The 111,968-nt window shown below is 63.7% G+C and carries 113 protein-coding genes (1 of these 113 running past the window's edge); 56 read left to right on the top strand and 57 right to left on the bottom strand.

All coding sequences use genetic code 11. The annotated features are described in order from the left end of the window. Together N436_RS08890 and N436_RS08885 are read left to right on the top strand one after the other, a co-directional pair. A protein-coding gene (locus N436_RS08890) for an ABC transporter ATP-binding protein (protein ID WP_016712243.1) crosses the window boundary here: on the top strand, positions 1-299 show its 3' end. Its footprint begins 418 nt before the window's first position; only the last 299 of its 717 coding nucleotides appear in the window; its start codon lies off the left edge, out of view; the stop codon is at positions 297-299. Between the two features lie 593 nt (positions 300-892). Then, a complete protein-coding gene (locus N436_RS08885) occupies positions 893-1,660 on the top strand; it encodes an SDR family oxidoreductase (protein WP_060498564.1) in 768 nt (255 codons plus the stop codon). A 113-nt stretch (positions 1,661-1,773) separates the two neighbouring features. On the opposite strand, the gene N436_RS08880 is transcribed toward N436_RS08885, so the two are convergent. The 3 genes from N436_RS08880 to N436_RS08870 form a co-directional block, all read right to left on the bottom strand. After that, positions 1,774-2,871 carry an AGE family epimerase/isomerase gene (locus N436_RS08880; protein ID WP_110740824.1) on the bottom strand — a complete coding sequence of 366 codons (1,098 nt, stop codon included), beginning with the start codon at positions 2,869-2,871 and terminating at the stop codon, positions 1,774-1,776. 43 nt (positions 2,872-2,914) lie between these two features. Beyond that, complete coding sequence (locus N436_RS08875; RefSeq protein WP_019098907.1) at positions 2,915-3,550, bottom strand: TetR family transcriptional regulator; 636 nt, start codon at positions 3,548-3,550, stop codon at positions 2,915-2,917. A 121-nt stretch (positions 3,551-3,671) separates the two neighbouring features. Further along, positions 3,672-4,169: a phage infection protein gene (locus tag N436_RS08870; RefSeq protein WP_089229915.1), complete on the bottom strand. Its 498-nt coding sequence runs from the start codon at positions 4,167-4,169 to the stop codon at positions 3,672-3,674. A 341-nt stretch (positions 4,170-4,510) separates the two neighbouring features. Between N436_RS08870 and N436_RS08860 the strand changes: the two genes are divergently transcribed. After that, positions 4,511-6,577 (top strand): AsmA family protein, encoded by a 2,067-nt coding sequence (locus N436_RS08860; protein WP_110740823.1) that lies wholly within the window; start codon positions 4,511-4,513, stop codon positions 6,575-6,577. Positions 6,578-6,706: 129 nt separating this feature from the next. Here N436_RS08860 and N436_RS08855 read toward each other — a convergent pair whose 3' ends face one another. Both N436_RS08855 and osmE read right to left on the bottom strand, forming a co-directional pair. After that, positions 6,707-7,237: a bacterioferritin gene (locus tag N436_RS08855; protein ID WP_105946297.1), complete on the bottom strand. Its 531-nt coding sequence runs from the start codon at positions 7,235-7,237 to the stop codon at positions 6,707-6,709. Between the two features lie 43 nt (positions 7,238-7,280). After that, on the bottom strand, positions 7,281-7,622 hold the full coding sequence (gene osmE / locus N436_RS08850; protein ID WP_016712236.1) for an osmotically-inducible lipoprotein OsmE: 342 nt from the start codon (positions 7,620-7,622) through the stop codon (positions 7,281-7,283). Positions 7,623-7,745: 123 nt separating this feature from the next. On the opposite strand from osmE, the gene N436_RS08845 reads away from it, so the two are divergent. Beyond that, positions 7,746-8,636 (top strand): triacylglycerol lipase, encoded by an 891-nt coding sequence (locus N436_RS08845; protein ID WP_110740822.1) that lies wholly within the window; start codon positions 7,746-7,748, stop codon positions 8,634-8,636. Here N436_RS08845 and N436_RS08840 read toward each other — a convergent pair. Continuing rightward, a complete protein-coding gene (locus N436_RS08840; RefSeq protein WP_019096785.1) occupies positions 8,633-9,505 on the bottom strand; it encodes a DMT family transporter in 873 nt (290 codons plus the stop codon). The two genes, N436_RS08845 and N436_RS08840, sit on opposite strands and share 4 nt — an antisense overlap. 124 nt (positions 9,506-9,629) lie before the next feature. Here N436_RS08840 and N436_RS08835 point away from each other — a divergent pair, with 124 nt between their 5' ends. From N436_RS08835 to N436_RS08825, 3 genes are all read left to right on the top strand, one after another. Further along, positions 9,630-10,418: a helix-turn-helix transcriptional regulator gene (locus tag N436_RS08835; protein WP_105946295.1), complete on the top strand. Its 789-nt coding sequence runs from the start codon at positions 9,630-9,632 to the stop codon at positions 10,416-10,418. A 63-nt stretch (positions 10,419-10,481) separates the two neighbouring features. After that, positions 10,482-10,769 (top strand): PsiF family protein, encoded by a 288-nt coding sequence (locus N436_RS08830; RefSeq protein WP_025754342.1) that lies wholly within the window; start codon positions 10,482-10,484, stop codon positions 10,767-10,769. Between the two features lie 70 nt (positions 10,770-10,839). Beyond that, positions 10,840-11,847 carry an AI-2E family transporter gene (locus N436_RS08825; RefSeq protein ID WP_060498558.1) on the top strand — a complete coding sequence of 336 codons (1,008 nt, stop codon included), beginning with the start codon at positions 10,840-10,842 and terminating at the stop codon, positions 11,845-11,847. 36 nt (positions 11,848-11,883) lie between these two features. On the opposite strand, the gene N436_RS08820 is transcribed toward N436_RS08825, so the two are convergent. Further along, positions 11,884-13,155, bottom strand: coding sequence for an Hsp70 family protein (locus tag N436_RS08820; protein WP_060498557.1), 1,272 nt, complete (start codon positions 13,153-13,155; stop codon positions 11,884-11,886). A gap of 164 nt (positions 13,156-13,319) precedes the next feature. Between N436_RS08820 and cbpA the strand changes: the two genes are divergently transcribed. Together cbpA and N436_RS08810 are read left to right on the top strand one after the other, a co-directional pair. Continuing rightward, positions 13,320-14,276: a curved DNA-binding protein gene (gene cbpA, locus N436_RS08815; RefSeq protein ID WP_110740821.1), complete on the top strand. Its 957-nt coding sequence runs from the start codon at positions 13,320-13,322 to the stop codon at positions 14,274-14,276. Positions 14,277-14,278: 2 nt separating this feature from the next. Continuing rightward, positions 14,279-14,584: a chaperone modulator CbpM gene (locus N436_RS08810; protein ID WP_110740820.1), complete on the top strand. Its 306-nt coding sequence runs from the start codon at positions 14,279-14,281 to the stop codon at positions 14,582-14,584. A gap of 64 nt (positions 14,585-14,648) precedes the next feature. On the opposite strand, the gene N436_RS08805 is transcribed toward N436_RS08810, so the two are convergent. The 17 genes from N436_RS08805 to cbiE form a co-directional block, all read right to left on the bottom strand. Further along, positions 14,649-15,164: a GNAT family N-acetyltransferase gene (locus N436_RS08805; protein WP_110740819.1), complete on the bottom strand. Its 516-nt coding sequence runs from the start codon at positions 15,162-15,164 to the stop codon at positions 14,649-14,651. 31 nt (positions 15,165-15,195) lie between these two features. After that, complete coding sequence (urtE, locus tag N436_RS08800) at positions 15,196-15,894, bottom strand: urea ABC transporter ATP-binding subunit UrtE (protein ID WP_105946291.1); 699 nt, start codon at positions 15,892-15,894, stop codon at positions 15,196-15,198. 19 nt (positions 15,895-15,913) lie between these two features. Then, positions 15,914-16,771 carry an urea ABC transporter ATP-binding protein UrtD gene (urtD, locus tag N436_RS08795; protein ID WP_177410875.1) on the bottom strand — a complete coding sequence of 286 codons (858 nt, stop codon included), beginning with the start codon at positions 16,769-16,771 and terminating at the stop codon, positions 15,914-15,916. After that, on the bottom strand, positions 16,768-17,847 hold the full coding sequence (gene urtC / locus N436_RS08790) for an urea ABC transporter permease subunit UrtC (RefSeq protein WP_110740818.1): 1,080 nt from the start codon (positions 17,845-17,847) through the stop codon (positions 16,768-16,770). Before urtC ends, urtD begins: the two co-directional genes overlap by 4 nt. Next, positions 17,847-19,367: an urea ABC transporter permease subunit UrtB gene (urtB, locus tag N436_RS08785; RefSeq protein WP_371920896.1), complete on the bottom strand. Its 1,521-nt coding sequence runs from the start codon at positions 19,365-19,367 to the stop codon at positions 17,847-17,849. The genes urtC and urtB overlap by 1 nt, the downstream gene beginning before the upstream one ends. Before the next feature lie 88 nt (positions 19,368-19,455). Beyond that, on the bottom strand, positions 19,456-20,721 hold the full coding sequence (urtA, locus tag N436_RS08780) for an urea ABC transporter substrate-binding protein (protein ID WP_110740816.1): 1,266 nt from the start codon (positions 20,719-20,721) through the stop codon (positions 19,456-19,458). A gap of 284 nt (positions 20,722-21,005) precedes the next feature. Beyond that, positions 21,006-22,412, bottom strand: a complete 1,407-nt coding sequence (gene cycA, locus N436_RS08775; RefSeq protein WP_105946288.1) for a D-serine/D-alanine/glycine transporter — start codon at positions 22,410-22,412, stop codon at positions 21,006-21,008. 167 nt (positions 22,413-22,579) lie between these two features. After that, positions 22,580-23,947: a PepSY domain-containing protein gene (locus N436_RS08770; protein ID WP_110740815.1), complete on the bottom strand. Its 1,368-nt coding sequence runs from the start codon at positions 23,945-23,947 to the stop codon at positions 22,580-22,582. A 58-nt stretch (positions 23,948-24,005) separates the two neighbouring features. After that, positions 24,006-26,072, bottom strand: a complete 2,067-nt coding sequence (locus N436_RS08765) for a TonB-dependent copper receptor (protein ID WP_105946286.1) — start codon at positions 26,070-26,072, stop codon at positions 24,006-24,008. 66 nt (positions 26,073-26,138) lie between these two features. Next, complete coding sequence (locus N436_RS08760; protein ID WP_110740814.1) at positions 26,139-26,570, bottom strand: DUF2946 domain-containing protein; 432 nt, start codon at positions 26,568-26,570, stop codon at positions 26,139-26,141. Between the two features lie 22 nt (positions 26,571-26,592). Then, a complete protein-coding gene (locus N436_RS08755) occupies positions 26,593-27,078 on the bottom strand; it encodes a copper chaperone PCu(A)C (protein ID WP_104833873.1) in 486 nt (161 codons plus the stop codon). A 46-nt stretch (positions 27,079-27,124) separates the two neighbouring features. Next, positions 27,125-27,514: a DUF2946 domain-containing protein gene (locus N436_RS08750; protein ID WP_105946284.1), complete on the bottom strand. Its 390-nt coding sequence runs from the start codon at positions 27,512-27,514 to the stop codon at positions 27,125-27,127. Between the two features lie 207 nt (positions 27,515-27,721). Next, on the bottom strand, positions 27,722-28,576 hold the full coding sequence (locus tag N436_RS08745; RefSeq protein ID WP_016712216.1) for an SPFH domain-containing protein: 855 nt from the start codon (positions 28,574-28,576) through the stop codon (positions 27,722-27,724). A gap of 26 nt (positions 28,577-28,602) precedes the next feature. Beyond that, positions 28,603-29,040 (bottom strand): NfeD family protein, encoded by a 438-nt coding sequence (locus N436_RS08740; RefSeq protein ID WP_104833875.1) that lies wholly within the window; start codon positions 29,038-29,040, stop codon positions 28,603-28,605. A gap of 90 nt (positions 29,041-29,130) precedes the next feature. Then, on the bottom strand, positions 29,131-29,850 hold the full coding sequence (locus tag N436_RS08735) for a cobalt-precorrin-6A reductase (protein ID WP_105946283.1): 720 nt from the start codon (positions 29,848-29,850) through the stop codon (positions 29,131-29,133). Continuing rightward, positions 29,847-30,941, bottom strand: coding sequence for a cobalt-precorrin-5B (C(1))-methyltransferase (locus N436_RS08730; RefSeq protein ID WP_028698504.1), 1,095 nt, complete (start codon positions 30,939-30,941; stop codon positions 29,847-29,849). Before N436_RS08730 ends, N436_RS08735 begins: the two co-directional genes overlap by 4 nt. Beyond that, the gene (gene cbiE, locus N436_RS08725) at positions 30,934-32,145 is read right to left on the bottom strand and encodes a precorrin-6y C5,15-methyltransferase (decarboxylating) subunit CbiE (RefSeq protein ID WP_105946282.1); all 1,212 of its coding nucleotides are present in this window, start codon (positions 32,143-32,145) and stop codon (positions 30,934-30,936) included. The genes N436_RS08730 and cbiE overlap by 8 nt, the downstream gene beginning before the upstream one ends. Before the next feature lie 142 nt (positions 32,146-32,287). Between cbiE and cobG the strand changes: the two genes are divergently transcribed. The 7 genes from cobG to N436_RS08690 all read left to right on the top strand — a co-directional run bounded on the left by cobG (position 32,288) and on the right by N436_RS08690 (position 38,803). After that, positions 32,288-33,619: a precorrin-3B synthase gene (gene cobG / locus N436_RS08720; RefSeq protein ID WP_110740813.1), complete on the top strand. Its 1,332-nt coding sequence runs from the start codon at positions 32,288-32,290 to the stop codon at positions 33,617-33,619. Then, on the top strand, positions 33,612-34,238 hold the full coding sequence (locus tag N436_RS08715; protein WP_016489386.1) for a precorrin-8X methylmutase: 627 nt from the start codon (positions 33,612-33,614) through the stop codon (positions 34,236-34,238). Before cobG ends, N436_RS08715 begins: the two co-directional genes overlap by 8 nt. Continuing rightward, a complete protein-coding gene (locus N436_RS08710) occupies positions 34,235-34,969 on the top strand; it encodes a precorrin-2 C(20)-methyltransferase (protein ID WP_016712210.1) in 735 nt (244 codons plus the stop codon). The genes N436_RS08715 and N436_RS08710 overlap by 4 nt, the downstream gene beginning before the upstream one ends. Further along, positions 34,957-36,654 (top strand): precorrin-3B C(17)-methyltransferase, encoded by a 1,698-nt coding sequence (cobJ, locus tag N436_RS08705; RefSeq protein WP_110740812.1) that lies wholly within the window; start codon positions 34,957-34,959, stop codon positions 36,652-36,654. The genes N436_RS08710 and cobJ overlap by 13 nt, the downstream gene beginning before the upstream one ends. 100 nt (positions 36,655-36,754) lie before the next feature. Next, positions 36,755-37,444, top strand: a complete 690-nt coding sequence (locus N436_RS08700; RefSeq protein WP_110740811.1) for a hypothetical protein — start codon at positions 36,755-36,757, stop codon at positions 37,442-37,444. Between the two features lie 62 nt (positions 37,445-37,506). Beyond that, positions 37,507-38,193: a hypothetical protein gene (locus tag N436_RS08695; protein WP_105946278.1), complete on the top strand. Its 687-nt coding sequence runs from the start codon at positions 37,507-37,509 to the stop codon at positions 38,191-38,193. Further along, on the top strand, positions 38,180-38,803 hold the full coding sequence (locus N436_RS08690) for a hypothetical protein (RefSeq protein WP_105946277.1): 624 nt from the start codon (positions 38,180-38,182) through the stop codon (positions 38,801-38,803). Before N436_RS08695 ends, N436_RS08690 begins: the two co-directional genes overlap by 14 nt. Here N436_RS08690 and N436_RS08685 read toward each other — a convergent pair. The 9 genes from N436_RS08685 to N436_RS08635 all read right to left on the bottom strand — a co-directional run bounded on the left by N436_RS08685 (position 38,800) and on the right by N436_RS08635 (position 49,978). Continuing rightward, positions 38,800-39,396: a MarC family protein gene (locus tag N436_RS08685; RefSeq protein WP_016712205.1), complete on the bottom strand. Its 597-nt coding sequence runs from the start codon at positions 39,394-39,396 to the stop codon at positions 38,800-38,802. The two genes, N436_RS08690 and N436_RS08685, sit on opposite strands and share 4 nt — an antisense overlap. Before the next feature lie 37 nt (positions 39,397-39,433). Further along, positions 39,434-42,205 (bottom strand): hybrid sensor histidine kinase/response regulator, encoded by a 2,772-nt coding sequence (locus tag N436_RS08680; protein ID WP_110740810.1) that lies wholly within the window; start codon positions 42,203-42,205, stop codon positions 39,434-39,436. A gap of 135 nt (positions 42,206-42,340) precedes the next feature. Next, positions 42,341-43,636, bottom strand: coding sequence for a phosphoribosylamine--glycine ligase (gene purD, locus N436_RS08675; RefSeq protein WP_016712203.1), 1,296 nt, complete (start codon positions 43,634-43,636; stop codon positions 42,341-42,343). A gap of 146 nt (positions 43,637-43,782) precedes the next feature. Then, positions 43,783-45,390, bottom strand: a complete 1,608-nt coding sequence (purH, locus tag N436_RS08665) for a bifunctional phosphoribosylaminoimidazolecarboxamide formyltransferase/IMP cyclohydrolase (protein ID WP_110740808.1) — start codon at positions 45,388-45,390, stop codon at positions 43,783-43,785. Between the two features lie 81 nt (positions 45,391-45,471). Then, positions 45,472-45,792, bottom strand: coding sequence for a DNA-binding transcriptional regulator Fis (gene fis / locus N436_RS08660; protein ID WP_019099786.1), 321 nt, complete (start codon positions 45,790-45,792; stop codon positions 45,472-45,474). After that, positions 45,789-46,802 (bottom strand): tRNA dihydrouridine synthase DusB, encoded by a 1,014-nt coding sequence (dusB, locus tag N436_RS08655; protein WP_016712200.1) that lies wholly within the window; start codon positions 46,800-46,802, stop codon positions 45,789-45,791. Before dusB ends, fis begins: the two co-directional genes overlap by 4 nt. A 244-nt stretch (positions 46,803-47,046) precedes the next feature. Further along, on the bottom strand, positions 47,047-48,399 hold the full coding sequence (locus N436_RS08645) for a DUF3426 domain-containing protein (protein WP_110740807.1): 1,353 nt from the start codon (positions 48,397-48,399) through the stop codon (positions 47,047-47,049). A 42-nt stretch (positions 48,400-48,441) separates the two neighbouring features. Next, on the bottom strand, positions 48,442-49,320 hold the full coding sequence (gene prmA, locus N436_RS08640) for a 50S ribosomal protein L11 methyltransferase (protein WP_105946274.1): 879 nt from the start codon (positions 49,318-49,320) through the stop codon (positions 48,442-48,444). A gap of 202 nt (positions 49,321-49,522) precedes the next feature. Then, a complete protein-coding gene (locus N436_RS08635) occupies positions 49,523-49,978 on the bottom strand; it encodes a MaoC family dehydratase (protein ID WP_016712197.1) in 456 nt (151 codons plus the stop codon). 143 nt (positions 49,979-50,121) lie between these two features. On the opposite strand from N436_RS08635, the gene N436_RS08630 reads away from it, so the two are divergent. The 3 genes from N436_RS08630 to N436_RS08620 are packed head-to-tail and all read left to right on the top strand — an operon-like array spanning position 50,122 to position 51,797. Then, positions 50,122-50,484 (top strand): CidA/LrgA family protein, encoded by a 363-nt coding sequence (locus N436_RS08630; protein WP_060498529.1) that lies wholly within the window; start codon positions 50,122-50,124, stop codon positions 50,482-50,484. Beyond that, on the top strand, positions 50,481-51,197 hold the full coding sequence (locus tag N436_RS08625) for an LrgB family protein (protein ID WP_105946273.1): 717 nt from the start codon (positions 50,481-50,483) through the stop codon (positions 51,195-51,197). Before N436_RS08630 ends, N436_RS08625 begins: the two co-directional genes overlap by 4 nt. A 9-nt stretch (positions 51,198-51,206) precedes the next feature. Next, the gene (locus N436_RS08620) at positions 51,207-51,797 is read left to right on the top strand and encodes an LON peptidase substrate-binding domain-containing protein (RefSeq protein ID WP_016712194.1); all 591 of its coding nucleotides are present in this window, start codon (positions 51,207-51,209) and stop codon (positions 51,795-51,797) included. Between the two features lie 14 nt (positions 51,798-51,811). On the opposite strand, the gene N436_RS08615 is transcribed toward N436_RS08620, so the two are convergent. Continuing rightward, positions 51,812-53,128 carry a bifunctional DedA family/phosphatase PAP2 family protein gene (locus N436_RS08615; RefSeq protein ID WP_110740806.1) on the bottom strand — a complete coding sequence of 439 codons (1,317 nt, stop codon included), beginning with the start codon at positions 53,126-53,128 and terminating at the stop codon, positions 51,812-51,814. Positions 53,129-53,130: 2 nt separating this feature from the next. Beyond that, on the bottom strand, positions 53,131-53,799 hold the full coding sequence (locus tag N436_RS08610) for a DNA-3-methyladenine glycosylase (protein WP_104833882.1): 669 nt from the start codon (positions 53,797-53,799) through the stop codon (positions 53,131-53,133). 306 nt (positions 53,800-54,105) lie between these two features. Here N436_RS08610 and N436_RS08605 point away from each other — a divergent pair, with 306 nt between their 5' ends. From N436_RS08605 to N436_RS08545, 13 genes are all read left to right on the top strand, one after another. After that, positions 54,106-55,377: a glutamate-5-semialdehyde dehydrogenase gene (locus N436_RS08605; protein WP_060498520.1), complete on the top strand. Its 1,272-nt coding sequence runs from the start codon at positions 54,106-54,108 to the stop codon at positions 55,375-55,377. Next, the gene (gene nadD / locus N436_RS08600; RefSeq protein WP_110740805.1) at positions 55,346-56,038 is read left to right on the top strand and encodes a nicotinate-nucleotide adenylyltransferase; all 693 of its coding nucleotides are present in this window, start codon (positions 55,346-55,348) and stop codon (positions 56,036-56,038) included. Before N436_RS08605 ends, nadD begins: the two co-directional genes overlap by 32 nt. Before the next feature lie 43 nt (positions 56,039-56,081). Further along, entirely contained in the window at positions 56,082-56,501 is a 420-nt protein-coding gene (gene rsfS / locus N436_RS08595; RefSeq protein WP_016712189.1) for a ribosome silencing factor, read from the top strand. A 10-nt stretch (positions 56,502-56,511) separates the two neighbouring features. Continuing rightward, a complete protein-coding gene (rlmH, locus tag N436_RS08590; protein WP_003249722.1) occupies positions 56,512-56,979 on the top strand; it encodes a 23S rRNA (pseudouridine(1915)-N(3))-methyltransferase RlmH in 468 nt (155 codons plus the stop codon). A 16-nt stretch (positions 56,980-56,995) separates the two neighbouring features. After that, positions 56,996-58,885 carry a penicillin-binding protein 2 gene (mrdA, locus tag N436_RS08585; RefSeq protein WP_016712188.1) on the top strand — a complete coding sequence of 630 codons (1,890 nt, stop codon included), beginning with the start codon at positions 56,996-56,998 and terminating at the stop codon, positions 58,883-58,885. Positions 58,886-58,923: 38 nt separating this feature from the next. Further along, entirely contained in the window at positions 58,924-60,027 is a 1,104-nt protein-coding gene (rodA, locus tag N436_RS08580) for a rod shape-determining protein RodA (RefSeq protein ID WP_042131952.1), read from the top strand. Positions 60,028-60,044: 17 nt separating this feature from the next. Then, a complete protein-coding gene (mltB, locus tag N436_RS08575; protein WP_110740888.1) occupies positions 60,045-61,055 on the top strand; it encodes a lytic murein transglycosylase B in 1,011 nt (336 codons plus the stop codon). Next, positions 61,055-62,056 carry a septal ring lytic transglycosylase RlpA family protein gene (locus tag N436_RS08570; RefSeq protein ID WP_105946269.1) on the top strand — a complete coding sequence of 334 codons (1,002 nt, stop codon included), beginning with the start codon at positions 61,055-61,057 and terminating at the stop codon, positions 62,054-62,056. Before mltB ends, N436_RS08570 begins: the two co-directional genes overlap by 1 nt. Positions 62,057-62,328: 272 nt before the next feature. Further along, positions 62,329-63,489, top strand: coding sequence for a D-alanyl-D-alanine carboxypeptidase family protein (locus N436_RS08565; RefSeq protein WP_105946268.1), 1,161 nt, complete (start codon positions 62,329-62,331; stop codon positions 63,487-63,489). A gap of 73 nt (positions 63,490-63,562) precedes the next feature. Continuing rightward, positions 63,563-63,838, top strand: coding sequence for a DUF493 domain-containing protein (locus tag N436_RS08560; RefSeq protein ID WP_003249736.1), 276 nt, complete (start codon positions 63,563-63,565; stop codon positions 63,836-63,838). Further along, the gene (gene lipB, locus N436_RS08555; RefSeq protein ID WP_019098023.1) at positions 63,838-64,485 is read left to right on the top strand and encodes a lipoyl(octanoyl) transferase LipB; all 648 of its coding nucleotides are present in this window, start codon (positions 63,838-63,840) and stop codon (positions 64,483-64,485) included. The genes N436_RS08560 and lipB overlap by 1 nt, the downstream gene beginning before the upstream one ends. 2 nt (positions 64,486-64,487) lie before the next feature. Continuing rightward, positions 64,488-65,504, top strand: coding sequence for a lipoyl synthase (lipA, locus tag N436_RS08550; RefSeq protein WP_016712182.1), 1,017 nt, complete (start codon positions 64,488-64,490; stop codon positions 65,502-65,504). Positions 65,505-65,590: 86 nt separating this feature from the next. Next, a complete protein-coding gene (locus N436_RS08545; protein ID WP_110740804.1) occupies positions 65,591-66,529 on the top strand; it encodes an LD-carboxypeptidase in 939 nt (312 codons plus the stop codon). A 33-nt stretch (positions 66,530-66,562) separates the two neighbouring features. Here N436_RS08545 and N436_RS08540 read toward each other — a convergent pair whose 3' ends face one another. The 5 genes from N436_RS08540 to leuS all read right to left on the bottom strand — a co-directional run bounded on the left by N436_RS08540 (position 66,563) and on the right by leuS (position 72,644). Then, positions 66,563-67,879: a lytic murein transglycosylase gene (locus tag N436_RS08540; protein ID WP_105946266.1), complete on the bottom strand. Its 1,317-nt coding sequence runs from the start codon at positions 67,877-67,879 to the stop codon at positions 66,563-66,565. Between the two features lie 60 nt (positions 67,880-67,939). Next, positions 67,940-68,104 (bottom strand): alternative ribosome rescue factor ArfA, encoded by a 165-nt coding sequence (gene arfA, locus N436_RS08535; RefSeq protein ID WP_110740803.1) that lies wholly within the window; start codon positions 68,102-68,104, stop codon positions 67,940-67,942. Positions 68,105-68,293: 189 nt separating this feature from the next. Then, complete coding sequence (gene holA / locus N436_RS08530) at positions 68,294-69,331, bottom strand: DNA polymerase III subunit delta (RefSeq protein WP_110740802.1); 1,038 nt, start codon at positions 69,329-69,331, stop codon at positions 68,294-68,296. 39 nt (positions 69,332-69,370) lie between these two features. Further along, positions 69,371-69,976, bottom strand: coding sequence for an LPS assembly lipoprotein LptE (gene lptE, locus N436_RS08525; RefSeq protein WP_016712177.1), 606 nt, complete (start codon positions 69,974-69,976; stop codon positions 69,371-69,373). 61 nt (positions 69,977-70,037) lie between these two features. Then, entirely contained in the window at positions 70,038-72,644 is a 2,607-nt protein-coding gene (gene leuS / locus N436_RS08520; protein WP_105946264.1) for a leucine--tRNA ligase, read from the bottom strand. 229 nt (positions 72,645-72,873) lie between these two features. Between leuS and N436_RS08515 the strand changes: the two genes are divergently transcribed. Both N436_RS08515 and N436_RS08510 read left to right on the top strand, forming a co-directional pair. Next, positions 72,874-73,188 (top strand): hypothetical protein, encoded by a 315-nt coding sequence (locus tag N436_RS08515; RefSeq protein WP_019098017.1) that lies wholly within the window; start codon positions 72,874-72,876, stop codon positions 73,186-73,188. Positions 73,189-73,323: 135 nt separating this feature from the next. Beyond that, positions 73,324-74,085 carry a YdcF family protein gene (locus N436_RS08510; RefSeq protein WP_110740801.1) on the top strand — a complete coding sequence of 254 codons (762 nt, stop codon included), beginning with the start codon at positions 73,324-73,326 and terminating at the stop codon, positions 74,083-74,085. Between the two features lie 126 nt (positions 74,086-74,211). Here N436_RS08510 and lnt read toward each other — a convergent pair whose 3' ends face one another. Genes lnt through N436_RS08490 form a run of 4 tightly spaced genes read right to left on the bottom strand, consistent with a single transcriptional unit; the run spans position 74,212 to position 78,067 of the window. Next, a complete protein-coding gene (gene lnt / locus N436_RS08505; RefSeq protein WP_110740800.1) occupies positions 74,212-75,729 on the bottom strand; it encodes an apolipoprotein N-acyltransferase in 1,518 nt (505 codons plus the stop codon). Positions 75,730-75,737: 8 nt separating this feature from the next. Then, complete coding sequence (locus N436_RS08500; RefSeq protein ID WP_016712172.1) at positions 75,738-76,577, bottom strand: HlyC/CorC family transporter; 840 nt, start codon at positions 76,575-76,577, stop codon at positions 75,738-75,740. A gap of 25 nt (positions 76,578-76,602) precedes the next feature. Next, the gene (ybeY, locus tag N436_RS08495; protein WP_110740799.1) at positions 76,603-77,076 is read right to left on the bottom strand and encodes an rRNA maturation RNase YbeY; all 474 of its coding nucleotides are present in this window, start codon (positions 77,074-77,076) and stop codon (positions 76,603-76,605) included. Continuing rightward, entirely contained in the window at positions 77,069-78,067 is a 999-nt protein-coding gene (locus N436_RS08490; protein ID WP_016712170.1) for a PhoH family protein, read from the bottom strand. Before N436_RS08490 ends, ybeY begins: the two co-directional genes overlap by 8 nt. Before the next feature lie 176 nt (positions 78,068-78,243). Here N436_RS08490 and N436_RS08485 point away from each other — a divergent pair, with 176 nt between their 5' ends. Further along, the gene (locus tag N436_RS08485; protein WP_060498505.1) at positions 78,244-78,570 is read left to right on the top strand and encodes a DUF1820 family protein; all 327 of its coding nucleotides are present in this window, start codon (positions 78,244-78,246) and stop codon (positions 78,568-78,570) included. A gap of 3 nt (positions 78,571-78,573) precedes the next feature. Here the strand turns inward: N436_RS08485 and N436_RS08480 are convergent, their stop codons facing one another. From N436_RS08480 to N436_RS08465, 4 genes are all read right to left on the bottom strand, one after another. Next, a complete protein-coding gene (locus N436_RS08480; protein WP_016712168.1) occupies positions 78,574-79,119 on the bottom strand; it encodes a tetratricopeptide repeat protein in 546 nt (181 codons plus the stop codon). Positions 79,120-79,318: 199 nt separating this feature from the next. Continuing rightward, complete coding sequence (hemL, locus tag N436_RS08475) at positions 79,319-80,602, bottom strand: glutamate-1-semialdehyde 2,1-aminomutase (RefSeq protein ID WP_019098013.1); 1,284 nt, start codon at positions 80,600-80,602, stop codon at positions 79,319-79,321. 18 nt (positions 80,603-80,620) lie between these two features. Continuing rightward, a complete protein-coding gene (thiE, locus tag N436_RS08470) occupies positions 80,621-81,244 on the bottom strand; it encodes a thiamine phosphate synthase (RefSeq protein WP_016712165.1) in 624 nt (207 codons plus the stop codon). 13 nt (positions 81,245-81,257) lie between these two features. After that, positions 81,258-82,055: a hydroxymethylpyrimidine/phosphomethylpyrimidine kinase gene (locus tag N436_RS08465; RefSeq protein WP_016712164.1), complete on the bottom strand. Its 798-nt coding sequence runs from the start codon at positions 82,053-82,055 to the stop codon at positions 81,258-81,260. A gap of 265 nt (positions 82,056-82,320) precedes the next feature. Between N436_RS08465 and N436_RS08460 the strand changes: the two genes are divergently transcribed. From N436_RS08460 to N436_RS08430, 6 genes are all read left to right on the top strand, one after another. Next, the gene (locus tag N436_RS08460; protein WP_110740798.1) at positions 82,321-84,309 is read left to right on the top strand and encodes a hybrid sensor histidine kinase/response regulator; all 1,989 of its coding nucleotides are present in this window, start codon (positions 82,321-82,323) and stop codon (positions 84,307-84,309) included. Between the two features lie 387 nt (positions 84,310-84,696). After that, a complete protein-coding gene (locus tag N436_RS08455; RefSeq protein ID WP_105946257.1) occupies positions 84,697-84,957 on the top strand; it encodes a DUF3077 domain-containing protein in 261 nt (86 codons plus the stop codon). Positions 84,958-85,224: 267 nt separating this feature from the next. Then, positions 85,225-85,854, top strand: a complete 630-nt coding sequence (gene ycaC, locus N436_RS08450) for an isochorismate family cysteine hydrolase YcaC (RefSeq protein WP_105946256.1) — start codon at positions 85,225-85,227, stop codon at positions 85,852-85,854. Positions 85,855-86,033: 179 nt separating this feature from the next. After that, positions 86,034-87,686: an acyl-CoA dehydrogenase family protein gene (locus N436_RS08445; RefSeq protein ID WP_105946255.1), complete on the top strand. Its 1,653-nt coding sequence runs from the start codon at positions 86,034-86,036 to the stop codon at positions 87,684-87,686. 175 nt (positions 87,687-87,861) lie between these two features. Beyond that, positions 87,862-89,325, top strand: coding sequence for an AMP nucleosidase (gene amn / locus N436_RS08435; protein ID WP_060498500.1), 1,464 nt, complete (start codon positions 87,862-87,864; stop codon positions 89,323-89,325). Positions 89,326-89,331: 6 nt separating this feature from the next. Continuing rightward, entirely contained in the window at positions 89,332-89,970 is a 639-nt protein-coding gene (locus N436_RS08430; RefSeq protein ID WP_110740797.1) for a pseudouridine synthase, read from the top strand. Between the two features lie 34 nt (positions 89,971-90,004). Here N436_RS08430 and N436_RS08425 read toward each other — a convergent pair whose 3' ends face one another. Beyond that, complete coding sequence (locus N436_RS08425) at positions 90,005-90,208, bottom strand: DUF2788 domain-containing protein (protein WP_003249787.1); 204 nt, start codon at positions 90,206-90,208, stop codon at positions 90,005-90,007. A 54-nt stretch (positions 90,209-90,262) separates the two neighbouring features. Next, entirely contained in the window at positions 90,263-90,739 is a 477-nt protein-coding gene (locus tag N436_RS08420) for an Lrp/AsnC family transcriptional regulator (protein WP_016712159.1), read from the bottom strand. Between the two features lie 395 nt (positions 90,740-91,134). Between N436_RS08420 and N436_RS08415 the strand changes: the two genes are divergently transcribed. Further along, positions 91,135-91,965 (top strand): DUF6515 family protein, encoded by an 831-nt coding sequence (locus N436_RS08415; protein ID WP_105946252.1) that lies wholly within the window; start codon positions 91,135-91,137, stop codon positions 91,963-91,965. Positions 91,966-91,968: 3 nt separating this feature from the next. Here the strand turns inward: N436_RS08415 and N436_RS08410 are convergent, their stop codons facing one another. Next, positions 91,969-92,838, bottom strand: a complete 870-nt coding sequence (locus N436_RS08410; RefSeq protein WP_105946251.1) for a cation diffusion facilitator family transporter — start codon at positions 92,836-92,838, stop codon at positions 91,969-91,971. Between the two features lie 24 nt (positions 92,839-92,862). Further along, the gene (locus N436_RS08405; protein WP_016712156.1) at positions 92,863-93,282 is read right to left on the bottom strand and encodes a hypothetical protein; all 420 of its coding nucleotides are present in this window, start codon (positions 93,280-93,282) and stop codon (positions 92,863-92,865) included. Between the two features lie 117 nt (positions 93,283-93,399). Here N436_RS08405 and hrpB point away from each other — a divergent pair, with 117 nt between their 5' ends. Beyond that, positions 93,400-95,928 (top strand): ATP-dependent helicase HrpB, encoded by a 2,529-nt coding sequence (gene hrpB / locus N436_RS08400; RefSeq protein ID WP_110740796.1) that lies wholly within the window; start codon positions 93,400-93,402, stop codon positions 95,926-95,928. A 15-nt stretch (positions 95,929-95,943) separates the two neighbouring features. On the opposite strand, the gene N436_RS08395 is transcribed toward hrpB, so the two are convergent. Continuing rightward, the gene (locus N436_RS08395) at positions 95,944-96,459 is read right to left on the bottom strand and encodes a hypothetical protein (RefSeq protein ID WP_105946220.1); all 516 of its coding nucleotides are present in this window, start codon (positions 96,457-96,459) and stop codon (positions 95,944-95,946) included. 98 nt (positions 96,460-96,557) lie between these two features. Beyond that, positions 96,558-97,214 (bottom strand): YciC family protein, encoded by a 657-nt coding sequence (locus N436_RS08390; protein WP_105946219.1) that lies wholly within the window; start codon positions 97,212-97,214, stop codon positions 96,558-96,560. A gap of 167 nt (positions 97,215-97,381) precedes the next feature. Here N436_RS08390 and N436_RS08385 point away from each other — a divergent pair, with 167 nt between their 5' ends. The 5 genes from N436_RS08385 to N436_RS08365 all read left to right on the top strand — a co-directional run bounded on the left by N436_RS08385 (position 97,382) and on the right by N436_RS08365 (position 101,851). Then, entirely contained in the window at positions 97,382-98,143 is a 762-nt protein-coding gene (locus tag N436_RS08385; protein WP_105946218.1) for a DUF2076 domain-containing protein, read from the top strand. A 179-nt stretch (positions 98,144-98,322) separates the two neighbouring features. Further along, positions 98,323-98,802 carry an NYN domain-containing protein gene (locus tag N436_RS08380; protein ID WP_016489324.1) on the top strand — a complete coding sequence of 160 codons (480 nt, stop codon included), beginning with the start codon at positions 98,323-98,325 and terminating at the stop codon, positions 98,800-98,802. Positions 98,803-98,811: 9 nt separating this feature from the next. Next, positions 98,812-99,417, top strand: coding sequence for a PolC-type DNA polymerase III (locus tag N436_RS08375; RefSeq protein WP_028699929.1), 606 nt, complete (start codon positions 98,812-98,814; stop codon positions 99,415-99,417). 126 nt (positions 99,418-99,543) lie between these two features. Beyond that, the gene (gene yedA, locus N436_RS08370; RefSeq protein WP_110740795.1) at positions 99,544-100,464 is read left to right on the top strand and encodes a drug/metabolite exporter YedA; all 921 of its coding nucleotides are present in this window, start codon (positions 99,544-99,546) and stop codon (positions 100,462-100,464) included. Between the two features lie 55 nt (positions 100,465-100,519). After that, on the top strand, positions 100,520-101,851 hold the full coding sequence (locus N436_RS08365; RefSeq protein ID WP_105946217.1) for a DEAD/DEAH box helicase: 1,332 nt from the start codon (positions 100,520-100,522) through the stop codon (positions 101,849-101,851). 136 nt (positions 101,852-101,987) lie between these two features. Here the strand turns inward: N436_RS08365 and N436_RS08360 are convergent, their stop codons facing one another. The 3 genes from N436_RS08360 to N436_RS08350 form a co-directional block, all read right to left on the bottom strand. Further along, positions 101,988-103,229 (bottom strand): TIGR03862 family flavoprotein, encoded by a 1,242-nt coding sequence (locus N436_RS08360; protein ID WP_110740794.1) that lies wholly within the window; start codon positions 103,227-103,229, stop codon positions 101,988-101,990. 148 nt (positions 103,230-103,377) lie between these two features. Further along, a complete protein-coding gene (locus N436_RS08355) occupies positions 103,378-104,292 on the bottom strand; it encodes a histone deacetylase (RefSeq protein ID WP_110740887.1) in 915 nt (304 codons plus the stop codon). Between the two features lie 162 nt (positions 104,293-104,454). Then, positions 104,455-105,141, bottom strand: coding sequence for a histidine phosphatase family protein (locus N436_RS08350; RefSeq protein WP_110740793.1), 687 nt, complete (start codon positions 105,139-105,141; stop codon positions 104,455-104,457). Positions 105,142-105,321: 180 nt separating this feature from the next. Between N436_RS08350 and N436_RS08345 the strand changes: the two genes are divergently transcribed. The 8 genes from N436_RS08345 to N436_RS28900 form a co-directional block, all read left to right on the top strand. Further along, positions 105,322-105,891, top strand: a complete 570-nt coding sequence (locus N436_RS08345) for a GNAT family N-acetyltransferase (RefSeq protein WP_019097494.1) — start codon at positions 105,322-105,324, stop codon at positions 105,889-105,891. Positions 105,892-105,988: 97 nt separating this feature from the next. Continuing rightward, positions 105,989-106,858, top strand: coding sequence for an acyl-CoA thioesterase II (gene tesB / locus N436_RS08340; protein WP_016712127.1), 870 nt, complete (start codon positions 105,989-105,991; stop codon positions 106,856-106,858). Continuing rightward, positions 106,855-107,445 (top strand): HAD family hydrolase, encoded by a 591-nt coding sequence (locus tag N436_RS08335; RefSeq protein WP_105946212.1) that lies wholly within the window; start codon positions 106,855-106,857, stop codon positions 107,443-107,445. Before tesB ends, N436_RS08335 begins: the two co-directional genes overlap by 4 nt. Before the next feature lie 164 nt (positions 107,446-107,609). Then, positions 107,610-108,620 carry an NAD(P)-dependent alcohol dehydrogenase gene (locus tag N436_RS08330; RefSeq protein WP_110740792.1) on the top strand — a complete coding sequence of 337 codons (1,011 nt, stop codon included), beginning with the start codon at positions 107,610-107,612 and terminating at the stop codon, positions 108,618-108,620. Between the two features lie 124 nt (positions 108,621-108,744). Next, positions 108,745-109,860: an ABC transporter substrate-binding protein gene (locus tag N436_RS08325; RefSeq protein ID WP_110740791.1), complete on the top strand. Its 1,116-nt coding sequence runs from the start codon at positions 108,745-108,747 to the stop codon at positions 109,858-109,860. Then, positions 109,857-110,918: an iron ABC transporter permease gene (locus tag N436_RS08320; RefSeq protein ID WP_105946209.1), complete on the top strand. Its 1,062-nt coding sequence runs from the start codon at positions 109,857-109,859 to the stop codon at positions 110,916-110,918. Before N436_RS08325 ends, N436_RS08320 begins: the two co-directional genes overlap by 4 nt. Further along, a complete protein-coding gene (locus N436_RS08315; protein WP_110740790.1) occupies positions 110,915-111,676 on the top strand; it encodes an ABC transporter ATP-binding protein in 762 nt (253 codons plus the stop codon). The genes N436_RS08320 and N436_RS08315 overlap by 4 nt, the downstream gene beginning before the upstream one ends. 69 nt (positions 111,677-111,745) lie before the next feature. Then, positions 111,746-111,968, top strand: a 223-nt coding sequence (locus N436_RS28900) for a transposase (RefSeq protein ID WP_371923303.1), incomplete at its 3' end; no start/stop codon positions are given.

Here is a 111,968-nt window from a genome sequence, read left to right as displayed (position 1 = left end):
GGGGTGAGCAGCAGATGTTGGCGATTGCCCGGGCGCTGATGAGCCGGCCGAAGTTGCTGCTGCTGGATGAGCCGTCGCTGGGGCTGGCGCCGATTGTGGTCAAGCAGATCTTCTCGACCTTGCGCGAGCTGGCCAAGAGCGGGATGACCATCTTTCTGGTGGAGCAGAACGCCAACCATGCGCTGAAGCTGTCGGATCGGGCGTATGTGATGGTCAACGGGCAGATCCGCATGACCGGGACCGGGCAGGAGTTGCTGGTCAACGAAGAGGTGCGCAACGCCTACCTTGGCGGGCACTGAGTTTCATTCGGGGCCGCTGAGCGGCCCCGTTCTCAATGTGGACAACTTGCCGCGGGCCTGTTTCCACATACCCCGGTTTTCCTTCCCGAGCCCATCTTTCCACAGGCCGGATCTTTTCCACGGATAATGTGGAACCGCCTGTGGAAAACATGGTGGCATCTCACTCAAGCCCTTTGATACCGAGCCCTGCAGAGGTTTGATCGTTTTTTGATCAGGTGCGCTTTGTGGATGATTTTTCAAGGTTTTTCAAAGCCCTGCAAGCACTTGGATATCGCTGAAAATCCTGTGGATAACTCTGTGAAGAAACGTTGGACAGACCGCTGCAGGCGGCATGCTTGAAAGCCTTGCGCCATCACTCAAAAGATATCCACCGACCACCTATCGCTGAAAGGGTTCCGCACCGTGGACAAGTTGCCCCCAATCCGTGGGGAAAGCCTTGTGGATAACATGCGCATAGCTGGCGCCGGGCCCTCTGCTGCAAGGGTTTGCCGAAGATGAACAAAAAATGAACAGCCGCCTGACTGGCTTGCTGCCAGCGCCCGGCGCGGGCATGCTGCAAAGCTGCCATGACAACCTACCGTGAGGAACAGAGCATGACGTCCACCGTATTCATCACTGGCGCCACGTCCGGTTTCGGCGAGGCCACCGCCCGCCGCTTTGCCGAGGCCGGCTGGAAACTGGTGCTCACTGGCCGTCGCAAGGAGCGCCTGGACGCCTTGTGCGCGGAACTGTCGGCCAAGACCGAAGTGCATGGCCTGGTGCTGGACGTACGTGACCGCAAGGCCATGGAACAGGCCATCGCCACCCTGCCGGCCGGCTTCGACAAGCTGCGCGGCCTGGTGAACAACGCTGGCCTGGCGCTGGGCGTGGACGCAGCGCAGAACTGCAGCCTGGACGACTGGGAAACCATGGTCGATACCAACATCAAGGGCCTGATGTACACCACCCGCCTGCTGCTGCCACGCCTGATCGCCCACGGCCGTGGGGCGTCGATCCTCAACGTGGGTTCGGTGGCGGGCAACTACCCGTACCCGGGCAGCAACGTGTATGGCGGCACCAAGGCCTTCGTTGGCCAGTTCTCGTTGAGCCTGCGCTGCGACTTGCGCGGTACCGGCGTGCGCGTGAGCAACATCGAGCCAGGCCTGTGCGAGAGCGAGTTCTCGCTGGTGCGCTTCGGGGGGGACCAGGCCAAGTACGACGCCACTTACGCAGGCGCCGAGCCGATCCAGCCGCAGGACATTGCCGAGACCATCTTCTGGATTCTCAACCAGCCGGCTCACATCAACATCAACAGCCTGGAGCTGATGCCGGTGAGCCAGGATTGGGCAGGGTTCTCCATCGATCGTTCGGTCAAAGGCTGATCAACAAAGCGGGGCCGCTTTGCGGCCCATCGCCGGCAAGCCAGCTCCCACAGGATTGTGCAATCCTCAGGAGCTGCGCTGTACCTGTGGGAGCTGGCTTGCCGGCGATGGCGTCAGCCCAGGCGCTGCAACCCTTCCAGGCAGGTCGCCAAGTGGTAGGGCGTAGTCGAAGGCATATCATGCCGGCTGACATTACCTTCCCCATCCCGGCATTCATACCAGCCCGCTTCCCGCAGGAACCGCGCTTCCAGCGCCTGCATCTGGGTAGCCAACTTCGCCTCACCCGCCTCACGTAGCACCAACGCCCGCAGATACTCCGCCTGCGCCCAGATCCGCTGGGTGGCGTCGATCACCTTGCCATCCACATCCAGCATCGCCAGCACTGCCGCATCTTTCACCCCGTACTGCTCGGCAAAGCCGAATGCCCGGTCGAGTGACGCATGCAGTGGCGTGTCACGCAGCAGCGGTGAGGTATGCAGCAGGTAGAACCACTCGAACTGGTGCCCCGGCTCAAACCAGTTATCCACAGCCCCGCGTGGCTTTTCCAGCATCAGGCCGTGGGCCGGTTCGATGAAGTGTGTTTGCAGTGCTTCGCACAGTTGCAGCAGCGACTGTTGGGTATGCTCGTCATCACGCACCGCCAGCACTTGCAGGAACGCTTCGGCCAGGTGCATCTGCGGGTTCTGCAGCGGGCCGCTGCCCAGGTCGGCCCAGTCTTCGCCCAGGCTGGCTTCATACAGGCCGTCGTCACGGGCGAACTGCTGGTCGATAATGTCCAGCGCAGCGTTCAAGGTGGACTCGACCAGGCTTTCGCGCACCTTGCCCCAATAGTGCGCGCAGGCGAAGACGATGAAGGCGTGGGTATACAGGTCCTTGCGCCGATCCAGCGGCTTGCCCTGGGCGTCGATGCTGTAGAACCAGCCACCGTGCTCGGCGTCGTGGAAATGCTTTTGCAGCGAGCGGAACAAGGCGGCCGCGCGTTCGGTTGCGCCGGGTTGCCCGATGCGGCTGCTGAACAGGTACAGCTGGCGTGCGCAGGCCATCGCCCGGTAGCGCTGCACCGGCAAGGGCTGGTGCTGGGCATCCAGGGCTTCGTAGGGCAGGGCCATGTCGGCATTCCAGCCCGGGCCTTGCCACAGCGGCACGATGCGTTCGGCGAAGTGCTGGTTGAAGCGGGCCAGTTCAGGCAGGGTGAGGCGGGGGTTGGACATTTCGGCGCTCGTCGCTGTCGGGCAGGGCGCCATGGTAGCAGAACTAGGGTTGTGGGTTGCCCAGCCCTTGCCAATGCCGCGCCCCGACAAAGATGAAGCGCAGTTGCTGGGTGATCTTTTCCTGCGGCGTCAGTGCCTGTGGATAACCCGGTTCCGGGCTGTCGATAAGCTCTGGCAGGGTGGCGAACACGGTTTTCACCACCAGGTCGGCCATCACCGCCAGCGCGGCGCTGTCCAGGTGCTGCCAGCGCTTCATGCGCGCAAGGTCGGTGGCCAGGTCGTCGCTGATGTCCTGGCGCAGGCGGGCAATGGCCTGGCGTACGGCTTGTGAACCACCGTACTGCTCGCGGGCCAGGAACAGGAACTGCGCGCGGTGGGCGGCCACCACATCGAGGAAGATGCGCACCGAGGCGTCGGTGATGCCGCCCAGTTCGAATTCGTTTTGCCGTACCAGGCGGATGGTCTGACGGAAGGTTGTGTCGATTTCGGCCACCAGGGCCAGGCCCAAGGCGTCCATGTCGGAAAAATGCCGGTAGAACCCGGTGGGCACGATGCCTGCCGTCTTTGCCACTTCACGCAGGCTGATACTGCCGAACCCCCGGCCGCTCTCCATCAGCAGGCAGGCGGCATCGAGCAGGGCCTGGCGGGTCTGTAGCTTCTGTTCGGCGCGCGGCAGCATGGTGCGGGCTTCTGTGACGGTAAGGCTGGGCACTCTAGTTAAAAAAACAAAGCCCGGTCAATGACCGGGCCTGGAGGGGAGCAAGCGTTGTGACATGAGTTGTTCTTTTCGACCATGGCGATCAGCTCACACGGCTGAGTTCAACCAGACGATCCGAACCACCTTCAGCTACGCGGCCACTGCGTTCGATCAGGCGATCAGAGCCACCTTCGGCGACACGGCCACTGCGTTCGATCAGGCGATCAGAGCCACCTTCGGCGACGCGGCCACTGCGTTCGATCAGGCGATCAGAGCCACCTTCGGCGACACGGCCACTGCGTTCGATCAGGCGATCAGAGCCACCTTCGGCGACGCGGCCACTGCGTTCGATCAGGCGGTCAGAGCCACCTTCGGCGACACGGCCACTGCGCTCGATCAGGCGGTCAGAGCCACCTTCGGCGACGCGGCCACTGCGTTCGATCAGGCGGTCGGAACCACCTTCGGCTACGGTTTTCAGCGGTTGGGCGATTTCGGCAGCGCTGGAGCGCGACTCAGCGGTCAGGTGCTGTTCGGCGGCTGGCAGGGCAAAAGCGTTGGCAGCCAGGATGGACAGGGTCAGGGTCAGCAGATGGCGTTTCATGATTTCGGTGCTCCTCTCGGGGGCTGGAAAGTGGGTACGGAGCCAATGCTACGCCGCGTAACGCCAGAGAGAAGTTCATACGGGTAATGGTAACAATCGACCGCATTGATAGAGGTTTGAAACGGCTCTATTCCGTACCTTGCAGGGATAGGTGTGGCGCGTTTCCCCTGCTGCGGGCGGGTAACAGGTAGGGCCTGGCGCGACAAATTGCTGAGCAAAAGGCCAGGAAAAACTTCGCTATCATGGCGCCATCGATAAAACCCTGCGGGTTTTCATCAGTCCCAGATATTAAGTGCCACCGCTGCGCCCGTTTTGTGCCATGCCGCAAGGAGAACCCCGCAATGACGCGTTCCGCCAGAATTCTCGTCTGGACCCTCACCAGCCTGCTGACACTGCTGGCGATCCTGGTGGTTGTGATTGCCACCTTTGACTGGAACCGCGTCAAGCCGCTGCTGAACGAGAAGGTTTCCGAGGCCCTGCACCGGCCTTTTGCGATCAATGGCAACCTTGCCGTGCAGTGGCATACCGAGCCCGAGGAAGGTGGCTGGCGTGCCTGGGTGCCATGGCCGCACTTCATTGCCGAAGACCTGACGTTGGGCAACCCCGACTGGCTCAAAGAGCCGAAGATGGTCGGCCTGGAGCGTGTCGAGTTCCGCCTGGCGCCGCTGCCGTTGCTGTTCCAGCAGATCAGCATCCCGCGCATCAACCTCACCAAACCTACGGCCAGCCTCACCCGCCTGGCCGATGGCCGGGCCAACTGGGCCATTGACCTCGGGCCAAAGGACGAAAACGCAGAACCTTCAAAATGGCAGCTGGACATCGGCGCCATCGGTTTCGACCAGGGCAATGTCAGCTTCGACGACCAGACCCTGCAAACCAGCATGAAGGTGCAGATCGACCCGCTGGGCAAGCCGATCCCGTTCAGCGACATCGTCGGCAAGGCCAGCGCCGAGAAAGCCGGTGGTGCCCAGGACTACGCCTTCGGGCTCAAGGCCCAGGGCCGCTACAAGGGCCAGCCGGTGTCCGGCACCGGCAAAATCGGCGGCCTGTTGGCATTGCAGGACGCCAGCCAGCCGTTCCCGCTGCAGGCCGACGTGCGGATTGCCGATACCCATGTGGTGCTCGCCGGCACCCTGACCGATCCACGCAACCTCGGCGCCCTCGACCTGCGCCTGCGCTTGTCCGGCGCCAGCCTGGGTAACCTCTATCCATTGACCGGCGTGACCCTGCCAGACACCCCGGCCTACTCCACTGACGGCCGCCTCAACGCCAACCTGAACGCGGCGCAAGGGGCGACATTCAACTACCAGGGCTTCAACGGCAAGATCGGTGACAGCGATATCCACGGTGACCTGGCCTTTGTCGCCAGCCAGCCACGGCCCAAGCTGTCCGGCAACCTGGTTTCGAACCAGTTGTTGTTCAAGGACCTGGCACCGCTGATCGGCGCCGACTCCAACGCCGAACAGAAGGCCCGTGGCGGTGCCAGCAAACAGCCGGCGGGCAAGGTGCTGCCGGTGGAAGAGTTCCGCACCGAGCGTTGGCGCAGCATGGACGCGGATGTCACCTTTGCCGGCAAGCGCATCGTGCACAGCGCGCAACTGCCGTTCAATGACTTGTCGGCCCACGTGATTCTGGAAGACGGCCTGCTGCGCCTGGAGCCCCTGCGGTTTGGCGTGGCGGGCGGCAACCTGGCCTCAAAGATCCGCCTGGACGGGCGCAACGTGCCGTTGCAGGGGCGTGCCCAGCTGACAGCGCGTGGTTTCAAGCTCAAGCAACTGTTCCCTTCCTTTGCACCGATGCAGACCAGCTTTGGCGAGCTGAACGGTAATGCTGACATCAGCGGCCGTGGCAACTCGGTAGCGGCTCTGCTGGGCACGGCCAATGGTGACCTGCGCATGCTGATCAACGATGGCGCCATCAGTCGCAGCCTGATGGAAATTGCCGGTTTGAATGTGGGCAACTATGTGGTCGGCAAACTGTTTGGTGACGAGGATGTGAAAATCAATTGCGCGGCGGCGGATGTGGGGATCAAGGATGGCCTGGCCACAACGCGCCTGTTCATCTTCGATACCGAGAACGCCATCATCTACATCAACGGCACGGCCAATTTCGCCAGCGAGCAGCTGGACTTGAAGATCACGCCAGAATCGAAAGGGCTGCGGCTGTTCTCGCTGCGCTCGCCGCTGTATGTGCGCGGGCCGTTTGCCAAGCCCAGTGCCGGGGTGCAGGCGTTGCCGTTGGCGCTACGCGGTGCGGGAATGGTGGCGCTCGGTGTCGTGGCCGGGCCGGCGGCGGGGTTGCTGGCACTGATTGCGCCTAGCAGCGGGGATGACCCTAACCAGTGCACGCCGTTGTTGCAGCAAATGAAGGCGGGCAAGGCGCCGGCTGCGGTAAAAGGCAAGAAATGATAGGGGGCCGCGTTGCGGCCCAATCGCCGGCAAGCCAGCTCCCACAGGGACCGCACAGTATTCAGGGTTTGTGCAGTCCCTGTGGGAGCTGGCTTGCCGGCGATTGGGCTGCAAAGCAGCCCCTTGCGATTACAACCCCTGCAACAGATCGGACATGTCGTCCGCGTGCTCTTCTTCCTGCGCCAGGATGTCCTCGAACATCCGCCGTGTAGTCGGGTCTTTATCGCCGATGTACTGAATGATCTCGCGGTAGCTATCAATGGCAATCCGCTCGGCCACCAGGTCCTCCAGCACCATCTCCTTCAACGATTTGCCCGCCACATACTGGGCATGGGAGTTCTTGCTCAGGTTATCCGGGTTGAAATCCGGCTCCCCGCCCAGCTGCACGATGCGCTCTGCCAGTTTGTCGGCATGCTCGGCTTCCTGGTTGGCATGCTCCAGAAACTCGCTGGCCGCCACACTGGCCTTGATGCCGCTGGCCATGAAGTAGTGGCGCTTGTAGCGCAGCACGCAGACCAGTTCGGTGGCCAGTGACTCGTTCAGCAGGCGCAGGATCTCCTTGCGGTCGGCGTTGTAGCCCTCGGTCACCGCGCCTTGCTCGACATGCTGGCGGGCACGCTCGCGCAGGGTTTGCACATCGGTCAGTTCAACGTTGCTCATGGTTATCTCCAGACGGGTCAGGACGGTAGATGAGGGGGGGGACTCAGGCGCCATGCAAGGCGTCGCTGTCCTCTTGGCGTTGTTTGCAGGTTTTGAAACCCTTGGCGTCGACATGGCCGGTGGCGTCGAAGCGCACGTAGTAGGGCTGCTGTTTGCCGTCGCGGTTGAGGATGTAGTCGTTGCAGGTGCCCCCGTGCGGCAGGTCGATCACGTTCGACGGGCTGCCGCCGATGGCGATGACCTTCTGCATGGTCATGCCGTGTTCCACCTGCTTGACCAGCGGTTCGTCGCGGTAGGTGACGTAGTCCACCGGGTTTTCCGGGCGGCTGCCGCAGGCGGCCAGGGTGGCGCTTGCCAGAAGGATTGCCAGGGTCTGCTTGTACATGGTCCCGCTCCTTGCAAAGGGTCTGTGTGGTTTGGAACCACAGCGCGCGCCGGGAGTTCGATTGCGATGGTCATGATGGCCGCTGTAGTGTTGGCCGGTCGTCCACGGAAAGGGGCTGGGGCAATGCAGCAGGAATTGGCCACGCGATACCCGTTGGTGCTGGTGCCGGGCATGCTCGGGTTTGTCCGGTTGGTGCTCTATCCGTACTGGTTCGGCATCGTGCCGGCCCTGCGCAAGGGCGGGGCACGGGTGTTTCCGGTGCAGGTTTCGCCGCTGCACTCAAGTGAAGTGCGTGGCGAGCAGTTGCTGGCGATCATCGAAGACATTTGCCAGCGCACCGGCGCCACCAAGGTCAATCTCATCGGCCATAGCCAGGGTGCCCTGAGTGCGCGCTACGCTGCGGCCAAGCGGCCGGATCGGGTCGCTTCGGTCACCTCGGTGGCGGGCCCCAACCATGGCTCCGAGCTGGCTGACCACCTGGAGCGCACGGCACCGGGCGATTCCGCCCAGGGCCGTATTCTCAAGGCCGTATTGCATGGTTTTGCCGTGTTGCTGGTGTGGCTGGAAACCGGCTGGCGCCGCGACCCGCTGCCGGTGGATGTGCACGCCTCGCACCAGTCGCTGACCAGCGCCGGGGTGGCGCTGTTCAACCAGGCTTATCCACAGGGCCTGCCGCAGACCTGGGGTGGGGAAGGAGCGTATGAGGTCAATGGCGTGCGCTATTACTCGTGGTCCGGCACCTTGCAGCCCGGCCTGACCGATCAAGGTCGCAACCGTTTTGATGGCAGCAACCGCTTCTGCCGCCTGTTCGCGCGCAGCTTCGTCAAGGAAAAGGGCCAATGCGACGGCATGGTCGGGCGCTGCAGTTCGCACCTGGGCCAGGTGATTGGCGACGACTACCCGTTGGACCATCTGGATATCGTCAACCAGTCGCTCGGCGCCGTGGGCAAAGGTGCAGAGCCGGTGCGGCTGTTCACTGAACATGCCGCCCGGCTCAAGGCCGCGGGGCTTTAGCGGCGAATGGGCGTGGTCCAGCGCTCGGCCAGCACCACGCCAGCCAGGGTCAGCAAGCCGCCGACCAGGTGATAGCGGGCCAGTTGTTCGTCGAGCACCACGGCGGCGATCACGGCGGTGACAACCGGCAGCAGGTTGAAGAACAGCGTGGTGCGACTTGGCCCCAGACGATGCACAGCTTGCATCCACACCAGCGGCGCGATCATCGAGGCCAGCACGCAGGCGTACAGCACCAGGCCGATGTTGTGGCTGTTCAGGCCGGTCTTGTCCGACAGCAGGAACAACGGCAGCAGCACGACGATGGCCACCAGCACCTGCAGGTACAGCAACTGCAGGGGCGGCAGGCGCAGCTGCCATTTCTTCAGCAGGAAGCTGTACAGCGCGTAAGCCAGGGTGGCCACCAGCATCAGCAGGTCACCGCTGTTCAGGCCGTGCGCCAGCAGGCTGGCGGGATGGCCAGCGCTGACCACTTCCAGTACGCCAAAGAACGACACCACTGCGCCCAGCAGGGCACCGTAGCTCAGGCGCTGGCCCAGCCAGGCGATGGAAAGTGCCAGTGACATCAGCGGCATCAACGAGAGGATGATGCCCATGTTGGTGGCACTGGTAATGCCGGCGGCGAAGTAGGCCAGGCTCTGGTACAGCGCCATGCCCAGCACGCCCAGCACGAACACCTTGCCCAGGTGCGGGCGGATCGCCGCGCGGTTGCGCCATACGGCGGGCAGCAGGAACGGAGTGAACAACAGGGCGGCCAGCAGCCAGCGGTAGAAGCCGATTTCGGCGGGGTGGATGGCACCGGCAGACATTTTGGTGACCACGGTGTTGCCGGCCCAGATGAGGATGGCGGTGAGGGGGAACAGGTAGTTCATGTAGCGGGTTACTCGTGTAGGACTGAAAGGGCCTGCGCAGCAGGCCCTGATGTCAGTCATTATCAACTGTCTGTCCACAAGCCTATACTTCCATCCAGACAACCCGCCCCGCAAGACAGTCAGCATGCCGCCCAAACACCTCGACATCCCTCAGTTCACCCAACTCCCGGCCCCGGTGTACTTCCGCCACGACGAGTTCGGTGCCGACACCCTCAGCGCCCCGCACCGTCACACCTGGGGCCAGCTCAACTATTCCGCCCATGGCGTGATGCAGCTGGACGTCGCCGGCCAGCGCTTCCTGTCGCCGCCGCACTACGCCGTGTGGGTGCCGCCCGATACCGAACATGGCTGCTACAACCCCCAGGCCATCGTCTACCGCTCGGTCTACCTGGACCGCACCCTGTGCGCCGGCCTGCCGCAACAACCGTGCAGCCTGATGATCAGCGACATCCTCAAGGCCATCCTCGCCGACTTTGCCCGGCGCGACCTCAAGGTGGCGGAGGGCGAGCGCGACCAGCGTCTGGTGCAGGTGCTGCTCGACCAGCTGCTGCTGGCACCCACCCAGGCCTGTTACCTGCCGTTTGCGCATGGCGAAAGCCTGCGTCAGGTGCTCGACGCCTTGGGTGCCGAGCCCGGCGACAACCGCCCGTTGGCCGCATGGGCCGCGCAGGTGCATGTCAGCGAGCGCACCCTGGCCCGCCAGTTTCTGCGTGAGCTGGGCATGAGTTTTGGCGAGTGGCGCTTGCGCCTGCGGTTCTTGCGAGCCATCGAAGCGCTGGAGGCCGGCCTGCCGATTCAGGCCATCGCCTTCGACCTTGGCTACAGCAGTGCCTCGGCGTTCATTGCCATGTTCCAGCGCCAGGCCCAGTGTACGCCCGAGCAATATCGCCGGCAGGCACGGGCAGGGCGCTGAAAAATCTTGGCTACACTCAGCTCGACCCCCGTGCATCGGGCGCGGAGCGAAGGAGACCACTCCATGAAAGTGCTGCACATTCCATTACTGGTGCTGGCCGTGCTGTTCAGCGCCCAAGGCTTCGCGGCCAACACCGCGCAGCAGGAAAAGATGAAAACCTGCAACGCCGACGCCACCGCCAAGGCCCTCAAGGGCGATGAGCGCAAAGCCTTCATGAGCACTTGCCTGAAAAAGGACGTGCCGCAAACCCAGCAAGAGAAGATGAAAACCTGCAACGCCGACGCCACCACCAAGGCCCTGAAGGGTGACGAACGCAAAGCCTTCATGAGCGACTGCCTGAAGAAGAAATGACCTGCGCCTATGCCTGCAGGCGCAAGGCTGGCAGACTGCGGGCATTCCCGCTGTCTGCCGTCGAGGCTGTATGACCTTTACCCCCCGTCAGATCACCCTGGCCAGCCTGATCATCGTCATGGCCGGGCTGCTGCTGGCCTTGCCCCTGAAGTTGCTGCCCAGCCTGCTTGCCGGCCTGCTGGTGTTCGAACTGGTCAACATGCTCACCCCGCGCCTGCAACCGCTGCTGGCCGGCCAACGCGCCCGCTGGCTGGCTGTGGCGCTGCTCGGTACGCTGGTGGTCAGTACCCTGACGCTGCTGATTGCCGGTGCCTTCAGCTTCCTGCTGCACGAGGCGGAAAACCCCGGCGCCTCGCTGGACAAGTTCATGGCCTTGGTCGAGCGCGCCCGTGGCCAGCTGCCGCCGTTCATCGAGGGCTACCTGCCCGCCAGCGCCGCCGAGTTCAAGGTGGCCATCGGTGACTGGATCAAGAGCCACCTGAGCGATCTGCAACTGGTGGGCAAGGGCATGGCGCACATGTTCGTGACACTGCTGATCGGCATGATCCTCGGTGCCATCATCGCGTTGCAGCGCATTCCCGATGTTTCCCGGCGCAAGCCCCTGGCGGCGGCGCTGTTCGAGCGCCTCAATCTACTGGTGAAGGCGTTTCGCAACATCGTCTTCGCGCAGATCAAGATCTCGCTGCTCAACACGGTTTTCACCGGCATCTTCCTGGCGGTGGTGATGCCGCTGTTCGGCGTGCACCTGCCGCTGACCAAGACGCTGATCGTGCTGACCTTCCTGCTGGGTTTACTGCCGGTGATCGGCAACTTGATGTCCAACACCCTGATCACCATTGTGGGCTTGTCGCTGTCGATCTGGGTGGCGGCGGCGGCGCTGGGCTACCTGATTGTCATCCACAAGGTCGAGTACTTCCTCAACGCGCGGATTGTGGGGGGGCAGATCAGTGCCAAGGCGTGGGAGCTGCTGTTGGCGATGCTGGTGTTCGAGGCGGCGTTCGGGCTGCCTGGGGTGGTGGCGGGGCCGATCTACTATGCCTACCTGAAGAGTGAGCTGAAGCGGGCTGAACTGGTCTGACAGATTGCTGGGGCCGCAAAGCGGCCCCAAAATGGCTCAGGCTGCCCCGTACCGCTTGCGCGCCTCAATGGCCAGCCCGCTACCAATGCTGCCAAAGATATTGCCTTCCACATGCCGCGCATTCGGCAGCATCGCCGCAACGCTGTTGCGCAGCGCCGGAATACCGCTGGAACCGCCAGTGAAGAACACCGTGTCCACCTGGCCTTCGCTCACGCCAGCCTTGGCCAGCAACTCGGTCACGCTACCCCGCACTCGCTCCAGCAGCCCTTCGATCGCTTCTTCGAACAGCACGCGAGTCAGTTCTGCCGTCAGCTCAGGCTCGACACGGCGCAGGTCGATGTGGCGGCTTTCACTGTTGGTCAGCTCGATCTTGCTGGCCTCGACTTCCATCGCCAACCAGTGCCCTGCGCGCTGTTCGATCAGCTTGAACAGGCGGTCGATGCCGAAACTGTCTTCGATGTCATAGCGCATGCTGCCCAGCGCCAGCTGCGACTTTTGAGAATACAGGGCGTTGATGGTGTGCCAGGTGGCCAGGTTGAGGTGGTAGCTGGTGGGCATCAACGCGCCGCTCTTCATGCGGCTGCCGTAGCCGAACAGCGGCATCACGCCCTGAAGGCTCAGCTGCTTGTCGAAGTCGGTGCCGCCAATGTGCACACCGCCGGTGGCGAGGATGTCGCTCTGGCGCTCGGCGACCAGGTGGCGCTCGGGCGATAGGCGGATCAGGGTGAAGTCGGACGTACCACCGCCGATGTCGACGATCAGCACCAGTTCTTCGCGGCTGATGCTCGACTCATAGTCGAAGGCTGCGGCAATCGGCTCGTACTGGAACGACACATCCTTGAAACCGATCTTGCGCGCTACGTCGGCCAGAGTGTCTTCGGCTTCCTGGTCGGCAGCCGGGTCTTCGTCGACGAAGAACACCGGGCGGCCCAGCACCACCTGGTCGAATTCGCGGCCAGCGGCAGCTTCGGCGCGCTTTTTCAGCTCGCCGATGAACATGCCCAGCAGGTCCTTGAACGGCAGGGCGCTGCCCAGCACGCTGGTGTCGTGCTTGATCAGCTTGGAGCCCAGCAGGCTCTTCAGCGAGCGCATCAGGCGGCCTTCGTAGCCTTCCAGGTACTCGTGCAGTGCCAGGCGGCCATACACCGGGCGACGTTCCTCGATGTTGAAGAACACCACCGAGGGCAAGGTGATCTTGCCGTCTTCCAGGGCGATCAGCGATTCCACGCCAGGGCGGTGCCAGCCGACCGTGGAGTTGGAGGTGCCAAAGTCGATGCCCAGGGCACGGGCCGGGGATACGTCAGACATGGGGAATGAGCTTCCGGAGGCAAAACGGCCGCGCAGTGTATGCCAGTTGGCTACAGAATCAAGACCAGTCGTCTGCCATGGGGCAAACCCAAGGCGGCCTTGAAAGGCTATGCTTGACCCCTATCTTCAGTGGCAACACGCACATTTACATTGGTGATCCATAAATGGACTTCAAAGACTATTACAAGATACTCGGCGTAGAGCCCACGGCGGACGACAAGGCGATCAAGGCCGCGTACCGCAAGCTGGCCCGCAAGTATCACCCCGATGTCAGCAAGGAGCGCGACGCCGAGGACAAATTCAAAGAGGCCAACGAGGCCTACGAAGTGCTGGGCGACGCGCAGAAACGTGCCGAGTTCGACGAAATCCGCAAGTACGGCGGCCAGCATGGCCGGCCGTTCCAGGCACCACCGGGCTGGGAAAGCCGTGGCGGTGGCGGCGGCTTCGAGGGCGGCGACTTCTCCGACTTCTTCAGCTCGATCTTCGGTGGGCGAGGGGGTGGCAACCCTTTCGGTGGCGCCCGTCAGCAACAACGCAGTGCCGGCAGGCGAGGGCAGGACGTGGAGCTTGAACTGGCGGTGTTCCTTGAAGAGACCCTGAGCAAGGAGTCCAAGCAGATCAGCTTCCAGGTGCCGCAAACCAATGCCATGGGCCAGCGCACCGGCTTCACTACCAAGACGCTGAACGTGAAGATCCCGGCCGGGGTGACCGACGGTGAGCGTATCCGCCTCAAAGGCCAGGGCGCAACGGGCAGCGGTGGCGGGGCCAATGGCGACCTGTTCCTGACCATCCGCATGGCACCGCACCCGCTGTTTGATGTCGAAGGCCATGACCTGATCATCACCGTGCCGCTGGCACCGTGGGAGGCGGCACTGGGCACCAAGGTGGCGGTGCCGACCCTGGAAGGCAAGATCAACCTGACCATCCGCCCCGACAGCCAGAGCGGCCAGCGCCTGCGCGTACCGGGCAAAGGCCTGGCGAACAAGCAGGGTGAGCGCGGCAACCTTTACGCGCAGCTCAAGGTGGTCATGCCGACGACTTCTGACGAATCTACCCGTGAACTGTGGGCCAAGCTTTCCGAAAAGGCCGCGTTCAACCCGAGGGCACAATGGAGTAAGTGATCATGAGCAGCACCCTGATCGTTCAACTGGACATGCGTACCCTGTGTCAGGAAGCCGATGTCACGGCGGACTGCGTGATCGAAATCGTCGAGCACGGCATTGTCGAACCCTCTGGGCGAACGCCTGAGGACTGGTTGTTCGACGATCAGGCGCCGCTGCTGACTCGGCGTGCGGCCAAGCTGCACCAGGAGCTGGAACTGGAGTGGGAAGGGGTGGCGCTGGCGCTGGAGCTGTTGCAGGAGGTGCAGGCGCTGCGCAGCGAGAACAACATGCTGCGCCAGCGGCTGGGCAGGTTTACCCAGATGTAATGTTTGCAGGCCCGGCCTCTTCGCGGGTAAACCCGCGAAGAGGCCAGCACAGGCGACATCAATTTCAGGTCGGTTCGGCCCCTGGGTTCAACACCAGCTGCATGAAGGTCAAATCCAGCCACCGGCCAAACTTCACCCCCACCTGCGGCATCTGCCCGGTCACCACAAAGCCCAACCGCTCATGCAGGCGCACCGACGCCGCATTGCCACTTTCGATGGCCGCGACCATCACATGCTTGCCGCAACCGCGCGCACGTTCCACCAACGCCGCCATCAACACCGGCCCCAACCCCTTGCCACGCTGGTCACCCCGCACATACACCGAGTGCTCCACCGTCAGGCGAAACCCTTCGAACGGCCGCCAGTCGCCAAACGAGGCATACCCCAGTACCCCCGTCTCATCCACCGCCACCAGGATCGGATACCCCTGCTGCGCGCGTGCATCGAACCAGGCCTGGCGGTTGGCAAGGTCTACCGGGGTTTCGTTCCAGATCGCCGTAGTGTTGCGCACGGCGTCGTTGTAAATGTCGAGGATGCCTGGCACGTCGGCAGGCAGGGCATCGCGTAATTCGTAACTCATGACAGCGTCTCGCAGGGTCGTTGCTTGCAGATTAAATGGTTACCAGCCCACGCACACCTTCGGCCTGCATGTTTTCGCCACGGCCGCGCTGAACGATCTCACCGCGGGCCATGACCAGGTACTGGTCGGCCAGTTCTTCGGCAAAGTCGTAGAACTGCTCCACCAGCAGAATCGCCATGTCACCACGCTCGGCCAGGCGGCGGATGACTGCGCCGATTTCCTTGATGACCGAGGGCTGGATGCCTTCGGTCGGCTCGTCGAGGATCAGCAGGCGCGGGCGGCTGGCCAGGGCGCGGCCGATGGCCAGTTGTTGTTGCTGGCCGCCCGACAGGTCACCGCCACGGCGTTGCTTCATCTGCTCCAGTACCGGGAACAGCTCGTAGATGAACGCGGGGACTTCGCGGGCTTCACGGGCCGGGAAGCGGGACAGGCCCATCAGCAGGTTTTCCTCGACGGTGAGGCGCGGGAAGATCTCGCGGCCCTGGGGTACATAGGCGATACCGGCATGTACCCGTTGCTGGGGCTTGAGGCGGGTGATGGGTTTGCCTTCCCATTCGATGCTGCCATCGCGGGCGGGTACCAGGCCCATCAGGCAACGCAGCAGGGTGGTCTTGCCCACACCATTGCGGCCCAGCAGGCAGGTGACTTCGCCGACCTTGGCTTCGAAGGACAGGCCCCGGAGGATGTGGCTGCCGCCGTAGTACTGGTGCAGCGTGTCGATTTTCAGCATGTCATGTCCTTGGAATAGATCATCGGCCCAGATACACCTCAACCACCCGCTCATCCGCCTGCACCTGCTCCAGCGACCCCTCTGCCAGCACACTGCCCTGGTGCAACACGGTCACATGGTCGGCAATGCTCCCCACAAACCCCATGTCATGCTCCACCACCATCAGCGAGTGCTTGCCGGCCAGGCCTTTGAACAGCTCGGCGGTGAACTCGGTTTCGGCATCGGTCATGCCGGCCACCGGTTCGTCCAGCAGCAGCAATTGCGGCTCTTGCACCAGCAACATGCCAATCTCTAGGAACTGCTTCTGCCCATGGGACAGCAAGCCGGCCTGACGCTGAGCCTGGGGCAGCAGACGCAAGGTGGTCAGCACCTCTTCGATGCGCTGGCGCTGCTCACCGCCCAAGCGCGCCGCCAGGCTGGCCCACACCGACTTGTCGGTCTTCAGCGCCAGTTCCAGGTTTTCGAACACGGTCAGCGCCTCGAACACGGTGGGCTTCTGGAACTTGCGGCCAATGCCGGCCTGGGCGATCTGGTATTCGCTCATGCGGGTCAGGTCGAGGGTGTCGCCAAAATAGGCGCTGCCGGTGTCGGGGCGGGTCTTGCCGGTGATCACGTCCATCATCGTGGTCTTGCCGGCGCCGTTGGGGCCGATGATGCAACGCAGTTCGCCCACGCCGATGTACAGGTTCAGCGCGTTGAGTGCCTTGAAGCCATCGAAGCTGACGCTGATGTCCTCAAGGCTCAGCACCGTGCCGTGGCGGGTATCCAGGCCGGCCCTGCGGCTCTGGCCCAGGCCGATGGCATCACGCCCTGCGCCGAGGTTGTCGAACACAGGTTCCAGCATGAATTCCGGGTGGACCGGGGGCACGCCTCTCATGGCTGGCTCCTTTTCTTCAACAGGCCGACCACGCCCTTGGGCAGGTACAGGGTGACAAGGATGAACAGTGCGCCGAGGAAGAACAGCCAGAACTCCGGGAAGGCCACGGTGAACCAGCTTTTCATGCCATTGACCAGGCCGGCACCGAGCAACGGGCCGATCAGCGTGCCACGCCCGCCCAGGGCCACCCACACGGCGGCTTCGATGGAGTTGGTCGGTGACATCTCGCTGGGGTTGATGATGCCCACCTGTGGCACGTACAGCGCACCCGCCAGGCCGCACAGCACAGCGCTCAGCACCCACACCAGCAGCTTGAAGCCACGCGGGTCGTAGCCGCAGAACATCAGGCGGTTTTCGGCATCGCGCACGGCGGTGAGCAGGCGGCCGAATTTGCTGCGGGTCAGGCGCCAGCACAGGTACAGGCTGGCCAGCAGCAAACCGACGGTGAGCAGGAACAGCACGGCCCGGGTGCCTTGCGCAGTGATGTCGAAGCCGAGGATGGTGCGGAAGTTGGTGAAGCCGTTATTACCGCCGAAGCCGGTCTCGTTGCGGAAGAACAACAGCATGCCGGCGAACGTCAGGGCCTGGGTCATGATCGAGAAGTACACGCCCTTGATTCGCGAGCGGAAGGCAAACCAGCCGAACACCAGCGCCAGCAACCCCGGCGCCAGCACCACCAGGCACAGGGCCCAGGCGAAATGCTGGGTGCCGGCCCAGTACCACGGCAGCTCGGTCCACGACAGGAAGGTCATGAACCCCGGCAGGCCGTCACCGGCCGCCTGGCGCATCAGGTACATGCCCATGGCGTAGCCGCCCAGGGCGAAGAACAGGCCGTGGCCCAGCGACAGCAATCCGGCGTAGCCCCAGACCAGGTCAAGGGCCAGGGCGACGATGGCGTAGCAAAGGATTTTGCCGACCAGGGTCAGGGTGTAGGCCGACACTTGCAGGGCATGGTCCGCCGGCAGCAGTGACAACAGCGGCAGGGCGACCAGCAGCAGGACGACAAGGGCGCCGACGGCCAGCGTCAGGCGTGGTCCGGCCTTTTGCGTAGCGGTGACAAGCAGTGGCTGGTTCATCAGTCGATTACCCGTCCCTTGAGGGCGAACAGGCCTTGCGGGCGTTTCTGGATGAACAGAATGATCAACGCAAGGATGAGGATCTTGCCGAGCACGGCACCGATCTGCGGCTCCAGCAGCTTGTTGGCGATGCCAAGGCCGAAGGCCGCCCAGAGGCTGCCGGCCAGTTGGCCGACGCCGCCCAGCACCACCACCAGGAACGAATCGATGATGTAGCTCTGGCCCAGGTCCGGGCCCACGTTGCCGACCTGGCTCAAGGCCACGCCGCCGAGCCCGGCAATGCCAGAGCCCAGGCCGAAGGCGAGCATGTCGACGCGCCCGGTGGACACGCCGCAGCAGGCGGCCATGTTGCGGTTCTGGGTGACAGCGCGCACATTCAGGCCCAGCCGCGTGCGGTTGAGCAGCAGCCAGGTGAGCAGCACCACGGCCAGGGCGAAGCCGATAATGACCAGGCGGTTGTACGGCAGCACCAGGTTGGGCAGCAGCTGGATGCCCCCCGATAGCCAGGCCGGGTTGCTCACCTCGACGTTTTGCGCGCCGAACAGCAGGCGGATGGCCTGGATCAGGATCAGGCTGATGCCCCAGGTGGCCAGCAGCGTTTCCAATGGGCGGCCGTAGAGGTGGCGGATGACCGCGCGCTCCAGTGCCATGCCGACCCCGGCGCTGATGGCGAAGGCCACCGGCAGGGCAATCAGCGGGTAAAACTCGATGGCGCCCGGGGCGTAGCGTTGCACCAGCACCTGGACCATGTAGGTGCTGTAGGCGCCCAACATCAGCATTTCACCGTGGGCCATGTTGATCACACCCAGCAGCCCAAAGGTGATGGCCAGACCAAGCGCGGCCAGCAGCAGGATCGAGCCCAGCGACAGGCCGCTGAACGCCTGGCCGAGCAGCTCGCCGACCAGCAGCTTGCGCTTGACCTGGGCCAGGCTGGTTTCGGCAGCGGTGCGCACCCCTGGGTCGCTTTCTGCATCGGGCTGTAGCAGGGCTTCGAGGCGGGTGCGGGCCAGCGGGTCACCGGTTTCGCCCAGCAGGCGCACGGCGGCCAGGCGCACTGCCGGCTCGCTGGCGCCCAGTTGCAGGTTGGCCAGGGCCAGGCCGAGGGCGGCATGCACGGCGGCGTCGGGTTCGCTGGCGAAGCGCCGGTCGAGGAAGGCCATTTGCGCGGGTTGTGCGCTTTTTTGCAGTTGCTGGGCGGCGGCCAGGCGGGTGTCGCTGTTGTCGCTGAGCAGCTGGTGGCTGGCCAGGGCGTTGTCGATCAGGCCACGCAGGCGGTTGTTCAGGCGTACTTTGCGGGTGTCGTCAGCGGCGATGCGGCCTTGGCGCAGGTTTTCGAGCAGTGGCAGGCGTGCGGCATCGGGTTGCGCCGCCCAGCTTTCGAGCAGTTGGGCTTGCTCGGCGGGCTTGGCGGTGAGGAAGAATTCGCCTTCGCTGGCTTGGGATGCCAGGGGTATTAGCAGGAGCAAGGTGAGCAGGAGTCTGAGCATGCGGGTAATCCTGGAAATCGGCGGTGGATTCATCGCGGATAAATCCGCTCCTACACGGTCGGCGCTGAACCTGTAGGAGCGGATTTATCCGCGAAAGGGCTGCAAAGCAGCCCCAATGCACTCAGTTACCTTTCACGGCGTAATCAGGGCGCTTGTCGTTACCCGGAATAAACGGGCTCCAAGGCTGCGCCCGAAGCGGCTGCTCGGTCTCCCAGACAACGCTGAACTGCCCGTCATCCTGGATCTCGCCAATCATCACCGGCTTGTGCAGGTGGTGGTTGGTCTTGTCCATGGTCAGGGTGAAGCCCGATGGCGCCTTGAAGGTTTGCCCGGCCAGCGCTTCGCGCACCTTGTCCACATCGGTGGACTTGGCTTTTTCCACCGCCTGCGCCCACATGTGGATACCTACGTAGGTGGCCTCCATCGGGTCGTTGGTTACAGCCTTGTCGGCGCCCGGCAGGCCCTTGGCCTTGGCGTAGGCCTTCCAGTCGGCAACGAACTTCTGGTTCACCGGGTTATCCACCGACTCGAAGTAGTTCCAGGCGGCCAGGTGGCCCACCAGCGGCTTGGTGTCGATGCCGCGCAGCTCTTCTTCGCCTACCGAGAACGCCACCACCGGCACGTCGGTAGCCTTCAGACCCTGGTTGGCCAGTTCCTTGTAGAACGGCACGTTGGAGTCGCCGTTGACCGTGGAGATCACAGCCGTCTTGCCGCCAGCGGAGAACTTCTTGATGTTGGCGACGATGGTTTGGTAATCGGCGTGACCGAACGGCGTGTACACCTCTTCGATGTCCTTGTCGGCCACACCTTTGCTGTGCAGGAAGGCGCGCAGGATCTTGTTGGTGGTGCGCGGGTAAACGTAGTCGGTGCCCAACAGGAAGAAGCGTTTGGCGCTGCCGCCGTCTTCGCTCATCAGGTATTCCACGGCCGGGATCGCTTGCTGGTTGGGCGCGGCGCCGGTGTAGAACACGTTTGGCGACATCTCTTCACCCTCGTATTGCACGGGGTAGAACAGCAGGCCGTTGAGCTCCTCGAACACTGGCAGCACCGATTTGCGCGATACCGAAGTCCAGCAGCCGAACACCACCGCGACCTTGTCCTGGGTCAGCAGCTGGCGGCTCTTTTCGGCGAACAGCGGCCAGTTGGAGGCCGGGTCGACCACGACCGGTTCGAGCATCTTGCCGTTGACCCCGCCCTTGGCGTTGATCTGCTCGATGGTCATCAGCGCCATATCCTTGAGCGAGGTCTCGGAAATGGCCATGGTCCCGGACAGCGAATGCAGAATGCCGACCTTGATGGTCTCGGCGGCCTGGATACTCCAGCTCAGGCCCATTGCGGCAATCGATGCGCTGAGGGTAAAAGCCTTGATCAGACTGCGACGCTTCATGTGCTCTCTCCGCTGAGTTTTTATGTGTTGGGCAAGCGGGGAGAGGTATTGCAAGGGGTGTGCCTAGTGGCGGAAGGTGCGTAATAGAGGGGTTGTGCGAGGTGTTGGGGCGTTGGTTGGATCCAGATTGGTGCCTGGGATATTTGTGTGCACAAGATTGGGGCCGCTATGCGGCCCATCGCCGGCAAGCCAGCTCCCACAGGTACAGCGCAGACCTAAGGAATTGCATGGTCCTTGTGGGAGCTGGCTTGCCGGCGATGGGCTGCAAAGCAGCCCCGGCGATATCAGCCGTTGCGCACAGCCGAGCGTGGGTGGCGTCTGCTGCGCACACCCTGATAGGTCACTGCCAGCAGCACGAACCAGATCGGCGTCACCACCAGCGCCGAACGCGTATCTGCCTCCAGGCTCAGCAACACCAGGATGAAAGCGAAGAACACCAAACACACGTAGCACATGAAGCGCCCGCCCGGCATCTTGTACTTCGACGCCTGGTGCAGTGCCGCACGGTTTTTGCGGTACTTCAGGTACGACAGCAGGATCAGCGTCCAGACGAACATGAACAGCACCGCCGAAACGGTGGTTACCAGGGTGAATGCCTCGATCACGTTCGGCACCAGGTAGATCAGCACCGCCCCCAGCAGCAGGCAGGTGCAGGAGAAGTACAGGCCGTTGGCCGGCACCGAGCGGCTCGACAGTTTCTCGAAGGCCTTGGGTGCGTCACCTTCCTGGCTCAGGCCGAAGAGCATGCGGCTGGTGGAAAACACGCCGCTGTTGGCTGACGAGGCCGCCGAGGTCAGTACCACGAAGTTGATGATGCTGGCCGCCGCCGGCAGCCCGGCCAACACGAACAGCTCGACGAACGGGCTCTTGCCCGGCACCACGTCGCGCCATGGGGTCACGGCCATGATCGCGATCAGCGCCAGCACGTAGAACACAATGATCCGTACCGGAATCGAGTTGATTGCCCGCGGCAGGGTGCGCTCCGGGTTCTTCGCTTCGGCGGCCGTGGTGCCTACCAGTTCAATGCCGACAAAGGCGAACACCGCAATCTGGAAGCCGGCGAAGAAGCCCATCAAACCGTGGGGGAACATGCCGCCATCGTTCCACAAGTTGGCCAACTGCGCCGTGCGCCCGCTGGGCGAAGTGAAACCGGTGATGACCATGTACAGCCCGGTGGCAACCAGGCCGAGGATGGCGACAATCTTGATCAGGGCGAACCAGAATTCCATTTCGCCAAACATTTTCACAGTGACCAGGTTCAGCGACAGCAGCAGCCCGACACAGGTCAGCGCCGGTATCCACTGCGGCAGGTCGGGGAACCAGAACTGCGTGTAGGCCGCGATGGCCACCACGTCGGCAATGCCGGTGACCACCCAGCAGAACCAGTAGGTCCAGCCGGTGAAGTAACCGGCCCAGGGGCCGAGCAGGTCTGCAGAGAAGTCGATGAACGACTTGTAGTTGAGGTTCGACAGCAGCAGTTCGCCCATGGCGCGCATGACGAAGAACAGCATGAAGCCGATGATCATGTAGACAAAGATGATCGACGGCCCGGCCAGGCTGATGGTCTTGCCCGAGCCCATGAACAGGCCGGTACCGATCGCGCCGCCGATGGCGATCAACTGGATGTGGCGGTTGGTGAGGTTGCGTTGCAGGTGTTGCTCTTCTGGTGGTGTGGGTGAAGTTGCGGTCATAAGCTGCATTCCCTTGAAAGTCGCCGGCTAGGCTAACACGTGCGTTCCGATTCGAGATCGCGACAGATCGACACGATTTTCGGATAGCAGCCTGCGTTTCGTAGGAGTAGTTCGACACCTGTACCGGACTCTTCGCGGGCATGCCCGCGAAGAGGCCAGTGCAGGTATCAGGCGTTGACCAGCTCCCGGCGCCGCCTTACTACAAAGCTATCGACAACCCACATCACCACCATCGACACCCCCACCAGCGGGAACATCACCCCCAGCACGAGCATCACCCCCACCGCCGCCTTCCAGCGCGGCAGGTCATGGCGCAGCGGCGGTACGCCCAGTCCACCCGTTGGCCGGCGCTTCCACCACATCACCAGGCCGCTCACCGAGCCCAGCAGGATCATCAGGCACACCAGCAGGATGATGATCTGGTTGAGCGCCCCGAACATCTTGCCTTCGTGCAGCATTACCCCCAGCTCGGTGGCGCGGGCGACCGGGCTGTAGTCCTGCCAGCGCACATCGGCCAGGACCTTGCCGGTGTATTGGTCGACATGCAGGGTGGCGTCGTTGCGCGGGTCGTCGGCGAACACGGCAATGGTGAACACGCCGTCTGCCGTGGTCGGCAGGGTGATGCTGTAGCCCGGCTCGACCTGGCGGGCTGTGGCGATGTCTTCGACCTGCTGCACGCTCACCTGGGGTGCTGCGGGCATGTCCGACATCATGCTGTGCCCGGCGTGTTCGGCGTGCGCGCCGGACTGCGGCATCGGCGTGTTCTCCATCGCCCAGGGTACGGTCTGGCGGTGCGCACTGTTCAATTCACCCGCCTGCTGGTCCGACTTGGGTACGTCGTTCCACATGGCCGCCGGGAAGCGGTTCCACACATCGGCGTACTGCTTGCCCCACAAGCCGGTCCAGGTCATGCCGCTGACCAGCATCAGCAACAGCAAGGCCGAGCCCCAGAAGCCGGTTACCGCATGCAGGTCGCGCCACAACAGCCTGCCGCGTGACGACAGCCGTGGCCATAGCACGCCGGCACCGTTGCGCCCGCGCGGCCACCACAAATACAGGCCCGACACCACCAGCACGATGCCCCAGCCGGCCGCCAGCTCCACCAGGCGGTCACCGACCGTGCCGACCATCAGTTCGCCATGCAGGGCGCGGGCGATGGCCTGCAGGTTTTGCTTGCCGTCCTGCTCGCCGAGGACCTTGCCGCTGTACGGGTCGACAAACACATTCAGTTCACGCCCGCCGTCATGCACCACGAACTGCGCACTGCGCTCGGCGTTCAGCGGCGGCAGGTACTGGCCGACGTGGGCCTTGGGGTAGGCCTGGCGCACTTCGGCCAGCATCAGGTCGGCGCTCTGTCGATGGTGGCCGGCTTCGACCACCATCAGGTCGCGGTATAGCAGCGGGTCAAGCTGCGGCTTGAACAGGTAGATGATCCCGGTGATTGCCAGCAGGATCATGAACGGGGCCACGAACAGCCCCGCATAGAAATGCCAACGCCAGGCCAGGTTATAGAAATTGATGCGTGTTCCTCTCATGGGAACCTCCTGTGTGACCAGCTGATGGGCGCAACCGAAGTTGCGCCCGTTGTTGTTATCAGAAGCTGAAATCGACCTTGGTCCAGAAGGTCCTGCCTGGCTCATTGACCGGCTGTGGATCTGTAGCCGGGTAGCCGAACCCGGCGTTCCCGGCCAGGTTCAAGTGCTCGGCGTAGGTTTTGTCGAACAGGTTGTCGACCCCCGCGCTGAGCTTGAGGTTGTTGTTCACCTTGTAGGCGCCATTGAGCGAGAACACGCCGAAGCCGGCGCTCTTGTCGTAGTCCTTGCCGACCACGTTGCCCTGGTTCTCGGCAATGCGGTTTTGCGCCGCCACCAACCGCCACAGTGCACCGACGCTCCACACATCACGGCTGTAGGTCAGGCCCAGGCGGCTCTCCAGGGGTGGCATTTGCGGTAGCGCTTTGCCATCACTGCTGTTCTTGCCCCAAGCGTAGGCCAGCGTGCCGTCGGCCTTCCAGTTTTCGGTCAGCTGGTAGGCCGCGCCCAGTTCGCCGCCCATGATGCGGGCGTCGATGTTCTGTGCCTGGGAGGTGCTCATGCCCATCATGCCGGTGCGGTAGTCGAACAGGATGTAGTCGCGGATCTGCCCGACATAGCCCGAAGCCCAGGCTTCCAGGCGCTCGGTGCGGTACTGGATGCCGAAGTCGAGCTGGGTGGTTTTCTCCGGCTTGATACCGTCAAAGGCGTTGGCCGCCCCGGGTGGTGCCAGCTTGGGCGAGAACAGCTCCCAGTAGTCGGGGAAGCGCTGGGCGTGGCCGAGGCCGATGTAGGTGGTGGCCGGAATGGCTGCCAGGTCGTGCTCATAACGGACGAAGCCGCTGGGCAGGGTGTCGGCGCGAGTGTCGCCCTCGGTGGCGCTGCCTTTGCGGAAGTCACGGGCTGAGGCGCGGTCCAGGCGGGCACCGGTAATCAGCCGGTCTTCACCGCTGACGTACCAGGTCAGTTCGCTGAAAGCACCGTAGTTATGGAAATCGGCGTCCTTGGTCCAGGCCTGGCCCTTGTGCGCATCCACGCCCATGCCGCCACGCTGGCGGTGTTCGTTGGTTTGCGCGTCGATGCCGCTGATCAGTTGCACGTCGGCCCAGCGCCAGGTGGCCTTGATACGTGCACCCATGGTGCGACGGTCGACGTTGCTGACCATCGGCATGCCCATCATGCCGCTGCCCGATGGGGTACGCAGGCTGTAGTTGTCCATCACATGGTCGGCGTAGTTGTAGTAGACCTGCGCCTCGACCTTGTCGAGCACTTCGCCGAGGTTGGACTTTTCAAAGCGCAGGCCCAGGCTTTCGCGCTTGAACTGCGAGCCGTCCATACCGCGCCCGGCATAGCGGGCCTCGCCATCGCCCTTGCCGGCAGTCAGCTCCAGCAGGGTGTCCTGGTCGGGCGTCCAGCCGAGGGCGACATCGCCGTTCCATTTTTCCCAGCGCGACGGCACGGTGTCGTTGTTGCCGTCGTGGTAGTCGTCCGAGCGAGACTGGTTACCGACGAAGCGGGCGTAGGCCTGGCTGTTGCCGGCGGCAGCATCCAGCACTTTGTCGAAGCGGCCGTTGGAGCCGGCCAGCAGGCTGGCGTTTACCCGGCTGCCGAGGGTGCCGAACTTCTCCGGTTCGCGTTCGAAAAGGATGGTGCCTGCCGAGCCGCCCGGGCCCCAGATCACGCTTTGCGGGCCTTTGATCACGGTCAGGCGGTCGTAGGTTTCCGGCGAGATGTAGGACGTGGGCGCGTCCATGCGGTTAGGGCAGGCGCCCAGCATCAGGCCACCGTTGGTGAGAATGTTCAGGCGCGAGCCGAACATGCCGCGCAGTACCGGGTCGCCGTTGGTGCCACCGGCACGGATTGCCGAGAAGCCGGGGATGGTCTTCAGGTAGTCGGCGCCGTCGCTGGCCGGTACGGGCTGGCGCGGGTCTTTCGGGTTGGTGACCACGGTCAGCGGCGAACTCGGGGCCACGGCGGTGATTACCGTCGGGCTCAGCTCGGGTGCTTCGTGCACATGGCCTTCATGGCCAGGGTCGGCGGCCAGGGCCACGGGCGCGAGCAGCGAGCCGCACAGGGCGGCGATGGTCCCACGCAGGGACAAGGCAAAAACAGGGGTGCAGCCGGACATAATGATTCCAGTCGATCAGTCATGAGTTAGCGCGAAGCCTCCTGGCTTCGTGCGCAAAATGTGGGTTCAGACGCTGATCGAGGAAGGTGGGGCGCGGCTGCGCGCACCGGGGAATACAGCCTGCCGGGCATGGCCCTGGTGCGTTGGCGCAAGCAGGTGGGTGGTGGGGACGACACTGCCGGCACTGAGCGGGCTGAGGGCCTGGGGCAGGGCCGGGCAGTTGAACAACAGGCTGCAGTAACCGCACTTTTCCCACATCACATGCAGCTGGCCATCGTTGCCGTGGCCGTGATGGGTGTCGCCGCCATGCTGATGGGCAGCCGTCATCGGCATGTCCATCGGCATGCTCATGCCGGCATGGTGGTCCATCGGCATCGACTGGGAAATCAGCGGGCCGATGAAGATCATCCACATGGCGAACAGGCTCAGCCATCCGCCACCGGCGCGCCTGCGGTCAGGGCGGGTGGTACGGCTGATGCTGTTGCGCGGCAGGCTCATGGCGAGTGCCTGTCAGCAGGTGTCAGTGTGCGTGTTCGTGGGCTTGCGGCTGGTCCGCTGGCGCCTGCTTCTGCACGGCCACTTCAACAGTGATGTCGCCGGCTTTTTCGAAGTGCAGGGTCAACGGGAAGCGCTTGCCGTCGGTGAGCAGGCTGCGGTCCTTGGGCTGCATCAGCATCACGTGGTAGGCGCTGGGGGCGAAGGTCAGGTCCTTGCCGGCAGGTACCACCACGTTGGGCACCTGCTGCATCTTCATGGCGCCGCTGGCGCTCATGGCATGCTCGTGCAGTTGTGCATCATTCGTGATGGGGCTGTCGACGCTGAGCAGGCGGTCGTCGGCCTTGCCGTTGTTGTGCACCACGAAATACGCGGCGACGTTTGGCGCGTTGGGTGGTAACTGCAGCGACCAGGGGTGGGCGATGTGCAGGTCACCCACGCTGTATTCGTGGGCATTGGCAAAGGCGCCAGGCAGCAGCAGGGCGGCCATGACGAGGGCGTGCTTGAGCATGGTGAATCTCCGTTCTGTTCAGGTTCAGGCAGACAGCGTGATGAACTCAGGCCAGCGGAGAGGCACGGGGGTTGAGCGCAGGCCAAAGTTGGCGCGGCGTGGGTTGGTAGTCAGCTGGTGGCGACAACAGCCCGGCGAGCAGTGTGGGCGGGTTGTGCAACTGTGGCGGGTAGCCGGGCAGGGCGAGCAGCGGTGCGGCGCCCGAGCAGCACCAGCAGTTCATCATGCTGGCGCTGTCGTCGTTTTGCGTGCCGAGGTCGATCTTGGCCAGGGCCTGGACGTCGACTTTGGCCTTGTTGGCCATGCTGGAACAGAAAGCCCCCCACAGCAGCTGCTCGGCCGGGCCCTTGGGCGCAGCAGAAGACAGCGGCATGGCCAGCAGGTTGAACAGCACTGCAAGGCAGGCTATCCAGGCAATGTGCCGACGTGGGGGCATGGAGAGATCCGGTCAGGAATCGTGGTGGGTATTGTAAGGCGGAGTATAGGTAAAAATGGCGGGGTGCGGTGAAGTGACGCAGTTAGGCAGTTGAAGCGGTGTCGTCTGCTTCGCGGGCACGCCCGCTCCCACAGGTAGCTCGCAGCTCTCAAGGCTGTTGGTTATCCTGTGGGAGCGGGCGTGCCCGCGAAGAAGGTTAAATCAATCTCAGGCCTTGTTGCGGCCCATCAACCCACGCACGGTCTCTTGCAGGTCCGCCGGCAGCACCACCACCTTGGCATTGCTGCTGCCCGCCAGGTTCTCCATGGCCCCGACATAGCGCTCGCCCAGCAGGTACATGGCCGGCACGGTCTCGTTGCCCACCGCTTCCTTCACCAGCGAGATCGCCCGCGCCGAGGCCTCGGCCAGGCTGATCTGCGCCTCGGCATCCAGCCTGGCCGCTTGCAGGCGTGCTTCCGCCTCAAGGATTGCGGCCTGCTTGGCCCCTTCGGCACGGGTTACATCGGCCTTGCGCTCACGCTCGGCTGCAGCCTGGCGCTCCATGGCCAGTTGCATGTTTTCCGAAGGCTTGATGTCCTGGATTTCCACCGAGCGTACGGTCACGCCCCAGTCTTCGGTTTGCTCGGACATCGCATCGCGCAAACGTGCCTTGATCTGCTCGCGGCTGGACAAGGCTTCGTCCAGGTCCATGGCACCGACGATGGCACGCAGCGAGGTCATGGTCAGGCTGGTGACGGCGAACGAGAAGTTCTGCACGCCGTAGGAGGCCTTCTGCGGGTCGACCACCTTGGCGAAGCACAGCGCGTTGGCGACGATGACTGCGTTGTCCTTGGTGATGATTTCCTGTTGCTGCACATCGAGGATGATGTCTTTGGTCGGCAGGCGGTAGGCGACCACATCCATGTAGGGGATGAGGATGTTCAGGCCGGGCTTGAGCGTGCTGTGGTAGCGGCCCAGGCGTTCAACGATCCATTCCTCGCCCTGGGGCACGATACGCACCCCCTTGAACACGGTGATCAGGACGAACAGGGCGATGGCCGCGACGACGATAAGGCTGGTCATGATGCGAAATTCCTTTTAGTGCAGGTTCAGGCCCGGATGACACGGGCGGTGTTCCCCTCGATGGCGGTAAGGCGCACCCGCTCGCCGGCAGGGATCTCGCTGTCGGCGATGCAGGTCCATTCTTCGTTACCCAGAATCGGCTTCTGGAAGCGTACGCGGCCTTTCTGGAATTCCGAAACGCCGGCAGTCAGCAAGCCCACTTCACCGATCACGCTGTCGGCGGTCCAGCGCACATCTGGTTGCTTGCGCCGGAACAGCTTGAACCAACACGCGGTGGTGACCGACGACAGCAATACCCACAGCAGTACCTGCATGTCCAGTTGCAGGCTGGGGGCGGCCAGCGAGATGAGCGAGACCAGCACGGCACCGATGCCGAACCAGAGGATGAAGAACGTCGGCAGGACCAGTTCAAGCAGGATCAGCGCGATGCCGAAGACCAGCCAGATCCACCATTGCATTTCCATATGGGTGAAACCTTCCAGGGGTGGGGGAGTTGAGTTTAAGGCAGTAGGGCGGTAACGGGCCACTTGGCAGGCTGGAAGAAAAATCTGAAATCAGTGTAGGAGCGCTGTTGCCAGATCAGTCAGGGAGCCGAATTGTCGGTCAACTTCCGGCAACACCGGCCGCTTCAGGATCAGTACCGGCACACCCAACTCCCGCGCCACTTCGAGCTTCGGCTCGGTCGCCACACTGCCGCTGTTCTTGCTGATCAGCACATCGACCCTGCGGCGCTGGAACAACGCCCGTTCATCCTCGATATGGAATGGCCCGCGGGCACCAATCACTTCGCAACGCTCGTTGCCAGGGCATGCCTCCAACGCCCGCAAGGTCCAGAACTGCTCCGGCGGTATTTCGTCCAGATGTTGCAGCGGCTCTCGTCCCAGCGTGAACAGCGGCCTGCGGAACGGCTTGAGCGCCTCGATCAACCCCGCCCAGTCCTCGACCTCGCGCCAGTCGTCCCCCGCTTGCGCCTGCCAGGCCGGGCGTCGCAAGGCCCAGCACGGGATGCCGGCAATACGCGCAGCACTGGCGGCGTTGCGGCTGATCTGCGCGGCGTAAGGGTGGGTGGCGTCGATCAACAGCGTGATACCGGCCTCGCGCAGGTAGCTGGCCAGGCCTTCGGCGCCGCCAAAGCCACCGACCCGCACCTGGCATTGCAAATCCTGCGGCACGCGGCCGATACCGGCCAGGCTGTAGACGTGCTGCGGGCCGAGGCGACGGGCGATGGCCAGGGCCTCGGTGACGCCGCCCAACAGCAGAATGCGCGCGGTCATTGCACACCCGCCCGGCCAACGATGCCGCCTTGGCGGTCGATGGCGAACACTTCCACTTGCACCTGTGCCGGCACCACGCTGCGGGCGAAGGCCAGGGCGTGGGCACACACTGCGTCACCGAGGGCAACGCCGGCTGCATGAGCCAGAGCGAGTGCTTGCTGGCTGGTGTTGGCGCCGATGATGGCGGCCTGCAACGCTTCGTCAGCGCCAATGTCTGCAGCCCAGCCCGCCAGTTGCGGCAGGTCGATGCTGGAATGGCGGCTGTGCAGGTCCATGTGCCCGGCCGCCAGTTTGCTGATCTTGCCGAAGCCACCGCACAGGCTCAGGCGTGGCACCGGCACCTTGCGCAGGTGCTTGAGCACTGCGCCAACGAAATCGCCCATTTCGATCAGGGCGATTTCTGGCAGGCCGTAGACGCGGCGCATGGTGTCTTCGCTGGCGTTGCCGGTGCAGGCGGCGATATGTGTGTAGCCGTTGGTGTGGGCCACGTCGATGCCTTGATGAATCGAGGCGATATAGGCTGCACAGGAGAACGGCCGCACGATGCCGCTGGTGCCGAGGATCGACAGCCCGCCCAGTATGCCCAGGCGCGGGTTCATGGTTTTCAGGGCCAGTTGCTCACCGCCCTGCACATTGACCGTGACCTCGAAACCGCCGGGATAGCCGCACTCATCGGCCAAGCGCTGCAGGTGTTCAGTGATCATGCGCCGAGGTACCGGGTTGATGGCTGGCTCGCCCACCGCAAGCACCAGCCCCGGGCGGGTCACGGTGCCGACGCCGGTCCCCGCGACAAAGCGGATGCCCGTCTCGGCCAACAGACGCACCTGGCTGTAGAGCAAGGCGCCGTGTGTCACGTCCGGGTCGTCGCCCGCATCCTTGAGGGTACCGGCTTCGGCGCCTTCGCCAATCAGGCGGCAGAACTCCAGGCGCATCTGCACCACCTTGCCCTTGGGCAGGGTGATGTCCACCGCATCGTCTTGCTGGCCGGTGAGCAGCAGCTTGGCCGCTGCCAGGCTGGTGGCGGTGGCGCAGCTGCCGGTGGTCAGGCCGCTGCGCAGGGGCGCCGGCTGTTCGCGGGTTTCTTCACGCATCGGCGGGCTTCATCACTTCCAGCAGGGTGATCGGCAGCGCCTGGCGCCAGGTGTCGAACGTGCCCAAGGGTTGGGCATGGGCGACATGCAGGCGGGTCAGTTCACCCCCGTGCTGTTCGCGAAAGTGCGCCAGGGCCAGTTCGCTTTGCAAGGTCACTGCGTTGGCCACCAGCCGGCCGCCGGGGCGCAGATTCGCCCAGCACAGGTCCAGCACGCCTTCACGGGTGACGCCGCCGCCGATGAAGATGGCATCGGGCTGTTCCAGGCCTTGCAGTGCCATTGGCGCCTTGCCACGAACCAACTGCAGGCCGGGTACACCCAGCGCATCGCGGTTATGTTCGATAAAGCCCTGGCGGCCTTCGTCGGCCTCGATGGCCAGTGCGCGACAGGCCGGGTGGGCACGCATCCATTCGATGCCGATCGAGCCGCAGCCCGCGCCCACGTCCCACAGCAGTTCGCCGGGCTGGGGCGCCAGGCGCGCCAGCGTGATAGCGCGGACATCGCGCTTGGTCAGCTGGCCGTCGTGCCGGAAGGCACTGTCCGGCAGCCCGGCCAGGCGATGCAGGCGTGGCGCTTCGGGTGAGGCCAGGCATTCGATGGCCACCAGGTTGAGCGCTGCGGCTTCGGCGTGCGGCCAGTTTTGGGCGGTGCCGGCCAATGCGCGTTCTTCCTGGCCACCCAGGTGCTCGAAAACCTGCAGGCGGCTTGGCCCGAAGCCACGTTCGCGAAGCAGTGCTGCAACGGCCGCCGGGCTGTCGCCGTCGTTGCTCAGCACCAGCAAGCGCACACCGCTGTGCAGGTGGGCATTGAGCGCCGCCAAGGGGCGGGCGACCAGCGACACCACCTGCACGTCCTGCAGCGGCCAGCCCAGGCGCGCAGCGGCCAGGGCGCAGGAGGAGGGCATCGACAGCACGCGCATTTCATCGGCAGGCACCTGGCGCGCCAGGCTGGCGCCGACGCCATAGAACATCGGGTCACCGCTGGCCAGCACGCACACCGGCTCGCCGCGCAAGGCCAGCACCGGGGCCAGCGAGAACGGGCTTGGCCAGCCCAGCCGTTCGCCGGGCACGCAGCGTGGCAGCAAGGCCAGCTGGCGCGGGCTGCCGAAGATCCGCGCAGCACCCAGCAGCGCGCGCCGGGCCTGTTTGCCCAGGCCACTGAAGCCGTCTTCGCCGATGCCTACTACTGTCAGCCAGGGTGCCATGTATACCTCTTCAAGATTTTGGGGCCGCTGCGCACCCAAAAATCTGCTCAAACTCGAATGATGCTCGACCACCGGCTTTTCATGCCGCCGGACAAAGCAGGCATAATACCGCGCCTTCTACACTCAAGCGCATTTTCACAGATTGCCGGACGCCCCTTTGACGCAGGCCCATGCCCCCAACGTTTCGCCCCGCCCCTCGGCCTGCCCGGGGTTGTGGCGCATCGTCAGTGCCCGTGACGGCGGCATCTGCCGCATCAAGCTGCCGGGCGGCCTGCTGCTGGCCAGCCAGGCCGAAGCGGTGGCGGCGGCGGCCGAGCGCTTCGCCGGCGGGGTGATCGAGGCCACCAACCGTGGCAACCTGCAGATTCGTGGCATCGGCAGCGAGCACCGTGCACTGATCGACACGTTGCTCGTTGCCGGCCTGGGCCCGCGCGAGGCGGCCGGTGATGATGTGCGCAACCTGATGCTCAGCCCGCTGGCCGGGCATGACCCAGCCATGCTGCTGGATGCGCGGCCGTTGGCCGAGCAGATCCTCCTTATGCTGGAAAGCACCCCGCGCTTCCATCAACTGTCGGCCAAGTTCGCCGTACAGCTGGATGCCGGCGAACGCCTGGCCATGCTCGAACACCCTCACGACCTGTGGCTGTCGGCCCTGCGCCTGGAGCAGCAGACCTGGCTGGCGTTCGGCCTGGCGGGTTGCCCGGCAGATGGCCAGGCGCTAGGTGCGGTGCCGCTGGAGCAAGGCCTGGCACTGGTGGGTGCCGTGCTGGAACGCTTTCTCGACCTGGCAACCCCTTCGCAGTTGCGCATGCGCCAGTTGCTTGAGGTGTACCCGGCAAGCGATTTCGTCGATGGGCTCGGGCTGGACATCCGCCGCGACGACGCTGTGCTCGCGTGGCGACGCGAACCACACCTTGCTTCTTGGCTGGGCGTGCTGCCGCAGTCGCAGGGCGTGGCACTCGGCTTTGCCCCGCCCCAAGGCCGCCTGACCCCCGCGATGCTGCGCGGTGCTGCATGTATTGCCCGTGAATGGGGCGATGGCAGCCTGCGCCTTAGCCCCTGGCAAAGCCTGGTGCTGACCAATCTGCAAGAACGACACATCGACCAGGCCCAGGCCGAACTGTCTGCGCTGGGCTTGCTGTGCCACGACCATGAACCCCTGGCGCGCATCAGCGCCTGCACCGGCGCCAGCGGCTGCGCCAAGGCCCTTGGCGAAACCAAGGCCGACGCCGTTGCCTTGGCCGCGCTGCTGGGCCCTGGTGTACCCGCCAGCGTGCACCTGTCCGGTTGCCCTCGTTCCTGCGCCGTGGCCCATGTAGCCCCGGCCACTTTGCTGGCCCGTTCACCGGGCCGTTATGACCTGTACCTGCGTGATGCGCGCCATCCGGGCTTCGGAGCCCTGTGCGCCACCGACCTTACCTTGAATGAAGCAGGCGCCATGCTCGACCTGCCGACGGAGCACCTTGATGATTGACTACATCCGCGATGGTCAGGAGATCTATCGCAATTCCTTCCGGATCATCCGCGAGGAAGCCCGACTCGAGCGGATCCCCGCAGACCTCGAAAAGCTTGCCGTGCGTGTAATCCACGCCTGCGGCATGGTCGATGCCATCGACGGCCTGCAGTTCTCCGAAGGTGCCGGCCGGGCCGGGCGCGAAGCGCTGCTTAACGGCGCGCCGATCCTGTGCGATGCGCACATGGTGGCTGAAGGCATTACCCGGGCACGCCTGCCGGCAGACAACAAAGTTATCTGCACCTTGCGTGACCCGAGCGTGCCGGGCCTGGCGAAGGATGCTGGCAATACCCGCTCCGCCGTAGCCCTTGAGCTGTGGCGCCCATATCTGGAAGGCAGCGTGGTGGTGATCGGCAACGCGCCAACTGCGCTGTTCTACCTGCTGGAGATGATTGACGCTGGCGCTCCCAAGCCGGCACTGATCCTCGGCTTCCCGGTCGGTTTCGTCGGCGCTGCCGAGTCCAAGGCCATGCTCGCCGCCGACAGCCGTGGCGTGCCGTTCGTGATCATGCAGGGCCGCCTGGGCGGCAGCGCGATGGCCGCCGCCGCGGTCAACGCCCTGGCCACGGAGGTGGAATGATGGCGCCGCGTGGACGACTGCTGGGCCTGGGCGTGGGCCCTGGCGACCCTGAACTGATCACCCTCAAGGCCCTGCGCCTGTTGCGCGAAGCGCCTGTGGTCGGCTACTTCGTGGCCAAGGGCAAGCGTGGCAACGCCTTCGGTATCATCGAGGCACACCTGCAGCCCGAGCAGACCCTGCTGCCGCTGGTGTACCCCGTCACCACCGAAGCCCTGCCGGCGCCACTGTCCTATGAACAGGTGATCAGCGACTTCTACGACGAAGCCAGCGTGCAGGTGGCCGAGCACCTGGATGCCGGCCGCGACGTGGCGGTGATCTGCGAAGGCGACCCGTTCTTCTACGGCTCCTACATGTACCTGCACGATCGCCTGGCGCAGCGGTATGAGGCCGAAGTGATCCCGGGCGTCTGCTCGATGCTGGGTGGGGCTTCGGTGCTGGGTGCGCCGCTGGTGTACCGCAACCAGAGCCTGTCGGTGTTGTCGGGCGTATTGCCGGCCGAAGAGCTCAAGCGCCGCCTGGCCGACGCCGATGCTGCGGTGATCATGAAGCTTGGCCGCAACTTCCCCAAGGTGCGCGAGGTGCTGGCCGAACTGGGCCTGGACGGGCGTGCGCTGTATGTGGAACGGGCGACCATGGCCAACCAGAAGATCGTGCCGCTGGACCAGGTAGACCCGCAGTCGTCGCCGTACTTCTCGCTGATCATCGTGCCGGGTGAAAAATGGCAGGGTTGAACATGCACAACGCACCCGCCATCGTCATCCTTGGCCCCGGCAGCCTGGCCACCGCGCAGCGTATCCAAAAGCGTTACCCGCAGGCGTCGATCCATGGCCTGGAAGGCCGGGTCGAAGGTGTCGACCTTCACTACGCTGCGTTCGGCGACACCCTGCGCCGGCTGTACCAGCAGGACACGCCGATCATCGCCCTGTGCGCTGCAGGTATCGTCATCCGCAGCCTGGCCAGCCTGCTCAGCGAGAAGGGCGTCGAGCCGCCTGTGCTGGCTGTGGCCGAAGATGGCAGCGCGGTAGTGCCGCTACTCGGTGGCCTGAGCGGCGTGAACGTGATGGCGCGTGAACTGGCTGAAGCGCTGGGGGTTGCCGCTGCCATTACCACCAGTGGCGAGCTGCGTTTTGGTACCTGCTTGCTGAACCCGCCGCAGGGCTATGCCTTGGCGGATATCGAGCAGGGCAAGCGCTTTGTCTCCGACCTGCTGGCCGGCGAATCGGTGCGTATCGAAGGTGATGCCCCCTGGCTGCAGCAGGCGCAGTTACCCGCCAGCGAGGCGGCTCGGCGCACCATTCATGTGGGGCATCAGGCGCGCCCGGCCAACCGCGACGAACTGCTGATTCATCCGCGTTCGGTGGTTGTGGCTGTTGCAGGCGGTAACCTGCACGGTATTCGTGCCGCACTGCAGCAGGCCGGCATCGCCGAGCCATCAGTGGCTTGCCTGCTGGCGGACGAGCAGGCCATGGCCGACAGCGGCTTGCATGAGGCCGCGCAGGCGTTGGGTGTGGCCTTGCGTTTCGCTGCCAACCCAGACGGTGTGGCCAGCATGCTTGCGGCGGCGTTGCCCGATGCCCGGCTGACCGAGCTTGAGGGTGTGGCCATTGCCGTGGCGCCAGCCCCGGTCGAGGTGGCGCAGGTTGGCCGCCGTCGTGGTCGTCTGGCCGTGATTGGCCTGGGGCCGGGTGCTGCCGAACTGATGGTGCCGGCGGTGAAGGCCGAGCTGGCGCGTGCCGAAGACGTACTCGGCTATGAAACCTACGTGCGCATGGCTGGGCCGTTCCGTGACGACCAGGTGCTGCACTGCACCGACAACCGTGAAGAGATGCAACGCGCCCGGCATGCCTTCGAGCTGGCGGCCCAGGGCCGTTCGGTGGTGGTGGTGTCGTCGGGTGACCCGGGCGTGTTCGCCATGGCTGCTGCGGTGCTTGAAGCGTTGCATGAGTGCAGTGACCCGGCGTGGCACCGCGTCGACCTCGAGATACTGCCTGGCGTATCGGCCTCGCTCGCGACGGCCGCCCAGGCAGGTGCTCCACTGGGGCATGACTTCTGCGTGATGTCGCTGTCGGACAACCTCAAACCTTGGTCGATCATCGAAAAACGCCTGGACCTGGCAGCCCAGGCTGACCTGGTGCTGGCCTTCTATAACCCGATCTCCAAAGCCAGGCCTCATCAGCTGGGTGTGGCGCTGGAGGTTGTGCGCCGGCATCGCGATGGCAACACCCCTGTAGTCCTTGGCCGCGACATCGGTAGGCCGGGGCAGACGCTGAAGGTAGTCACATTGGCCGAGTTGCTGCCAGAAATGGTCGACATGCGCACCATGGTTCTGGTCGGCTCGTCCACGACCTGCCAATTCCCCAGCGGCGATGGCAAGCAGTGGGTGTACACCCCGCGCTGGTACCCTGCAGCCGAGTGAGGCACCGAGGGAACCGGTTCATGCCTGTTCCCTCGTCGTTTACGGCATAGGGTGAATGCCCCTCGATGATTCCCGTCGAGGACATTCAAGGACCCTTTCCATGACCGATACCAAAGCATCCAGTGGCGATAGCATCGCTGTTGTCGAACAATCCCTTCTGGCGCTGAGCGCAGGCATGTCGGCGCAAAGCCGGCGCGATGCCAAGACCACCTTCCAGTTCGCTTCTCGCGTGGCGTCCAAGCTGCATGACCGTGACGGTGAGTCCGAAGCCTGGTTCAACAAGTTTCTGGAAGTGATGCGCACCCTGGGCTGGGTGGCGGGCCGACGCTCTTACGAACGTGACTACGACCAGAGCGCATCGCTGACCTTGGGCCCGATTGCCTTCAAGGTCGCCAGTGCCGCAGGTAAAGCCCTTCTCGGTGGGCCGGTAGGCGAGGCCGTGGCCAAGTTAGCCGGCGATGCCATCAATGCACTCGGCAACATCGATGAGGCGCAGAAGGTCTACAAGCAGAACGTCAAAGGTAACCCTGTCTCGACCACGGGGCTGGGGATGTGCCTCGAAACGCCTGAGGGCGAACTGTTCATGCTGGTGAACGCATTCAGTGCTTCGCCGAGCGAAAACGACCTGAATACCACGGTGTTCGAATGGAAGAGTTCGAGCAAGGACCGTTACTGTGGTTCGGCTGTGCTCTCCCTGAACGAAGTGGTGTATACCGACGAGGTGCGTGCATCGATCGAGCAGAAACTCGCGGACAAGGCCGTCAAGGCCGCCGACGAATACGAGATTTGACAGCAAACGGGGCCTGCGGGCCCCGTTCTTCATTCTGCACGTTTGAAATTCGAGGTATTGCAATGAGTAAGGAAGGCTATTCCTTGTGGCTCGTTGGCGGCACCGCGCTGTTGGTCGCGGACACAGCGCAGCCCTTGAGGCAGTATGCGCTGGACTCGATTCTGTTTGCCCAACTGCGCTCGGACAAATTGAACGGTTCACGGTTTACCCACTACGGGCGCTGGTACAGCGGGTACCGCACCGCCCTTGAGGAACGCGGCTGGGTGATCGTGCGCAGTCGCAGTGATCACCAGCAGGTGCAGGCTGGGCAATCACTGGTGCCGGTTCAGCGGCTCAGCGACGATTTGCAGGCCCGTCATCCCAGCCTGTCGGGCCATCTGCGGGCTGCCATTACCCTGCTCTCGCAGGTGGTGATGCAGAAGCACCTGCAACCCTTCACGCTGGCGGAGCAGGACAAGACCACACACTGCGCCTACGAGCTGGGCGTGATGCTACCTGATGCGTCGCTGGATATGTGTGGGCTGGCGTTCAAGAGTTCCCTGTCCCCTTCGCAGATTCGTCCTTGCACCCCTTTGCAGCCGTTACCTACCGAGGGGGTAGAGCTGCGAGCCAGCGTTGCGACATTAAGCGAATACCTGACTGTCGCTCATCGTCAGGGTCTGCACGATCTGCTTGAGCGAACGCAGCATGCTGGAAAAATTATGGACCTAGGCGTGTTGAAACCGGAGGAAGACGATGCAAAAGCATGAAGCCGTAGTTGTGGGCGCGGGCTTGGTTTCTTTCATTCCCGGGGTCGGCCTCGAACAGCGCAAGGCCGTGAAACTGGCCTCGTTGTGGGCTGAGACCGTGACATTGAAAGATATGGCCGAGGAAGCGCACCAGGAACAGTACCAATACTACCGTAAGAAATTAATGTTCCTGGGGTGGGACGCAAAGTCTGCTGAAGAAGTCCATTGGCCAGACCCGCAGCGTCCGAAAATCGTTGACCAAGCGTTAAGCAAGATCGACGCCATAGCAGGGTCTCAGCACTCCAGCAGCATGGCGGTGGCATTTGAAGTATTGAAGAAAAACGACTGGGCCTTGTTTCAATTTGAATCTCGCAGCAAAGAACGAGAGCAGTTTCAACTGTTGTCCTGTGCGCCCGTCAACGGCAGTTATGTGGACATTGTGCTGTACCACGAGGCTGGTAACTCGGCTGTTTTTACCAGTGGCTTTCTGTTTCGTGAGCGCCGCAACATGCAGGTGACCGCAGAGCTGGTGCGCTTCAATACACGCCTGTTCGATCAGGAGCGTCGCAGCAGTGTAGAGCGGGCATTGGTGGCAACTGCCTTGAAGGAAATCGAAAAAGCGGATATTTAGGGCATCAGGTATCCCTTGATACCGGTAAAGATGATCTGCGCTGCCAATGCGCAGACAAACAGGCCCATCAAGCGGCTGACGATCTGCAGGCCCTGCTCGCCAAGAATGCGTTCGATGCCGTGTGACAGGTACAGCACCAGGCCCACGGTGAAGCTGGCCAAGGCAATGCTGATGATGGCGAGCAGCTTGTCATCCCAGTGCGGCTGGCCGACGCCCATCACCAGCAGGGCACCGATGGTGCCGGGGCCGACGGTCAGTGGGATGGTCAGCGGTACGATGGTCACATCTTGCTGCACGTTGTCGGCCTGCACGGCCGGTTTGCCCTGAGCCATGCCCAGGGCCGAGATGAACAGCACGCTGCCGGCACCGATGCGGAAGGCGTCGGCGGTGATGCCAAAAATACCGAAAATCACCCGCCCGAACAGGTACAGCAGCACGCTGGCGACCAGCGCTGCGAAGGCTACCTTCCAGGCCAGTTGCTTGCGCTCCTTGCTGGAGTGGCCGCGGGTCAGGCTGATGAAGCACGACAGCACGAAGAACGGGCTGTAGAGCACGAGCATTTTCAGGTAGACGCTGAACAACTCATGGAGCATGGGCCGTAGTCCTCAGCAATGCAGATGCTTGTGTCCGCTAGGAAGTATGCGCCGGATCTACCTGGGTTTCCCGCTGGTTGGCCCAGTACTGGATCAGCTCGCGCAACTGTGACAATTCCACCGGTTTGGCCATGTGCCCGTCCATGCCCGCCAGCCGTGCGCGCTCCTTGTGTTCGGCCAGAATGTGCGCCGTCAGCGCCACCACCGGCGTGCGCTGGCGCTGGTTGGCCGCTTCCCAGGCGCGCAGTTGCTGGGTGGCCGAGAAGCCGTCCAGTATCGGCATCTCGCAGTCCATCAACACCAGGTCATAGCGCTGCGCTTTCATCGCCTGCAGGGCTTCTTCGCCATTGCAGGCCGTGTCGGGCTCAAGGTTGAGCTTGCCGAGCATGCCGCGGATCACCTTGGTCGAAATGCTGTTGTCCTCGGCGACCAGCACGCGGAAGTTGCCAGGCAGGTCCAGCGCCTGCGGGATGCCTGGCAGGCTGGCAGGCACCGCCTGCTCGCGGCCGCGCTGGGCCAGCTCTTCGGCCAGGGTGGTTTTCAGCGTGTAGCCGGCCACCGGCTTGGCCAGTATCCGCTTGACCCCGGCATTGCGCGCAATGACCTTGCTCGGCGCATTGCTGATGCCGGTGAGCATCACCACCAGGATGTCGTGGTTCAGGCTCGGGTCTTCCTTGATTTTGGCGGCCAGTTGCATACCGGTCATGCCGGGCATGTTCTGGTCCAGCAGCACGGCGTCGAAGTAGTCACGCAGGTGCGCCTTGGTACGCAGCAGCGCCAGGGCTTCCTTGCCCGATGGCACCGCGCTGACGTTCATGCCCCAGGCGCTGCACTGCTGTACCAGCACCTTGCGGCAGGTGTCGTTGTCGTCCACCACCAGCACACGGGCATCGCGCAGCGGGCCGTCGAGGTCGGCCGGTGGTTGCTCCAGGCGTGAAGGGTCCAGCGGCAGGGTCAGCCACAGGGTGTTGCCCATGCCCGTGCTGCTCTTGATGCCGAACTCGCCCTGCATCAGGCCGATCAGCTGCTTGGCAATGACCAGGCCAAGGTGCCCGCCCAGCTTGTTGCTGGACAGGAAATGGTGGCTGTGCAACTCCGCCTGCAGCAAGGCTTCGCGGTCGGCGGCGGGCAACGGCTCGCCGCTGTCCTGCACGGCAATGCGCAAACGGGGTACCTCGCCACGCTGGTCCAGCGCCACCACCAGCAGGATCTCGCCCTGGTCGGTGTTTTTCAGCGCATTCTCCAGCAGGCTCGACAGGGCCTGGCGCAGGCGTGTCGGGTCGCCACTGATCACGCGCGGCACCTGTGGCTGGGTGAAGCTGATCAGCTCGATGTTCTGTTGCTCGGCCTTGGCGCGGAAGATGTTCAGGCAGTCCTCGATCAGCGCGTTAAGGTCGAACTGCACATCATCCAGCTCGATCTGCCGGGACTCCAGCTTGGAAATGTCGAGAATTTCGTTGATCAGCGTGAGCAGCTCGTTGCCGGCACTGTGGATGGTCTGTACGTAGTCGCGTTGCTTGACCGACAGCGGTGTGCCCAGCAACAGCTCGGTCATGCCCAGTACACCATTCATGGGGGTGCGGATTTCGTGGCTGATCTTGGCCAGGAACTCAGCCTTGGCGTTGATTTCGGCATCGCTGGCGGCCAATGCACGGCTGGCGCTGAAGCGCTCCTCGCTCATGCGCCGCAGGCGTTCGCTGACGGCCAGGTTCAGCAGCAGGCCGCTGACCACGGTCAGGCCCAACAGGATGCACAGCAACCAGGGCGTCGAGGTGCGGGTCAGGCCCAGCAAGGCCGGCAGCAGTACCAGACCACCCAGGTTGAACACCACCATGGCCAGGCTGAACAGGCGTCCGGGTGCATAGCCACGGTACCAGTGGTAGCTGCTGACCAGCAGCATGCTCACGCTGCCCAAGGCCAGCAGGGCGTAGGTCATCAGGTTGAGGGGCAGGGTGTCGACAAACAGCAGCACCAGGCCGCTGACCCCGACCACCAGCATTTCACCTTGCAGCAGGCGGTTAAGCCGGGGCGAATTGCACGGCGTGAAGAAATGTTGGGTGAAATACAGCCCGGCCAGGCCTGCCAGCACCAGCGTCAGGTAGGCAGCCGGTGTTTGCGCGTTATGCCACACATGCCACCAAGGGCCGCTGAGGTTCAGCAGGATCAGGCCGCTGAGCAGCATCAGGCCGTGGTACAGCGCCAGGATCAGGGTGGTGGTGGAACGGCTGTAGAGGAAGCGGATCAGGTTGTGCATGATCAGCATCACCAGGCCGCCGAAGAGCATGCCGAAGAGCAGGGGCTGGCTTTGGTCTGAGGCCGCTACGGCTGCCGGCTCCAGGCTGATGGCCGGGCGCAGCTGGTGTTCGGAAACCAGGCGCAGGTAGATGTCCAGCGGTTGTTTGCTGTTGGGCAGGGGTAATACATGGTCGCTGCCACGCAGGGTGGGGCTGGCGTTGCCGGCCAGGCGTCCGTGGTGCAGCTGACGCAGAAGTTGGTCGCCCTCAAGGGCGTAGAGGTCCAGGCCGGAAAGGTCCGGGGCAAATACCCGCAGCAGTTGTTCCTGGTCGCCGGGTTGCAGGCGGTAGTGCAGCCACAAGGCTTGTTCCGCAGGCGCTGCATCCAGCTCGGCGAGAATCAGCGGGCTGAACTGGTTGCGGTAGCGCTCGGAACGCACATCGCTCAGTTGCAGGTTGGCCTGTTCGTCGAGCAGAACGGTCCAGCCTCCGTCATGTTCGGCAGCTGCCGGGAACATGCAGAGCAAGGTCAGCAAGCTGACGATCAGAGCTGAGGCAATCCGAAGCCGACGCACTACGAAATCCCTTCTTAGCCGATGTGCCGGGTACTAACTATGCGCGGCGCGCCAAGTCGAAGGCAAGGCCCGTGCCGGGCCTTGTCGACGAGCCGGATGCCGTGCGCTGAAAGCGCTACGGCGTTCCGGTTGTACTTACTGCTGGTGCTCACCGCGCTCGCGGGCGATGGCCCGATAACCGATGTCGGTACGGTAGAAGCTGCCGTTCCAGCTCACTTCCTTGGCCAGACGGTAAGCCTGCTGCTGCGCGTCAGCGACGGTGCTGCCCATGGCAGTGGCACACAAAACGCGACCGCCGTTGGTGACCACTTGGCCATCCTTGAGCGAAGTACCGGCATGGAACACCTTGCCTTCGATCTTGGCCGCAGCGTCCAGGCCGCTGATGGCGTCGCCCTTGGCGTAGTCGCCCGGGTAACCTCCAGCTGCCAGCACCACGCCCAGGCTTGGGCGCGGGTCCCACTGGGCTTCGACCTTGTCCAGCGCCTTGGCGAAGGCGGCTTCGATCAGCAGCACCAGGCTCGACTCCAGGCGCAGCATGACCGGCTGGGTCTCTGGGTCGCCGAAGCGGCAGTTGAACTCGATGACTTTGGGGTTGCCCGCCTTGTCGATCATCAGGCCCGCGTAGAGGAAGCCGGTGTAGACGTTGCCTTCCTCGGCCATGCCGCGCACGGTCGGCCAGATGACCTGGTCCATCACACGCTGGTGCACGTCGGCGGTGACCACCGGGGCAGGGGAGTAGGCACCCATACCGCCGGTGTTCGGGCCGGTGTCCTGGTCGCCGACGCGCTTGTGGTCCTGGCTGGTGGCCATGGGCAGCACGTTGTGGCCGTCGACCATGACGATGAAGCTGGCTTCCTCGCCGTCGAGGAACTCTTCGATCACCACACGCGAACCGGCTTCACCAAAGGCGTTACCGGCCAGCATGTCACGCACGGCGGCTTCGGCTTCTTCGAGGGTCATGGCGACGATCACGCCTTTGCCCGCAGCCAGGCCGTCGGCCTTGATCACGATCGGTGCGCCTTTCTCTTGCAGGTAGGCAAGTGCAGGCTCGATTTCGGTGAAGTTCTGGTAGTCGGCGGTCGGGATCTTGTGGCGTGCCAGGAAGTCCTTGGTGAAGGCCTTGGAACCTTCCAGCTGGGCCGCGCCCTTGGTTGGGCCGAAGCAGTCCAGGCCACGGCTGCGGAACAGGTCCACCACGCCGATGACCAGCGGTGCTTCAGGGCCGACGATGGTCAGGTCGACGTTCTTCTCGGCGAAGTCGGCCAGTTGCTCCAGCGCGCAGACGTCGATGGCGACGTTTTCGCACTTGGCTTCAATGGCGGTGCCGGCGTTGCCCGGGGCAACGAAAACTTTCTCGACGCGTGGGTCCTGGGCGACTTTCCAGGCCAGGGCGTGCTCACGGCCGCCGCTGCCGATGATCAAAACTTTCATGTCAAAACCTCGATTCAGTTGATCTCAAGGCGAGTGACGAACCTTGTGGGAGCGGGCGTGCCCGCGAATGCGTCGGTGAATGCACCATCGTATTCGCGGGCACGCCCGCTCCCACAGAACCTCGGCTCGCCTCGGGATCCGCGTAATTAGTGGCGGAAGTGGCGCATGCCAGTAAAGACCATTGCAATGCCAGCTTCATCAGCGGCAGCAATCACCTCGGCATCGCGCATCGAACCACCCGGCTGGATCACGGCGCTGATACCCACTTTAGCCGCATTGTCGATGCCATCACGGAACGGGAAGAACGCGTCCGAGGCCATGACCGCGCCCTGCACCTGCAGGCCAGCATGCTCGGCCTTGATTGCAGCAATGCGGGCGGAGTTGACGCGGCTCATCTGGCCAGCGCCTACGCCGATGGTCTGGCGCTGCTTGGCGTAGACGATGGCGTTGGACTTGACGAACTTGGCCACTTTCCAGGCGAATACCAGGTCGTGAATTTCTTGCTCGGTCGGGGCGCGCTTGGTGACGATTTTCAGGTCATCGGCGGTGATCATGCCGATATCGCGGCTCTGCACCAGCAGGCCACCGTTGACGCGCTTGAAGTCCCAACCGGCAGCGCGCTCGGCAGGCCACTCGCCGCACTCAAGCAGGCGTACGTTCTGCTTGGCGGCAACCACTTCACGGGCAGCCTGGGAAATTTTCGGCGCGATGATCACTTCGACGAACTGGCGGTCGACGATGGCCTTGGCGGTTTCGCCGTCCAGCTCGCGGTTGAAGGCAATGATGCCGCCGAATGCCGACTCGGTGTCGGTGGCATAGGCCAGGTCGTAGGCCTTGCGGATGCCGCCTTCGTCTTCAGGCACAACGGCCACGCCGCACGGGTTGGCGTGCTTGACGATGACGCAAGCCGGCTTGACGAAGCTCTTCACGCACTCCAGCGCGGCGTCGGTGTCGGCCACGTTGTTGAACGACAGCTCCTTGCCTTGCAGCTGGATGGCGGTGGAAATGCTGGCTTCGCCTTTCTTGGCTTCTACGTAGAACGCCGCGCTCTGGTGCGGGTTCTCGCCGTAACGCATTTCCTGGGCCTTGACGAACTGGCTGTTGAAGGTGCGCGGGAATTCGCTGCGGTCTTCAGTGCTCAGGGTGTCCTTGGCCTGGTTGATGGTGCCCATGTAGTTGGCGATCATGCCGTCGTAGGCGGCAGTGTGCTCGAACGCCTTGAGCATCAGGTCGAAGCGCTGGGCGTAGGTCAGGCCACCGGCTTTAAGGCCTTCGACGATACCGGCGTAGTCGCTGGCGTTGACCACGATGGCCACGTCTTTGTGGTTTTTGGCAGCCGAACGGACCATGGTCGGGCCGCCGATGTCGATGTTCTCGATAGCGGTCGGCAGGTCACAGCCAAGCTTGGAAATGGTAGCTTCGAACGGGTACAGGTTGACCGCGACCAGGTCGATCGGCTTGATGCCGTGCTCGTTCATGATGGCGTCGTCGGTGCCGCGACGGCCGAGGATGCCGCCGTGGATCTTCGGGTGCAGGGTCTTGACACGGCCATCCATCATTTCGGCGAAGCCGGTGTAGTCGGCCACTTCCACCGCGTTCACGCCGTTGTCCTTGAGCAGCTTGTAGGTGCCGCCGGTGGACAGGATCTCGACACCGAGCTGTTGCAGCTCACGGGCGAATTCGAGGATACCGGTCTTGTCGGAGACGCTGATCAGGGCGCGGCGGACTGGCAGGCGGGTAGTCTGGTCGGTCATTTCGGGTTCCAATAACGCGGTGGAGTCAGCAAAAAAGGCGCCTCTGTTCAGGGAGCCGCCTTTTCTGGTTGGGATTCTGGCTTACAGCAAGTCGTACTGCTTGAGCTTCTTGCGCAGGGTGCCTCGGTTCAGCCCGAGCATCTCGCTGGCCTTGGTCTGGTTGCCCTTCACGTAGTTCATCACGCATTCGAGCAGGGGCGCCTCGACTTCGGAGAGCACCAGGTTGTACACGTCCGTCACGGTCGCGCCTTCCAGGTGGGCGAAGTAGTTGTGCAGCGCCTTCTCGACGCTGTCGCGAAGGGTCTGGCCCTCTTCGCTCGGCGTGTTGAGGTGCTGTTTCAGGTTGGCGTTGTCGCTCACGGGCGTTGTTCCACTCACAAATGTCTCGGTCATCATCGTCATGCGGCCACCCCTTGTCCGTCCTCTGTCTCAAGGCTCTGTCGACGTTCACTGAAAAACGCGCGAACGTTGGCGCACTGCGCTTGTGTGTCTTCCAAAGCGTTGAACCGGGAGCGAAACTCCTTGCCGCCGGGTCGTGTTGCCAGGTACCAGCCAACGTGCTTGCGGGCGATACGTACGCCCATCACATCGCCATAGAAGGCATGCAGCGCGGCCAGGTGCTCCAGCAGGATGCGTTCCACTTCGTCCAGCTGCGGCGCTGGCAGGTGTTCGCCAGTGCGCAGGTAATGCTCGATCTCGCGAAAGATCCACGGCCGCCCTTGGGCGGCGCGGCCGATCAACAGGCCGTCGACCCCGGTGGCATCCAGCACCGCCCGGGCCTTTTCTGGCGAAGTGATATCGCCGTTGGCAAAAACCGGGATCGACACCGCCTGTTTGATGGCAGCGATGGTGTCGTATTCGGCTTCGCCGGTGTACAGGTCGGCGCGTGTGCGGCCATGCACCGCCAGCGCCTGGATGCCGGCCTGTTCGGCGATCTTCGCCACGTTCAGGCCGTTCTTGTTCGCCCGGTCCCAACCGGTGCGGATCTTCAGGGTCACCGGAACATCCACGGCGCCGACAACGGCGTGGAGGATTTCGTGGACCAAGGCTTCATCTCTCAATAAAGCAGAGCCTGCAGCTTTGTTGCAGACTTTTTTTGCCGGGCAGCCCATGTTGATATCGATGATCTGGGCGCCCGCTTCGACGTTGGCCTTTGCCGCCGCTGCCATCATCTGCGCATCACCGCCGGCGATCTGCACCGAGCGTGGCTCGGGATCACCTTCATGGATGCGGCGCAGGCTCGACTTGCGGCTGTTCCACAGGCTCATGTCGCTGCTGACCATTTCCGACACCACCATGCCCGCGCCCAGGCGCTGGCAAAGTGTACGAAAAGGCTGGTCCGTGACCCCGGCCATGGGCGCGAGGATCAGGTTGTTACGTAGTGTGTATTGGCCGATGCGTACCGCCGACATAGGTGATCCCTGTTGTGGGGCCGAATCTTGGAGTTCGAAAAAGGGTTGGCATGATACCCGCTCTCGGTGACCGGATAAAGATGGATTTGGATAAAATCTGAACAGTTGTCGGCTTATGACTTTTGGTGCGGGCCAGGCGCTGCCCCTCTGTGGGAGCGGGCGTGCCCGCGAAGCAGGCGACGCATTGTATGGCACGGGCTTCGCCCGTGTTCGCGGGCATGCCCGCTCCCACTGGGATTTGCGATTACTCTGGAGAACGGAAGCTCAGGCTGTAGTTGACGGCCTTCGGTCCCGGGTCGAGGATGTCCAGGGCGATATGGATCGGCGTCTGGCTGGGCATGTCGCCACGCCCGGCCAATTCGCCCGACAGGTACTCGCTGGGCTTGAAGCGACGGCTGGCGATCAGCTGGCCATTGAGGTCGGCAAAACGCAGCTCCAGCAGCGGGAACGGCTGGGAGAAGGGGGCGCGGTTGTAGATGATCGCATCGACGATCAGTGCACCCTTGAAGTCGGGGTGGCTGCGCACTACCAGGTTGCTGCTCTTGATGCGTGCAATATCGACGCGGGTGGGCACCTGGCAACCGACCATCGGGCAGATCTGCTGGAAGATTGGCCGGTACTGGTCCTGGCGGGCCATCTCGTCGAAGTGGAACCAGACGTACTGGAAGGCCAGCAGGCCAGCAGCCAGCAAGGTCAGAAAACCCCACAACAAACGCTTGCCCCAGTTGGGGGCGGGTTTTTCCCAGCCCAGCTGCAGCGGGTCGTCGACCACATCGACCAGCGGTTCCTTGCGTGCCGGGCGCTCGGGTTTACTGGCAAGGCCTGGTTCAAGGCGGTCGCCGGGTAGGGGCTCGTCGGGTTCGTCGTCGCGGGCCGACAGGTGCAGCGCCAGCGGCTCATCGTCGCGGGCGCTCAGGCCTTTTTCCGGTATTTCGTCATCGCTGGCGCGCAGTGGCTCGCTGAAGGCAGGCTGCTCATCGATTTCGGGCGCGCGGTGGACGGGCGGCTCGTCATCGATCTCCAGGTCAAGGTTGCTGCCCAGGGTCGGTTCGGTGCGCTCGCCGGGTGCCGGTTCCAGGTCCAGCGCCAGGGGCTCCGGCTCCAACAGCACCGGGGCGGCTTCTGCCGGCTGTTGGGGTTCAAAGGGCTCGTCGGTGGCTGTGCCGAACAGGTTGTCTGCGTGCTCGTCCGGGTGCAGCTCGTCGCGCCTTGCCTGCAGCCCGCCATCCAGGTTGGCCGGGCGTGTGGGTGCCGGTTGGCCACGACGTTCCAGGCGCTCCAGTTCCTTGTCGAGGTCAAGCTCATCCAGGGCCTGGGCGGTAAGCGCCCAGGCATCGTCAGGGCTATCGTTGCGTACTTCGATGGCGGGCTCAGGGGTGACCGCCTGTTCGATCAGCGGTTCGGCCGGCACAGCGGGTACTGGCGCAGGCGCCACCGGTGCATTGGCGCGGTTCTGCTCCAGCAACTGCTTGGCGGCATTGAACACCTGCAAGCAGTGACCGCAGCGCACCACACCGCGAGCCACGCTCAACTGGTGGTGGGTGACGCGAAAGCTGGTCTGGCAATGCGGGCACTGGGTGACGAAACTGTCGGTCATGCGGCAATCCGGGAGCTGTGCAGAAGACTATTCTAGGCCCGCTTAACGGCGGCGACCACTGATGCGCACCCAGCCGTCGCGTACGACGATCGGGTCCAGCTCGAAGTCGGCAGCGTAGGCGGCAGCCACCTCTTCGCCCTGCTCGGCGAGGATGCCCGACAGGGCCAGCAGGCCACCTGGGCGGACCAGGCCGGACAACTGCGGCGCCAGCGATACCAGCGGGCCGGCCAGGATGTTGGCGACCAGCACGTCGGCCTGCATGGCCGGCATATGCTCGGGCAGGTACAGCGCCAGCTTTTCATCGGCAATGCCGTTGCGCTGGGCATTGTCGCGCGAGGCTTCGATGGCCTGCACGTCGATGTCGGTGCCGACTGCTTCACGGGCGCCCAGCAGCAGCGCGGCAATGGCCAGGATGCCCGAGCCACAGCCGAAGTCCAGCACCTGGGTGCCTTCCATTTGCTGGGCATCCAGCCACTCCAGGCACAAGGCGGTGGTGGGGTGGGTGCCGGTGCCGAAGGCCAGGCCCGGGTCGAGCAGCAGGTTGACGGCGTCCTTTTCCGGGGCATCGTGCCAGCTTGGTACGATCCACAGGCGTTGGCCGAAACGCATCGGCTGGAAGTTGTCCATCCAGCTGCGTTCCCAGTCCTGGTCCTCGATCACTTCGGCCTGGTGTTCGGGCAGCTCGGCGCCGGTCAGCAGGCGCAGGTGGGCGAACACTTGCTCAGGGTCGGCATCGGCCTCGAACAGCGCCAGCAGGTGAGTGTGCGACCACAGCGGGGTGGTGTTGAGGTCTGGCTCGAAGATCGGTTGATCTTCGGCGTCCATGAACGTGACCGAGACGGCGCCTACTTCAAGCAGGGCGTCTTCGTAGGTTTCGGCTTGTTCCGGGCTGATGGCCAGGCGTACTTGCAGCCAGGGCATGGCGGGCACCTTTGGTAAATCGACAGGGGCAGCCCTAGGCTGCGCGAAGGCTGGCAGTTTACGCGAGTACGGAAGGTTTGTAGAGAAGGCCTGGTACGGACCCTGTGGGAGCGGGCGCGCCCGCGAACACGGGCGAAGCCCGTGCCATCCACCGCGGTGCCTGCTTCGCGGGCATGCCCGCTCCCACAGAGGTCGTGATGCATCAGACGAAACAGAGCGAGAGCGACTCAGCTATATAAGCCGGCTTCTCTTCACCTTCTATTTCCAGCGTGGCAATCGCCTTCAGCAACCATTGCCCCGGCTTTTTCTCGGTCACCTCGGCCAGGTCCACCTTCAAACGCACCTGGCTGTCGACCTTGACCGGCTGAATGAACCTGACGCTGTCCAGCCCATAGTTCACCACCATCTTCAGCCCTTGCGGCAGGACCAGGATGTCCTCGATCAGCTTGGGAATCAGCGACAACGTCAGGAAACCGTGGGCAATTGTGCCACCAAACGGTGTTTTTGCCGCCTTCTCAGGGTCGACATGAATGAACTGGAAATCGCCGGTTGCCTCGGCGAACAGGTTGATGCGCTGCTGGTCGATCTTGAGCCAGGCAGAGCGGCCCAGTTCCTTACCAACGTACTGCGAAAGCTCTGTAACCGGTACATAGGGCATCGCGGACTCTCCAGGTTGTCAGTTGGTACGAAAGTGCAAGATCAGCACGGCTAACCGTTTCAGTCAAGTTGCCCGCTTTTCGGCGAATATCGGTCTATAGCCGGGCGTGCTTATAATGGCCACCATGCCCGAGGGAGATGCTTATGCTGTTGCGTGGTTTGACCTGGCTGGTGCTGTTCCAGCTGCTGGGGACGGCGATCAATCACCTGTTGGTGCCGGTTTTGCCGGGGCCGATTATTGGCCTGTTGCTGCTGTTGTTCTTTCTCATGGCTCGCGGTGAGGTGGGCAAGCCGTTGAACGAGGCCGCCAGTAGCCTGCTGCGCTACCTGCCGCTGTTGCTGGTGCCGCCGGCGGTAGGGGTAATGGTGTATGCCAAGGACATTGCCGCTGATTTCTGGGCCATTGCCGGAGCCTTGCTGATTTCCTGCCTGGTGACGCTGGTGTTTGTCGGGGTGCTGATGCAAAAGCTCATCCAGCGCCAGGGCAAACGTGAGGAGCAGCCATGATGCTCGACTGGCAAGGCGCGCTTGACGCAGTCGTCCATCACCCGTTGTTCGGTATCGGCATTACGCTCGGGGCCTACCAGGTTGTGCTGGCGGCCTACGAAAAGACCCGCTGGATCTTCCTGCAGCCGGTGCTGGTTTCGATGTTGCTGGTAATCGGCGTATTGCTGCTGTGCGGTATCGACTACAGCGAGTACCGCAAAAGCACCGAAATCATGAACATCCTGCTGGGGCCTGCCACCGTCGCCCTGGCTGTGCCGCTCTATCTCAACCTGCGGCGTATCCGCCAACTGTTCTGGCCCACATTTACTACGCTGGTAGTCGGAGGCCTGTTCGCCACCCTGTGCTGCCTGTTGCTGGGCTGGTGGTTCGGTGCCGAACACATGATCCTGATGACCATGGCGCCGAAGTCCGTTACCTCGCCGATCGCCATGCTGGTGGCCGAACAGATTGGTGGCGTGGCGGCCTTGGCTGCGGTGTTCGTATTGATTACCGGGGTGATCGGGGCCATCTTCGGTCCGGCACTGCTGAGCCGCTTCGGGGTGCACAGCCCTGAGGCGCGAGGCATGTCGCTGGGCGTGACCGCGCACGCGGTGGGCACTTCGGTGGCCCTGCAGGAAAGTGACGAATGCGGCGCCTTTGCCGCGCTGGCGATGAGCCTGATGGGCGTGGCCACGGCGGTGTTCCTGCCGCTGGCGGTCAGCCTGGTGGCTTGAGGACTTGTGATGACGCTACCGCTGTTTCCGCTCAATACCGTGCTGTTTCCTGGCTGCTTTCTCGATTTGCAGATTTTCGAGGCGCGCTACCTGGACATGATAAGCCGCTGCATGAAGCAGGGCGAAGGTTTTGGTGTGGTGTGCATCCTTGAGGGCGAGCAGGTTGGCAAGGCACCGCCGATGGTCGCCTCGATTGGCTGTGAGGCGGTCATCCGCGACTTCGTCCAGCAAGACAACGGGTTGCTGGGTATTCGCGTCGAAGGTGTGCGGCGCTTCAACCTCGACAGCACCGAAGTGCAGAAGGACCAGTTGCTGGTAGGGCAGGTGCAATGGTTGCCGGAGCAGGCGGACAGCCCGTTGCTGGAGGCGGACGACGACCTGTTGGCGCTGCTGGTGGCGCTGGGTGAGCACCCGATGGTCGAAGCGCTGGACATGCCGAGGCCAGTGGACGGGCGGCAGGCGCTGTCCAATCAGCTGGCGTACCTGCTGCCGTTCATGGAAGAGGACAAGCTGGATCTGCTGACCCTTGACTCGCCGCAGCAGCGGCTGGGGGAGATCCAGAAGCTGCTGGAGCGGATTCAGGGCGAACTGTTTGCCTGAGGGGACTGGCTACATCAATATTGGTATCGAAGCAAAGCCTGCGGCAGCGCATGCATGGCGAAGAATGCCAGCAGCGCCACGCAGGCCGGCAACACCAGCCACCACGCCCGCTGCGGCAAGGCTGGCAGTGTCTGGCGCCGTTGTACCAGGGTCAGGCTAAGCGCACACACGCAGCACGCCAGCAGCGCCCCGGCCAGGATGTCTGTCGGCCAGTGAGCCCCCAGGTAAACCCGCGACAGGGCAATCGCCAGGGCCGGAATGCAACCCAGCATCACCCAGGTCAGGCGCATCCTCGGCGGCTGCCCACGCCCCGCCAGCACGGCCATCACCAGAAAGAACGCAAACGACGCCGAACTGTGCCCGCTGGGCATGCTGTAGCTGGTCAGCGGGTCGGTCAGCACTTCTGGCCGTGCCCGGGCGAACAGCCATTTGAGTGTGCCGTTGGCAATCGCCGTGCCCATCAGGGCGCCGGCAGCGAACAGGGCGTGTCGCCACTGCCGGGCAAGCAGCAACAGGCCTGTCAGCAGCCCGCCAAGGAAGAACTGGGTACGGAAGTCACCCAGCCGCGTCACCAGGACCACGGTGCCATCGATGGCCTGGCTGCGGTGTTCCTGGACCAGTGTCATCACGCCTTGATCGAACTCATGCAGGTAAGGCCAGCCGATAAATATCCCGGCCAGGGCGATGAAACTGAGGCCGGCAACCAGCCGGGTGCCGTGGCGCTGGTCACGCAGGCTGCTGTTGAGGCTAAGGCCGATCAGCACGGCCAGGGTGCCGGCGATGATGCCCGCATCCAGCCAGAAGCCTTCCGGCAGCGGTAGGCGCATGGCTGCGCCAGTGGCCCAACCGGGCAGCAGGTAGGCGACCGACCAGCCGGCGCCGGCCACCAGGCTGACGGCGATGAAGCGCGGCAGGGGCATGTCGAACATGCCGGCCACCATCGGCAGCATCGGTCGCAGAGGGCCGATAAACCGGCCTACCAGCAGGCTGGCAATGCCATAACGCTGGAAGTAGGTCTCTGCGCTGCCAATCCATTCCGGGTGGTGGCGCAGTAAGGGCAGGCGGCGGATGTTCTGGTGGAAGTACTTGCCCACCGTATACGACAGCGCATCACCCAAAAGGCCGCCAAGAAAGCCCAGCAGCAAGGTTTCCCCCAGGCTGAAGGCGCCACTGCCGGCCAGTACCGCGACGGCGAACAGCAGCACGGTGCCCGGCACGATGATGCCGGCGATGGCCAGGCATTCGATGCAGGCCACCAGGAAAATCGCCAGGCCAAGCCACTGTGGGTTGGCGCTTAGCCAGCCGGTCAGGCTGTCGAGCCATTGGCCCATGTTCAGCTTCCTTGTTCGTGAATGAAGAAGTCCCGGCCTTCGACTTGGCCGCGGCGTAACGGGTTCCGCGTGCAGAAGCGGGCGTATTCGGCATCGACGAAACGGTAGGGCAGGTGTTCGTCACGCCCGTGCGGGATGCCCAGGCGCGCGGCCTGGATGACCCGTGGTACGGCGTTGCCGCAATCGTCCACGTACAGCCGCTCGGCGTCGAAGCGCTGGGCGTCCCAGTGCGGCACTTTCAGGCCCAGAGCCCGGCATAGCAGGGTCTGGCCCGCGCACAGACGCTCATCCGGGCGCAGCTGGCCGCTGGCATCGGGGTTGTTCAGTTGCATCTGCGCCAGGCTGTTGGGGCCTGAAAGGGCATCCTGCCAAGGATAGGCGGACTTGATCAGCACCGCGTTGCCCGGCCCGTGAGCGCTGAAATTCAGCGAGTCGCCGCCGCGGGCGTAGTACATGTAGATGTGCCCGCCATCGAGGAACAGCGCTTTGCGCTTTTCGGTGTAGCCGAGCGAGGCGTGGCTGCCTTTGTCGGCGAGGTAGTAAGCCTCGGTCTCGATGATGCGCGCGGCAAGCCACAGGTCGCCGTGGCGATGGCGGATAACCTTGCCGAGCAGGGCTTTGGCCAGGGTCTGGGCGTCGCGGTCGAAAAAGCTGTCGGGCAGGGCTGGCATGCGGGCGGTTCGTGGCTGGGGAGGCGGGATGATAGCAATGAATGGCTTAATCGAGGCTGAACCTGTTGGGCGTTGCGTGGCTGCATTCGCGAGCAAGTTCGCGCCTGCAAGTGCTCGCAAATCCTTGTAGGCGCGGGCTTGCCCGCGAAAGGGCCACAACAGGAGATTGATTTTTCGATAACCCCGGTTACATCTTTCCTACGCATTGCCCCCGACCATTTTCTACCATCCGCCACCCGCCGCTGGGCGTACACCTGCGCGGCAGTTATAATCAGCCGATTTCCCCTTCGCCAAGACACCGAACCCATGACTGAGTCCGTTCTTGACTATATGACCCGCTTGGGTCGCGCTGCCCGTGAGGCTTCCCGGGTGATCGGCCGTGCCAGCACCGCGCAGAAGAACCGCGCCCTGCAAGCCGCCGCCGATGCGCTGGATGCTGCCCGTGCCGAGCTGACTGCCGCCAACGAACAGGACCTGGCCGCCGGCCGCGCCAATGGTCTGGAGCCGGCGTTGCTCGACCGCCTGGCGCTGACCCCGGCACGCATCGACGGCATGATCACCGGCCTGCGCCAGGTGGCCAGCCTGCCGGACCCGGTCGGTGCGATTCGCGACATGAGCTACCGCCCATCGGGCATTCAGGTCGGCAAGATGCGCACACCGCTGGGGGTGATCGGGATCATCTACGAATCGCGCCCGAACGTGACCATCGATGCCGCCAGCCTGTGCCTGAAGTCGGGTAACGCGACCATCCTGCGCGGCGGCTCCGAAGCCATCCATTCCAACCGCGCCATCGCCACCTGCATCCAGCGTGGCCTTGCTGAAGCCGGCCTGCCGGCAGCCGTGGTTCAAGTGGTCGAGACCACTGACCGTGAAGCCGTGGGTGCGCTGATCAGCATGCCGCAGTTCGTCGACGTCATCGTGCCGCGCGGCGGCCGTGGCCTGATCGAACGCATCAGCCGCGATGCCCGGGTGCCGGTCATCAAGCACCTGGACGGCATCTGCCACGTCTACGTCAGCCAGCATGCCGACCTGGACAAGGCCTGGAACGTGGCCTTCAACGCCAAGACCTACCGTTATGGCATCTGTGGCGCCATGGAAACCCTGCTGGTCGACCAGCAGGTGGCCGAGCGCTTCCTGCCGGAAATGGCCCGCCGCTTCCAGGAGAAGGGCGTGGAGTTGCGTGGCTGCGAGCGTACCCGCGCGCTGATCGAAGCCAAACCGGCCAGCGAAGACGACTGGCACACCGAGTACCTGGACGCGATCCTGTCGATCCGCGTCGTGGACGGCCTGGACCAGGCCATCGAGCACATCAACCACTATGGCTCGCACCACACCGACTCGATCATCAGCGAGCACCAGGGCGAAGCCCGCCAGTTCATGGCTGAAGTCGACTCGGCGTCGGTCATGCTCAACACCCCGACGTGCTTCGCCGACGGCTTCGAGTACGGCCTGGGTGCGGAAATCGGCATTTCCACCGACAAGCTGCATGCCCGTGGCCCGGTCGGCCTGGAAGGCCTGACCTGCGAGAAGTACGTGGTCATCGGCGATGGCCAGCTGCGCGGCCAGGGGTCGTGCTGAGTTGAGCAAAGCCCAGGCAGTCCGGCGCATCGGCATTCTAGGCGGCACCTTCGACCCCGTGCACATCGGCCACCTGCGCAGCGCGCTGGAAGTGGCCGAGTTCATGGGGCTGGACGAGTTGTGCCTGTTGCCCAACGCCCGGCCGCCGCACCGCGATACCCCGCAGGTGGCCGCCGAGGATCGCCTGGCCATGGTGCGTGAAGCGGTGCAAGGCGTTGCCTGCCTGAGCGTCGATGCCCGCGAGCTTGCGCGTGACAAACCGTCGTACACCATCGATACGCTGGAGTCGATCCGCGCCGAACTGGCCGACAACGACCAGCTGTTCCTGGTGCTGGGCTGGGATGCCTTCTGTGGCCTCCCTACCTGGCACCGCTGGGAAGAACTGCTGCAACACTGTCACATCCTGGTGCTGCAACGCCCGGATGCCGACGTAGAACCCCCTGACGAGCTGCGCAACCTGCTGGCTGCGCGCTCGGAGAGCGATCCTGCCGCCATGTCCGGCCCGGCGGGAAATATTTCGTTCGTCTGGCAGACGCCGCTTGCGGTGTCGGCTACACAGATCCGACAGCTGCTGGCCAGCGGCAAATCGGTGAGGTTCCTGGTGCCGGACGCCGTACTGGCCTACATCGAGGCGCACGAACTGTATCGTGCGCCCAACTGACGGTGCCTCTGGCGCCTCATCCAACGAGTTGAACGAGTTTTATATGACCAAGCAGAAAATTTACGGCGAAGAACTGGTCGCCCTGACCAAGGCAGCGCTGGAAGACGTCAAGGCCCAGGACATCCAGGTCATCGACGTGCGCGAAAAGCACAGCCTGACCGACTACATGATCATTGCCACCGGTACCTCCAACCGCCAGATCAACGCGATGCTGGAAAAGGTTCGCGAAGCCGTGAAGGCCAAGGGCGCCCAACCACTGGGTGAAGAAGGCAAGGGCGACAGCGACTGGGTGCTGCTGGACCTGAACGACGTCATCGTGCACATGATGACTGCCGCTGCCCGCCAGTTCTACGACCTGGAGCGCCTGTGGCAGGGTGCCGAGCAAAGCCGTGCTGCCGATGGCAAGCACCACAGCCCGGACCACGCTCACGAGTACTCCGACAAGCTCAAAGACCGCGAATAAGGGCAGCGCTGTGCGTTTGCGCCTGATTGCGGTCGGCTCGCGCATGCCGAAGTGGGTCGAGGAAGGCTGGCATGAATATGCCAAGCGCCTGCCTGCCGAGCTGTCGCTGGAGCTGGTGGAAATCCCGCTGAACACCCGTGGCAAGAATGCCGACGTCGCCCGCCTGATCCGTCAGGAGGGCGAAGCCATGCTGAGCAAGGTGCAGCCTGGGGAACGCATTGTCACCCTCGAGGTCCATGGCAAGCCCTGGAGTACCGAGCAGCTGGCGACCGAGCTGGACCGCTGGCGCCTGGATGCGCGCACGGTGAATTTGATGGTGGGGGGCCCGGAGGGCCTTGCGCCTGAGGTCTGTGCGCGCGCCGAGCAACGCTGGTCGCTGTCGCCGCTGACCCTGCCGCACCCGTTGGTAAGGATACTCATCGGCGAGCAGATCTACCGCGCCTGGACCGTGTTGTCCGGGCACCCTTACCACAAATGAGCCTGTAAGCAGTCCGATGTCGCAGCCGATCCGTCTCAAGGACCACGAGAAAGACGCCCGCCTGGTGCGCAACCGCGTCGTGGTCGGCGCGGTGGCGATCATGCTGCTTATTTGTGTGCTGATCGCGCGGCTGTATTACCTGCAGATCATCCAGTACGACTACCACTCGACGCTGTCGGAGAACAACCGGGTGCATGTGCAGCCGATTCCGCCGACTCGCGGGCTGATTTTCGACCGCAACGGGGTGATCGTTGCCGACAACCGGCCCAGCTTCAGTCTGTCGATGACCCGCGAACGTGCGGGTAACTGGCAAGAAGTGCTGGATACCATCGTCGAAGTGCTGGAGCTGACTGCCGACGACCGCGCGTTGTTCGAAAAGCGCATGCGTCAGGGCCGTAGGCCTTTCGAGCCCGTGCCGATCCTGTTCGAGCTGAATGAAGAGCAGATCGCCCGGGTGGCGGTAAACCAGTTCCGCCTGCCAGGTGTGGAAGTGGTTGCCCAGCTGGTGCGGCATTATCCGCAGGGTGCGCATTTCGCTCATTCGGTGGGTTATGTGGGGCGCATCAACGAGAAAGAGCTGAAAACCCTCGACCCGGTGAACTACAGCGGCACCCACCATATCGGCAAGACCGGCATCGAGCGCTTCTACGAAGACGCCTTGCACGGCCAGGTCGGCTACGAGGAAGTCGAGACCAACGCCCGTGGCCGTGTGCTGCGGGTGCTCAAGCGCACCGACCCGAAACCTGGCAAGGACATCGTACTGAGCCTGGACATCAAGCTGCAGGAAGCCGCCGAAGCCGCGCTGGGCGGGCGGCGTGGCGCAGTGGTGGCGCTCGACCCGCGTACTGGCGAGGTGCTGGCGATGGTTAGCCAGCCAAGTTTCGACCCCAACCTGTTCGTGACGGGCATCAGCTTCAAGGCCTATGCCGAACTGCGCGACTCGATAGACCGGCCGCTGTTCAACCGCGTGCTGCGTGGCCTGTACCCGCCGGGTTCGACCATCAAGCCGGCCGTGGCGATTGCCGGCCTGGACAGTGGGGTGGTCAACGCCAGCAGCCGGGTGTTCGACCCGGGCTACTACCAGTTGCCCAACTATGACCACAAATACCGTAACTGGAACCGCTCCGGCGACGGCTGGGTCGATCTGGACACCGCGATCATGCGGTCCAACGACACCTACTTCTATGACCTTGCGCACAAGATGGGCATCGATCGGCTGTCCAGCTACATGAACAAGTTTGGTATCGGCCAGCGGGTTTCCCTCGACATGTTCGAGGAGTCTGCCGGGTTGATGCCATCGCGTGAATGGAAGCGTGCCACGCGCCGCCAGGCCTGGTTCCCGGGTGAGACCCTGATTCTCGGCATCGGCCAGGGCTACATGCAGGCCACACCACTGCAACTGGCCCAGGCCACGGCATTGATCGCCAACAAGGGCGTGTGGAACCGCCCGCACCTGGCCAAGACCATCGAAGGCCAGCCGCCGGTGGACGAAAACCCCATGGACAACATCGTGCTGCGTGACAAGTCCGACTGGGCCAAGGTCACCCACGGCATGGAGCAGGTGATGCACAACGCCCGCGGTACCGCGCGCAAGGCGGCAGCCGGCGCCCAGTACCGCATTGCCGGCAAGAGCGGTACCGCCCAGGTGGTGGCGATCAAGCAGGGTGAGAAGTACGACCGCAACAAGCTCCAGGAGCGCCACCGCGACCACGCCCTGTTCGTCGCCTTTGCCCCGGCCGATGACCCGAAAATCGTGGTCTCGGTGATGGTCGAGAACGGTGAGTCCGGCTCTGGTGTTGCTGCCCCCGTGGTACGCCAGATCATGGACGCCTGGCTGCTCGACGAAAACGGCCGGCTCAAGCCCGAGTTCGCGCCTGCCACCGTGACCCAGGAATCGGCCCTGTGATGAACAATTTCGATCGCATGCTCTCCAGCGAGGATGTGATGCGTCGGCGCGCCAGCTTTCTGCAGCGCATTCATGTCGATGGCCCCTTGCTGGTCATTCTGCTGACCCTTGCGGCCGGTAGCCTGTTCGTACTGTATTCGGCCAGTGGCAAGAACTGGGACTTGCTGCTCAAGCAGGCCACCTCGTTCGGCATCGGCCTGGTGTCGATGTTCGTCATCGCCCAGCTCGAGCCACGCTTCATGGCCCGTTGGGTGCCGCTGGCCTACCTGACCGGTGTGCTGTTGCTGGTGGTGGTGGACGTGATGGGCCACAACGCCATGGGCGCCACGCGCTGGATCAACATCCCCGGGGTGATCCGCTTCCAGCCCTCGGAATTCATGAAAATCATCATGCCGGCGACCATCGCCTGGTACCTGTCCAAGCGCACCTTGCCACCGCATTTGAAGCACGTGGCCATCAGCCTTGTGCTGATTGGCGTGCCGTTCATATTGATCGTACGCCAGCCCGACCTGGGCACGGCGCTGCTCATCCTTGCCTCCGGTGCCTTCGTGCTGTTCATGGGTGGCCTGCGCTGGCGCTGGATCCTCAGCGTGCTGGCAGCGGCAGTGCCGGTGGCGGTGGCGATGTGGTTCTTCGTGATGCACGACTACCAGAAGCAGCGCGTACTGACCTTCCTCGACCCGGAAAGCGACCCGTTGGGCACGGGCTGGAACATCATCCAGTCCAAGGCCGCAATCGGCTCGGGCGGGGTATTTGGCAAGGGCTGGCTGCTCGGTACCCAGTCGCACCTGGACTTTTTGCCCGAAAGCCACACCGACTTCATCATCGCCGTACTGGGCGAGGAATTCGGCCTGGTCGGCATCTGCCTGTTGCTGATTGTCTATCTGTTGCTGATCGGCCGTGGCCTGATGATCACAGCCCAGGCGCAGACCCTGTTCGGCAAGCTGCTCGCGGGCAGCCTGACCATGACCTTTTTTGTATACGTGTTCGTCAATATCGGAATGGTCAGCGGCCTTCTCCCCGTGGTGGGCGTGCCGCTGCCGTTTATCAGCTATGGCGGAACATCGTTGGTGACGCTGCTGTCAGCGTTTGGCGTTCTGATGTCGATCCACACGCACCGCAAATGGATCGCACAGGTTTGAATAAGGTGAAGAATTTCATGCAAGCAGTGCGTAACTGGGCTGCCCGTTGTGCGCCGTGGATCGGCGCGGTGGGCCTGTTCGGCGCTGTACAGCTGGCCCATGCCGGCGATTACCAAGGCTCGCCGCAGGTGGCCCGGTTTGTCGGCGAAATGAGCCGCGACTATGGCTTTGCCCCTGAGCAGCTGATGGGCGTGTTCGCTGACGTGCAGCGAAAGCAGTCGATCCTCGACGCTATTTCGCGCCCGGCCGAACGGGTCAAGCCGTGGAAGGACTACCGGCCGATGTTCCTCACCGACGCGCGTATCGCCCGTGGTGTGGACTTCTGGCGCCAGCACGAGGCGGTACTGGCCCGCGCCGAACAGGAATATGGCGTGCCGGCACAGTACATCGTCGCCATCATCGGTGTGGAAACGTTCTTCGGCCGCAACACTGGCAACTACCGGGTGATCGATGCCCTGTCGACCCTGGGCTTCGACTACCCGCCTCGGGCTGAATTCTTCCGCAAGGAACTGCGCGAGTTCCTGTTGCTGGCCCGCGATGAACAGCTCGACCCGCTCACGCTCAAAGGCTCCTACGCCGGCGCCATGGGCCTGCCGCAGTTCATGCCGAGCAGCTTCCGTAACTTTGCGGTGGACTTCGACGGCGACGGCCACATCAACATCTGGAACAACCCGGACGATGCCATCGGCAGCGTCGCCAGCTACTTCAAGCGCCATGGCTGGGTGGCCGGTGGTGGCGTGGTCAGCCGCGCCTGGGTGGATGGCGCGCGCGCCGACGAAGGCCTGACCACAGGCATCGAGCCTGTGAAAACCGTCGGGGAGTTGCGCACGCTCGGCTGGTCGGTTCATGATTCGCTGCGCGATGATCTGCCGGTTACCGCTTTCCGCCTTGAAGGTGACAATGGCCCCGAGTACTGGGTGGGCCTGAAGAACTTCTACGCGATCACGCGTTACAACCGCAGCGTGATGTATGCCATGGCGGTGCATCAGCTTGCGGAACAGCTGGTTCAAGTACGGGGCGTCAAGTAATGCGCGCAATCATCTCTGCCAATTCTTTCAAGCTGCTCACCTGCCTCGCCGTTGGCGTGGTGCTGGCCAGTTGCTCCTCCAATCGCCCGGCCCAGCAAAGCAGTGGCAACGTCGTGCGCAGCCAGCCAGGCCTGGACATCAACCGGGCACACAAGGACGGTGCACCGTGGTGGGACGTGGATGTGAACAAGATCCCCGATGCCACGCCAACCGTGCACACCGGCAACTACAAGGCCAACCCGTACACGGTGCTGGGCAAGACCTACTACCCGATGCAGGACTCGCGCAACTACCGCGCCGAGGGCACCGCATCGTGGTATGGCACCAAGTTCCACGGGCAGAACACCGCCAACGGTGAGCTGTATGACCTGTACGGCATGAGCGCGGCGCACAAGACGCTGCCGCTGCCGGCCTATGTGCGGGTGACCAACCTGGCCAACGGTCGCAGCGTGATCCTGCGGGTGAACGACCGTGGCCCGTTCTATTCCGACCGTATCATCGACCTGTCCTATGCGGCGGCGAAAAAGCTCGGTTATGCCGAGATCGGCACCGCGCATGTGCGCGTCGAGGGCATCGACCCGCAGCAGTGGTGGGCCCAGCGTGGCCAGACACCGCCGATGGTGCTGAAAGAACCGCAGGTAGCCCAGACCCAGGCGATCCCGGCCAACACCGGGCGTGTCGAGCAATGGACCCCACCGCCGCAGCAGCACGCGGCGCCGGTGGTGCCGGTGCAGGTGGGGGGCAACAATGTGCCGGCGGGCAACGGCGGCAGCTTCCTGCAGGTAGGCGCCTTTGCCAACCCGGACGCCGCCGAGCTGCTGCGCTCCAAGCTCAGCACCATGGTCAGTGCGCCGGTGTTCATCAGCTCGATCGTGCGTAACCAGCAAACCCTGCACCGCGTACGCCTGGGGCCGATTGGCAGCCAGGGCGAGATCCAGCAGGCACAAGACAGCATCCGCCTGGCGAACTTGGGGCAGGCCAAGCTGGTCACAGCTGACTGACCGCGTCGCTTTCTTCGCGGGCTCGCCCGCTCCCACAGGGCTATGCGAAACCCTGTGGGAGCGGGCGCGCCCGCGAAGAAGGCAACACCAAACTGTCGGTTTTGTCATGAATTGCCGGGCGCGCCCATGTACAATGACGGCTTTTGCCCGCAGCGACATAAAGCCGCACGTTCGTGGGCCAGGCCGACGGCCACAAAACTAGACTGACTGGCGCTGGGCACACGATCTTGCCCAGGGAACATCTCAGACCATTAGCGATTTTCGAGAGACGGATGAACATCACCAACCTTGCCAAACGACTTTGCCTGCCTGTACTGCTGATGATCACGCCTGCCGCCTTCGCGGCGGAGCAGATGACGCCGGCACCACCGCAACTGGCAGCCAAGTCCTACGTACTCATGGACGCGTCCAGCGGCAACGTGCTGGTCGAGAACAACGGTGACGAGCGCCTGCCGCCGGCCAGCCTGACCAAGCTGATGACCGCCTACATCGCCACCCTGGACATCCGCCGTGGCCAGATCGGTGAAAACGACCCGGTCACCGTCAGCGAAAACGCCTGGCGTACTGGCGGTTCGCGCATGTTCATCAAGGTGGGCAGCCAGGTGACCGTCAGCGACCTGCTGCACGGCATCATCATCCAGTCCGGCAACGACGCTTCGGTCGCCCTGTCCGAGCACATCGCCGGCAGCGAAGATGCCTTCGCCGACATGATGAACAAGACGGCTGCCGACCTGGGCATGACCAACAGCCACTTCATGAACCCGACCGGCCTGCCGAACCCGGACCACTATTCGTCGGCGCACGACATGGCCACCCTGGCCCGTGCGATCATCACCGTCGACCCGGCCCACTACGCCATCTATTCGCAGAAGGAATTCTTCTGGAACAACATCAAGCAGCCGAACCGCAACCTGCTGCTGTGGCGTGACAAGACCGTCGATGGCCTGAAAACCGGCCACACCGACGAAGCCGGCTACTGCATGGTGGCGTCGGCCGTTCGCGACGGCCAGCGCCTGATCGCCGTGGTGTTCGGTACCAACAGCGAGCAATCGCGTGCTGCCGAAACCCAGAAGCTGCTGACCTATGGCTTCCGCTTCTTCGAAACCCAGACCTTCTACCAGAAGGGCACCGAGCTGACCCAGGCACCGGTCTGGAAGGGCGCCACCGGCCAGATCAAGGCTGGCCTGGCCGACGACCTGACCATGACTATGCCTAAAGGCCAATTGAAGCGCCTGCAGGCTTCGATGACCATGAACCCGCAGCTCACCGCACCCATCGCCAAAGGTGACGTGATCGGCAAAGTGGAAGTCAAACTGGACGAGAAAGTGGTTCACAGTGCCGACCTGATCGCCCTCGATGGCGTCGAGGAAGGTGGTTTCTTCCGCCGTATGTGGGATAGCATCCGTCTATTCTTCTACGGGTTGTTCAACTGATACGTGACCTGCATGCCCCCGCGTATCTCGCGGGGGCGTTGTTGTTGCCACGGCTTACGAGGCCGTTTCCGCCATGAGCGAACCAGACGTCAAGTCGCATAAAATCGAATTCCCTTGCGACGATTACCCGATCAAGGTAATCGGCGATACCGTTGTCGGCTTCAAGGACACCGTGATCGAAATCCTCAGCAAGCACGCCAAGGTCGACCTTTCCACCCTGGCCGAGCGCCAGAGCAAGGAAGGCAAGTACACCACCGTGCAATTGCACATCGTTGCCGAAAGCGAGAACCAGCTGCACGATATCAACAGCGCCCTGCGCGCTACCGGCATCGTGAAAATGGTGCTTTGATGTCCGCCTGCCTCGGTTTTCGCGAGCTTGGCCTGCAGCCCTACGAACCGGTGCTGGAGGCCATGCGTCGCTTCACCGAGCAGCGCACCCCGGACAGCCAGGATGAAATCTGGCTGGTCGAGCATCCCGCGGTCTTCACCCAAGGCCAGGCTGGCAAGGCCGAGCACCTGCTGGTGCCGGGCGATATCCCGGTGGTGCAGACCGACCGCGGCGGCCAGGTGACCTACCATGGCCCCGGGCAGTTGGTGGCCTACCTGCTGCTGGATGTGCGCCGGCTGGGCTTTGGCGTGCGCGAACTGGTCAGCCGTATCGAGCAGACGCTGGTCGACCTGCTCGCCAGTTACGACGTGCAGGCTTCTGCCAAGCCCGACGCCCCGGGCGTCTATGTCGATGGAGCGAAAATCGCCTCCCTCGGCCTGCGAATTCGCAACGGCCGTTCGTTCCACGGCCTTGCCCTGAACGTGGACATGGACCTTGCGCCATTCCGCCGAATCAACCCCTGCGGCTATGCGGGGCTGGCGATGACCCAGCTGCGCGACCTGGCAGGTCCGATCGAACTCGACGAGGTCAGGACAAGGCTGCGCGGACAGCTGGTCAAGCACCTCGACTACGCTGAGCAGACGACCCTCACGGGCGGAATCGACTGAATATGACAACTGTGCAAGAAGCCGTGCCGAACCTGATACCCACCCAGGATGTCACCCCGCGCCCAGCGCCGAAGAAGGTGGAAGCTGGGGTAAAACTGCGTGGCGCCGAAAAGGTGGCGCGCATCCCGGTGAAGATCATCCCCACCGAAGAGCTGCCGAAAAAGCCTGACTGGATTCGCGTGCGTATTCCGGTATCGCCCGAGGTAGACCGCATCAAGCAACTGCTGCGCAAGCACAAGCTGCACAGCGTGTGTGAAGAGGCTTCCTGCCCGAACCTGGGCGAGTGCTTCTCGGGTGGTACCGCCACCTTCATGATCATGGGTGACATCTGCACCCGTCGTTGCCCGTTCTGTGACGTAGGCCACGGTCGGCCGAAGCCGCTGGACCTGGATGAGCCGAAAAACCTGGCTGTCGCCATTGCCGACCTGCGCCTGAAGTACGTGGTGATCACCTCGGTGGACCGCGACGACCTGCGTGACGGTGGTGCCCAGCACTTCGCCGACTGTATCCGCGAAATCCGCGCGCTGTCGCCGGGCGTGCAGCTGGAAACCCTGGTGCCGGACTACCGTGGCCGTATGGACGTCGCACTGGAAATCACCGCGCAAGAGCCGCCAGATGTGTTCAACCACAACCTGGAAACCGTACCGCGCCTGTACAAGGCTGCGCGTCCGGGCTCGGACTACGACTGGTCGCTGGACCTGCTGCAGAAGTTCAAGCAGATGGTCCCGCATGTGCCGACCAAGTCGGGCCTGATGCTCGGCCTGGGCGAGACCGACGAGGAAGTGATCGAAGTGATGCACCGCATGCGCGAGCATGACATCGACATGCTCACCCTCGGCCAGTACCTGCAGCCGTCGCGCAGCCACCTGCCGGTGCAGCGTTTCGTGCACCCGGACACCTTCGCCTGGTTCGCCGAGGAAGGTTACAAGATGGGCTTCAAGAACGTCGCCTCCGGCCCGCTGGTGCGTTCTTCGTACCACGCTGACCAGCAGGCCCACGAAGCCAAGATCAAGCTCTGAGCCTGGTCTGAGGCACGCATGCCGATGCACGCCGAAGGGCGGCATCGGCATTTTTGTTTGTGTACCAAGCGCTGCAAGGAGCCGCAATGAACTGTGCCGAAACCTTACTACCGAGCCTGCCAGCCGCGTTGCCGGATAACGCCTGCTTTGCCATTGTCGCCCCGGCAGGCGCGGCGCGGCTGGATACGCACAAGGTCAGCCAGTGGTTTGCCGACCGTGGCTACAGCTGCCGCCTGTACCCCGGTGTACACCAGGCCCAGGGCTATCTGGCAGGCTCCGACCAACAGCGTTTGCAGGACTTGCACGATGCCTTTGCCGATCCGGCTATCGACGCCATCCTGTGCATGCGCGGTGGTTACGGCAGCATGCGCCTGCTTGATCGGCTCGACTTTGACCTGATTCGGCGCAACCCCAAGCCACTGATCGGCTACAGCGACATCACTGCGCTGCACACGGCCATCTATCGGCATGCCGGGCTGATCACCTTCCATGGAGGGATGCTCAATGCCGACCTTCTGGGGGCGAAGTTGCCGCCGACTGAGTCGTCGTTGCTGGCACAGCTGGCTGGGCATGTGCGGGCAGGCGAGCAGATCGTGCACCCGACGGACTATGCCTTGAGCAGTGTATTGGCAGGTGTGGCCAGTGGTCCGCTGCTGGGCGGCAACCTGTCGATGCTGGGTGCGACCATGGGGACGCTGGCCGAGCTGGATACCCAGGGCTGCATTTTGTTTATCGAGGACGTCAACGAGCCGTTGTACCGGGTGGACCGGCTGCTGACGCAGTTGCGTCTGGCGGGCAAGCTGGAAGGGGTAAAGGGCGTGCTGGTTGGGGATTTTGCCGGGATTACCACGGCGGCGCTTGCACCGTTGCTGGAGGAAACCTTTGCGCCTCTGGGGATACCGGTGCTGGCGGGGTGGCGCAGTGGGCATTGCGACCCGAATGTGTGCTTGCCGATGGGGGCTCGGGTGCGGCTGGACAGTAATCAGCAGAGTCTGGTGCTGGAGCAGGATCTGTTCAAGGCTTGAGATTGCCGGGGCCGCGCAGCGGCCCCAAAAATCTCACTGGCTACGCAGGCTCTCAAGCAGCTTGTGGGTCGGATACCCATCCGCCGGCCACCCCAGCCCCTGCTGGGCATTGCGGATAGCCTTGCGGGTATTGGCCCCGATAATGCCATCAGCATTCCCGGCCTCATGCCCGTTGCTGTTCAGCAGGTTCTGCAATTCCATACGCTCGCTGCGGCTCAGCGGCAGGTCTTCCTTCGGCCAGCTGCCAGCAATGAAGCCCCAGCCGCTGAAGCGATCCCCCAGCAAGCTCACCGCCAGCGCGTAGGACGACGAGTTGTTGTACTTGAGGATGGCGCGGAAGTTGTCCAGCACCAGGAACGCCGGCCCGCGTGCGCCAGCCGGCAACAGCAGGGCGGCAGACAGTTGGTTGCTGTTGGCGGGCAACTGCGTGCCTGCCGGCAGTTTCACGCCCATCGCCAGCCACTCGCTCACCGGTTTGCGCAGTGCGCCATCGGCCTGCCAGAAATCGAAACCAGCCGGTACCTGTACCTCGAAGCCCCACGGCTGCCCACGCTTCCAGCCCGAGCTCTGCAGGTAGTGCGCGGTCGAAGCCAAGGCATCTGGTGTGCTGTTCCAGATATCGCGGCGGCCATCGCCGTCAAAGTCCACAGCATGGGTGTTGTAGGTGGTCGGGATGAACTGGGTCTGGCCCATGGCGCCGGCCCACGAGCCGCGCATGGCTTCAGGCTGGATATCACCATGCTGGATGATCTGCAGCGCAGCGATCAGCTGGTCCTGGGCGAACTGTGGGCGGCGGCCTTCGTAGGCCAGGGTGGCCAGCGAGCGGATCACCGACTTGTTGCCCTGGAACTGGCCGAAATTACTTTCCATGCCCCACACCGCAACCAGCACCTGGCGGTCCACGCCATAGCGTTGTTCGATGCGTGTCAGCAACTCGGCATTCTGCTCCAGCAGCTTCTTGCCGTTGCGCACGCGCAGGGGCGACAGGGCGCCTTCGAGGTATTCCCACACCGGGCGGGTGAACTCCGGCTGGCTGCGGTCGGCCTTGATCACGTCCATGTCAGGGGTGACGCCGAGGAACGCGCGGTCGAAGGTGCTGGGTGAAATCCCGGCTTGCAGGGCCTGTTGGCGGAAGCCGGCCTGCCACTGGGCGAAGGTTTGCAGAGGCTGGATTTCAGTGCTGACGTCAGGCGTCGCGCCGGGCACGGTTACCACGGGAGCGGGTTGCGCAGGGGCCAGCGGCAGTGCGTCGGCGGCGGTGGGTTTTTCCGCGCAGGCCACAAGCAGGATGAAGCTGGAGGCCGCGATCAGCTGGCGGGTTTCCCAACGGGGGATAAGACGGAAGAGCATGCACAGATCCAGAATTGCAGGTCAGGTGACGACCATACCATGCCTGCGCTTGCGATGCTTTCATGCAGCCAAAAAGTAGGAAGCCTCACAATCTCTCGATTGGAAGGCTTCGCGGCGGTAGCTGCCTTTGCCCTTGGCTGGTTGTTCCTGGCGGCAGCGGAACAGCGGTTGGGCGATGATGGACTTGGCCTTGTTGGGGCCGTGCTTTTTCGGCTTTTTGCTCATGGCGGTGTTCCCGGGTTGGGTGGTTTTCGGGGCGCACTGTAGGGCTTGGTACGGGTAGGGGCCAATTGATAATGTTTATGGTCGATCGCAGTCCTGTGGGAGCGGGCGTGCCCGCGAACACCGGCGAAGCCGGTGCCATCCACCGCGTCGCCTGATTCGCGGGCACGCCCGCTCCCACAGAGACCCCAGTTATTCCGGAGGTAACGCCAGGCGCTGGCCAGCCATCAGCAGCGACAGCCGAGCCAAACCCGTCCAAGGAGAGCCCTCGGCCTGCCCCTTGATCTGCGCGTCGATACGCTGGGCATCCTGCAGCAACTGCGCCCAGCGTTGCGCCGACAAGCGTTGCAGGGCCTTGCTGACCAACGGTCGGCGTTTGTCCCAGATCGGCGGGCGGGCCTGGCTGAAGGCCTTGTCCAGCGGTACACCCTGGCTGAACTGTTGGGCTAGCCCAGCCAGCTGGCGCAGCTCACGGGCCAGGGCCCAGAGGATGACCGGCGGTTCTACCCCCTCACCACGCAACCCTTCGAGCATACGCAGGGCATGCGCAGCTTCGCCGTTGAGAATGGCGTCCACCAGGCCGAAGACATCGAAGCGGGCGCTATCAGCAACAGCGGCCTGCACGGTTTCCACGGTGATCTGGTTGCCGTCGGCCAGCAGCTTGAGCTTTTCGATTTCCTGCGCGGCTGCCAGCAAGTTGCCTTCCACGCGCGCGGCAATCAGGTCGACAGCATCACGCTGTGCCGTCAGGCCGGCCTGTTGCAGGCGCTGGTTGATCCACTGCGGCAGCTGATGCACGTCCACTGGCCAGATCTGGATGAACTGGCAATGCGCGCCTTCGATCAACGCCTTGCCCCACTTGGTCTTTTGCGCACTACCGTCGAGCTTGGGCAGGCTGACCAGCAGCAGGGTGTCTTCGGCGGGGTTGGCGCAGTATTCCATCAGTGCGGCGGCACCCTTGTCACCGGGCTTGCCCGAAGGCAGGCGCAGTTCCAGCAGGCGGCGTTGCGCGAACAGCGACAGGCTGGCGCCAGCCTGGAGCAGGGTGCCCCAGTCGAAGTTGGCGTCGGCACTGAACACCTGGCGCTCATCGAAACCTTGTTGACGCGCGGCATTACGAATGGCGTCGGCAGCTTCCTGGCATAGCAACGGGTCGTCACCGCTGACCACGTAGACCGGTGCCAAGGTACCTTGCAGGTGTTTGTTGAGTTGGGCGGGGGCAAGTTTCATGGGAAACAGGCGGGGCACCCGAAGGTGCCCCACACGGGCTTAGTTGCCCGGTACTTCCAGCGGCGACTGCTGAGGCGTTTCGGCCTGCTGACGACGGGCAGCTTCCAGCGCGGCGGCTTCGGCCTGGGCGCGTTCGTCGGCTTTGCGCTGCAGCTCGTCCAGCTGGGACGGGCTCAGCATCTGCAGGCGCACGACCATGGCGTTGACCAGATCGCGGCGCATTTCTTCACGGGCGCGGTTGGCTTCCTGCTCGGAACCGGTGATGTTCGAGCCGTCACGCAGGTAGATTTTGCGCACTTCCAGCTTGTCGCTCATCAGCTCCAGGTTGTTCAGGCCCTGAATGCTGTAGTTCAACACCGTGGTCAGCTCGTACTCGGCGGTACGGTTACCACTGTTGTAGGTGGCCGCGCGCTCGCGCTCCTGTTCGTTGGTCAGTACCAGGCGATACGGTGCGCCAGCATGTACGTTGACGCCGCTGCGCTCCAGTACTTCACGCAGCTGGACCACGGTCGGGCCATAGGCGTTGCGCGCGCTGACGTCCATTTCCTTCACGCTCAGCTCGGTAGAGCCGGTGCCGCGCAGCTGGAAACCGCAGGCGCTGAGCATGACCGCCAGGCCGATTACCAGCAAATTGCGTTTGATCATGTTGTTGCTCCCTTGTGGGCCTGTTACGCCCGCCCGCAGTGACTGCGAGCGGGCGCTGCCATCAGTTGGCGACGATGTTGACCAGTTTGCCCGGTACCACGATGACCTTGCGGATGGTCAGGCCATCGATGAAGCGCAGGACGTTCTCGTTGCTGCGGGCAGCGGCTTCGACTTCTTCGCGGCTGGCAGCAGCCGGCATTTCGACCTGGCCACGCAGCTTGCCGTTGACCTGCACCACCAGGGTGATGGTGTCCTGCACCAGGGCTGCTTCGTCGACAGCTGGCCAGCCAGCGTCGATCACGGCCTGCTGGTGGCCCAGTTGCTGCCACAGCTCGTGGGAGATGTGCGGGGTGATCGGTGCCAGCAACAGGGTGACGGCCTCAAGGCCTTCCTGCAGCAGGGCACGGTCCTGTTCGCTGGCCTGCGGTGCCTTTTCCAGCACGTTCATCACGGTCATCACCTGGGCGATGGCGGTGTTGAACTTGTGGAACTGACCCACGTCGTTGCTGGCCTGCTTGATGGCCGCGTGGATGGCGCGGCGGATGACCTTCTGCGCGTCGTCCAGTGCGGTGACATCCAGCTTGCCCGGCAGGCCCTGGCTGACGTGTGCCTGAGCCAGGCGCCAGACGCGGCGCAGGAAGCGGCTGGCACCTTCGACGCCGGAGTCGGACCATTCCAGGCTCATGTCGGGCGGCGAGGCGAACATCATGAACAGGCGGCAGGTGTCGGCACCGTAGGCTTCGATCATCGACTGTGGGTCGACGCCGTTGTTCTTCGACTTCGACATCTTCTCGGTACCGCCGATTTCCACCGGCAGGCCGTCGGTCTTCAGGCGAGCACCAATGATCTTGGCCTTGGCATCGCGCTCGATCTCGACATCGGCCGGGTTGAACCAGTCCTTGCCGCCGTTGCTGGCCACACGGTAGTAGGTTTCGGCGACGACCATGCCCTGGGTCAGCAGGTTCTTGAACGGCTCGTTCGAGGTAACCAGGCCTTCGTCACGCATCAGCTTGTGGAAGAAGCGCGCGTACAGCAGGTGCAGGATCGCGTGCTCGATACCGCCGATGTACTGGTCGACCGGCAGCCAGTGGTTGGCGGCTTTCGGGTCTACCAGGCCCTTGTCGTAGTTCGGCGAGGCGTAGCGGGCGAAGTACCAGGACGACTCGACGAAGGTGTCCATGGTGTCGGTTTCGCGCTTGGCCGCAGTGCCGCATTTCGGGCAGGTGCACTCATAGAATTCCGGCATGCGCGCCAGCGGCGAGCCGGCACCATCCGGCACCACGTTCTCGGGCAGGGTGACCGGCAGCTGGTCTTCCGGCACCGGCACGTCGCCGCAGGACGGGCAGTGGATGATCGGGATCGGGCAGCCCCAGTAGCGCTGGCGGCTGATACCCCAGTCACGCAGGCGGAACTGGGTGCGCGACTTGCCCAGTTCCTTGCGGATCAGGGCGGCTTCGATGGCGTCGAAGGCGCCGGCGAAGTCCAGGCCGTCGAACTCGGCGGAGTTGATCAGCTGGCCGTGCTCGCCATAGGCGGCCTGCCACTCGCTGCCCACTTCATCGCCCGCGCTGGTGCGCACCACGGCCTTGACCGGCAGGTTGTACTTGTGGGCGAACTCGAAGTCGCGCTCGTCGTGGGCCGGCACGGCCATCACGGCGCCATCGCCGTAGTGCATCAGCACGTAGTTGGCGACCCATACCGGCAGCTTCTCGCCGGTCAGCGGGTGCTCTACCAGCAGGGAAGTGGCCATGCCTTTCTTCTCCTGGGTGGCCATGTCGGCCTCGGCAACGCTGCCGCTCTTGCACTCGTCGATGAACGCTTGCAGCGCCGGGTTGCCCTGGGCCGCCTGGGTGGCCAGCGGGTGCTCGGCGGCGACGGCGACGTAGGTGGCGCCCATCAGCGTGTCGGGACGGGTGGTGAAGACCTTCAGGGTGCCTTCGTGGCCGATGCTGGCCTGGTCGTACGGGAACTGTACTTCCATGCCGCGCGACTTGCCGATCCAGTTGCGCTGCATGGTCTTGACCTGCTCAGGCCAGCCCGGCAGCTCGTCGAGGCTTTCCAGCAGCTCGTCGGCGTAGTCGGTGATGCGGAAGTAGTACATCGGGATTTCGCGCTTTTCGATCAGCGCGCCCGAACGCCAGCCACGGCCGTCGATGACCTGCTCGTTGGCCAGTACGGTCTGGTCTGCCGGGTCCCAGTTCACGGTACCGTTCTTGCGGTAGATGATGCCTTTCTCGAACAGGCGGGTGAACAGCCACTGCTCCCAACGGTAGTAGTCGGGTTTGCAGGTGGTGACTTCACGTGCCCAGTCGATGGCCAGGCCCAGGCTCTTGAGCTGGGTTTTCATGTAGTCGATGTTTTCGTATGTCCACTTGGCCGGGGCGACGTTGTTTTTCATCGCCGCGTTTTCCGCGGGCATGCCGAATGCGTCCCAGCCCATCGGCTGCAGGACGTTCTTGCCCAGCATGCGCTGGTAACGGGCAATCACGTCGCCGATGGTGTAGTTGCGAACGTGGCCCATGTGTAGCTTGCCGCTCGGGTACGGGAACATCGATAGGCAATAGTAGGTGTCTTTGCCTGGCTGTTCGGTAACAGCGAACGATTGTTGCTCGTCCCAGAACTTCTGGGCGGCGGCTTCGATATCACGGGGCGTGTATTGTTCGTGCATGGCTACTTTTGGCTGAGAGAGAAGAGACCTTGTTCCAGGCAGCGGAACCTCGCTGCGTCCGGCACTCCGGTGTCGTTTAGAGTGAACGCCGTAGCATACAGCAGCGCTGCGCATCGTGGGAAACCTTCGTTGCGAATGGCCGCTGGTCGCAGCACCCGGCTGCTTTTCATGGCGCCGCTAAGCTCAGGTGTGGGGGGAGATATTCTTTATCTTCAATTGAGGTGAACGGATGGGAGAGACGCAGCTACCCGCAATGAAACCGGAGCTTTACGAGCGCCTGATCGACCGGCTTGGCCTGGCACTGGAAGTGGCAAGGACCTCGGTACGATTGCGCGACGAGATGCCAGCCGAGCTGGAGTTGCGTGGCCTGAGCCACGCAGAGTTCGAAGTGATCAAGGCTTACCTGGAATCCCTCCCGGAGCGCCACAATGCCTCTGTCGGCAGTTACCCGCAAGCGGAGCCGACATCGGCCAAGATCATCTGGCTCAAGGACAAGAAACGCCCCGCCAATACGGCGAGATCCAGGACGCTGCCACATCGCTAGCCGTTCAGGACGCCAGGCGCGGGCTATCGCGCGCCGGTTCTTCACTATCACACAACTCACGATCGGCGCCGGCCGCACCCTTGTTGACCGGCGCCGATCCTTCTAGGCTGCACGCCTGCCAAGGAGGTGTGGCCGATGCCGATCCGATTCTTCATCAAACAATGGCTGATGCCGCCGGGCATCCTGTTTCTGCTGCTGCTTGCGGCGTGGTGGCTGCGTGCACGTCGGCCACGGTTGGCGGCGCTGTGCTTTGCCGTGGGGCTTGGTGGCCTGTGGCTGATGAGTTTACCGCTGGTGGTGCAGGAAACCGCCCATAGGCTGGAAAGCGAGCCTCCGTTGGCTGTAAACGACTGGGCCGCTCTTGCGCGGCGGGCGGATGCCATTGTGGTGCTGGGCGCAGGGCGTGAGCGCGGCGACCCGGCCTGGGGCGGTAGCGACCAGCCCACGGCCACGGCTTTGGAGCGCATGCGTTTTGCTGCGCAGTTGGCCAAGGCGTCAGGCCTTCCGGTGCTGACCAGTGGAGGGTTGCACTATGGCACGCCGCCGAGTGAGGCGCGGTTGATGGCTGATCGCCTGCATGAAGACTTTGCTGTTGACGTGAAGTGGCGCGAAGAGGCCAGCCGCACGACCTGGGAAAATGCCCAGTTCACGGCCAAGGTGCTGCAGCCGTTGGGGATTCGCCGTGTGGCGGTGGTGACACAGGCCTGGCACATGCAGCGCTCGCGCTGGAGCTTCGAGCAGGCGGGGTTCGAGGTGGTGCCGGCGCCTGTGGGGTTCCTGGGGCAGGACCACGCGCGGCCGTTTGGCGGGCTGCTGCCGGAGAGCCGGGCGATGTGGCAGAGCGGGCAGTTGTTTAATGAGGTGGTGGGGTTGGTGGGGTATCGGATTTTCTATTGAGCCTTGCATCTTCTGTGCAGGCCTCTTCGCGGGCAAGCCCGCTCCCACAGGTACTGCACATGCCTTCCAGGCTGTGAAAATCCTGTGGGAGCGGGCTTGCCCGCGAAGAGGCCGCTACAGGAAAACTCAGACGGTTTTGGCGATGCGCCCAGCCAGCAATGCCCAGCCCAGCAACAGTACACAGACAATCGCCAACGGCCACGAACGCCATTGCAGGTAAGGCGTCAGTTGTTGCATCGGCACCACCTCACCATACAGCACCGCCTGCTGGAACTGCGGAATCTGCGTGGTAATACGGCCAAACGGGTCGATCAGCGCGGTCACGCCGTTGTTGGTGGCGCGGATCATCCAGCGGCCGGCTTCCAGTGCGCGCATCTGTGCCATCTGCAGGTGCTGCAGGGGGCCGATCGAGGTGCCGAACCAGGTGTCGTTGCTGATGGTCAGCAGCAGGTCGCTGCGTGCCGCCAGGCCAGCGGCAAACTCGGGGTAGACCACTTCGTAGCAGATGTACGGCGCAATCTGGTAACCCTTGGCCTGCAGCAGTGGCTGGTCTTCCGGCCCACGGGCGAAGTCCGACATGGGCAGGTTGAAGAACTCGATGGCGCCACGCAGCATATCCTGCAGCGGTACGTACTCGCCAAACGGCACCAGCTTCTGCTTGAGGTAGGTGCCGTCACCTTCACCGGTCACGGTGATGCCGTTGTAGTAGCGGCGTTGATGGTGCACCACTTCCCGCACTGGCACGCCGGTGATCAGCGCCGAATGCCGCTCGGCAGCAAAACGGCCCATCACGTCGATGTAGCCTTGGGCCTGGTCCTTGAGCACCGGCACTGCCGTTTCTGGCCACACCAGCAGATCCACGGGCTTTGAGCTGAAGCTCAGGTCACGGTACAGCGCCAGCTGCGCGTCGATGTGCGCAGGGTCCCATTTCAGGTCTTGCTCGACGTTGCCCTGAATGGCCGCCACTTTCAACGGGTCACCTACCGGTTTGGTCCAGGCGTGGCCCTTGAGCGCCAGGCCCAGCGCCCATGGGGCCAACAACAGCAGGCAGCCCACGGCCAGGAAGGAGGGGCGGGCACGCAGGCGGTGCAGGTTGCACAGCAAGGCGGCAGTGAGCGCCAGCGTGAAGGAAATCAGCCACACGCCGCCCAGCGGCGCCAGGCCGGCCAGCGGGCCGTCCAGCTGGCTGTAGCCGGCGTAAAGCCAGGGGAAACCGGTCAGGAACCAGCCGCGGAAGGCCTCTTGCAGCAGCCACAGTGCAGCGAAGCACAGGGCATCGGCCAGCGGCGCTTCGTTGCGCCGTAGCCAGCGTGCCCACAGCCAGGTAGGCAAGGCAAAGAACCAGGCCAATGCGGCGAAGAACGCCAGCAGCAGCAGAATCGCCAGCAGCGGCGAGGCGCCGCCGTAGGTGTTCATGCTGACGTAAATCCACCAGGTGCCGGCGCCATACAGGCCAAAACCGAACCACCAGCCACGCCACATGGCCTGGCGCGGGCTGAGCTCGCGCAGGCCAAGGTAGAGCATGGCGATGGACAACACGGCCAGCGGCCAGATGTCGAACGGCGCCAGGGCCAGGAGTGTGGAGGCACCGGCCGCCAGGGCCAGCAGGTTACCGGGCCAGCCGGGGCGGGTGATCCAACGCATGTTTGTCCTTAACGGGTGATCGGGGTCAGGCGCAGCAAGTGTATCCGCCGGCTGTCGGCGTTGAGAATACGGAACTTGTAAGACCCGATCTCGGTAGTTTCGTTGCGCTTGGGCAGGTGGCCGAAGGCGCTCATCACCAGGCCGCCGACCGTGTCGAACTCGTCATCGGAGAACTCGCTGTCGAAGAACTCGTTGAAGTTGTCGATCGGGGTAAGCGCCTTCACCAGGAAGTCACCGCTGGGCAGCGGCTTGATGTAGCTGTCTTCCTCGACGTCGTGCTCATCCTCGATGTCGCCAACGATCTGCTCCAGCACGTCCTCGATGGTCACCAGGCCCGCCACACCGCCGTATTCGTCGATGACGATGGCCATGTGGTTATGGTTGGCACGGAACTCGCGCAGCAACACGTTCAGGCGCTTGGACTCGGGCACGAAGGTGGCCGGGCGCAGCAGGTCCTTGATGTTGAAGCTGTCGCCGTTTTCCTTGAGGATCAGCGGCAGCAGGTCTTTGGCGAGCAGGATCCCGAGTACGTCGTCGTGGCTTTCGCCGATTACCGGGTAGCGCGAGTGCGCGGCGTCGATCACCGCCGGCAGGAATTCACGCGGCGACTGGCTGGCCTTGATGCTGATCATCTGCGAACGCGGGACCATGATGTCGCGAACCTGCAGGTCGGCGACCTGGATGGCGCCTTCGACGATGGTCAGTGCTTCGCTGTCCAGCAGCTTGTTCTGGTGGGCTTCGCGCAGCAGCTCAAGCAGCTCCTGGCGGTTTTTCGGCTCATGGGCAAAAGCCTGGGTCAGTTTACCCAGCCAGGACTTCTGCCCGTTGCTCGATCGATCTTCGCTCATGGCGGTTCTCGTGATCCTTCGTGTTTCAGTGTGTGATTGAGTCGGTTTCATCGTCGGCGTACGGGTCGGGGTGACCCAGTTCTGCCAGCAATTCCCGTTCCAGGCTTTCCATTTCCTCGGCTTCCTCATCCTCGATGTGGTCGTAGCCGAGCAGGTGCAGGCAACCGTGCATGACCAGGTGTGCCCAGTGCGCTTCGAGCGACTTGCCCTGTTCGGCCGCTTCGCGCTCGACCACCGCCACGCAGATCACCAAGTCGCCCAGCAGCGGGATATCGAGCAGGTCGTCAGGCACGTCGGCCGGGAACGACAGCACGTTGGTCGCGTAGTCCTTGTGCCGGTAGGTGTGGTTCAGCTCGCGGCCTTCGGCTTCGTCGACCAGGCGAATGGTCATTTCCGAGTCGGCACTGCGCTGGCGCAGGGCCAGTTCGCACCAGTGGCGGAAGGCGGCGTCATCCGGGGCGGCAGCGTCCGTGGCCCGTTGAATATCAAGTTCAAGCATCTTTGCCGGGCGCCTCGGGCTTGGCCTGGCGGGCTTCGAAGCGGTCGTAGGCTTCGACAATGCGCTGCACCAGTGGGTGACGAACCACATCTTTGGGTTGGAAGTGGGTAAAGCTGATACCCGGAACGTCTTTCAGCACCTCGATGACGTGTGCCAGGCCCGACTTGGTGCCACGTGGCAGGTCGACCTGGGTGATGTCGCCGGTAATCACCGCCGTGGAGCCGAAACCGATGCGGGTGAGGAACATTTTCATCTGTTCCAGCGTGGTGTTCTGGCTTTCGTCGAGGATGATGAAGCTGTTGTTCAGGGTGCGGCCACGCATGTAGGCCAGCGGGGCGATTTCGATCACCTGGCGCTCGATCAGCTTGGCCACGTGTTCGAAGCCGAGCATTTCGTACAGGGCGTCGTACAGCGGGCGTAGGTACGGGTCGATCTTCTGCGCCAGGTCGCCGGGCAGGAAGCCGAGCTTTTCGCCCGCCTCGACCGCCGGGCGTACCAGCAGGATACGACGTACCTGTTCACGCTCCAGTGCGTCCACGGCACAGGCCACGGCCAGGTAGGTCTTGCCGGTACCGGCCGGGCCGATGCCGAAGTTGATGTCGTTGGCCAGGATTTCCTTCACGTAGCGCTGCTGGTTGAGCCCGCGCGGGCGAATGTTGCCCTTGCGCGTACGCAGCGACACGCTGACCTCGTTGACGGCCGGGTTGTCGATGTTCTCGACGGCCGACTCCTGCAGGTACAGGTGTACGGTTTCCGGCGACAGGTCGGTGGCCTTGGTCTCGCGGTAGAGACGGCGCAGCAGCTGTTCGGCAGCGGAAGTGGTCTTGGGTTCGCCGATCAGTTCGAACTGATTGCCGCGGTTGCGGATTTCGATGGCCAGGCGCTGTTCGATCAGGCGCAGGTGCTCGTCGAACTGGCCGCACAGGTTGGCGAAACGGTGGGCCTCGAAGGGCTCGAGGATGAAACGATGGGGTTCTATGGGTGCGTTCAAGGTCGTTTTTAGCCGCTCGACGGCAATGGATGTGAACTCAAGAATAACCCTTGAATGGCAGTGGCGAAAGCACTGAAACGTTCAACGGTATGTAGGGCCGGTACAGCCGACACAGATCAGCAAACCTGTCTGCTATGATGCCCGCCTTTTCTTACGCATGTGTTATCCCGCCGAACATGAGCAAACGCGAACCTGCCATCTATAAAGTGATCTTCCTCAACCAGGGGCAGGTCTTCGAGATGTATGCCAAGCAGATCTACCAGAGCGACCTGTGGGGCTTTCTGGAAATCGAGGAGTTCGTGTTCGGCGAGCGCTCGCAACTGGTGGTGGACCCGAGCGAGGAAAAGCTCAAGAGCCAGTTCGAGGGGGTAGTCCGCAGTTTTGTGCCGATGCACTCGATCGTGCGCATCGATGAGGTGGAGCGCCTGGGCACGGCCAAGATCAGCGAAGCCAAGGGCGGCGGCAATGTCATGCCGTTCCCGATGCCGATGCCGGAAAAGTAAGCCTCAGGGGAGCGGCGAGAACGGCGTACGCCCTTCGGCGTTCTGCAGTTCCAGCAGGTACTTGCGGAAGATCTGGCCGAGCACCTGAGTGGCGTGCTCAAGCTCGTCGCGGGGCATTTGCTCGGTCACTTCGTCGGCCATGTCCAGCGCATCTTCTGCGCCGTTGACGGCGGCCATCTTCAGCAGAATGTAGGCCTGCACGTTGTTGGCCTTGACCCCTTCGCCATGGAAGAACATGGCCCCCAGGCGGTACTGCGCGTCGGCGTGGCCTTGCAGCGAAGCCTTCTGGAACCAGTCCAGGGCTTTGTCGAGGTTTTTTGGCGTTTGTGTGTAGAAGTACTCGCCCAGTTCGAACTGCGCCTGGGCATCCCCTGCGGTTGCCGTCTGCTCGCAGGCCTTGAGGGCGTTTGCCAGGTCTTCTGGCTGGACGTTCAAGGTGCAGCGGCCCGTTGCTGGAATGAGCAACGAGTTACCGCCCTCCGCCAGGGCCAGCAGGGGCTGAAGAAGCAACAGGCAGCCCAATGTCAGGGCGCGGCCGGTGCGGTTCATGGGGATCGACTTACCTCTGCAAAGCTGCGGCCAATGTCTCTGGTGGCACATTATGGGATAAGCAGCGCCAACCTTACAAAGTTTTACTCGAATTTCTGCTTGGTTGGGGAAGTCAGCTGATTGTGCAGTGGCAATTATTGCCTGTACCGGCCTCTTCGCGGGTAAACCCGCTCCCACAGAGGCCGGTGCAGGCTAACCATTACTTCAGGGCTGCAAAGGCCTTTTCAGCCGCATCCAGGGTGATCTGCAGCTCCTTGTCGCCATGGGCGATGGAGGTGAAGCCCGCCTCGAACGCGCTCGGTGCCAGGTACACGCCACCGTCCAGCATCAGGTGGAAGAAGCGCTTGAAGCGCTCGGCATCGCTGGCCATCACGTCTTCGAAGGTGACGATGTCGTCGGCGCCGCTGAAGTACAGGCCGAACATGGCACCGGCCTGGGTGGTGACGAACGGTATGCCCGCGGCATCGGCGCGCTGTTGCAGGCCGTCGAGCATGCGGCTGGTGTAGTCGGTCAGCTCGGCGTGGAAGCCCGGACGGCTGATCAGCTTCAGGGTGGTCAGGCCGGCGGCCATGGCCAGCGGGTTGCCCGACAGGGTGCCGGCCTGGTAGACCGGGCCGAGCGGGGCGATGCAGCCCATGATTTCACGCTTGCCACCGAAGCAGCCGACCGGCATGCCGCCGCCGACGATCTTGCCGAAGGTGGACAGGTCCGGCTTGATGCCGTAGTGGCCCTGGGCGCCGCCCAGGGAAACGCGGAAGCCGGTCATCACTTCGTCGAAGATCAGCACCACGCCGTGCTTGTCGCACTGCTCGCGCAGGCCTTCGAGGAAGCCAGGTGCCGGCGGTACGCAGTTCATGTTGCCCGCCACCGGCTCGACGATGATGCAGGCCACGGTCTGGCCGACGTCGGCCAGGGTCTTCTCGACGGCGGCGATGTCGTTGAACGGCAGGGTCAGGGTGTGCTTGGCGAAGTCGGCCGGTACGCCCGCCGAGCTTGGCACGCCCTGGGTCAGCAGGCCGGAACCGGCTTTTACCAGCAGGCTGTCGGAGTGGCCGTGGTAGCAGCCTTCGAACTTGATGATGGCGTCACGGCCGGTGTAGCCACGGGCCAGGCGGATGGCGCTCATGGTGGCTTCGGTGCCCGAGCTGACCATGCGCACCATTTCCATGGACGGTACCAGCGAGCAGACCAGGTCGGCCATGTCGGTTTCCATGGCGGTCGGTGCACCATAGGACAGGCCATGCTCCAGCTGCTTGCGTACCGACTCCAGCACGTCCGGGTGGCCGTGGCCGAGGATCATCGGGCCCCAGGAGCCGACATAGTCGACATAGCGCTTGTCGTCCTCGTCAACGACGTAGGCGCCTTCGGCATGCTTGAAGAACAGCGGCGTGCCGCCCACGCTTTTGAAAGCGCGCACTGGCGAGTTGACGCCACCGGGGATGTGCTTCTGGGCTTTGGCGAACAGGTCTTCAGAACGGGACATGAAAAAATTCTCTCGAAATCAGGATGCGAACAAGGCGTTGAAGGCGCGGGCGCGGCGGGTAACTTCCTGCGCGCTGTCGGCACCGAACAGGCCGTGGATCACCGCCAGCAGGTCGGCGCCGTGGGCGACCAGCGGAGCGGCGTTGTCGAGGGTGATACCGCCGATCACCGCGATCGGCAGTTTCACCTGGGCGCGTGCCTGCTCCAGCAGTTGGACGTTGGCAGCGGGCGCACCCGGCTTGGTGACGGAATTGAAGAAGCGGCCAAAGGCCACGTAGCTGGCCCCTTCGCTGGCGGCCTGGGCGGCCAGGTCGAGACTGGCGTGGCAGGTGGAGCCGATGATCGCCTGGCGGCCGAGCAGGGCACGGGCCGGGGTCAGCGGGCCATCGGTCTGGCCCAGGTGCACGCCGACGCCCAGGCGTGCGGCCAGTTCGGCGTCGTCGTTGATGAGCAGTTGGGTGCCGTAGCGCTCGCAGAGCTTCATCAGCCCTTCGGCTTCGCGCAGGCGGCGCGCGGCGTCGTCGCTTTTGTCGCGGTACTGCAGCAGGCACACGCCGCCTTCCAGTGCCGCCTCGACATGGGACAGGAAACGGCCGGCGAGCAGCTGGCTGTCGGTGATGGCGTACAGACCGCGTAGCTTCATGGAAGGCCTCGTATCAGGAGCAGAAGTCCAGGGGCAGGCGACGCGGCACGTACTGGCCTTTGCCCAGCTGTTCGGCGTCACGCAGGGTGCGCCAGGTGTAGTCCAGTGCGCTGCGTACGGCGCTTTCCAGTTGTTCGCCAAGGGCCAGTCGGCCGGCCAGGGCGCTGGCCAGGGTGCAGCCCGAGCCGTGATAGCTGCCCGGCAGGCGCTGGCAGGTCCAGGTGTGGTGCTTGCCGTCCTGGGTGTACAGGCGGTTGTGGATTTCGTCTTCGTCGCCGTGACCGCCGGTAATCAGCAGGTGTCTACAGAACGGCAAGAGTTTCTCGGCACACTCGTCGGCGGTGCCTTCGGGCAGTTCGGCGAGGATGCGCGCTTCAGGCAGGTTAGGCGTGGCGATGGTCGCCAGTGGCAGCAGGCGTTCGCGCAGGGCGTAGCCCACTTCGTCCTTGCCCAGGCGGCCACCGCCACCGGCACGCAGCACCGGGTCGCACACCAGCGGCAGGTGCGGATGGGCAGCCAGCAGCTCGGCCACGGTGTCGACCATCTCGATCGAGCCGAGCATGCCCAGCTTGACGGCGGCCACCGTGGAGTCGGCCAGCACGGCATTGGCCTGGGCCAGTACCCACTCGCGGTCGAGCACGCGGAAGTCGGAAACGTTGACGGTATCCTGCACGGTCAGGGCGGTCACGGCGGGCGCGGCGTGACAGCCTTGGGCGATCAGGGCTTCGATATCTGCCTGCAAGCCGGCGCCGCCACTTGGGTCGTGGCCGGAGAGACAGAGGACAACGGGGCGGGAGCTGTAGGTATTCATGGTCGGCGAGCTTACCACCAAACCTGTTTGGGCGGATCGTCCGACAAACGAGTTTTGTTGATCAATCGGTCAGGATCGTTTGTTGAGTTCTTCTGAAAGTGTTGATTTAGAGCCTTTTCTTTGATTTTTGATATGGCCGATTGCCAGGTTGCGAAGCTATGCTAGAGTGCTCGGATAACTCGACAAACGGGTTCTGCAGGATCACGTCGTCTCAAACGGATGGGAGGCAACCGCGACGCGACCGGACAGGCCATGCTGGGGCTGTATGCGCTATTTGCTGATTGTGCTTCTGGGCTTGCTGCCCGTGCTGGCTGGAGCGGTCGATTTCGACAGCGCTACGCAGCACCTTCCATTGGGCAAGGCCATGCAGGTGTATGAAGACCTTGATGGCAGTGCCAGCATCGCCCAGGTCAGTGCCCCCGGGTTCGCCAAACATTTCCGCCCCCACGATAAAGACGTGCTGAATGCCGGTTACTCCACCTCGGTGTTCTGGCTCAAGGTCGAGCTGCGCCCGGTTGCCGCGCCCGGCGCTGCCCCTCGGCAGTGGCTACTGGAGCTGGCTTACCCGCCGCTGGACCACCTGGAGCTGTATTTGCCTGATAGCGGCGGCGTCTACCGCCTGGCGCAGCGCACCGGTGATGCCTTGCCCTACGACAGCCGGCAGATCCGGCAGAACAACTACCTGTTCGAACTGCCGTTGCCGCCAGGCGAGGTGACCACCGCCTACCTGCGCCTGCACAGCCAGGGCTCGGTGCAGGCACCGCTGGCGCTGTGGTCCCCTGAAGCCTATATGGAAGAGCAGCCCACGCGCCTGTATGTGCTGGGGATGATCTACGGCGTGCTGTTGGTGATGCTGGTGTACAACCTGTTCATCTACCTCAGTGTGCGGGACGTCAGCTACCTTTATTACATCCTTTACATCGCTTCGTTCGGTTTCTATCAGGTGTCGGTGAACGGTGCGGGTGTCGCTTATTTCTGGCCGGACAGCCCCTGGTGGGCGAATGCCTCGACACCGCTGTTCATCGGTGCGGCAGGCCTGTTCGGTTGCCAGTTTGCCCGGCATTTCCTGCAACTGGACAACATCAGCCGTGGTTTCGACCGGTTGCTGCAGTTACTGATGCTGGGCGGTGCGCTGGTCATGGTAATGGCGGTGAGCGTGCCCTACGGCATTGCCCTGCGCATGGCCACGCTGCTGGCCTTGCTGTTTACCGTAAGCATCTTCAGTGCGGGACTGTACGCCTGGTGGCGGGGCTTGCGCGTGGCGCGCTGGTTCATCATCGCCTGGACGGCCTTCCTGCTCGGCGGGCTGGTCAACACGTTGATGGTGCTGGGGTACCTGCCGAACGTGTTCATCACCATGTATGCCAGCCAGCTGGGTTCGGCGCTGGAGGTGGCACTGCTGTCGCTGGCGCTGGCCGACCGCATCAACAGCCTGCGCGAGCAGCAGGCGCAAACCTTGCGCGAAACCGGACGCACGCTGGAGCAGTTGAACCTGCAACTGGCCAGGAGCAACCGGTTGAAGGATGAGTTTCTGGCCAGTGTGACCCACGAACTGCGCACCCCGATGAATGGCGTGATCGGTTCGCTGGAACTGATGCACACCCTGCCGATGGAGGCCGAGATGGCCCAGTACCACCGCACGGCGGTGGGGTCTGCGCAGGGGATGATGGACATGGTCGATGCCATTCTCACCTTGTCTGAATTGCAGGCCGGCCGCCTGCGTGCGCAGCCGGCGCCGTTCAGCCTGCGCACACTGCTGCAGGGTTTGCGCGCCGGTTATGCCGGGCAGGCCTTGGGCAAAGGCTTGTACCTGAGCCTGGATATCCCGGCTGACCTGCCGGATGCGCTGGAGGGCGATGGAGAGAAACTGGCCCGCTGCCTTGGCTGCCTGGTGGAGAACGGGTTGAAGTTCACCCACCAGGGCGGGGTGATGATCCAGGTGCGCGGGCGCCGGGTAGGGCCGGGGGATCTGGCGTTGACCTTTACGGTCAGTGACAGCGGGATCGGTTTTGATGACCTTGAGCAGTCGACCCTGTACCAGCGGTTCTTCCAGGTGGATGGGTCGATGACCCGGCGCTATGGCGGGTTGGGGATTGGCTTGTCGATCTGCCGGCAGATGGGGGAATTGCTGGGGGCGCGGTTGGCACATGAGTCGACGCGCGGGTTGGGGAGCCGGTTCGAGTTGAGCTTGAACATGGCGATTTCGCAGGTGCAGATGAGCCCGAGCATTCTGCAGGCGCGGCGTTCGCTGTAGGTTTTATTGGGGCTGCTTTGCAGCCCTTCGCGGCGGTTCGGCGCCCCGACTCGCCCGCTCCCATAGGCTACAACAACTCCAGACTCTTCCTACGCACCGGCACTGGAAACTCCATCCACTGCGAAATACCCTACAACTCCTGTCGACACGCGTCTGATTGTTCCTGCAAATCCCGCCTAATAGGCTTTGCCTGTCGCTGACGGTTCAGCGATCGGGTGTGGAAACCTGTAGCAAGCATTTCAGGGTATGTCGTTCATGGCGGCTGTACCCGGGAGGCCTTGTGCCTACCGAGTTTTCCCTGAATGCACTCGGGTTTCCACCCCGTGTACAGCCGCCACCCTTCCTGTGGAAACGGAAGCGGCGGTCAACGAGCATTCAGGAGAATCCATGACCGACGAAACCAAAACCACCCCAGGCGTCACCTATTTCTTCCAAGGCGAAGGCCAAACCCATCCGCTGTTCCGCATAGCCGAAGGCATCCCCTGCCGCAGTGCCCGCGAGCAAGCCTCGGAGCTGATGGGTTATGCACGGGACCTGTCGCTGACCGGCTTGATGGATGGCGACCAGCAGATGCTCTGGGCTTCGCACTACTTCTCAGCCATGGCCAAGGCGTTGCTGGATGATGCCGAGTTGGGCTTGATGCGCTGACTTTTGTATGGGCTGTACCCGCCCTTTCGCGGGTGAACCCGCTCCCACAGGTACTGCGCAAGTCATACGGCCAGCATCTGACCCTGTGGGAGCGGCTTTAGCCGCGAAGAGGCCGGCACAGCCCCTACAAATCAATCGTTCATAAAACAGAACGCTAAAGCCAATTTCTGCTGACTACTGCCGTGAAGGTGATGATTTTAATCTGTGCCCATCAACGCGAAACACCCCGAATAGCTGAAAAATTCATAAACCTTAGGAGCACAGACCATGAGCAAATTCACCTATAACCGCCTGAACAAAGACGACGCTGCCGTACTGCTGGTAGACCACCAGGCGGGCCTGCTGTCGCTGGTGCGCGACATCGAACCGGACAAGTTCAAGAACAACGTGCTGGCCCTGGCTGACCTGGCCAAGTTCTTCAACCTGCCGACCATCCTGACCACCAGCTTCGAGCAAGGCCCCAACGGCCCGCTGGTGCCAGAGCTGAAAGCGCTGTTCCCGGATGCGCCTTACATTGCCCGCCCTGGCCAGATCAACGCCTGGGACAACGAAGATTTCGTCAAGGCGGTGAAGGCCACTGGCAAGAAGCAGCTGATCATTGCCGGTGTGGTGACTGAGGTTTGTGTAGCCTTCCCGGCGCTGGCGGCCCTGGAAGAAGAGTTCGATGTGTTTGTGGTGACCGATGCTTCCGGCACCTTCAACGAAATGACCCGCGATGCTGCCCATGACCGCATGAGCCGGGCGGGTGCCCAGCTGATGACCTGGTTTGGCGTGGCCTGTGAGCTGCACCGCGACTGGCGCAACGATATCGAAGGGCTGGCGGCGCTGTGCTCCAACCACATCCCGGACTATCGCAACCTGATTACCAGCTACAACGCACTGACTGCCGAGAAGTAAGGCGGGAGATTGGGTGAGGGCTAACAGGTGCTGCAACTGTTGTGGCGAGCACCTGTAAGCCCTCACACATCCTCAAACCATGCCCCCCACCCCACGTTTCGTCATTAATGCCCCTTTGACTCCCCCGCAACCAGTGCTTCACTGGGTCTCTCAAGCCTACCCGGATCCAGGAGCCCCCGATGAACCTGCACCAGTACGCTGAAACCCACGAAGTCACCAACCAGCCTCCGCCCCTCGACGGCGCCAACCTCTACCGCCTCGACCTGCCGCTGCAGGAATGGTCCCGGCGTTTCGGCGCAGGCTGGGCCGAGTCGCGGATCGACGCCTACGGTGCCCTGGCTGGCGGCCCGCTGATGCAGGCAGGTTTCCTGGCCAACGCACACAAACCGGAATTCATCAGCCACGACCGCTATGGTCATCGCATCGACCTGGTCGAGTTCCACCCCGCCTACCACGAACTGATGCGAACGGCCGTCGAACACGGCCTGCCTTCTTTACCCTGGGCCGAGCCCCGCGCTGGCGCACATGTGGCGCGGGCTTCCATGACCTACCTGCACAGCCAGGCCGAGGCCGGGACCGGCTGCCCGCTGACCATGACCTTCGCCGCCGTGCCGGCGCTGCGCCTGCAGCCCGAGCTGGCCGAATACTGGCTGCCGAAAATCCTGGCCTGTGAATATGACCCGCGCAACATCGGTGACCGGCACAAGGCGGGGGTTACCCTAGGCATGGCCATGACCGAGAAGCAGGGCGGCACCGATGTGCGCGCCAATACCACGCGGGCCTATCCGGTGGGGGCACCCGGCCCGGGCCAGGCCTACGAGCTGGTGGGGCACAAGTGGTTCTGCTCGGCGCCCATGTGTGATGCCTTCCTGACCCTGGCCCAGACTGAAAAAGGCCTGAGCTGCTTCCTGCTGCCGCGCCATCGCCCGGACGACAGCCGCAATCAGTTCTACATCCAGCGGCTGAAGAACAAGCTCGGCAACAGCTCCAATGCCTCCAGCGAGGTGGAGTTCCGGGGGGCGCTGGCGTGGATGATTGGCGAGGAAGGGCGGGGCGTGCCGACCATCATCGAGATGGTGGCCATGACCCGCTTCGACTGCATGGTCGGCTCCAGCGCCTTGATGCGCCAGGCGCTGACTCAGGCGGCTCACCACTGCGCGCACCGCAAGGTCGGTGGCCGGGTGCTGAATGAACAACCGCTGATGCAGAACGTGCTGGCCGACCTGGCCCTGGAAAGCGAGGCCGCGCTGGCCCTGAGCCTGCGCATGGGGCAGGCGCTGGAGCAGCTCGACGACCCGCAGCAGGCGCATTTCGCCCGGCTGGTCACGGCCGTGGGCAAGTACTGGATCTGCAAGCGTGCGCCGGCCATGATCAACGAGGCAGCCGAATGCCTGGGCGGTGCGGGTTATGTGGAGGACAGCATCCTGCCGCGGCTGTACCGCGAAGCACCGGTCAACTCGACCTGGGAAGGCTCGGGCAATGTGCAATGCCTGGATGTGCTGCGGGCGTTGTCGAAGGAGCCGGGCGTGCTGGACGCGTTGTTTGCCGAACTGGGCGATGGGCATGGTGACCCACGGTTGGCCGCGCACATCGGTAACCTCAAGGGGGCGTTTGCCGATACGGGCGACATGCAGTACCGGGCGCGGCAGTTGACTGAAGATATTGCCCTGGCGTTGCAGGCCAAGCTGTTGCTGGAGGCGGGGAATGCGGTGGTGAGTGATGCCTTTATCGGTAGCCGGCTGACAGGTGGTGGCCGGGTGTATGGGGCATTGCCGCGGGGTGTGGATGTGGAGGCTTTGGTGGCAAGAGCAACACCCGTCTGGGAGGGCTGAGTTGGCCTCTTCGCGGGCGCGCCCGCTCCCACAGAAACCGTGCTGATCTCAGGGTTGCGAATATCCTGTGGGAGCGGGCGTGCCCGCGAAGAAGCCAACACCGATCAATGGGGATGTATTTACCCAAGAAGGCAGGCAAGATGGTTCACATGCATGTCCAGACAGGAAGCACAGTGTGAGCCACGCTTTTGTAGTCGTTGATACTCCCGAACAGGCCGTCGACCGTCTGGCGGCCTTGCATGAACAGGCCACCGGGGCCCTGAGCCAGGCCCTCAAGCGTTACCTGAAGGACCGTACCGAGCCAGGCGCCGATGAGCGCGACCTGTTCCGCTACCCGGCACTGCGCCTGACCTACCACAGCCACGGCGAAGTGGCCGCCACCACGCGGGCCTATGCCAAGGTCCAGGTGGCCGGCACCTACAGCGTCACCGTCACCCAGCCAGCGGCGTTCCGTAGCTACCTGCTGGAGCAACTGCGGCCATTGATGCACGACTACACCGTCACGGTAGAGGTCGGCGTCAGCGAGCAGAACATCCCTTACCCCTACGTGGTCGACCAGGGCGACGAGTTGGCCGGTAGCGGTATTACCGCCGCGCAGCTGGCGCGGGTGTTCCCCAGCACCGACCTTTCGGCCGCCACCGACAACATCGCCGATGGCCTGTACGACTGGGACCGTGCCGAAATTTTTCCGCTGGCGCTGTTCGACGCCGCCCGCGTCGACTTCTCGCTGCGCCGCCTGGTGCACTACACCGGCAGCGACTGGCGCCATGTGCAGCCATGGATCCTGCTGACCAACTACCACCGCTATGTCGACCAGTTCATCAGCCATGGCCTGGAGCAGCTGCGTGACGACCCGCGTTTCGTGCGCATGGTGCTGCCGGGCAATGTGGTGATCGAAAAGGGCATGGACCACGGTGAAACCCAGGCGTTGGTGGCCAGCGTGATCTGGCACCGCTACCAGATGCCGGCCTACCACCTGATTGCCGCCGATGGCGACGGCATCACCCTGGTCAACATCGGTGTCGGCCCGTCCAACGCCAAGAACATCACCGACCACCTGGCCGTGCTGCGCCCACACTGCTGGCTGATGATCGGCCACTGCGGCGGCCTGCGGCAGTCGCAAACCATCGGCGACTATGTGCTGGCGCATGCCTACATGCGCCGTGACGGCATTCTCGACCGGGTGGTACCGCCGAACATTCCGATCCCGGCTTTGGCCGAAGTACAGCTGGCCTTGCAGGAAGCGGCAGCCCAGGTCACCGGCGAGCGTGGCGAGCAGTTGAAGAAGCGCCTGCGCACCGGCACCGTGCTGACCTACGACGACCGCAACTGGGAGTTGCGCTGGGCTCAGGAACGCCCGCTCATCAACCTGTCGCGTGCCGTGGCGGTAGACATGGAAAGCGGCACCATTGCCGCCCAAGGGTATCGCTTGCGCGTGCCGTACGGCACCTTGCTGTGTGTGTCTGACAAGCCGCTGCACAGCGAGATCAAGCTGCCGGGCTCTGCCAACGCCTTCTATAACCGGGCGGTCAGCCAGCACCTGAAGATCGGCATCGCCGCGCTCGACTTGCTGCGCACCGAGCTCAACTCGCTGCACTCGCGTAAACTGCGCAGCTTCGATGAGCCGCCGTTCCGCTGAGGATCCATGTCACTGCCACCCCGTAACAAGCCGCGCCGCCCCCAGGCGCGGCCTGCCGCCGGTCCGCGTCGCCAGCCCAAGGCGCCACCGGCCGAGCCGCGTCTGATCCTGTTCAACAAACCGTTCGACGTGCTGACCCAGTTCAGCGACGGCGACGGGCGGGCGACGCTCAAGGACTTCATCGACATCCCGGGCGTGTACCCGGCCGGGCGGCTGGACCGCGACAGTGAAGGCTTGCTGTTGCTCACCAACGATGGCGGGCTGCAGGCGCGCATTGCCGACCCCAGGCACAAGCTGGCCAAAACGTACTGGGTACAGGTGGAGGGTGAACCGAGCGACGAGCAGTTGCAGCGCTTGCGTGATGGCGTGGAGCTGAACGATGGGCCTACCTTGCCCGCCGAGGCACGGTGGCTGGACGAACCCGAGCTGTGGCCGCGCAACCCGCCGGTACGGTTTCGCAAGAGCGTGCCGACCAGCTGGCTGGAATTGGTGATCCGCGAGGGGCGTAACCGCCAGGTGCGGCGGATGACGGCGGCGGTGGGGCTGCCGACCTTGCGCCTGGTGCGGGTGCGGATCGGGGATTGGGCGCTGGATGGGCTGGAGCAGGGCTGCTGGCGAGAGGTCCCGGCGAAATTGCAGCGCTAGCAGGAGCGCAAAGCGCTCCCGGCATTCCTGAGCCTTAGACCCCTTCCAGAAACCCCACCACCACGCTCTTGATGATAAAGGCCAGCACCCCCAGCCCCAACACGAAGAACAGGATCAACGTACCGAACTTCCCGGCCTTGGACTTTTTCGCCAGGTCCCAGACGATGAAACCCATGAAACCGATCAGCACGGTGACCAGGATGATCATCATCCATTCTTCGAATACGGCGGGATCCATCGGTGTTCTCCAGGCAGTCTGAGCAGCCGATTATACGCCGGCTGCCATGGGCAATTAACGCAGGTGGGTCAATGGCATCTCGGTACTGGCCAGCACCTGGTTGAGCACGAAACTCGAACGCACACTGGTAACGCCTTCGATACGGGTCAGGCTGCCTAGAAGCAGTTTCTGGTAGTGGTCCATGTCGGGTACCACCACTTTAAGCTGATAGTCGGCATCCATGCCGGTGACCAGGCTGCATTCGAGCACCTGTGGCAGGTTGCGGATGGCTGCCTCGAAGGTTTCGAAGCGCTCCGGGGTGTGACGGTCCATGCCGATCAGCACGTAGGCGGTCAGGCTCAGGCCCAGTTTTTTGCGGTCGAGCAGGGCTACCTGGCGCGAGATGTAGCCGTCGTCCTCCAGTTGCTTGACCCGACGCGAGCATGGCGAAGGCGACAGGCCGATGCGTTCGGCCAGCTCCTGGTTGGAAATGCGCGCATCGCGCTGCAATTCGGCGAGGATGCTCAGGTCGTAGCGGTCAAGTTTGCTCATGGCATTTGCCTTTTCTGTTCGTATTGCGGCGAATTATCAATCCAGGGTGAAAAATTGCGCAAGTGCTATTTATCCGAGCAATCTTCGCAATCCTCTGCCGCAACCTGTCCGGTATCTTTATCAACAGAATCACTGCCCGGACATCAGTCCACGGCGACGCACCCTAGGCGGGCGGTCGCGGCCAGCCATCCAACAGGATCTGCAGGCCCCCGGGCTACACACCCTCCAGAAGACGGTGTGAGGTGAGCCGGCGCCACAAGTGCCGAGCACGGACGACAATTCCTGAAGGGAGGCCCTGCGGCCTCCCTTTTTTCATGTCTGGAAATTTAATTGGCCTCTGCGACGGGCGCGGTAGACTGGCTGTGGTTGCTGTATTTTCTACCGAGAGGAATACCATGAAGTCGCGCATCTGGCAGTTGGCAGGTGTTGGTTTGCTGGGTTTGAGCATCAGCCTCGGGGCTCTGGCCGAAGGGCCGGGCGAGGGGCATGGCGAACGCGGCCAGCAGGTGCAAGGCGAGGGCGGGCCAGGCCGCTCGCTCAACTCGCGCGATGAAGTGCGCCAGACCCAGCCGCCGCGCCAGGGTTATTACCAGGACATTCCCCATCGCCATGGCGACGACCACCACTGGCAAGCCGGTGGCCCACGGCCCGGCGGTGACTGGCAGGGGCGCCCGGATGGCCATGGCAATGGCTGGGGGCCTGGGCCGCAGTATCGCCCGGGCCACACCATTGATCATTTCCCCGACCGTTACTGGAAAGTGCCCTACCGTGGCGCGGATTACTTCTATTCCGGTGGCTACTGGTACCGCCCACACGGTGGCAGTTACATCGTAGTGGCCCCGCCCTACGGCGTACGGGTCAGTTACCTGCCTTCCTATGCGCGTGAGGTCTGGCTGGGAGGGGCGCTGTTCTTCCTGGTGGCCGATACCTATTACCAGTACCTGGCGGACAGCCAGGAGTACGTGGTGGTCAACCCGCCGGTCGGCGTACCCGCGCCCGCGCCGGTGGCACCGGCAAACGGCGGCTATGACGTGGTGGCTTACCCGATGTATGGGCAGGGGCAACAACAGCAGGACCAGGACCGCTACCAGTGCCATCGATGGGCGGTGAGCCAGTCTGGCTTCGACCCGGCGACGGCGACGTATGCACCACCTGCCAATGTGCTGGACAACTACCGGCGGGCGCTGGGGGCTTGCTTCAGTGGGCGAGGCTACAGCATCAACTGATCGCTATACCGGGTCTGCGTGCACCATCACATCCGCCTGTGGATAACGCTGGCGGATCACCTTTGATGCCTCAACGCACAACCCGTGCGCCTCATGCAGCGGCAACTGCCCCGGCAGCTCCAGGTGCAACTGCACGAACCATTGGTTGCCCGATACCCGCGTGCGCAAGTCGTGTACGCCTTTCACGCCGGGAATGGCCAGTACCAGTGCGGCCATGCCTTCACCAACATCGCCGGGCAGTTCCTTGTCCATCAGGATCGCCGTACTTTCGCGGGCAATCTGCAGCGCGCTCCAGAGGATGTAGCAGGCTATGCCAAGGCCGAACAGCGCATCCAGTTGCGGCCAGCCAAAACGCGCCAGCAACAGGGCCAACAGGATGCTGCTGTTCAGCAGCAGGTCTGAGCGGTAGTGCAGGGAGTCGGCCCGCACGGCGGTGGAGCCGGTCAGGCGAATGACCTTGCGCTGCAATGCCAGCAGGGCAAGGGTCAGCGCCAGTGACAGCAGCATCACGGCAATACCGATACCGGTATCGCCCAAGGGTTGCGGTGTGTGCAGGCGTTCGGCTGCCTGCACGCCGATCAGCACTGCACTGACGGCGATGAACAGCGCCTGCGCCATGCCTGCCAGCGCTTCGGCCTTGCCATGGCCAAAACGGTGGTCGTCGTCGGCCGGTCGCAGGGCGTAATGCACCGCCAGCAGGTTGAGAAACGAGGCAACGGCATCCAGTGCCGAGTCGGTCAGCCCGGCCAGCAGGCTCACCGAGCCGCTCAGCCACCAGGCCAGCGCCTTGCTCAGTACAAGGATGCTGGCCACCGCCAGTGATGCGCGGGTGGCCAGGCGTAGCAGGCGCTGGTGTTCAGCCGGGGTGATCATCCGTGGTCAATGTCCGTGTGGGTTTCAGGCTGCCGGCACCAGGCCAAGGCTGGCCAGTTGCTCGACGCTGCCGCGGTGCTGGATCAGCCTTGGGTCGTTCAGCGGCAGGCGTTGGCCCAGCTCGCTTTCAAGAATGGCCTGCAGCTTCAGGTTGTCGACCTTGCCGTCGGGGCTTACGGCTTCTTGCAGTTTGGCCGGGTCGACCTGGGCGGTGCGGCCACCCGGGTAGTAGATGGCGCCCGTGGCGAAGTCGATGCCGAAAGCGATCAGGCCCGGGATCACGTAGAACAGGATGCCAATGGCGTCCATTGCGGCGACCACAGGGTCGATCTTGCCGCCGATCTGGCCGCGCCGGTCTGGATAGAAAATGGTGCCGCAGGCCGTCAGTTGGGTCAGCAGGGTGGCGATGAGGGCGCCACCGATGACGCGGGTCGAGATGCGCATGTAAATCTCCGAGAAGGTATTCAGCAGGGCAAGCGAAGCGCCTGCGCCTGAAGCTTAAGACCATGATAGAGCAGGCTGGGTTCGCCGTTATACTCGCGAGACTGTTCGAGGACCACCATGATTTCATTACCGATCGATGCCGTCTTGCCCGCCTTGCGCCAAGCCCTGGAAAAACGTGACGAAGCGGTGCTTGAAGCACCACCAGGCGCCGGCAAGACCACCCGCGTGCCGCTGGCGCTGCTGAATGAGCCGTGGCTGGCCGGGCAGACCATTCTCATGCTGGAACCCCGGCGTCTGGCCGCGCGGGCGGCTGCCGAGCGGCTGGCCAGCGAACTGGGCGAGCAGGTGGGCGAGACCGTGGGTTATCGCATTCGCCTGGACAGCAAGGTGGGGCCGAACACCCGTATCGAAGTGGTGACCGAAGGCATCCTTACCCGCCGCCTGCAGGCTGACCCGGCGCTGGAAGGCGTGGGGTTGCTGATCTTCGATGAGTTTCACGAGCGTAGCCTGGATGCCGACCTGGCCCTGGCGCTGAGCCTTAATGGCCGCGAACTGCTGCGTGATGACCCGCCGCTGAAAATGCTGCTGATGTCTGCCACCCTGGAGGGCGAGCGGCTGTCGCGGCTGCTGGACGATGCCCCGGTGGTCCGCAGTGAAGGGCGGATGCACCCGGTGGACATTCGCTGGGGGCGGCCGTTTCAGCCGGGCGAATTCATCGAGCCACGGGTGGTGGACAGCGTGTTGCAGGCGCTGGCAGACCAGGCTGGCAGCGTGCTGGTATTCCTGCCCGGCCAGGCGGAGATCCGCCGGGTGCACCAAAGCCTTCAGGAGGCGCTGGGTGAGCGCCCCGAGATCCTGCTGTGCCCGCTGCATGGCGAACTCGACCTCAATGCCCAGCGTGCCGCCATCGACCCTCCGCCCCAGGGCCTGCGCAAGGTGGTGCTGGCCACGAACATCGCCGAAACCAGCCTGACCATCGATGGCGTGCGGGTGGTGATCGATGCCGGCCTGGCCCGCGTGCCGCGCTTCGACCCTGGCAGCGGTATGACCCGCCTGGACACCCAGCGCATTTCCCGCGCCAGTGCTACCCAGCGCGCCGGGCGTGCGGGGCGCCTGGAGCCTGGTGTCTGCTACCGCCTGTGGTCCGAGGCCCAGCATGACCAGCTGGCCGCCTATGGCAGTGCCGAGATCCTTCAGGCCGACCTGGCCGGCCTGGCCCTGCAACTGGCGCGCTGGGGCGTTACCCCCGAGCAGTTGTGCTGGCTCGACCAGCCGCCGGCCGCTGCATTCGCCCAGGCCCAGGACCTGCTGGCGCGGCTCAATGCCTTCAAGCCCGGCAGCCGTGACAGCCTCAGCGACCATGGCCAGGCCATGGCTGAACTGCCAGCTCATCCACGAATCGCACATTTGTTGCTACGGGGCCAGCACCTGGGCCTGGCACAGATGGCATGCGATGTGGCTGCGTTGCTGGGGGAGCGGGATATCCAGCGGGGCGGTGGCGCCGACTTGCACAGCCGGCTGGCGCTGGTGAGCGGCGAGAGCAAGGCTGCGCGCGGTGGCCAGGGCGGCGTGCAGCGTGCCCGCCAGCTGGCTCGCCAGTACCGCGGCCTGCTGCGTGGCAAGCCCGGGGCTGCGGTCGCCGACCCCGAGCATCCGCGCTGGCTGGGCGCGCTGCTGGCGCTGGCCTACCCCGACCGTGTCGCCCAGCAGCGCCGCGAGGGCGGTGCGGAGTACCGGCTGGCCAACGGCCGTGCAGCGCTATTCGCCGAGGTCGATGCGTTGATGAAGTGCCCATGGTTGGTGATCGCCGACCTGGGGAGCCGCCAAGGGCAGCGCGAAGAGCGGATTTACCTGGCCGCCGAGTTCGATCCAGCCTTGCTCGACGGTGTGCTGGCCGAGCAGGTCGAGCGGGTCGATATCCTGGATTGGGATGAGCGCGAGCAGGTGTTGCGCGCCGAGCGTCAGGTCAAGGTGGGTGAACTGGTGCTCAGCCGTGAGCCGCTGCCGGGGCTGGACGATGACGCCAGGGCAAGGGCGCTGCTTGGCCTGGTCCGGCGTAAAGGCCTGAATCTGCTGACCTGGACCCCGGAGTTGCGCCAGTGGCAGGCACGGGTGGCGCTGCTGCGTCAGCTCGACGTGGAAAAGAATGACCACAGCGAATGGCCCGACCTGGGGGACGAGGCGTTGCTCGCCAGCCTGGAAGACTGGCTGCAGCCTTATCTGGGCAAGGTATCGCGCCTTGGCCACTTCGCCGCACTGGACCTGCCATCGATGCTGCGTAACCTGTTGCCCTGGCCGCTGCCACAGCGGCTGGAAGAACAGGCGCCTGCGCACCTGACCGTGCCGTCCGGCTCCCACATTCGCCTGGACTACAGCGAAAACCCGCCGATTCTCGCCGTGCGCCTGCAAGAGCTGTTCGGCCTTGCCGACACCCCACGCATCGCCAATGGCCGCCAGCAAGTCAAGCTGCACCTGCTGTCACCGGCGCGTCGGCCGGTTCAGGTAACCCAAGACCTGGCCAACTTCTGGCGTACGACCTATGCCGAGGTTAAAAAGGACCTGAAGGGCCGCTATCCGAAGCACTACTGGCCAGACGACCCGCTGGTGGCCGAGGCTACGGCTCGGGCCAAACCTCGGGGTACTTGAGCAATAGAGACAGGCTCAGCCGGATGTGCGTTCGAGGAGGAACATGACTTCCTGGCCTTCGCTGATTCTCAGGTACTCGAAGTTGGGCGTGTGCTCCGAAGGTTCATGATGGGTGCGCACTGCGTGGCCTTGATGATCGCGTATTCGGCACAGCAGGGCATTCTCTGCCCAACGCAACGGTTCAAGTTTGATGTAGTCGGTGACACTGGCGTGTTTATAGAGCCCCAGGTAACCATTGCGGCTGATCCCGAGCTTCTTGTCGTGATCCGCACCACTGCCGGTGATCATGAAATGCAGGCGATCCTCTGTGCTTGATTGAAAGAGGAAGCGGAACACGCAGGCTGGCTGCTGCTTGCCAGTGATCAGCCAGTCACTCTGCCCTGCTATCACTTTACCATCGGCCTCCGTGAAGCGGCTTAGGTATACGGCCTGTTGAGGCCTGTCCGGCATACGGTCAGTCGGGGTGGTTGAGTCGAGTACATGAAGGGTGCCGAGAAAGACTTCGACTTTTTCAGCCCAGTAGTTGGTCATGGGACGCTTCCTGTGGTGGTTTGCAGGCTGTTTTTTCACTCAAAGGCAATGCTTTGGGCAGCCTGCAAACCTTCCACTGTGACCCATCGTACGGTCGATCAGTGGCTTGCTCCCCCCTCCAGCAGCATGAACAGGCGGTACAACACCACGGTACTGAACAGCTGCAGGAAGCCGCTGAGGCTATCCATGGCCAGCTCCATGCCGGGCGATGGCTCGGGGAAGGCCATCAGCAGTAGCCCGTCGATCAACCAGATCGGTGCCAGCACGGCCACCACGCAGATCATGATGCGCATGAAGTGCCCGGTGGTCATGGCTGCGCTTTCGCGCATTGCCTGCACCACGGGGCGGCCACGCAGTACCAGCAGGTACTCGGCGAACACCAGGTTGATCATGATCCACACGCCCGGGAAGATGAACAGCGCAAGGCCCGCCATGATCAGCAGCGAGCTGATGAGGATCAGCAAGGCCAGCTGCGGCCACAGTTGCAGGGCACGGGCGAACAGGTCGCGTTTGGCGATGTCCTGGCCGTTGCTGCGGGTGTGCAGGTAAAGGATCAGCGCGGCGCTGTACAGCGGGTAGAACAGCAGGCTGACCAGCATGCCGTAGGCCGGTGATGCCTGGTCGCCCATCTGCCGGTACAGCAGTTGGGTGAGCAGGGCTTCCAGCACCACCAGCGGCAGGCACAGCTGGAGGATGTTCGGCAGGTGGCGGCGGAAGAAGTACAGGGAGTCGCGCAGAACGCTCAGCGGATTCATCAGTCAACATCGCATGGCAGTTAAAACAGGGGCCTAACTTTAGCCCAAAGCGGGCTTGCGGCTGTCACTTGCTGAAAAAAGTTTCACCGCAGCGGTGATTGAATCCCGCGCCGGTACGCCCCATCTTTGACGCTGTCCGTTGTCCCGCTACCCCACGAGGTCGCCCCATGAACACTGAAGAACAAACCCTGATCGACGGCCTGTTCGGCCGTATCAAGCAAGCCGAAGACCCGAGCCAGCCGCGTGACGCGCAGGCCCAGGCGTGCATCGAGCAACACCTGCGCCAGCAGCCGGCGGCGCCTTACTACATGGCCCAGGCCATCCTGGTGCAGGAGGCGGCAATCAAGCGCCTCGACGAGCAGAACAAGCAACTGGAAGCCGAGCTGAAGCAGGCCCGTGCCCAGGCTGAGGCTGCACAGGCCAGCAGCAGTGCACAGAGCACTGGCGGTGGTGGTTTCCTGTCCAGCATCTTTGGCTCGGGTGGGCGCAATGCGGCTCCGGTCGCGCAGCCACAACAACGCCCTTCGGCGCCCCCCGTAGCATCCGGCGGTGGCTGGCGTGAGCCTTCGGCGCCGGGCTTCTCCCAGCCTCAAGCGCAGCAGCCTGGCTTTGGTGCGGCACCGGCGCGCAGTGGTGCCAGCAGCTTCCTTGGCGGCGCCATGCAAACGGCGGCCGGTGTGGCCGGTGGCGTGTTGCTGGCGCAGGGTATCAGCAGCCTGTTCAACCACAACTCGCAGCCGGAAGAGGTGGTCGAGGTGATCAAGGAAGAGCCGACACCGGCCAGTGACAGCGGCGGCTGGAACGACCAGGGCGGGCAGCAGCAAGTGGCTGACAACGGTGGTTGGGGCAATGACCAAGGCGGTTATGCCGACACCGATTACGGCAGCGATGATGGCGGGTTCTTCTCGGACGACGATTCGTACGTCTGACAGGTCTGGCATACTGCTGGCATTTTTGGGGGCGCGGTGCGCCCCTTTCGCGACGCAAGGCCGCTCCCACAGGTAAAGTGCAGGTTTCAGATGCATTGCCCTACCTGTGGGAGCGGCCTTGTGTCGCGAAAGGGCTGCAAAGCAGCCCCAGGATCCCAGACCAGACACGAGGTTCCCAGGTGAAAAAGATCGCGCTGTTCGCCGATGTGCAGAACCTCTACTACACCGTGCGCCAGGCCCATGGTTGCCATTTCAACTACACCGCGTTGTGGGCCGACGTCAGCCGTGAAGGCCAGATCGTCGAAGCCGTGGCCTATGCCATCGACCGTGGCGACAGCAAGCAACAGCAGTTCCAGCAGATCTTGCGCAACCTCGGTTTCGATGTGCGCCTCAAACCCTTCATCCAGCGCAGCGATGGCTCGGCCAAAGGCGACTGGGATGTGGGTATCACCCTGGATGTAATCGATGCAGCCAGCCGGGTCGACCAAGTGGTGCTGGCCTCTGGCGATGGTGACTTCGACCTGCTGCTGGAGCGGGTGATCCAGCGCCATGGCACCGAGGCTGTGGTGTATGGCGTGCCCGGGCTCACCGCCTTGTCGCTGATCCGCGCCGCCACCCGTTATGTGCCCATCGAGGGTAAGCTATTGCTCAAACATTGAGGCCCTTGCATGGAACGTATTGCTGTCATCGACTTTGAAACCACCGGTATCACCCCCAGTGCAGGTTGCCGTGCCACCGAAGTGGCGGTGGTGATGCTGGAGGGCGGGCGCATCGTCGAGCGCTACCAGAGCCTGATGAACGCGGGCGTGCCGGTACCGGCCTTCGTTGCCGGGTTGACCGGTATCACCACCGCCATGCTGCGCAGCGCGCCGCCGGTGGACAAGGTAATGAACGAAGTGGCCGAGTTTGTCGGCGACACCCCGCTGCTGGCACACAATGCGGCGTTCGACCAGAAATTCTGGGATTACGAACTGAGCCGCATCGGCCGTAGCCGCCGCCAGTCGTTCGCCTGCTCCCTGCTGTTGTCGCGGCGCCTGCTGCCAATGGCGCCGAACCACAAGCTGGGCACCCTGACCCGCTGGGCCGGGCTGCCAGACACCGGTACCGCGCACCGGGCCATGGCCGATGCCGAGATGGCGGCCAACCTGTTGCAACACCTGGCCGGTGAACTGCGTCAGGCCCATGGTATCCAGCAACTTTCACACGACTTCCTGTGCCGCTTGCAGAAAGTGCCCGCCGCGAAGATTCGCGAAACCTTGGCCAAATACCGTTAAGGCTCCCCACCACCCAAACCGAACGCACCAAAAGTGTGCCGCTCATTTGCGCCGGTTCTGTAACGTATCTTCACCCAGGCAGGCCGTTAAACTGAGTCACCCGTAAACGGATTTCGAGTTTTTCCGATGCCTGCCGCCCGTCGTTTCCCGCTGTTGCTCATTGGTGCTTTCCTGGCCTTGTACCTGGTCTGGGGGTCTACCTACCTGTTCATTCGCATCGGCGTGGAGAGTTGGCCGCCGATGCTCATGGCCGGCGTGCGCTTTCTGATTGCCGGGGGCCTGCTGTACGGTTTTTTGCGCTGGCGTGGCGTGCCGGCGCCCACCTGGCCGCAATGGCGGGCAGCGGGGGCGATCGGCTTTCTGCTGCTCAGTTGTGGCAACGGCGGTGTGACCGTGGCCGAACACGCTGGGGTGGCGTCGGGTGTGGCGGCGCTGGCAGTGGCGACAGTGCCGTTGTTCACTTTGCTGTTTGGCCTGCTGTTCGGGCATCGTAATTCGAAGCTGGAGTGGGCGGGCATCGCTTTGGGGCTGGTGGGCATCGGCATGCTGAACATGGGGTCCAACCTGCAGGCAAGCCCGATTGGCGCGGCGCTGATCGTTTTTGCCGCGGCGTCGTGGGCATTCGGCTCGGTGTGGAGCAAGACCTTGCCGTTGCCCCAGGGGCCGATGGCCAGTGCTGCGGAAATGCTGGTGGGTGGTGCGGTGCTGTTGCTGGGCAGCGTGCTGTCGGGCGAGCGTATGACGCAGATGCCGACTGCCGCTGGCTGGGGGGCGTTGGCCTACCTGGTGTTCTTCGGCTCGATCCTGGCGTTCAGTGCCTACATGTACCTGCTCAAGCATGTGCGCCCGGCAGCCGCCACCAGCTATGCCTACGTCAACCCGGCGGTGGCGGTGCTGCTGGGCATTGTCTTTGCCGGTGAACAGATTGGTGCCGAAGAGTGCGTGGCCATGGCTGTGATCATTGGTGCGGTGGTGCTGATCGGCCTGCCACAGTGGCGCAAGGCGCCCCAGCCCCCTCAGCCGTTGAAAGGCGAAATCTGCAAGTAGGCAGGGGCGATGCGGTAAACTTGCCGCCTTCGCTGAACCCCCTGACGGTATTGCCATGAATTTCGCCAAACTCGGCCTGATCGAACCGCTGCTGCGCACGCTGCAGCAGCTGGACTACACCACCCCGACCCCGGTGCAGGCCAAGGCCATCCCTGCCGTGCTGGCTGGCCGCGACCTGATGGCCGCAGCCCAGACCGGCACCGGCAAGACTGCGGGCTTTGCCTTGCCTGTGCTGCAGCGCCTGGCGCTGGAGGGTGAGAAAGTGGCCAGCAACTCGATCCGTGCGCTGGTGCTGGTGCCCACCCGCGAGTTGGCCGAGCAGGTGCACAACAACGTGCGCGAATACGCCGAGAACCTGCCGCTGAGCACTTACGCCGTGTACGGCGGGGTCAGCATCAACCCGCAGATGATGCGCCTGCGCCGTGGCGTGGACCTGCTGGTGGCCACCCCGGGCCGCTTGCTCGATCTGTTCCGGCAAAACGCGGTGAAGTTCAACCAGGTACAAACGCTGGTGCTGGACGAAGCCGACCGCATGCTCGACCTGGGCTTTGCCGAAGAGCTGCAATCGGTGTACGCCGCGCTGCCACGCAAGCGCCAGACGTTGCTGTTTTCCGCCACCTTTTCCGACCAGATCCGCATGCTGGCGGGGCTGGCGCTGAATGACCCGCTCAGCATCGAAGTGAGCCCGCGCAATGCCACGGCCGCCAGCGTCAAGCAGTGGCTGGTGCCTGTGGATAAAAAACGCAAGGTCGACCTGTTTTGCCACCTGCTGCGCAAACAGCGCTGGAAGCAGGTGCTGGTGTTCGCCAAGACCCGCAATGGCGTTGACCAGCTGGTAGAACGCTTGCTGGCCGAGGGTGTGAATGCCGATGGTATCCACGGTGACCGGCCGCAAGCCACCCGCCAGCGCGCGCTGGACAGTTTCAAGGCCCGCGAGATTCAGGTGCTGGTGGCAACCGACGTGGCGGCCCGTGGTCTGGATATCGATGACCTGCCGCTGGTGGTCAACCTGGACCTGCCGATTGTTGCCGAGGATTACGTGCACCGCATCGGCCGCACCGGGCGAGCCGGCAACAAGGGCGAGGCGATTTCGCTGGTGTGTGCGGATGAAGTGCAACTGCTGGCGGCTATCGAAGTGCTGACCCGCCAGACGCTGGCGCGCCATGAAGAGCCGGACTTCATCCCCGATCACCGGGTGCCGATGACCGATGCCACGGGCCAGGTGATCAAGAAGCCGAAGAAGCCCAAGAAGCCGAAAGAGAACAGCGCCAAGCGTGGGCTGGGGCGCTGGATGGACAGCACTGAAGCGGGTAATGCAGAGCCGGCGGTGAAGGCGGTACGCAAGGTGCCGAGCTTCAATGGTGGGCCGCGTAAGCGTAAGCCTTGAGATTTTTGGGGCCGCTTTGCGGCCCATCGCCGGCAAGCCAGGCTCCCACAGGTAAGGTGCATGGCATTGAACTCAATGCGGTCGAGGTGGGAGCTGGCTTGCCGGCGATGGGCTGCAACGCAGCCCCGACAATCTTTCAGGAAATCCGCGTAACCCAATCCGCCGCCGCCCGCCCGGCGCGCAAGCCGCTGGCAAAGCACGCCGTCAGCAAATACCCCCCGGTCGGCGCCTCCCAGTCCAGCATCTCGCCGGCACAGAACACCCCCGGCATGCCCTTGACCATCAACCCTTCATCCAGCCCCTCGAAGCGCACCCCGCCGGCACTGCTGATCGCTTCATCCAGCGGCCGCGTACGCACCAGCGTGATCGGCAATGCCTTGATCGCCCGGGCCAGCGCCTGCGGGTCGGCAAAGGTCGCCTGATCGGTCAGCTCGCGCAGCAACGCGGCCTTCACTCCATCAATCCCCAACTGGCTGTGCAGGTGTTTGGCCATGGAGCGCGAGCCGCGTGGCTTGGCCAGTGCCTGGGCAATCTTGTCCACAGGCTTGTCCGGCAGCAGGTCGAGCAACAGCAGCCCACGGCCTTCGCGATTGATGGCCTCGCGCACCGGTGCCGACCAGGCATACACCAGGCTGCCTTCCACCCCTTGCGCGGTGAGGATGAACTCCCCCTTGCGCGGTGCGCTGCCCGGGACGCTGAGGGCGATGTTCTTCAGCGGTGCGCCCGCGAACTTGTCCTTGAGCAGTGCGCTCCAGCCCTCAACTTCAAAACCGCAGTTACTCGGCTGCAAAGGTGAGATATCCACCGCCCGTTCGGCCAGCAGCGGTTGCCAGCTGCCGTCGGAGCCCAATCGCGCCCAGCTGCCACCGCCCAGCGCCAGCACCACGACCGAAGCTTTCACCGCACGCTCGCCCTGTGGATAAGCAATCCGCAAGGCGCCATCCGCGTCCCAGCCCAGCCAGCGGTGTCGGGTGTGGATAACTACCCCGGCGTCGCGCAGGCGCTTGAGCCAGGCGCGCAGCAATGGCGCGGCTTTCATGTCGGTGGGGAATACCCGGCCCGAAGTGCCGACGAAGGTCTCGATGCCCAAACCGTGAATCCACTGGCGTAAGGCGTCGGCATCGAAGTCGCGCAGCAGCGCGTCGATTTCGCCCTGACGCCCGGCATAGCGGGAAACGAAAGCCGGGTAGGGCTCGGAGTGGGTGATGTTCATGCCGCCAACACCCGCCAGCAGGAACTTGCGGCCCACGGAAGGCATGGCATCGAACACCTCGACCGCCAGGCCCGCGTGGGCCAGTGCTTCTGCGGCCATCAGGCCGGCAGGGCCGCCACCGATGACGACAGCGAGGGGAGAGGGGGCGGGGTTCAGATCGGGCATGGTGGGCAGCAGGCTGTGGAAAAGAGGCGCATTCTAGCGCAGCGCTGCCCATGGAAGCACTGGTCAAAAAATAATCAGTGTTCTGCAGGCCTTGCCCGCAAAGGGCTACAGCGCCTTTCCCGCAGGTTATCCACAAGCGGTTCCACAGTCATTGTGAACAACCGATGACCCGTGCCGCGCTGTGGTGAAGAATGCCATGGCGCCTGGCCAAGGCCTCGCGGTCCTTGCTGTAGCCGCCGCCGATCACACCCACCACCGGGATATCGCGGCCCAGGCAATGGCGCAGCACTGCTTCGTCACGGGCAGCAACGCCCGCGTCGGTCAGTTGCAGGTAACCCAGCGCGTCGTCCTTGTGCACATCGACGCCAGCGTCATACAGCACCAGGTCGGGTTGGTAGAGGGGCAGCAGGTAGTTGAGGGCGTCGTCCACCACCTTCAGGTAGGCTGCGTCGCCCATGCCGCGTGGCAGGGGGATGTCCCAATCGCTTTGTGCCTTGCGCGCCGGGAAGTTTTGTTCGCAATGCAGCGACACGGTGATGGCCTCGGGTGTGTCGTGCAGAATGCGTGCGGTGCCGTCGCCCTGGTGCACATCGCAGTCGAAGATCAGCACCCGGTGTACCCGGCCAGCCTCCAGCAGGTAGCGGCTGATCACGGCCAGGTCGTTGAAAATGCAGAAGCCGGCGGGGTGGTCGTAATGGGCGTGGTGGGTGCCGCCAGCGAGGTGGCAGGCAATGCCGTGCTGCAGCGCCATTTCGGCGGTCAGCAGCGAGCCACCTACGGCGCGTACGGTGCGCCGGGCCAGCGCTTCGCTCCAGGGCAGGCCGAGGCGGCGCTGGTCCTCGCGGGACAGTTCGCCGTTCATGTAGCGTTCGATGTAGCTGCGGTCGTGGGCCAGGGCGAGGATGTCGTTCGGGCAGATCTCCGGGCGCAGCAGGGCCTGATCAGTGGTCAGCCCGCTGTCGACCAGGTGGTCGTGCAGCAGGCGGAACTTGTCCATCGGGAAGCGGTGTTCGGCGGGGAACTCCGGGCTGTAGTCTTCGTGGTAGATCAGCGGCAGCGGCATGGGGTGTTCGCAATCGGGGCCAGTGCTGATCTTGCCATGGCCGGGGCAGCTTTGCTGCCCAATCGCCGGCAAGCCAGCTCCCACAGGTATTGCGCAAGCCTTGAAGGTGATGGGGACCTGTGGGAGCTGGCTTGCCGGCGATGAGGCCAGAACAGGTGAATGCTAGCGGGCGGCGCTGGCCAATACGCGTTGCCAGTCCGGCTCGTTCAGGCGCCCGAGGATACGCGTCTTGCCGTTGCCATCCACCGACACGAACAGGGCGCTGGCATAGCCGCTTTCACGCTCGCCACCCACAACGTTCTGCTGGCGGGCGAAATGGTCGATGCAGCCGTTGTGGGTCACCAGCACCATGTTATGCCCGGGCCGTTTATGGGCCAATGCCTCACTGGCGAATTGCTTGTCGCAACCTTCCAGCCAGTCTTCGCTGGCCACCGCCTGGCCGAGGATGAAGTGCGCGGTTTGCCGGGTACGCAGTTTAGGGCTGCTGAGCAGGTCGGCATTGTCCAGGCCCAACTGGTGCAGCCCTTGGCCAACGCGGCCAGCGGCCTGGCTGCCGGCCACGGTGATGCCGGTGGGGTCGTCCAGGCAGGGGCCGGGCGCGCTGTCGCAGCGTTCGGCGTGGCGGATCATCACGATCACTGCGCCATCGGCCCAATCTTGCAGCAGGCCGCTGTCACTCAGTTGTTGCTCGTTGCCAAGGTCCACGATGTGCGTCCTCGTCGCCAGCCAGGTGGTCAACGCCGCCACGACCATGCACAGGCCAAGGGCGGCACCGAGGGCTTTGCGGGACAGGCGTCGCTTGCGCCGGGCGTGGATGGCAGGGTGCCCCAGGGTGTTGCTCGATAGCATGCGTTTCTCCAATTGGCATGGCCGCGCCTGGTGCGGCAGTAATGGCGGCATCCTGCCAAGCGCCCTGTCGGGAGGCAGTGAAGGGCATGTGAAAATTGCATTCGGCTGATGACGGCTGGGTGAAACCTGCGCCCGCGCCTACGCTGTAAACTGCAACACGGCAAAACCGGAGCAGGCCCGATGACCCCCATTCTTGAACTGGAAAGCGCACGGCTGGTGCTGCGCCAATGGCATGACGACGACCTGCGCGAGTTCGCCGCGCTGTGTGCAGACCCCCAGGTAATGCGCTACTTCCCGGCGCCGCTGACACGCCTTGAAGCGGCTGCACTGATTGGCCGCGTGCGTGGGCACTTCAACGAGTACGGTTTTGGTTTATGGGCGCTGGAGCGCAAGGACAGCGGTGCGTTCATCGGCATGACCGGGTTGTTGCATGTCGGCTTCGATGCCGATTTTGCGCCAGCTGTGGAAATTGGCTGGCGCCTGGCACGGCGGCACTGGGGCCTGGGTTTCGCCAGCGAGGCGGCGTGGACCTGCCTGCGTTGTGCTTTCGCCCAATTGCGCCTGGAAGAGGTGGTGTCGTTCACTAGCGAGAGCAACCTGCCGTCGCAGAAGGTGATGCAGGCCATTGGCATGCAGCAGGACCTGAACGGCAGCTTCGAACACCCCCGCCTGCCCGAGGGGCACCCGCTGCGCCCGCATGTGCTGTACCGCATCGACCGCGCACACTGGGAAAAGACCCTGCGTGCCTGAATGCACGGCCATGCCCGGCGCGAATGACAAACCCTGTATCATTTGCCCTTATCAAAGAGCGCTGTAGAGACGTGTTGCCTTGCGAGGAGAACCCCCAATGAGTCATGTGTTGGACGACCTGGTCGACCTGTTGAGCCTCGAAGCCATCGAGGAGAACCTGTTCCGTGGACGTAGCCAGGACCTGGGCTTCCGCCAGCTGTACGGTGGGCAAGTGCTGGGCCAGTCCTTGTCAGCGGCCAGCCAGACGGTCGAGGACGCTCGCCATGTGCATTCGTTGCACGGCTACTTCCTGCGCCCGGGCGATGCCAGCCTGCCGGTGGTGTACTCGGTGGACCGCGTGCGCGATGGCGGCAGCTTCAGCACCCGGCGGGTGACGGCGATTCAGAAGGGCCAGACCATCTTCACCTGCAGCGCGTCGTTCCAGTACGACGAAGAAGGTTTCGAGCACCAGGCGCAGATGCCAGATGTGGTCGGCCCGGAAAACCTGCCCACCGAGGTGGAGCTGGCCCGCGCCATGGCCGACCAGTTGCCAGAGCGCATTCGCGACAAGGTGCTGTGCGCCAAGCCGATCGAAATTCGCCCGGTCACCGAGCGCGACCCGTTCAACCCCAAGCCTGGCGACCCGGTGAAGTACGCGTGGTTCCGCGCTGACGGCAACCTGCCCGACGTACCTGCCCTGCACAAATACATGCTGGCCTACGCCTCGGACTTCGGCCTGCTGACCACGTCGTTGCTGCCGCATGGCAAATCGGTGTGGCAGCGCGACATGCAGATCGCCAGCCTTGACCATTCGTTGTGGTTCCATGGCAACCTGCGTGCCGACGAGTGGCTGCTGTACGCCACCGACAGCCCATGGGCCGGTAATTCCCGCGGTTTCTGCCGTGGCAGCATCTTCAACCAGGCCGGGCAACTGGTGGCATCGTCGAGCCAGGAAGGCTTGATTCGCCACCGTAAGGACTGGGCATGAGCCTGGGCGAGGTACGCAACTGGGTGTTCGACATGGACGGCACCCTGACAGTGGCCGTGCATGACTTTGCCGCCATTCGTGTGGCGTTGGACATCCCGGCCGAGGACGACATCCTTACCCATCTGGCAGCCTTACCGGCAGACGTAGCCGCAGCCAAGCATGCCTGGTTGCTGGAGCACGAGCGCGACCTGGCGCTTGCCTCCACGGCGGCCACCGGAGCGGTGGAGCTGGTGCGTGAGCTGGCCGAGCGTGGTTGCCGGCTGGGTATTCTCACCCGCAATGCGCGAGAGCTGGCGCATGTGACGCTGGAGGCCATCGGCCTGGCCGACTGCTTCCCGGTGGAGCACATTCTGGGACGTGACGAGGCCGCACCCAAGCCGAGCCCGGATGGGTTGCTGAAGATTGCCAGTGCCTGGGGCGTGGCGCCGAGTGAGCTGGTGATGGTGGGGGATTACCGGTTCGACCTGGACTGCGGGCGCGCGGCTGGGGCGCGGACAGTGCTGGTGAATTTGCCGGATAACCCATGGCCAGAGCTGGTGGATTGGCATGCGGCGGATTGCCGGGCACTGAAGGTGATGCTGGGCTGACCGTTGTGTCGCCTGTACGGACCCTTTCGCGGGCATGCCCGCTCCCACAGGTATTGTGCAAGTTTCAGGTCCTGCGGCGTCACTGTGGGAGCGGGCTTGCCCGCGAAAGGGCCGGACCTGTCTATGCTGAACCCCACTCTTTCCCCTGATACGGAGACCCACCCATGACCAGCAAAGCCATCTACGTACAACCCGGCGGCGGCTACGACAAGGTCGAGGTCGGCACCAGCGAGGCTGCCGCGCCCCAGGCCGGCGAGATCACCGTGCGCTTGCACGCCAGCTCCCTCAACTACCATGACTTCGCCGTGGTCAGCGGCATGTGGGGCCCGAGCGAGCGGCGCATCCCCATGGCCGATGGCGCCGGCGAAGTGGTCGCAGTGGGGGCTGGTGTCACCGAGTTCCAGGTCGGCGACAACGTGGTCAGCACCTTCTTCCCCGACTGGCTCGACGGCCAGGCCAATGTCGAAGGCTTTGCCAGAGTGCCCGGTGATGGCATCGATGGTTATGCCCGTGAACAGGTCACTGCCCGCGCTACCGCGTTCACCCTGGCACCCAAGGGCTTCAGCCACGCCGAGGCGGCTACGCTGACTACAGCCGGCCTTACCGCCTGGCGTGCGTTGATGAGCGATGACCACCTCAAGCCGGGCGACACAGTGCTGGTACAGGGCACGGGTGGCGTGTCGATCTTCGCCCTGCAGTTTGCCAAGCTGGCCGGCGCCACGGTAATCGCCACCTCGTCCAGCGATGCCAAGCTGGAGCGCCTCAAGGCCCTGGGTGCCGATCACCTTATCAATTACAAGAGCACCCCGGCCTGGGGCGAAAAAGTGCGCGAGCTGACCGGTAATCGCGGCGTCGATCATGTGATTGAAGTGGGCGGCCCGGCGACGTTGGAGCAGTCGATGATTGCCGCACGCATTGGTGGGCATGTGTCGCTGATTGGCATCCTCACCGGGGTGGCGGGGCAGTTGCCGCTGGTACAGGCCCTGGTGCGGCAAATCCGCCTGCAAGGTGTGCTGGTGGGCAGCCGTGCGCAGCAACAGGCGATGGTACGGGCAATCGATGCCAACGGGCTGCGGCCAGTGGTGGACAAGCACTTCGAGCTGGAGCAGATCGTCGAGGCGTTCCGTTACCAGGAAAGCAACCGGCATTTCGGCAAGATTTGCCTGACCTGGTGAGGTGAGCCGGCCGGATGTAACGGCCACGCTACAAGCCACTACATTCGCGCACATCGGCAGCACAGGGCGGCTGGCTAGAATGCCCCGCTCTGTTGCAATTGATTCTCCTCAAGAGGATACCCCGATGTGTTTGCTCCCCCGTTTCTGGCGGCGTGTGCTGCCTGCCTTGTTGCTGTTGGCGTCCTGCCTCGGCTTTACCCAACCCGCCAGTGCCGTGCAAGTGACCGACGTACTTGGGCGCAAGGTCGAAGTCGATCACGCACCGCAGCGCATCGTGCTCGGCGAAGGCCGGCTGTTTTTTGCCCTGGCCTTGCTCGACCGTGACAACCCGTTCCAGCGGGTGGTCGGCTGGCAGAACGACATGCGCCTGCTCGACCCGCACACCTACGAGGTGTACGCGCAAAAGTACCCGCAAATTGCCAAGCTGCCGCTGATCGGCCAGGCCTCCGAGCAGAGTGTCAGTGCCGAGCAGATTCTGGCGCTCAAGCCCGATTTGGCAATCTTCAGCATTGCCGGCGAAGGCCCGACCCAGCACAGCCCGGTGGCCGACTTGCTGGAAAAGGCCGGGGTGCCGGTGCTGTTCATCGACTTTCGCGTGCACCCGATCCGCAATACCCGAGTCAGCATGGAGGCGCTCGGTACCTTGCTTGGGCGTGAACAGCAGGCGCAGGAGTACCTTGGCCTGTACCACCGCCACCTGAAGCGGGTGACTGACGGCGTGGCGGGGATCAAGGAAAGTGAGCGGCCCAAGGTGTTCCTCGAACTGCTGGCCGGCGTATGGCAGGCGCCGGGGCACACCACCGGCAAGAGCGGCCTGGGCAGCGTGGTCGAAACGGTGGGTGGGCATAACATTGGTGCCGACGTGGTGCCAGGTGCGCTGGGCGATGTCAGTGTCGAGTACGTGTTACAGGCCGACCCGGACGTGTACATCGCCACCGGCAACCGCGCGCCGGGTGTGCTGCTGGGTGCCGGTGTCCCCATCGACACTGCACGGCAGAGCCTGGCGAAGATTACCGACCGCCCCGAGTTCGCCCCGCTGCGGCCGATACAGGCGGGCCAGGCGCATGGCCTGTGGCATGACTTCTACAACTCGCCGTTCAATATCCTGGCGGTCGAAGCCATGGCCCGCTGGGTACACCCGGAACGCTTCAAGGACGTGGACCCGCAAGCGACCCTGGGTGAAATCAATCGCCTGCTCAAGGTAGGCCTGGATGGCCAGTACTGGGTCGACGCCAAGTGACGGCGTTGGCCCAGGAAGGCGCGGCGCTCGCGGCCTGGCATTACCGCCGCCTGCTCTGGCGGCGGGCCTTGCTGGTGTTCACGCTGGCGCTGTTGCTGCTGTTCTCGGTGCTGGCCGACCTGGCCAGTGGTGCCTCGGGCATGGGCCTGGGGCAATTGCTGCATGGCATGTTCGACCCGGCGACGTTGAGCGCCACCGAGCGAGTGATCATCTGGAACGTGCGCCTGCCGTACTCGCTGATGGCGGTGTTGGTGGGGGCAGCCTTGGCCCTTGCCGGTGCCGAGATGCAGGCGATCCTCGACAACCCGTTAGCCAGTCCGTTTACCCTGGGGGTGTCGTCGTCTGCGGCGCTGGGGGCCTCGCTGGCGATTGCCTACCCGCTGGGCATCGCCTGGCTGGCACCCAGCGCGCAGGTGACGGTGATGGCGTTCGCCTTCGCTTGCCTGTCAGTGGTGTTGCTGCAAGCCATGTCCCGCTTGCGCGGGGCGGGCGTGGAAAGCCTGGTGCTGTTCGGCATCGCCCTGGTGTTTAGCTGCAATGCGCTGGTCTCGCTGCTACAACTGCTGGCCACCGAGGACGTGTTGCAGCAACTGGTGTTCTGGACCCTGGGCAGCCTGGCCCGGGCCGACTGGCAGAAGCTCGGTATCCTGGCATTTGTGCTGGTGTTATTGCTGCCGTTCTCGCTAAGGGCGGCGCCAGCGATGACCTTGCTGCGCATGGGGGAGGACCGCGCACGCAGCTTCGGCGTGGACACCCGGCGCCTGCGTTTTGCATCGCTGTTGCGCATCAGCCTGTTGTCGGCGACGGCCGTGGCGTTTGTCGGCACCATCGGATTCGTTGGCCTGGTCGGGCCGCATATCGCCCGCTTGCTGGTCGGCGAGGACCAGCGCTTCCTGCTGCCGGCCAGTGCGTTGGTGGGGGCGTTGATGCTGTCGCTGTCGTCGCTGGCCAGCAAGGCGATCTTGCCGGGAGTGATCGTGCCGGTGGGCATCGTGACCGCTCTGGTCGGTGTGCCGGTGTTCGTGGTGTTGGTTTTCCGCCGGGGGAGAAGGTTGTGAGCCTGTTGATCGAGGGTGTATCGGTGGCTTACGGCGCGCGGCAGATATTGCATGGGGTGAGCCTGCCGGCGCTGCCGGCCGGTAGCCTGGTGGCGCTGGTCGGGCCCAATGGCGCGGGCAAGTCCACGCTGCTGCGTGCTTTGGCAGGGCTGGAGCGGATGCGCGGCGGCTTGAGCCTGGACGGGCAGGACGTGACACGGCTGGGTTTTGCCGAGCGCTCGCGGCGCTTGGCCTACATGCCTCAGCAATTGCCGACCGGCATTGCCTTGGGTGTGCTGGAAAGCATTGTGGCGGCCTTGCGCGTGAGCGGTAGCGACGACCTGCTGGGCAGCGCCTACGAGGCGTTGCGCCAGTTGGGTATCGAAGGGCTGGCCGAGCGCTCGCTGGACAGCCTGTCTGGCGGGCAGCGGCAGTTGGTGGCGCTGGCGCAACTGATGGCGCGCAATCCGCAGGTGCTGTTGCTGGACGAGCCGACCAGTGCGCTGGACCTGCATTATCAGTTGCGGGTGATGGGGGCAGTGCGCGAGCGGGTGCAGGCGCACCGGTTGTTGGCGGTGGCGGTGTTGCACGACATCAACCTCGCGGCGAGTCATGCCGACTGGTTGGTGGTGTTGCGTGAGGGCAGGGTGGTGGCCTGTGGGGCGCCTGGGAATGTGCTGCAGCCGGGGTTGCTGGCTGAGGTGTATGGCGTGGAGGCGCGGGTGGAGTGTTGCTCGCAGGGGCGCTTGCAGGTGTTGGTGGACCGGGCGTTGGCCTGACTTTCAAGTTGACGCGGTCATTGGACTGCCCCCAAGAAGTTGGACACCAATCCAACCCTTGGGGGATTTATGGGCAAATACTCAGAGCAGTTCAAGCTCACGGCGATCACGGCCTATCTGGAAGGCAGCAACGGCTTTCGCAAAGTGGCCCGACACTTGGGCATCGATTTCAGTTTGCTTCGGCGCTGGGTTGCCAGTTACCGATCCACCGCCAGCCTCAGTCCCCGCCCACATGGCCAGCGCTACACTGAGGACTTCAAACGGCAGGTACTCAAGCACATGCTTGAGCATC

It is taken from the genome of Pseudomonas sp. RV120224-01b (genome assembly GCF_003208145.1).
Taxonomy (GTDB): domain Bacteria; phylum Pseudomonadota; class Gammaproteobacteria; order Pseudomonadales; family Pseudomonadaceae; genus Aquipseudomonas; species Aquipseudomonas monteilii.
Note: the sequence above shows the minus strand (reverse complement) of the source record. Positions and strands in the feature narration are given on the sequence as shown.

Excerpts from the sequence above, each read along its gene's own strand:
- N436_RS08820 (WP_060498557.1), bottom strand. The coding sequence starts at position 13,155 with ATGTCTGACGTATCCCCGGCCCGTGCCCTGGGCATCGACTTTGGCACC.
- N436_RS08840 (WP_019096785.1), bottom strand. The coding sequence starts at position 9,505 with ATGAACTACCTGTTCCCCCTCACCGCCATCCTCATCTGGGCCGGCAAC.
- N436_RS08410 (WP_105946251.1), bottom strand. The coding sequence starts at position 92,838 with ATGATCACCCCGGCTGAACACCAGCGCCTGCTACGCCTGGCCACCCGC.
- N436_RS08805 (WP_110740819.1), bottom strand. The coding sequence starts at position 15,164 with ATGAGTTACGAATTACGCGATGCCCTGCCTGCCGACGTGCCAGGCATC.
- arfA (WP_110740803.1), bottom strand. The coding sequence starts at position 68,104 with ATGAGCAAAAAGCCGAAAAAGCACGGCCCCAACAAGGCCAAGTCCATC.
- urtA (WP_110740816.1), bottom strand. The coding sequence starts at position 20,721 with ATGAAGCGTCGCAGTCTGATCAAGGCTTTTACCCTCAGCGCATCGATT.
- N436_RS08760 (WP_110740814.1), bottom strand. The coding sequence starts at position 26,570 with ATGAGCCTGCCGCGCAACAGCATCAGCCGTACCACCCGCCCTGACCGC.
- N436_RS08625 (WP_105946273.1), top strand. The coding sequence starts at position 50,481 with ATGATGCTCGACTGGCAAGGCGCGCTTGACGCAGTCGTCCATCACCCG.
- N436_RS08570 (WP_105946269.1), top strand. The coding sequence starts at position 61,055 with ATGCGCGCAATCATCTCTGCCAATTCTTTCAAGCTGCTCACCTGCCTC.
- rsfS (WP_016712189.1), top strand. The coding sequence starts at position 56,082 with ATGACCAAGCAGAAAATTTACGGCGAAGAACTGGTCGCCCTGACCAAG.
- N436_RS08855 (WP_105946297.1), bottom strand. The coding sequence starts at position 7,237 with ATGAGCAACGTTGAACTGACCGATGTGCAAACCCTGCGCGAGCGTGCC.
- hemL (WP_019098013.1), bottom strand. The coding sequence starts at position 80,602 with ATGTCCCGTTCTGAAGACCTGTTCGCCAAAGCCCAGAAGCACATCCCC.
- N436_RS08545 (WP_110740804.1), top strand. The coding sequence starts at position 65,591 with ATGAACTGTGCCGAAACCTTACTACCGAGCCTGCCAGCCGCGTTGCCG.
- N436_RS08885 (WP_060498564.1), top strand. The coding sequence starts at position 893 with ATGACGTCCACCGTATTCATCACTGGCGCCACGTCCGGTTTCGGCGAG.
- urtC (WP_110740818.1), bottom strand. The coding sequence starts at position 17,847 with ATGAACCAGCCACTGCTTGTCACCGCTACGCAAAAGGCCGGACCACGC.
- N436_RS08360 (WP_110740794.1), bottom strand. The coding sequence starts at position 103,229 with ATGCCCGATCTGAACCCCGCCCCCTCTCCCCTCGCTGTCGTCATCGGT.
- N436_RS08415 (WP_105946252.1), top strand. The coding sequence starts at position 91,135 with ATGAAGTCGCGCATCTGGCAGTTGGCAGGTGTTGGTTTGCTGGGTTTG.
- hrpB (WP_110740796.1), top strand. The coding sequence starts at position 93,400 with ATGATTTCATTACCGATCGATGCCGTCTTGCCCGCCTTGCGCCAAGCC.
- thiE (WP_016712165.1), bottom strand. The coding sequence starts at position 81,244 with ATGAAGCTACGCGGTCTGTACGCCATCACCGACAGCCAGCTGCTCGCC.
- N436_RS08730 (WP_028698504.1), bottom strand. The coding sequence starts at position 30,941 with ATGCGTGAAGAAACCCGCGAACAGCCGGCGCCCCTGCGCAGCGGCCTG.
- N436_RS08405 (WP_016712156.1), bottom strand. The coding sequence starts at position 93,282 with ATGCGCATCTCGACCCGCGTCATCGGTGGCGCCCTCATCGCCACCCTG.
- N436_RS08810 (WP_110740820.1), top strand. The coding sequence starts at position 14,279 with ATGAGCAGCACCCTGATCGTTCAACTGGACATGCGTACCCTGTGTCAG.
- N436_RS08500 (WP_016712172.1), bottom strand. The coding sequence starts at position 76,577 with ATGAGCGAAGATCGATCGAGCAACGGGCAGAAGTCCTGGCTGGGTAAA.
- N436_RS08420 (WP_016712159.1), bottom strand. The coding sequence starts at position 90,739 with ATGAGCAAACTTGACCGCTACGACCTGAGCATCCTCGCCGAATTGCAG.
- N436_RS08430 (WP_110740797.1), top strand. The coding sequence starts at position 89,332 with ATGTCACTGCCACCCCGTAACAAGCCGCGCCGCCCCCAGGCGCGGCCT.
- N436_RS08860 (WP_110740823.1), top strand. The coding sequence starts at position 4,511 with ATGACGCGTTCCGCCAGAATTCTCGTCTGGACCCTCACCAGCCTGCTG.
- urtD (WP_177410875.1), bottom strand. The coding sequence starts at position 16,771 with ATGAGAGGCGTGCCCCCGGTCCACCCGGAATTCATGCTGGAACCTGTG.
- N436_RS08365 (WP_105946217.1), top strand. The coding sequence starts at position 100,520 with ATGAATTTCGCCAAACTCGGCCTGATCGAACCGCTGCTGCGCACGCTG.
- cycA (WP_105946288.1), bottom strand. The coding sequence starts at position 22,412 with ATGACCGCAACTTCACCCACACCACCAGAAGAGCAACACCTGCAACGC.
- N436_RS08700 (WP_110740811.1), top strand. The coding sequence starts at position 36,755 with ATGACCGATACCAAAGCATCCAGTGGCGATAGCATCGCTGTTGTCGAA.
- urtB (WP_371920896.1), bottom strand. The coding sequence starts at position 19,367 with ATGAATCCACCGCCGATTTCCAGGATTACCCGCATGCTCAGACTCCTG.
- lipB (WP_019098023.1), top strand. The coding sequence starts at position 63,838 with ATGTCCGCCTGCCTCGGTTTTCGCGAGCTTGGCCTGCAGCCCTACGAA.
- N436_RS08515 (WP_019098017.1), top strand. The coding sequence starts at position 72,874 with ATGGGAGAGACGCAGCTACCCGCAATGAAACCGGAGCTTTACGAGCGC.
- N436_RS08355 (WP_110740887.1), bottom strand. The coding sequence starts at position 104,292 with ATGCCGCTGCCGCTGATCTACCACGAAGACTACAGCCCGGAGTTCCCC.
- prmA (WP_105946274.1), bottom strand. The coding sequence starts at position 49,320 with ATGCCCTGGCTGCAAGTACGCCTGGCCATCAGCCCGGAACAAGCCGAA.
- N436_RS08755 (WP_104833873.1), bottom strand. The coding sequence starts at position 27,078 with ATGCTCAAGCACGCCCTCGTCATGGCCGCCCTGCTGCTGCCTGGCGCC.
- N436_RS08330 (WP_110740792.1), top strand. The coding sequence starts at position 107,610 with ATGACCAGCAAAGCCATCTACGTACAACCCGGCGGCGGCTACGACAAG.
- N436_RS08465 (WP_016712164.1), bottom strand. The coding sequence starts at position 82,055 with ATGAATACCTACAGCTCCCGCCCCGTTGTCCTCTGTCTCTCCGGCCAC.
- N436_RS08395 (WP_105946220.1), bottom strand. The coding sequence starts at position 96,459 with ATGACCAACTACTGGGCTGAAAAAGTCGAAGTCTTTCTCGGCACCCTT.
- N436_RS08605 (WP_060498520.1), top strand. The coding sequence starts at position 54,106 with ATGACTGAGTCCGTTCTTGACTATATGACCCGCTTGGGTCGCGCTGCC.
- N436_RS08455 (WP_105946257.1), top strand. The coding sequence starts at position 84,697 with ATGACCGACGAAACCAAAACCACCCCAGGCGTCACCTATTTCTTCCAA.
- N436_RS08635 (WP_016712197.1), bottom strand. The coding sequence starts at position 49,978 with ATGCCCTATGTACCGGTTACAGAGCTTTCGCAGTACGTTGGTAAGGAA.
- N436_RS08620 (WP_016712194.1), top strand. The coding sequence starts at position 51,207 with ATGACGCTACCGCTGTTTCCGCTCAATACCGTGCTGTTTCCTGGCTGC.
- N436_RS08830 (WP_025754342.1), top strand. The coding sequence starts at position 10,482 with ATGAAAGTGCTGCACATTCCATTACTGGTGCTGGCCGTGCTGTTCAGC.
- purH (WP_110740808.1), bottom strand. The coding sequence starts at position 45,390 with ATGACCGACCAGACTACCCGCCTGCCAGTCCGCCGCGCCCTGATCAGC.
- N436_RS08835 (WP_105946295.1), top strand. The coding sequence starts at position 9,630 with ATGCCGCCCAAACACCTCGACATCCCTCAGTTCACCCAACTCCCGGCC.
- N436_RS08765 (WP_105946286.1), bottom strand. The coding sequence starts at position 26,072 with ATGTCCGGCTGCACCCCTGTTTTTGCCTTGTCCCTGCGTGGGACCATC.
- N436_RS08375 (WP_028699929.1), top strand. The coding sequence starts at position 98,812 with ATGGAACGTATTGCTGTCATCGACTTTGAAACCACCGGTATCACCCCC.
- N436_RS08745 (WP_016712216.1), bottom strand. The coding sequence starts at position 28,576 with ATGACCAGCCTTATCGTCGTCGCGGCCATCGCCCTGTTCGTCCTGATC.
- N436_RS08695 (WP_105946278.1), top strand. The coding sequence starts at position 37,507 with ATGAGTAAGGAAGGCTATTCCTTGTGGCTCGTTGGCGGCACCGCGCTG.
- N436_RS08710 (WP_016712210.1), top strand. The coding sequence starts at position 34,235 with ATGATGGCGCCGCGTGGACGACTGCTGGGCCTGGGCGTGGGCCCTGGC.
- lipA (WP_016712182.1), top strand. The coding sequence starts at position 64,488 with ATGACAACTGTGCAAGAAGCCGTGCCGAACCTGATACCCACCCAGGAT.
- N436_RS08335 (WP_105946212.1), top strand. The coding sequence starts at position 106,855 with ATGAGCCTGGGCGAGGTACGCAACTGGGTGTTCGACATGGACGGCACC.
- N436_RS08560 (WP_003249736.1), top strand. The coding sequence starts at position 63,563 with ATGAGCGAACCAGACGTCAAGTCGCATAAAATCGAATTCCCTTGCGAC.
- N436_RS08715 (WP_016489386.1), top strand. The coding sequence starts at position 33,612 with ATGATTGACTACATCCGCGATGGTCAGGAGATCTATCGCAATTCCTTC.
- ycaC (WP_105946256.1), top strand. The coding sequence starts at position 85,225 with ATGAGCAAATTCACCTATAACCGCCTGAACAAAGACGACGCTGCCGTA.
- lnt (WP_110740800.1), bottom strand. The coding sequence starts at position 75,729 with ATGCGTTGGATCACCCGCCCCGGCTGGCCCGGTAACCTGCTGGCCCTG.
- holA (WP_110740802.1), bottom strand. The coding sequence starts at position 69,331 with ATGAAACTTGCCCCCGCCCAACTCAACAAACACCTGCAAGGTACCTTG.
- N436_RS08750 (WP_105946284.1), bottom strand. The coding sequence starts at position 27,514 with ATGCCCCCACGTCGGCACATTGCCTGGATAGCCTGCCTTGCAGTGCTG.
- N436_RS08690 (WP_105946277.1), top strand. The coding sequence starts at position 38,180 with ATGCAAAAGCATGAAGCCGTAGTTGTGGGCGCGGGCTTGGTTTCTTTC.
- mrdA (WP_016712188.1), top strand. The coding sequence starts at position 56,996 with ATGTCGCAGCCGATCCGTCTCAAGGACCACGAGAAAGACGCCCGCCTG.
- rodA (WP_042131952.1), top strand. The coding sequence starts at position 58,924 with ATGCGTCGGCGCGCCAGCTTTCTGCAGCGCATTCATGTCGATGGCCCC.
- N436_RS08875 (WP_019098907.1), bottom strand. The coding sequence starts at position 3,550 with ATGCTGCCGCGCGCCGAACAGAAGCTACAGACCCGCCAGGCCCTGCTC.
- N436_RS08610 (WP_104833882.1), bottom strand. The coding sequence starts at position 53,799 with ATGCCAGCCCTGCCCGACAGCTTTTTCGACCGCGACGCCCAGACCCTG.
- yedA (WP_110740795.1), top strand. The coding sequence starts at position 99,544 with ATGCCTGCCGCCCGTCGTTTCCCGCTGTTGCTCATTGGTGCTTTCCTG.
- N436_RS08825 (WP_060498558.1), top strand. The coding sequence starts at position 10,840 with ATGACCTTTACCCCCCGTCAGATCACCCTGGCCAGCCTGATCATCGTC.
- dusB (WP_016712200.1), bottom strand. The coding sequence starts at position 46,802 with ATGTCGGCGGTACGCATCGGCCAATACACACTACGTAACAACCTGATC.
- tesB (WP_016712127.1), top strand. The coding sequence starts at position 105,989 with ATGAGTCATGTGTTGGACGACCTGGTCGACCTGTTGAGCCTCGAAGCC.
- cobJ (WP_110740812.1), top strand. The coding sequence starts at position 34,957 with ATGGCAGGGTTGAACATGCACAACGCACCCGCCATCGTCATCCTTGGC.
- N436_RS08485 (WP_060498505.1), top strand. The coding sequence starts at position 78,244 with ATGAGCAAACGCGAACCTGCCATCTATAAAGTGATCTTCCTCAACCAG.
- N436_RS08460 (WP_110740798.1), top strand. The coding sequence starts at position 82,321 with ATGCGCTATTTGCTGATTGTGCTTCTGGGCTTGCTGCCCGTGCTGGCT.
- fis (WP_019099786.1), bottom strand. The coding sequence starts at position 45,792 with ATGACGATGATGACCGAGACATTTGTGAGTGGAACAACGCCCGTGAGC.
- cbpA (WP_110740821.1), top strand. The coding sequence starts at position 13,320 with ATGGACTTCAAAGACTATTACAAGATACTCGGCGTAGAGCCCACGGCG.
- N436_RS08325 (WP_110740791.1), top strand. The coding sequence starts at position 108,745 with ATGTGTTTGCTCCCCCGTTTCTGGCGGCGTGTGCTGCCTGCCTTGTTG.
- N436_RS08510 (WP_110740801.1), top strand. The coding sequence starts at position 73,324 with ATGCCGATCCGATTCTTCATCAAACAATGGCTGATGCCGCCGGGCATC.
- osmE (WP_016712236.1), bottom strand. The coding sequence starts at position 7,622 with ATGTACAAGCAGACCCTGGCAATCCTTCTGGCAAGCGCCACCCTGGCC.
- cbiE (WP_105946282.1), bottom strand. The coding sequence starts at position 32,145 with ATGGCACCCTGGCTGACAGTAGTAGGCATCGGCGAAGACGGCTTCAGT.
- N436_RS08385 (WP_105946218.1), top strand. The coding sequence starts at position 97,382 with ATGAACACTGAAGAACAAACCCTGATCGACGGCCTGTTCGGCCGTATC.
- N436_RS08685 (WP_016712205.1), bottom strand. The coding sequence starts at position 39,396 with ATGCTCCATGAGTTGTTCAGCGTCTACCTGAAAATGCTCGTGCTCTAC.
- purD (WP_016712203.1), bottom strand. The coding sequence starts at position 43,636 with ATGAAAGTTTTGATCATCGGCAGCGGCGGCCGTGAGCACGCCCTGGCC.
- N436_RS08735 (WP_105946283.1), bottom strand. The coding sequence starts at position 29,850 with ATGACCGCGCGCATTCTGCTGTTGGGCGGCGTCACCGAGGCCCTGGCC.
- N436_RS08740 (WP_104833875.1), bottom strand. The coding sequence starts at position 29,040 with ATGGAAATGCAATGGTGGATCTGGCTGGTCTTCGGCATCGCGCTGATC.
- N436_RS08445 (WP_105946255.1), top strand. The coding sequence starts at position 86,034 with ATGAACCTGCACCAGTACGCTGAAACCCACGAAGTCACCAACCAGCCT.
- N436_RS08845 (WP_110740822.1), top strand. The coding sequence starts at position 7,746 with ATGCAGCAGGAATTGGCCACGCGATACCCGTTGGTGCTGGTGCCGGGC.
- N436_RS08390 (WP_105946219.1), bottom strand. The coding sequence starts at position 97,214 with ATGAATCCGCTGAGCGTTCTGCGCGACTCCCTGTACTTCTTCCGCCGC.
- urtE (WP_105946291.1), bottom strand. The coding sequence starts at position 15,894 with ATGCTGAAAATCGACACGCTGCACCAGTACTACGGCGGCAGCCACATC.
- leuS (WP_105946264.1), bottom strand. The coding sequence starts at position 72,644 with ATGCACGAACAATACACGCCCCGTGATATCGAAGCCGCCGCCCAGAAG.
- N436_RS08345 (WP_019097494.1), top strand. The coding sequence starts at position 105,322 with ATGACCCCCATTCTTGAACTGGAAAGCGCACGGCTGGTGCTGCGCCAA.
- N436_RS08615 (WP_110740806.1), bottom strand. The coding sequence starts at position 53,128 with ATGGGCCAATGGCTCGACAGCCTGACCGGCTGGCTAAGCGCCAACCCA.
- N436_RS08645 (WP_110740807.1), bottom strand. The coding sequence starts at position 48,399 with ATGACCGACAGTTTCGTCACCCAGTGCCCGCATTGCCAGACCAGCTTT.
- N436_RS08770 (WP_110740815.1), bottom strand. The coding sequence starts at position 23,947 with ATGAGAGGAACACGCATCAATTTCTATAACCTGGCCTGGCGTTGGCAT.
- N436_RS08425 (WP_003249787.1), bottom strand. The coding sequence starts at position 90,208 with ATGGATCCCGCCGTATTCGAAGAATGGATGATGATCATCCTGGTCACC.
- N436_RS08565 (WP_105946268.1), top strand. The coding sequence starts at position 62,329 with ATGAACATCACCAACCTTGCCAAACGACTTTGCCTGCCTGTACTGCTG.
- nadD (WP_110740805.1), top strand. The coding sequence starts at position 55,346 with ATGGCCAGCTGCGCGGCCAGGGGTCGTGCTGAGTTGAGCAAAGCCCAG.
- N436_RS08540 (WP_105946266.1), bottom strand. The coding sequence starts at position 67,879 with ATGCTCTTCCGTCTTATCCCCCGTTGGGAAACCCGCCAGCTGATCGCG.
- N436_RS08350 (WP_110740793.1), bottom strand. The coding sequence starts at position 105,141 with ATGCTATCGAGCAACACCCTGGGGCACCCTGCCATCCACGCCCGGCGC.
- mltB (WP_110740888.1), top strand. The coding sequence starts at position 60,045 with ATGCAAGCAGTGCGTAACTGGGCTGCCCGTTGTGCGCCGTGGATCGGC.
- N436_RS08880 (WP_110740824.1), bottom strand. The coding sequence starts at position 2,871 with ATGTCCAACCCCCGCCTCACCCTGCCTGAACTGGCCCGCTTCAACCAG.
- N436_RS08630 (WP_060498529.1), top strand. The coding sequence starts at position 50,122 with ATGCTGTTGCGTGGTTTGACCTGGCTGGTGCTGTTCCAGCTGCTGGGG.
- ybeY (WP_110740799.1), bottom strand. The coding sequence starts at position 77,076 with ATGCTTGAACTTGATATTCAACGGGCCACGGACGCTGCCGCCCCGGAT.
- N436_RS08480 (WP_016712168.1), bottom strand. The coding sequence starts at position 79,119 with ATGAACCGCACCGGCCGCGCCCTGACATTGGGCTGCCTGTTGCTTCTT.
- lptE (WP_016712177.1), bottom strand. The coding sequence starts at position 69,976 with ATGATCAAACGCAATTTGCTGGTAATCGGCCTGGCGGTCATGCTCAGC.
- N436_RS08870 (WP_089229915.1), bottom strand. The coding sequence starts at position 4,169 with ATGAAACGCCATCTGCTGACCCTGACCCTGTCCATCCTGGCTGCCAAC.